This is a genomic window from Aestuariibacter sp. A3R04, assembly GCF_018860805.1.
GTDB lineage: Bacteria > Pseudomonadota > Gammaproteobacteria > Enterobacterales > Alteromonadaceae > Alteromonas.
The window spans coordinates 409,647-524,989 of the sequence record NZ_JAHKQR010000011.1 but is presented as its reverse complement, the minus strand read 5'-3'; the positions used below and the strand labels follow the sequence as shown (position 1 = coordinate 524,989).

Sequence of the window (115,343 nt, the reverse complement as noted above, 5' to 3'; positions counted from 1 at the left end):
CGCCTTCTCCGCCTGCATGACGGCAAGTATTATTCACTTCGACAGTACCCGCACTGCCCATTGGTTGTATGGAAAAGTGCCACCTCCTAGCCCTGTTACACCGCAAGCTGCGAGTAACAGTATTCAACGTACCTGGGCCTTACTTGTTACCGCGGCATTGCTCTATATTCCCGCCAATGTATTGCCTATTATGCACACTGAATTATTTGGGCGGGATGAACCGAGTACCATTATCGGCGGCGCAATAACCCTTTGGGAATCAGGTGATTATCCTGTAGCATTAGTTATACTCATTGCCAGTGTGCTAATTCCGGTGGCAAAAATTCTCATTTTGGCCTGGTTGAACCTGACAGTACAACAACAACATGAACGCAGGCCCCGAATACGCACGGGTTTCTATCGTTTTACCGAAGGAGTGGGTCGTTGGTCCATGATTGACGTATTTGTGGTGGCAATTCTCGTTGCGCTGGTACAATTGGGTAATACGATGTCGATTTATCCAGGGCCCGCCGCACTCGCTTTCTGTGGTGTGGTTTTCGTTACAATGATAGCCGCAATGACTTTTGACAATCGCCTCATTTGGCAGAACAGGAATAAGAATAAATGACCCAAGAGGCCTCAGTTAAGTCCACCACCCACATCTCCAAAGTCTGGATAATTCCCATAGTGGCTATTTTAATCGGCGGCTGGATGGTGTGGTATCAATGGAAAAACCAAGGGCCTTTGATTACCATTGAACTGTCGTCCGCCAGTGGAATAGAAGTAAATAAAACGCCAATAAAAGTACGTGATTTGGAAGTCGGTCAGGTAAAGAAGATTGAGCTTAAGCCCGATCTTGAGGGTGTACTTGTAACGGCAAGAATAGATGCCAGCGCCGCGCGATTGCTTACAGAAAATACCGATTTTTGGGTAGTGGCACCGCGGATCAGTTTTTCAGAAGTGTCTGGTCTTAACACCTTGTTGTCCGGTTCCTATATTGCTATGTCCGCCGATGACAGTGGCAGGGAACAGTTCCATTTTGTCGCTCTCGAACGCCCCCCTGCAACACCGCCGGGTACCCCAGGCCTTCATTTAACATTGAAGAGTAACGACAAATTCGCCTATAAACCTGGCGACCCTATCATTTACAAAGGGTTTAAAGTAGGTGAATTTGAAGAGGCCGAATTTAACATTGACGAGCGCATTGTTTATTACCGAGCATTTATTGAAGCCCCCTACCACAAACTCATTACCCAAAACACACGCTTTTGGAATGTCAGCGGTGTGAAACTTCACCTGAAATCCAGTGGTGTAAAAGTTGAAACCGGCTCTTTAGAAACGCTACTGGCCAACGGCGTAACCTTCGGGATTCCTCCCGGTGCTGAAGCAGGACCACAGGCCAGTGAAGAAGCTACCTACGACATCTTTTCTGACGATGCTGCTGCATCAAATGCCCGGTATAAATTATACGCCTCTTACCTGTTGCTTATAGACGAAACCGTGCGCGGGCTCACGGAAGGCGCACCGGTTGAGTATCGCGGCATTGAAGTTGGTGAGGTAGCAAAAATTAACCCTGTAGATCTAATTACCGGCAATATTCTCGATGAAAACTACCCTATTCCGGTGTTGATCCGCATATATCCTGGAAAAGTTCGTCTGGAAGACACGCCTGACAGTTTGAACGCAGTCAAAGAAACCATGCATCAATGGATTAAACGAGATCTGCGGGCAACCCTGCGCATGGGCAATGTTCTCACAGGCGGCCTGTTTGTGGATTTACAGCATGACAAGGGAACCACACCGCTGCCGGTTAAAGCGGTGAATGGTATTGAAGTGATCCCCACCGTATCCAATGAGTTTACCCAAATTACACAAAAAGCTGATGCTATTTTAGACAAGATCAACGACTTACCACTTGATAGAATGGTTACTGACATTACCGCTGTGATCACTGACATAAAAGGGGCCGCAAACCGGGTAGAAATAGCAAGTGGTGACTTTGATGCGTTAATGGAAGATATCGACATTAAAACCATCAACAATAATCTGAACAACGCACTGGTGAACATCTCTGCTCTATTGCAAAATTACGCAGAAGGGGGATTGAGCAAATCTGAAATTCAGGAAACTGTAGATGCCATGCAGGAAACCATGCGCAATTTACAACCTCTGCTTCTGCAACTAAACCAAAAACCCAACGGGTTAATATTTTCAGATAATCCCAAAGACGATGTACAACCCAGAGCCAGTAGCCAAGGAAACTAACATTATGAAATTATCCCATTTGTTGCTGTTTGTTAGCTTTCTGGCATTGGTGAGTTGCAGTTCATCGGTTGCGCCCCTGAAGTACTACGTGCTGCACGCGCCCAACACGCAAAACCAGGTAATACTGAGCGAGACCGCACATCGAGTTCAGTTAAAGCAAATTATACTGCCGGACTACTTGAAACAACGCGCTCTGGTGGTACAAACCAGCTCGACAACGCTGCATTTTTCTACCGGTCACGTATGGGCTGAACCGCTAAATAAAAGCCTTCGACAAGCATTATCCGCAGCTTTGTGGCAAGAAGGGCGAATCATGGTAGTACCGGACAATGTGTATACAAATGAATACCCGCTCGTCGGCTTACATATCCAAGTAGATGATTTTCTCTCTACTGACGGTGGCAAAGTGCTCATTAAAGGTCAATACTGGTTAGACAACGTTAAAAACCCGCAAGTGCAATACTTTGATTATCGTCAAACGCTACAAGAAGACGGGTTTGAACATGCAGTAGAAAAAATGCGCGCTTTAGTGTCGGACCTTGCCAAAGCCATTTCGTCTTATCTTAGCGCGGAATAATCAATGGATACCCTATGCTCTTCAGCCCATTTAATAAGCTACTAAATCGCGGTTGCCGATCAAACTACGACGAAGAGACCAATCGGCGGATCGTCGTTATCAATCTGTTTGCTCTTGTAGGCATAATACTAACTTTCATTTTGGGCATTACCGCGCTACTGGGAAATGATCTGTCATTGGGCATTAGTTTACTTGCGGCTTCTTCATTTTTTTTCCTGGCCAGCCAGATACAAGCGTCCTCGCGTAATCGGTTCGGCCACCTGATAGCGGTCTATTTGCTCACGGGCTGCTTAATGGGCCTGGAAACCTACTTGATAATAACCGGCGGTTACGCTAATACAGGGCCTTTATGGATTTACCTGTTACCACCAGTGGCAATGTTCTTTGGGGGATTTAGCCGTGGACTCGTTGTCATGGGCGGCTTTACATTACTCATCGCAATTATTCTCTTTTTCCCCCACGATGCTCTGCTACTCACGGAATACAGCCATCCGTTCAAAACCCGTCTATTATACTCTTTTGTCACTGTAACCTTTCTCTCTGCCTTCTACGAATACAGTCGGCAACGCACGTATCAAACCGTCCGTGATCTCAGTGCGGAATTCGAGCGCCAGGCTCTGCATGACACCCTCACTAAATTGCCTAACAGACGGGGAATGCGTCAGTTAATGGAGCAGGAAATAAAACGCCATCAGCGAAACAAGCTGCCGCTAAGTGTTGTACTTACCGATATAGACAACTTTAAAAAAGTTAATGATACCTATGGCCACGGCAACGGCGACATTATTTTAAAACGCACTGCAGATATTCTGCGGCAAAATATTCGCAGACAAGACTTAGTGTGTCGCTGGGGTGGCGAAGAGTTTCTCATTGTGTTGCCAGAAACTAACGAAACAAATGCCGCTACTCTTGCCGAGAAAATAAGAAAAACCCTGGCTGATTCAGAAATTTGGCTGGATGAAAGGAAAATCGGCATTACCGCCAGCTTTGGTATTTGTGAAATAAACGAAGATGTGTCTGTCGACCGGGCCCTAACCCTAGCAGATAAAGCACTTTATCAAGCCAAGCATCAGGGCAGAAACCGTGTAGTACTTTCTCATGATAACTAAGCCTTTTCTTTTGTCTTAAAACCCTGATAATAGAATTGGGAACAGAATAATCTGGTGAACAACACACTGCCAGTAATATCTATAATAATCACTAATATGAAGCGATATTTATGCAATGGAAAAAAATCGTGGTGCCTTTTGTCATTCTGGCATTGGGTTACGCAGGAATGGAAGTTATCGCAGCCTCAGGGGCGGAAGATGAGAAAGAAGAAAAAATAGATACCCGCCCCCTCGTCTCATTATCAACGCTACACGCAGAAAATCATGCTGTTTCACTGTCTTCTTACGGTGAAGTCGCGCCATTAGAGACCACTAATCTCTCTGCTCAGGTGTCGGGTGAAGTGGTGTGGTGGAATCCTGACTTTATCCCTGGCGGCCTCGTCAAACGCGGAGAAGTGCTTTTTTCAATTGAAAAAGATACCTACGAAGCGGCGCTATATCAGGCTGAAGCCGCCTTGTCTTCCGCCCGAGCTCAGCTAATTCAAGAGCAAGCCCTGGCAGACGTAGCCAAGCGTGAAGCAGCCACCATGTCGGGGAGTAAAATTACTGACCTGTATCTGAGAAAACCTCAGTTACTCAGTGCTCAGGCAGCGTTAAAGTCGGCAGAAGCACAGTTGCGCATTGCAAAACGGGATCTTGCAAACTGTGATATCCTCGCGCCTTACGATGCGTTAGTCACCGCGAGAAACATAGGCACCGGTGACTTTGTTACATCCGGAACCATAGCAGCAACCCTTAACAACGTTGAATATGCTGAAATAAGCTTCCCTATTGCCGGTTTTGATCACGCCTACTTACCTCTCTCTGTTAGCGGCAGAAAAGTCACAGTAAGTATCGATGGCCGGCACATTGACGCAACATTACACCGCGACCTGGGTACCGTTGATAAAGCCACGAGAATGACCTATCTAGTCGCCAGAATTAGCGACCCTTATGGGCTCCACAGCAACAAATCCATGATTAAATTTGGCAGTTTTGCTACCGTTTCCTTCAAGGGTGTTACCTTGGAAAACGTCTACAAAATTCCACAGGAATTGGTTAACAACAATCAGGTCTGGCTAATGTCAGATGACGCTACCCTTTACCCTGAACATGTTAGTGTTGTTCGCGACGACGAAAGGTTTCTATACGTCCGCGGAGAGATTGAGGGGCGAAAGCTGGTGCTAACCCCGCCTGAATACCCCGTTCAAGGTATGGCTGTTAAAGTCATTGGAAGCGACGAAATCGCCGCAATCAAACCAGATTAAGGAAGCGCTGCATGCGTCAGGAATACGACACGCATAAGGGAATTATTGCCTGGTTTGCACACAATACCGTCGCGGCAAACCTTCTCATGATTTTTATTATTATCATGGGTATGGTGGCTTATTTTAATATTCAACGTCAGACATTTCCCGATATTGAAACCAACTTCATACGCGTCAATGTTAGCTACCCAGGCGCTTCACCCCAGGAAATTGAAGAAGGGATCCTGATAAAAATCGAAGAAGCCATCAAAGATGTAACTGAGATTGATCGGGTGGTATCGCGTGCGTTTCGAAACTCGGGGCACGTTCATCTTGACATCGATGAAAACGAGCCTCTTACCGAAGTACTTGATAAAGTCAAAGCCCGCGTTGATGGTATCGCCACTTTCCCCGCAGATATGGAGCCGGTGAATATCCAACAACTGGAGTTTCAGCAGCAGGTCATTGAAACACCACTGGTCGGTGACTTACCCCTTCAGGCATTGAAGAAAATAGCCCGTGAAATCGAAGATGAACTGCTGCAGTTAGACAATATATCCCTCGTGGAAATGAGTTACCCTGACGATGAAATTGCGGTTGAAATACTGCCCGACGAGCTGCGAAAGTACAATTTATCCATCGCCGATATAGCCAGTGCCATTCGCAGCCACTCAACCAACCTCTCTGCCGGTCAGTTGCGTACTCACTCAGGGATTATTTCCGTGCGAGTAGAAAACCAGTTCTATCAGGGAGAAGAATTTGGCCAAATCCCAGTAAAACTCGGACAAAATGGTGCAAGAGTATTACTTCAGGATGTGGCGACCATTAAAGATGACTTCACAGAGGGCGAACAGTATTTTCGTTTTTCCGGCAAAAACGCCATATATATCTCTGTTAGAGCGACGAAAAGTCAAAATATCATTCCGGTGGCCGATACCGTAAAAGCTTATATCGAACAAAAGAATCCCACGTTGCCAGAAGGCGTATCGCTGGAAACCATGGTCGATCTCACCTATTACCTCAACCAGCGACTGGATATGATGCTAAAAAATCTGCTCCAGGGTGCGGTACTGGTTGCACTTATGCTTACTGTTTTCCTGCGTTTTCGGCTCGCGTTTTGGGTCATGCTGGGTTTACCGGTGTGCTTTTTGGGCGCGATCATGATGATGCCTGTGTTCGGCGTGAGTATTAATCTGTTATCCCTCTTTGCATTCATTATGGTGTTGGGAATCGTGGTGGATGATGCCATTGTTATCGGAGAAAGTGCTTACTCAGAAATTGAACAAAAAGGCGGAGGCATCGAAAGCGCCATTATTGGGGCCAAAAAAGTGGCCACGCCAGCCACCTTTGGCGTGCTCACCACAATTGCAGTATTTGCCCCCTTTACCATGAGTAGTGGTTTTGAAGGGCAAATGTTTTACAACATTGCTATTGTCGTTATTCTGTGTCTTGTGTTTAGCTTGGTGGAATCGAAGCTCATTTTACCCGCGCATATTGCCAATACCCGTTTTTCCCCTGTGAAACCCAACAGTTTGCGCGCTCGTTTTAATCATCGATTTAACCAGTTCGTCAATGTGACGTACCGCGGTTTTTTGAACAAGGCGGTAGCATGGCGCTGGGCCGTTATGGCAAGCTTTAGTGCCCTGTTAATGTTATCCGTTGGCCTAATTCAGGGCGATCATGTCCGCGTGGTGCCGTCATCAAAAGTGCCCCATGACTTCCCTCAAATTCGCATAGAAATGAACGAAAATGTCTCAGATACAGCGGTGATTGAAGCCCTCAAAACCATTGAGGGAGTAATTCTACAAGAAGAAGAAAATATTAAACGGGAATTTGGCGGAGAGGGAATGGTAAAAAACATTCTCGCTTTCAATGACGGTAGAACCCAGGGCGAAATTGTCGCGCCTCTCGTGGATGAATCCTTGCGCGTTTTTGATACTTTTGAGCTTGCCCGAAGGTGGCGCAAGGCCATACCTGAAATACCCGGTATGAAATCATTTATTGTCCTGGACGATTTAAACAGTGACGGTGATGATGGAGAATTCGGATTTCTACTCTACGGCCCTGAACTCAAGACACTAAACGCGGCGGGGTTAGCTTTCATCGACATGCTGCAACAGCAAGACGGCTTGTTTGACGTGAGTTCAACAATGGATCCGATTAACAAGGAAATTCAAATGACCTTGTTGCCAGTGGCTTACGACCTCGGACTGACACTACAAAATGTGGCATCTCAGATCGGTGCCAGCCTTTATGGTGGTGAAGCGCAACGCGTAATACGCGACGGTGAAGAAGTACGGGTAATGGTGCGCTACCCTGCCCTTACCCGGCAACGTTTAGCCGAATTAAAATACAGTGTGATAACGACTCCCGCCGGGCGAAAAGTCATGTTAGGTGACGTGGTTGCGTTGGAAGAAAAGCCCGGGATCAGCTACATCCGCAGGGAAAGCGGTTACCGCAGTATTTATATTTGGGGGAACATCGACGAACAGAAGGTAGAACCTACCACTGTGATTGATGATGTGTACGACAACTTGCTGCCAAAACTTCAGGAACAATACCCGGACGTGGTCACAGAGCTCGGCGGTGATATTGAAGAACAACAAGCACAAATGGACGAACAACTCCTGTTTTTTGTTGCCGCCATGATCATGGTTTTCATTCTACTCGCCGTGCCGCTCAAAAGTTATGGCCAACCACTCATTATTATGTCGGTGATCCCATTTAGTTTTACTGGTGCAGCTTTAGGTCATTACGTACTCGGCTACGATATTAGCTCGATGTCTTTTTTTGGCCTCATTGCCGCTGCGGGTGTGGTCATCAATGACTCTTTAGTAATGACTGATTTCATTAACCAGCGAAGAAAACAAGGTTGTGCTTTAAAAGACGCGGTTACAGAAGCCGGCACCGCAAGGTTCCGGGCTATTACACTGACGTCCATTACCACTTTTGTGGGTGTACTCCCCATTATGTTTGAAACCAGTATGCAAGCTGCCATTATGATCCCCATGGCTGTGGCATTAGGATTCGCCGTGTTGTACGCAACTGTCGTTACTCTGGTACTGGTGCCGTGTTTGTATCTCATTTTAATTGATATAGCTGAAGCGTTGTCATGGTGTTACCGAGTGAGTGTGGGTAAGCTTCTTCGCCCATCGTCTAAATCATCGGTTTCACCATGACATTCCCGCAACGGTAAAGAGAGGACTTCATGACTGAACTCACTATTCGCCCGGCAACAGCAGATGATTGTCAGCTTATTCTCGATTTCATCACGGAGCTGGCTATATATGAAAAAGCTGAACACGAAGTGCAGTCTTCCACGGACGATCTGCTGAAAACCCTTTTCGGTAAAGCGGCAACTGCCCATTGTGTGATTTGTGAAAATGCATCTGACCCGGTGGGCTTCGCTGTATACTTTTTCAATTATTCCACGTGGCAGGGGAAAAACGGATTGTACCTTGAAGATTTATACGTATCGCCGCAATATCGTGGCTGCGGTGCAGGAAAAGCACTACTGAAGTACCTGGCCAGGTTAGCGGTTACCCACAATTGTGGTCGGTTCGAATGGAGCGTTCTGGACTGGAACCAACCTGCGATAGATTTCTATGAGTCCATTGGCGCAAAACCCAAAAGCGAGTGGATAGGCTACCGGCTGGACGGGAAGGCTTTGAACAATTTTGCCGCTGAGTAGACAGGTTCCCGAACAAAGGGGTCGGCTCACGCTTGCTGCTTTTCCGTCACTCGCTGTTCCATGTATTGCATGATATCGCGCCAGGATATAATCCCCACAGGATGACCTGAACCATCGACTACAGGCAAACAAGAGATCCTGTGCTGGTTAAACAGGGAGATTGCCCTCACAATGCTCGAATGTTCCTGTATGGAAATGATCTCCCGGGTCATAATTTGATGGGCGCGACGCTCCAGTATTGCTCGATCTCTTGACCTTTCAGACAAAGTATCAACAAAAGGGCTTAAATTTTTCAGTAAATCGCGGTCAGAAACCACTCCAACCAGCCGCTTGCCTTCAATCACTAACAAGTGGTGGAAACCTGTCGCTTCAAAAAGCGCTTTGAGCGTGTTTAAGGTATCGTCCATTTTTACACTCACCACGCGCTTTGTCATAATTGCGTTAACGCTCAATCTCTGCCCTCTGTGTTTCGGTTTACGTGCGTTCAGTATAACCTCTGTTCGATTGAAAAAAAAAACGGATAAAATTTATTTTGTCATCTGCAGCTTTTACCCTTGAAATTACACGCTTACCCATCACTATAGAATGAACATCCACAAAAAAGGTCAATACATTATGGCAACAGTAACACTTCAGGGTAACCCATTCGAAACTGCGGGCGATTTGCCGTCAGTAGGTTCAACAGCTCCTCAGTTTGAATTAGTTAAAGCAGATCTATCTACAGTTACACTTGCCGAACTAGCGGGTAAAAATATCATCTTGAATATTTTCCCTTCCATTGATACCGCCACGTGTGCCATGTCAGTGCGCAAGTTCAACGAAAAAGCAGCATCTCTGGACAATACCGTGGTGATTTGCGTATCGGCCGATCTGCCTTTTGCAGCTGGGCGCTTCTGTGGCGCGGAAGGCATTGAAAATGTACTGACGGGCTCAACATTCCGCTCGACATTTGGTGAGGATTATAAGGTCGCGTTCACAACAGGCCCCCTTACTGGCTTGCTATCTCGCAGTATCGTGGTGATTGACGGTGAAGGCAAAGTGACTTACGCGCAACAAGTAGCAGAAACCGCCGACGAGCCTGATTACGACGCGGCGCTAGCTGCATTGTAAGCGCGCAAGGCGCACACTGTCAGCAGTGAGAGTGCGCCTTTCTTTTCACCTTCGATAGTGTATTTCGTGTTATCACCTACTGCAACTCCCAACATTTCCTGTTTCAACGGTGAACGTCTATCCCACTCTCCGGGCCGATAAGAGAGAGCAGCACACGAATACAGTATCCGTTGTAAAGCATTGATGGTTTTTCCAGTGCGTCTCCCCCAAAGCCTTCACCTGTGAAAGACGTATGCATAAAATCGCAACTTTGCTTTAGCAATCAATTTCAAATATGTTATGTTATAACATATTTTTCAATCAAGATTGTACACCACTATGACAACTCAATCTCTGCTGCCCGTTACCGTATTATCAGGCTTTCTCGGTGCTGGCAAAACGACTGTACTCAACCATATTCTTAATAATCGCGATGGCCTAAAGGTCGCCGTCATCGTAAATGACATGAGCGAGATTAACATTGATGCCGCTACCGTTAAAAATGAAATTAGCTTTAACCGCGCAGAGGAAAAGCTGGTGGAAATGAGTAACGGGTGTATTTGCTGCACACTAAGAGAAGATCTACTGGAAGAAATCACGCGATTGGCAAAAGACGGCAAGTATGACTACCTAGTCATTGAATCTACAGGTATTTCAGAACCCCTCCCCGTTGCCGAAACATTTACGTTTGCTGATGAAAATGGTGTAAGTCTTTCCGATGTTGCCCGTCTGGATACCATGGTTACAGTGGTCGATGCATTAAATTTTTTAGCTGATTATGACAAAGCAGCATTACTTAGCGACGTAGGAGAAAGCCTTGGAGAGGAAGACGAAAGAAGTGTGGCTGATCTATTGGTGGAGCAAATCGAATTCGCAGATGTCTTGTTAATAAGTAAAATCGATCTTATTTCAGATAAAGAGCTGCAGCGGCTCCAGCACATCCTTAAAACCTTAAATACAGATGCGATACAGATCCCAATTGAAAACGGCAATGTTCCCGTAAAAGAAGTACTGGCAACCGGTAAATTTGATTTTGCAAAAGCACAACAGGCCCCTGGGTGGTTAAAAGAACTTCGGGGAGAGCATATTCCGGAAACAGAAGAGTTCGGCATCAGCAGCTTTGTTTTTAAGGCAAGACGGCCGTTTCATCCACAGAAATTTTATGATTTTTTACACAGCAAGGACATTGCAGGTAAGCTAATTCGTTCTAAGGGCTTTTTCTGGTTAGCCACTCGGCCTCGTTTCGCGGGAAGCTGGAGTCAGGCAGGTGGTATGGCAAGGTATGGCGCCGCAGGGTTATTTTGGAAAGCAGTACCCAAAGAACAATGGCCCGACGACCCCGAGTATCTGGCCTCTATCCAGGAACAATGGGTTGAGCCCTTCGGAGATATGCGCCAGGAACTCGTGTTTATCGGCCAGGGGCTAGACGAAAAAGACATCAAAGAACGCTTAAATGAATGCTTACTCAGTGAGGACGACGTGCTTCAAGGCAGTCAGGCCTGGGCGAATTTACCCGATCCATTCCCTTCTTGGGGGCACTAAATTATGCAGCTCGCAGAAAAACACACGCAACGTTCTTGGAGTACGAGTAGCTCACCTCTGGTTTTAAGCGATATCTTTTCTAAAACTAACAGTGTCGCAATATGGGAGCGAGGTTTTAACTCACAAGTAAACCGTTATTTTCAATTAGCTTTTCAAGCGCTTGGCTTAGGTATTCGCGGCGTATTTTCTATGGATTCATTAGAAGATGAATTACGTGAAATAATGCCTGATTGCGAAGGAATGGATGCGGCCATCACCGATATTCACCTGCTATCAGACATGCTAACCTGCCTGTTCGATTGCGAAAAAGTGGGTTTGCGATTAGCACCGCTCAGTACTGCAATGTGCCCTAAATTTCATGTCGATAACATTCCGGTACGCTTGGTAAGTACCTATGTTGGCCCCGGAACCGAATGGCTGCCACTTGAAGTACTAGAGGAAGACCCGTTGGACAATTATGCTGAAAACAAAAAATCAGGGGCGGGAATCTACTCCAATGAGACTCACGTTCAACAGATGAACACCTTTGATGTAGGGCTGTTAAAAGGTAAGGCTTGGTCACAACATGAAGAAATGGCTGCATTGCATCGTTCTTGTCAATTGGCCAAAGACGATAAACGCCTGCTGTTAACGCTTGATCCCATGTAGTTGAACGTGTTCCTAAGCGGGTGAAAGGGAGCTTTAAAACGACGTCGGCGGGAACGTTTCATTTAATGTAATAAACGCCAGAATTAGGAGGGCTATAAAAGACTACTCTTGGCAGGTAACTCAAGCCAACACTTCATACCACTCAATGATGCAGGTTGTCTATCTGAGGACCGGAAACGAAAAGGCCCCTAGGGTTTTAGGGGCCTGTCGATAATTTGGCGGAGAGAGAGGGATTCGAACCCTCGATACGCTATAAACGTATACACACTTTCCAGGCGTGCGCCTTCAGCCACTCAGCCATCTCTCCAAATTCTTCTTCAACGTTTACGTTGAGCGCGCGTATAGTAGGTAAAGTCAGACCACGAATCAAGTCTAAACCACTAAAAAAACACTAACTGCTTTATAATTAGGCACTCAACTACTGTTTTTGTTTCAATTGTTCAGAAAAGCCCAGCATTCTGTCCAGTGGAACTAGTGCTTTTTCTCGCAGTGCTGCATCTACATGGATTTCGTGGTTGTTAACACCTTCTGTGAGGCTGTTATAAATAGCCTGTAAGCCGTTCATGGCCATCCAAGGACAATGCGCACAACTTTTACAGGTCGCTCCATTACCGCCTGAGGGAGCTTCTATGAAAGTTTTGTGTGGCATTAGTTGTTGCATCTTGTAAAAAATGCCTTTGTCAGTCGCTACAATAAAGGTGTCATTCGGCATAACTTCTGCCGCTTTAATTAGCTGACTGGTTGATCCCACAGCATCGGCTAAATCAACAACACTGGCTGGCGATTCCGGGTGAACAAGTATAGCCGCATCCGGATAAATGGCTTTCATGTCGTGCAATTTTTGCGCAGAGAACTCGTCGTGTACGATACACTCGCCTTGCCACATTAACATTTCTGCGCCCGTCTTTTTGGCAATGTACGACCCTAAATGACGATCAGGCCCCCAAATAATGGGTTTGCCCTGCTCATCAAGGTGCTCGACGATTTCGAGGGCAATACTGGATGTTACTACCCAATCTGCCCGTGCTTTTACCGCTGCCGAGGTATTGGCATAAACCACCACGGTATGGTCGGGGTGAGCATCGCAAAACTGCGAAAATTCGTCGATGGGGCAACCTAAATCCAATGAACAGGTTGCTTCCAGATTCGGCATCAGTACAGTTTTCTCTGGGCTCAGAATTTTTGCCGTTTCGCCCATGAACTTAACGCCAGCAACAATCAGTGTTTGCTCACTGGCATCGCGACCAAAACGCGCCATTTCTAACGAATCTGCCACACAACCACCGGTTTCTTCCGCTAGCGCCTGGATTTCTGGATCAGTGTAATAATGTGCCACCAGAACAGCGTTGCGATCTTGCAGCAGTTGCTTAATATCCGCCTTTAACTCCGCCTTGCGCGCATCGCTGAGTGGCGCCGGCTTTGCAGGGAAAGGATAATCAACTTGATCGACTCTAAAAGCAATGGTCATAACTAATAGCCTGAATTATCGACAATAAGGGGGCGAATTATACCCGACTGTCATAAAAATTACATAGGGATACGGTATGAATAAAAAATTAAGTTCTGTGATTTTTTTGAGTTTACTAACGTCTCGTTTGAAGACTTAAAGAAACGACAACAATAGAATAATTATAGGAAAGATGGTGGGTCGTGCTGGATTCGAACCAGCGACCAATTGATTAAAAGTCAACTGCTCTACCAACTGAGCTAACGACCCTTCGCTTTACCTGTGTTACCACTTGGTGGCAACGGCGGCATATAATACTCATATTCTTGGGCGGCGCAACCCAAAACGCGTATTTATTTTAAGTTTTCTGTAATTCCTTTGCCAAACGGTCAAAATGGAAGCACTTCGCTCATTATTCCCCCACTAAAACACGTATTTATCGACTCAAACGCGGTGCTAAAAACTAGCTAACAACACATCTTTTATTGATGTAGCTATTCTCTGGTTTAAAAAAACCTCCCGAAGGAGGTACTTTTAAAGTCCACCTAACCGCGATTGTGCTAACTTGCTCGCCGATGAATCGGGGTATTCGTTAATCACCTGCTGAAACAATGTACGCGCCTGATTTTTATTGCCTTGCCTCTCTGCAATAACGCCCAGTTTCAACAACGCATCGGGCCGTTTCGTGGAATCAGTAAACCGCGTTATGACGGTGTTAAACTGTTCTGACGCTTCTGACCAACGCTGCTGATTAAAAAGCAATTGTCCCAGCCAATAATGGGCATTAGGTGCATACTGGCTATTGGGAAATTCGCCCAGGAAAGACTGAAAAGCAGGAATCGCTTTGTCATACTCCCTTGATTTCAAAATGAGATTAACCGCGTCCTCATAAGCGGTGGTTTCGTCACGTCCTGAGGTTGGCTGTCGGTTACTCACAGCAGAGTACGCCGACGGTGAAGACACCGGCGTCGAGCTGTACTCTGAAACAGGCGCCGCCGCACCCACACCAGCCTGTTTGAGTGCTTCTACCCGCTTATCGATTTCAAGGTAAAGTTCGCGTTGGCGCTCCAGTACCTTTTCAAGCTGGTTAGTATGTACCTCAACGGCACCTCGCAACTCGTCAATTTCACCTTGCATAGTGTCAATCTGAGACTGCAAACGGTGCTGCATTTCAGTACGGCTTTCCACCATTCGCTCAAGAACAGTAATACGCTGTTCAAGCGACTTGTCTCCGCTTGCCGACGAATGACCCGCAGGGGTCTGACTAGCGCCCACGTCGTACACAGGAGCCTGCGCGAGCACTGATGCTGAAGTAAAAAGGGCGGCACACAAAGTGACGCCCTGAATAATAGGTTTAGCCAAACCTCAAATCCTTACTGGTAAACTACAACACCACGACGGTTTTGTGCCATCGCGTATTCGGTTGACCCCATAACAGCTGGCTTCTCTTCACCATAGGATACTGTGGAAACCTGGCTGCTGCTCACGCCTGCGTTCAGTAAATAGGTTTCAACTGCTTTTGCACGACGCTCACCCAAAGCAATATTGTACTCCGGTGTGCCAGTTTGGTCAGTGTGACCTTCGACAACCACTTTCTGGCCAGGGTTCTGCACCAAAAATTCTGCGTGCTTGTCTAATAGAGCCTGGAACTCAGCCTTAATGGTTGAACGGTCGAAGTCAAAATAGACTGTTTGTTCTTTCTTCAGCGCCGCTTTTTGTTGTTCAACGATTTCTTTTTGACGTTTAACGCGTTGCGCCGCCTCTGCTTTCACTCTCGCTTGCTCTGCTTCACGTGCCTGGCGCTCTGCTTCCGCTTGCTCTTGTGCCACACGGTTGCGTTCTGCCGCCAACTCTTCTTCGGTCGGGCCGGACGAACACGCCATCATTGTCACCACTGGCAAAGCGATAATGAAGCTTTTCATTATTTTATTCATTTGCATCCTCTTTAATCCTTATATTTCTCTAAATCTTTTTTAAAACAAAAATGGTGACCAACTCGGCGACTTCACTTGTCCATTTGTGGCTGGCAACCTGGCTTTAAAGCGCCCGTCCAGCGAAACCAGTGACAATACCTGCGTTCCGTTGTGAAGGGTGCTGTATATAATCATGCTTCCATTCGGCGCGACGCTCGGCGACTCATCCAAGTATGTCTTAGTAAGCACCTGCATCCCGCCACTATCCAATCCAAGTTTAGCGATATGGTAATCGCCACGCGTGCGATTCACTAACACCACCTGTTTACCATCCGGTGTCAGGGTAGCGCCAAGATTCTGTTCGCCTTCAAACGTAAGGCGTCTTACCTTACGAGAAGATAAATTTACGCTATATATCTGAGGTTTACCACCCCGTTCGGAGCTAAAAATTAAGCTATTTCCATCTGGCATCCAGCTGGGCTCCGTATCTATAGCGCGATTTCGGGTAATTCGCTGCAAATTTTTTGTAGCAATATCCATTACATAAATTTCAGGATTGCCGTCTTTAGACAATACCATCGCCAACTTCTTGCCATCAGGAGAAAACACCGGGCTGCTGTTAATACCAGGAAAATCCGTCATTTTCGTTCTTTCCATGGTATAGATATCCTGAATGAAAATCTGTGGTCGCTTATTTTCAAAACTCACGTACGCGAGTTTTTCACCATCCGGCGACCACGATGGTGACATCAGTGGTTCAGGGGATGACAGTAAACGCGTTTCGTTTTCACCGTCGTAATCTGAAATCACCAGTTGGTAGGGCAAACTGTTAGTTTCACGATCTCTGACAACCACATAAGCCAACCGAGTCAGGAAAGCTCCCCGCTCGCCGGTGAGCTTTTCATACACAATGTCGCTAATGCGATGGGCATACTGGCGAAAGTCCGCACCAGCAATAACGGTTTGTCGCTTGTCAATAACATGATCTTCACTACTCACAAGTTGACCGTTGCTCATCGCCTGTGATTTGCCACCCGTTACCTGCCCTCTGAGAACGTCGATAAGCTCGAAGGAAACCCGGTAACTGTCAGCTCCCTCCTGACTTACACTGCCCACCAGAATAGTGTCAACGCCGGTTGACGCCCACGCGCCGTAATTGACTTCTCTGTCCGTAGCAGGCATTTGCGGCATTTTCGCCACTGCAATGGGGTTAAACTTTCCACTGCGAGTCAAATCGGCCATAACAACATCGGCAATGTTGCCCGGGGCATTGCCCACGCCTTCCCATTTAAACGGAACCACACCAATGGGACGTGCGCTGTCTACACCTTCCGTGATTACAATTTCCAATGAAGCCTGGGTCAGGCTGCTCACACTTAATAATATCAGCCCTAAAAACATCCTGATTTGTTTCATCGTCACTACAGTCTCACCGTTATGTTTATATCTCTTATTTGCTCGTACACGGCCGGATCGTCAGACATAGGCAATTTGTCCGGTCGGCGTACAGCGGTTTCAGCTGCGCGGCAAAGCGCGTCATTTCCCCCTAAGCGCGTGACCTGAGTCACGAACCCCGATGTCGCCAACCGAATATTCAGACGACACTCTTTACCTGAAAAGCTGTCGTCGTCAATAAGGTAACGCTGAACCGTTGCTGTAATTAGCGCGCGATAGCGGTCAACCTCCGACAACACCTGCTTTTGTCTGCGTCGAGCTTGCTCGGCGCGCTCAGCTTCCATTTGCTCTTGCAGCATCCTTTCCATTTCAGCTTTTTCCTTTGCTTCCCGGGCCTTTTTAGCCGCCTCGGCCTTTTCCCGCGCTTCTCGCGCTTTGCGTTCCTGCTCTTTTTGTGCAGCTAATCGCTTCAATTCCTGTTGTTTTTTTCGCAGCGCTTCTTGTTGGCGTTTTTTTTCTGCAGCTTGCCTCTCGGCTGCTGCTCTTGCCTTAGCTTGATCTTTTCGCTTGCGCTCCTGGGCAGCGGCCTCCCGAGCTTTGCGCTGACGTTCAGCTTCCTGAGCCCGCTCCTTTGCTGCCGCTGCAGCCTCAGCTTTTTGTTTATCGGCAATCGCCTGGGCATCAATGAACGTCGCTTTTATCACTGGCGCATCGCTATTGCTTGGCGGCAAAAATGGATCTGGCGAAAAACTGACGCTAATAAGCAACACTACAGCAATAGCAACATGAACGCCAATGGCTTTCGCTAAGGCTTGCTGGTCAGAATTGAGTTTACGCATACGAATTATTCATCAACCGGATCGGTCATCAGACCTACAGACGGAACCCCGGCTTTTTGCAACAACACCATTAACTGAATAACTTCGTTATACGCTACTTGCCCATCGCCTTTAACCACCACAGGTGTATTGGGTTCCTTTTCAAGTTTTGCCGCAACCAGTTCAGTCAGTTCCTGTGTTCCCAGTGCGGTATCCTGATCATTGCCCACGTTCAGATAATAATTGCCCTGTACATCTACCGACGCTATCAGCGGCGGCGTGTCTTCCTGTTCAATAGGCTGGGCGCTGGCTTTGGGTAATTCCACTTTGACACCTTGGGAAATCAATGGCGCGGTCACCATGAAAATAATTAGCAGCACCAACATAACATCAATATAGGGAACGACATTGATTTCGGATACTGGTCTGCGCCTTTTTCTTATATACATAGTTTGTCTCCGTGTCAGCGGCTATTGCGGCTGAGCAGACATTGCCTGGCGATGAAGAATAGCTGAGAACTCTTCCATAAAATTGCCGTAGCTGTTCTCCAGCTTTTCTACCTTGTGGCTGAACCGGTTATATGCAATAACCGCAGGAATGGCGGCGAACAAACCAATAGCGGTGGCGATAAGGGCCTCTGCGATACCCGGTGCCACCATCGCCAGGGTAGCTTGTTGAACTTCACCTAAGGCGATAAACGCATTCATAATTCCCCACACAGTACCAAACAGACCGATATACGGACTGATTGAGCCTGCGGTTGCGAGAAAGGGTAAGCGGCTCTCCAATTCTTCTACCTGGCGTGACATGGACACACGCATAGCCCGGTATGTCCCATCGACAATGCCGTTTACCGCAGTATTGCCTTTGCGCAAACGAACAAACTCTTTGAAGCCAGAGCAAAATATATTCGCCATACCAGACACACCGGTGCGGGCTGATAGTTCTTGGTAGAGTTTGTTGAGGTCCGCGCCAGACCAGAATTTGTCCTCAAACTGGCGCATTTCTTTTTCTGCGGCATTCAGTGCTTTAGTGCGCTGAAAGATAAAAGTCCACGAGGCAACAGATACCCCGAGCAACAGCAACATAATTAGTTGCACTACGAAGCTCGCCTGCAAGAACAGGCCGATAAACGTTAAATCAGATTCCACTGGATAAATCCCCTAACAAAGTGGCTGGCAACTTCCGTGGCTTCATCACCACGGGGTCAACACATGCAATTTTTACGTCCGCGGTAACCAGCTTGTGCCCCTGCGGATCTTTTATTTCCTGTCTGAAAGTCAAACTAGCGCCCTTTAATTCTACAATTTGCGATTCAATACTCAACAGTTGATTAAATCGCGCTGGCGCATGGTTATGCATTTCAACCCGTTTGACGACAAAAGCCACTGATTGTTCCAACATTTTATCTTGTTCATGACCAAGTTCTCTTAACCACTCTGTTCTTGCGCGTTCCATAAACTTAAGATAATTGGCGTAGTAGACGATACCTCCTGCATCAGTGTCCTCATAATACACCCTGACCTGAAACTGATGAGTCTTTTTCAACACCCTCTCCTAAAACAAAATAAATAATCGAAAATAAAGCTATCAACGACCGTACCAGCGTCCTCCAAACGGTCTGATTTAAGCGTTACAATAGCTTTTTTATAAGCTCAAATGCAGCACTGGCAACCTGAATTAACACCATATTAACGCATTAGATTTTCTAATCCAAACTTATAATTTTACTCAATTGCCCCGGTCGTATTACCGTTTATAATGCTCCCATCTGTCGAACAGAGCAAAATGGTCTAAGACGGTTTTGCACGAGTTTTCTTCTGATTGACATGAGTTCCCTGGATTTATTTCCTTCAACACTTGTTGTTTTAGCCCGTTCAATTTGAACGGGCTTTTTTTATACCTGATTAAAAAACACCAGGCTAAACCTGGCGCTTTTTTTCCGGCTTAAGGATCTCCCGTGGCCCCTTTCCTGTCTGACTTAGGCTTTTGGCTCAAACCCGAAGTGCAAATAAGCCCGCTGAGACACAATACGTCCTCTGGGTGTACGTTGTAAGAACCCCTGCTGAATGAGAAAGGGTTCAATTACGTCTTCAATGGTTTCCTTCTCTTCGCCAATGGCAGCAGCGAGGTTGTCGAGACCTACCGGCCCACCGTCAAACTTATCGATAATAGCGGTAAGCAGTTTTCTGTCCATGTAATCGAAGCCTTCTCTGTCCACGTCCAGCATATCCAGTGCTTTCGCGGCGATATCCGCAAGTACCTTACCATCTGATTTAATTTCAGCGTAATCTCTTACTCTCCGCAATAATCGATTAGCAATACGCGGTGTTCCCCGGGACCGACGGGCGACTTCTGTTGCCCCCTCCTCATCCATATCAAGGTTCAGGTAACGAGCGCTGCGCGCGATAATGGTGGTGAGATCTTTCACCGAATAAAATTCCAGCCGTTGAACAATACCGAAACGGTCGCGCAGTGGCGATGTTAAAGACCCAGCTCGAGTGGTTGCTCCCACTAGGGTGAACGGAGGTAAATCGAGCTTAATACTGCGCGCTGCTGGCCCTTCTCCTATCATAATATCGAGCTGATAGTCTTCCATAGCCGGGTAAAGGATCTCTTCAACCACCGGGCTTAAGCGATGAATTTCGTCAATAAACAGAACGTCATTTCGCTCCAGATTAGTTAGCAACGCTGCCAAATCACCGGCTTTTTCTAAGACGGGACCGGAAGTAGTTTTTATATTCACCCCCATCTCATTAGCGACAATATTTGCCAGTGTGGTTTTTCCCAGTCCTGGCGGACCAAAAATTAATAGGTGATCCAGGGCGTCATCGCGATTGCGGGCGGCCTGAATAAAAATTTCCATTTGCTCGCAAACATGGGGCTGCCCGGTGTAGTCATCGAGCATCTTGGGCCTAATGGCGCGGTCAATAACCTCGTCTTCCGTTGTGGCAGCGGGTGCAATCAGTCGATCAGCTTCAATCATGCTTTTTACTCATTAAATTGCCGCTTTTAAGGCTTCACGGATAAGGCTCTCACTCTCCATGCCATCTTGATAAACCGATGTAACCAGCTTACTTGCCTGCACCGGTTTGTACCCCAGCGCAATCAGCGCACTCTGTGCTTCCTCTCTAGCATCATTCAGCGGAACGATTGTGTCGCGATTGGGTTTAGCCATATCGAGGGGAATATATACCGCCTCTTGTTTGCCAAACTTGGCCAGCCGGTCTTTTAACTCAACCACTAACCGCTCAGCGGTTTTTTTCCCTATCCCCGGCAAACTTACCAATGCGGAAACATCTTCGCTTCGAACACTATTGAGAAACTGCGCCGCAGACATACCTGATAAAATCGTAAGACCCAGCTTCGGACCAACGCCATTTGCTTTTATCAGTTCCCGGAAAAGTCCTCGCTCCATCTTATCGGCGAAACCAAACAGCAGTTGAGCGTCTTCCCGCACCACAAAATGGGTATAAACCGCTACGTTTTCTCCTACCGCTGGCAACTGGTAAAAACTCGTCATTGGCATTTGTATTTCGTAGCCAATGCCATTTACATCAATTAACACTTCCGGCGGCTGCTTTTCGAGTAACCGCCCTTCTATTCGTCCTATCATTCTAGCTTTTACCTTGTTCGATTGACACGCTACCGCAGACGTCTTCGCACCGTTTTACTCGCTTTCCCCGCCATGTTTATCAAACTTTGAGCGGTATGGGCGTGACAAAGGGCCACTGCCAGTGCGTCAGCAGCATCAGCCTGAGGCGTTCCAGGCAAATTAAGCAAATGCTTAACCATGTGCTGCACCTGTGTTTTCTCTGCGCTCCCCTTGCCGACCACTGCCTGTTTTATTTGGCGGGCAGAATATTCAGCCACGGGCAAGTCTGACTGAGTCGCAGCCACAATGGCGGCTCCCCTTGCCTGCCCCAGTTTAAGCGCAGAATCAGGGTTTTTAGCCATAAATACTTGTTCAATGGCAAACTGCTCAGGCGAAAACTCGCGAATGATTTCCCCGACACTGGTGAAAATCTGGGCGAGACGTTCTGCCATTACATCGCTTTTAACACGAATACAGCCACTGCCCAAATACACTAATTTACCTTGCTGTCGGGCAATAACCCCATAACCGGTGATCCGCGACCCTGGATCTATACCCAGTATAATCATGTTCTTGGCCTGGGTACAAATGCTTCTACTGCGAGGCGATTTGAAGGCGACCACAATCTGGCCAGCGCAGCAGGCTTACTCAGCCACTCAAATGCCAGATGTTCGGTAAGTTTGACAGGAAATTTAGAGGAGACCTGAGCACAAAAGACGTGTTCGGTGTTGTAGCAGGTGCCGGGAGGATAACGATACAACCAACGCTCGCGTATTTGATAGCGATTGATATGTCGACAGTCTGTTAGCAGACTGGGCTGTAGAATAATACCGGTTTCTTCTGCAACTTCGCGAATAGCAGTTTGTTCGGGTAATTCGTTTTCTTCCACTGTGCCAGTGACAGATTGCCAGAAATCTGCGTCATCTTCCCGCTGCAGCAGCAATAGCCGGTGGCGCTCGTCATACAGCACCACCAGCACAGACTCGGGCCTTTTGAAAGCCATATCTACTCTGCGGACTTCTTCACAGTGGCTATAGCCAAATCTTCCAACGCCTGGGGATTTGCCGGGCTCGGCGCATCGGTTAATGGGCACGCAGCCGTTGTAGTTTTCGGGAATGCCATAACGTCGCGAATAGAGGTTGCTCCTGTCATCAACATCACTAAGCGGTCCAGGCCGAACGCCAAACCGGCATGAGGGGGCGCACCGAATTGCAAGGCTTCGAGTAAGAAGCCAAATTTATTCTTCGCTTCTTCCTTCTCAATACCCAGTACGTCAAACACTGCAGACTGCATATCTTGATCGTGGATACGAACTGAACCACCGCCCAGTTCCACACCGTTTAATACCATGTCGTAGGCATCCGACAACGCGTCAGCCGGATTGGCTATCAGCTCTTCTGGAGTTACATCTCGAGGAGAGGTAAAGGGGTGATGCAATGCATATAAGGCGCCGTCCACTTCTTCAAACATGGGGAAATCAACAACCCACAACGGTTTCCAGTCGCCTTCCAACAACTCAAAATCTTCGCCGAGTTTAAGACGCAACGCTCCCATGGCTTCAGTAACAACCGTAGCTGAATCTGCACCGAACAGCAGAATGTCGCCTGCTTTGGCACCGGTTCTCGCCAGTAGCGCGTCAGTGACATCTTCCGACAAAAACTTAAGAATTGGCGACTGCAAGCCTTCCTGCCCCTTGGCTTCTTCATTTACTTTCATCCACGCCAAGCCTTTGGCACCATAAATGCCAACGAATTTGGTGTATTCGTCTATTTGTTTACGAGACAAGCTTGCACCACCGGGTACCCGGATAACAGCTACACGTCCTTTGGGGTCGTTAGCCGGGCCACTGAACACTTTAAATTCAACCTGTGAAAGCAAGTCAGCCACGTCAACTAATTCAAGGGGGTTTCGCAAATCAGGCTTGTCACAGCCGTAACGGGTCATGGCTTCCCGATACGTCATGCGCGGAAAGTCACCGAGATCAACGTTGAGCATTTTCTGGAACAAGTCACGGATCATGCCTTCCGTAATCGCCATTACACCGTCGGCATCAAGAAAAGTAGTTTCGATATCGATTTGGGTAAACTCAGGCTGTCTATCAGCACGCAAGTCTTCGTCGCGGAAACACTTTACAATTTGGTAGTAACGGTCCATGCCCGACATCATCAGCAGTTGCTTAAACAACTGAGGCGATTGTGGCAAGGCGAAAAACTCGCCTTTGTGCGTGCGACTGGGCACCAGATAATCCCGGGCACCTTCCGGCGTAGCTTTTGTCAAAATGGGCGTTTCAATATCCAGAAACCCTTCATCTTCAAGATAACGTCGTACTGCTCCGGTTACTTTTGCACGGAACTTCAAACGCTCAGTCATCACGGGACGGCGAAGGTCGAGATAACGATACTTTAAACGCTGCTCTTCCGAGTTTTCCTGGTTCCAGTCCAGCGGCAATACCGCTGACTTGTTAATAATATCCAGAGATAAACCAAGAATTTCGATTTCACCAGTGCGCATTTGCTTATTGATCTGGCCTTCAGGGCGCGGACGCACCTTGCCCGTCATTTTCACGCAGAACTCGCTGCGCAAGGTGTTGGCAACATCTAATACATCAGGGAGATCAGGATCGAAAACCACCTGAACAATTCCCTCGCGGTCCCGAAGGTCGATAAAAATAACACCACCTAAATCACGGCGTTTATTAACCCAACCACAAAGTGTCACTTCCTGGCCGATGTAAGATGAATCGATATTCCCACAGTAATCTGTGCGCATGGTCCCTGACCCCTGAATAATTAATCTGAGTGTAAGTGTGCCAACATTGGATTTACCTGGTTCGCAAAGCGTGATAGATAAAACAGTATGACAACCACTACTCAGTCTTGAGACTAAATTTAAGGCCGCATAGTATAAACAAATGCTTGCTAAAGCCCAACGACAAATACAGATTTGCACTATTAACTGATGAATTCTCTACCACCCGTTTACATCGGGCTGCCTCAATGGCAACACAATCAATGGCCTACTACCTGGCACGGGTTATCGTCAGCCCGAACCAAACCGCTTTATCATTACGCCAGGCAGCTAAATAGCATTGAGGGTAATACCACGTTTTATGCTTTGCCAGAACCTGCCACTGTTGCCCGGTGGTATGCAGACACGCCGGACAATTTCCGCTTTACTTTCAAACTGCATCAATCGGTTACCCACAACGGTACCATTGACCCACATCACCCCATCATTGCCGAGCAATGCAAGCTATTGTCACCGTTGTCACACAAGCTTGGCGTACTGTTAATTCAGCTTCCCGCCTCTTTTTCTCCATCTCAGTTAGACCAATTGGGCAGTTTACTTGCAGCTTTCCCAACATCAATACCGATAGCGGTTGAAGTGAGACACTTGGCGTTTTTCGCAAAAGATGCGCTGGAAGCCAGATTTAACCGCTTGCTAATTGAGCACAATGCCAACCGCATTATTATGGATACGCGGGGTTTGTTCAGTGAGGAAGCAGACAACGTCATAACAACCGAAGTCAGGCACAAGAAACCAAAGGTGCCGGTAAATGTTATTGCCACCCACAATAATCCTATCGTGCGATTTGTCGGTGGCAATAGCGATACTGTCAATGAGAAAAAACTCTTGCCCTGGGTGCGTAAATGCCATCAGTGGCGCTGCGAAGGGAAGTCACCATATCTGTTTTTCCACCGACCGGACAATGCCGACGCCCCTTGGTTAGCGCAGCAGTTTATCTGCGCTTACAACAGGCACTATCCAGATAGCTCCTTGCCAGTGTTGTCTTTCCCCGATCAGTGCGAAAGCAGCCAAACCCGTTTATTTTAACCCAAGTACAGCCCTGACAGAGGCCGGCATCCGTGGTGCACAGTCTCTACCTGAAATCACCCGCATCAAGCTCGTGCTTTTTCATAAGTTTATGCATATCAGTTCGGTTTCGGCCAGCAAGCTCCGCTGCCCGGGTTACATTGCCATCGGTCATTTTGAGTAGTTTGTGCAGATATTTCTGCTCGAAGGCATCTCTTGCTTCTGTCAGCGTTGGCCAGCTTTCTCTGGTGGCTGACAATGCCTGTTGCACCAAATGCAAAGGTATAACCGGGGTTTGAGTTAGTGCGACACACTGCTCTACCACGTTAACCAGTTGACGGACATTACCCGGCCACTCAGACTTCACCAGCGATTGCATTGCGTCATCTGAAAACTGGGTTACATTCACTCCGTGCCGGTGACCACTTTGCTGCAGCAGCGCCCTGGCTAACAGCGGAATGTCTTCACTTCGATCTTTAAGCGATGGAAGCTGCAAATTGACCACGTTAAGCCGGTAATACAAGTCTTCGCGGAAACTGCCCTCTTCCATTTCTTTGTGTAAATCTTTATGGGTAGCAGAAATGATCCGCACGTCAATATCCACGTGTTTCGCACTGCCCACAGGGCGAATCTGTCGCTCCTGTAACGCCCGCAGCAACTTCACTTGTAACGTCATTGGCATATCGCCAATTTCATCGAGAAACAAGGTGCCGCCATCGGCTTCGCGAAACAACCCTGGATTCGCGTGTACCGCACCGGTAAACGCGCCTTTCGCATGACCAAAGAGTTCTGACTCCAACAGGTTTTCAGGTAGTGCGCCACAGTTAATTGCGATAAATGGCATATTCTTCCGCGAACTGGCGCGGTGGATAGCGTTGGCCAGTAATTCTTTACCTGTACCACTTGCCCCGCTAATTAACACACTGACTTCCCGTTGTGCTATGCGGTAGGCCTGATCCATAACATTGAGCATTTCCGGAGACCGGGTAATGATGTCTTTGCACCACTCTTCAGGCTGGGCAGCTAATGACTGGCTGAGTGCTTTTTGTAGCAACATTCGCAATTCATCGTGATCCACGGGCTTCGTCAAAAAGCCAAATACGCCGCGCTGAGTAGCGGCTACCGCATCAGATATAGTTCCGTGAGCGGTCATGAGGATAACGGGAATGTCTTTGCGAACCCCCATGATTTCTTCAAACAGCGATAACCCGTCGAGCCCGGGCATTCTCAAATCTGACAACACAACATCAAAGTCATCACCGCGTATTTTTTTTAGCGCCGCCTGGCCGTCTTCTACGGCCGTAACCTGATACCCTTCGCCTTCCAACCGAATGGTGAGCAGACGAAGCAAGCTTTTATCATCATCGACCAGCAACAGTCTGGCATTGTTGACTGATAATTCGCTCATCGCTGAGTACTCCTGTTTTTATCCATGAGAGTGGCTTCGACTTTCAGCAACTCTTCCAATTTTTTTGTTTGTAACGCCAGCTCTTTTTCTAACATGGAAAGCTGTTTTTCTTTATCTGTGTTCACGCGATTTAGGATAACCATGGCCGACTCCAACTCAAGCATCTCGCCGTTGGGCGATTTAACCAGGGAATTCACCACATTCAGCATTGCCGGGTTAATCTTCGCTTCTAGCCCTGTAAGCCAGTGCTGCGCGCGCAACCGGCTTTGGTATGGTGTATCAACGGGAAGAGATAAAATGATTTTCTTCAACGTATCTTCGGTGGAATCACTTAATGTCGCTATTGCATCTCGTCTTTCAGGCCAGCGGGTGTTATCTGCCTGTACCCATAAGTTTACCCAATAAAATAAATCACATTGACTCTCAAACCGCTCCACGGTTGGCTCAACCAGACACAAGGAATCGTCTTCCTCAAGAACCGGTGTGTCTGTATTGGTCTCCACCGGCTCAACCGGTGCCGAATCTTCACGCTCAATCGCTGCACAACCGCTCAGCAACAATGCAAACGGCAGCAACATTCTTATTCTCATTCGTTATTTTCCTCTTGCGGTATCCTTACCCTGAAACACACATCCGCATTATCCACATCCACCACTTGTACATCACCGTGCATCAAGCGTGCGCAGTCAGACACAATTGACAACCCTAATCCTGTGCCAATGACATTGTCGTTTCTCGGGTCATCGCCGCGGGTGAATGGTTCAAATAATTTACTTACTTTTTCGGCTGGAATTTTTTTACCTCTGTTCGCCACATCGAGAATGGCATCATCGCCCTCTTTGTAGATATTTACCGAAATTGGTCGGCCTATTGCACCATGCGCGACTGCATTTGATACCAGATTATCCAATATTCGGCGATACAATTCTTCATCTACAACGACATTTGCCACGGACACAGAAACAGAGACTTCCCGGTCCTGCAATGCCAGGGCGTAATCTTCGATACAATCGCGTACTAAGTCTTTCGGGTTACACTTGGTAAACTTCGGCTGGGCTTGCTGTAACAATAAGTTGTAGTCGAGGAGCTTTTCAACCAAGGTATTGAGCCGTTGCGTACTCGACGACAGCAGTGTAAGGACTTCCGCTTGCTGGGGATTCAACGGCCCCACGACATTATCAGAGAGCAAACTACACCCTTCTTTAATACTCGCCAACGGCGTTTTCAGCTCATGGGCCGCGTGGCGCAGCAGTGCGGTGCGAATATGTTCAAGCTGCTGTAAACGCTCTGCAAGCCAGTGCAGATCTTTTTCAACGCCGATGAGTTCATGAGGTGCTCTGGTGGACAGTGGCGGCAGATTACCTCGCTGGTGAGCTAAAATTTGTATAATTTGCTTAAGCTTGCGCACCGGGTTAACAATTAGCTGGCTGGCTAGCAAAATAAGCAGCAGGGACACCGAAACCAGTAAGGCCGTAGACCATGCCTGTTTTGCCTGCATGCTGGACATATTTTCCTGCTGTTGAGTCAAACGAGCCTGGATAGCTTTATCTACATCGGAACGCACGCCTTGCATGGCTGTGCTCAACGACGCTAAATAAGCATTTAACAGAAGCTTATCTCTAATAGTGCGAAAGTTTCGCAGTTGCTCAATTTGCTTGTCCAGCGTCTGACAGTATTCGCTTTGTGCTAACGCCTCGCAAAGCTTGGATTTCGCACTGGCAAACTGAAAAATTGCATTGTCGGTCAGGTCTGCCACTGTGGCATTCTGAATGATAGCGAACTGACGAACGGTTCTTTCAAGATCCGTTGCTGCTCCGTCCAGAGCCTGCAACTGACCGACCACAGAAACCACATAGTGGGTTTCTTCTGACGTCATTTTACCCACCATCGCCAAATCGCTCTGACTCTGCCAAAGCAAGGCAATAAGGGGAACAAGAGCCAGGAAAAAACTGCCTAACGTCAGTTGTCTGAGAGAGCCTACTCGCAAAATTCTGTCACTAATTGAAGTCCGGCTTTTCAGGATCGCACACCCCCATGGTTGTAGCAACAGATAACGACACCAGTGGCACTGCACCGTCGGTGAAAAGGGCGCTTTCCACGGTGACTAGCGAGACATGGTGATGATTTCAACATAATCGCTTTTCATTAATTCCTGAGCGCTGAGCAAGCCATCAGCATTGTCATCAATGCGGCTAAAAAGTCTGAGCAAACGCGCGTCAGCAACAGCTTCTTTCAGCGAAATAAAGCCGTCCTGATCATCGTCAAACTGTGCCATTAGTTCTTTGTCTGAGGGGCTTTCAGTAGTACTAGCCTGGGATTGGGCAATCAAAAGGGTTTGGATGGTTATCAGTGTAAGCAAAGCGAGAAAAAATTTTTCAAAGCGATTCATCATGTTCTCCTGTGTCCGGGCGCGAACACGGCGCAGGCTTGCGCCAGCCTGAACAATCATTCGCGACACACGTTAAGCGTAGTCACTGACTGAAAAGCACAGAAAGTGCCAACATGAAATAACCATTTAAAAACAATATTTTAATCTTAATTACGGAGAGATTACGGGCTGATGTGTTGCATAATAGTGACACACAGTAGGCACTCGTCACGAGCACCGCCTACTTACGATGAGAAATCAAGTGACTAAAATTGTCTGGCAGGTTCAGCATCTCACCCAGAGGTACAGGCCGACTAAAGAGAAAACCTTGCATGTGATCGCAGCCGTGTTTTGCCAGATACTGCCATTGACTTGCATGCTCAATACCTTCAGCACATACCGTAAGAGACAAACGGTTTGCTAAATCAATAATGGCACTGGTAACCAGCCGGCAACGATTTGAACTGTCCATATCCCGTATAAATTGGCGGTCAATTTTCAACGTGTCAATCGTAATGCGGGTCAAATAACTGAGAGACGAATATCCGGTCCCAAAGTCATCTAATGCAACAGTGCATCCCAAATTACTCAAGCGTTTAAAGAACCTGTCTGCATTGGCGAAATTTTCCAAATAAGCCGATTCTGTCACTTCAAACTCGAAATATTGTGGGTCGACCTGATAACGTTCAAACAGGGCATGAATGTCGTCAAACAGATTAGTATGGCGCAAATCGTGACCTGATAAGTTGATAGCCACTCTAAACGGACTCGGCAGCAACATTTGTAAATCGGGCAGTTCCATGCACACCCTTTCCATCATCCAATAAGTGATGGCGGAGACTTTTCCTCCTTGTTCGGCAATGGGAATAAACTCGCCGGGCATAATCAAACCAAATTCAGGGTGTCGCCATCGGATCAACGCTTCCAACCCGACGATATCCCCCTGCATGTCAATTTTAGGCTGGTAATACACCAAGAGTTCATCGTGTTGCACGGCATTGTCAATGCTGTTCGCAATAGACATTTTGCGTTTATGGGATTCCACCATATCCATGGTAAACAAGGTATATGTACCCCGCCCCCTGGCCTTTGAACGGTACATAGCAAGATCGGCATTACTCATTAACTGACTCAGTTCAAAATTTGCATCGCTGGCTTTAGCGATACCCACGCTAACGCCAACGGTTAGGGCCATACCGCGCAAAAAAAAGGGCTCGGTAAACGCGTCAATGAGGTTTTGTGCCAAGTTGTGCAATGCCACATCGGCCACTTCTCGGTCGGGAACAATAATAAACTCGTCACCGCCAAGGCGGGCAACGAGATCCCCTTCGCACAGCAAATTATTCACCCGATCTGCCACTTCAATGAGAATGAGGTCGCCGGTTTCATGCCCCAGCGAATCATTAATCCCCTTAAACCCGTCTAAATCAAAAAAGATGAGGGCAAGATCACCCTTGCTCCGCCGCACCCTTGCTAACTCCAGACGCAAGTTGTCAACCACAAACTGGCGGTTTGGCAAGCCGGTTAAACTGTCGTAATTTGCCAGGCGCATCATGGTTTGCTGCTGTTCAACCAAAGTGTCGTTTTGTTCCTGGTTGATAGTGAGTTCCACCTCAATGGTATCGATAAAGCTATTAATACTCTTGCCCAACCGGGCGACTTCGTAGTGGGCAGTATGCTCAAACCTTGCTGTATAGTTTTTGCTTTGAGAAATAGACTCGGTAAACCGGCTAAGGGCCTGTAATGGTTTCAAATATCGTCCCATCATCCACACTGCAAATAGCACAAACACACAAACGATAAGAAAGACATACGGCAGCGTTCGGTTTATTAATGCAGTGCGGTTTTCAGCAATAAAGTCAGCCAATTGAGAGGTAATAACGACATTGCCAAGTACCCGGCCCTCATAGTCAATTTTTTTTACGGCGACAAGCCGTTTTTCCCATACATGAGCCCCCTGTCCAAACACGGGTAACGCGGCAATTGCTTCACTGCCGACGGCCTTGTCATCATTGAAGTAAGCATAAGTAACCAGTTGCCTATCGGCGTCGAAAATGTGGATTGCGATCACGTTGGATTGTGATGAGAGGGTATTTAATTCGGCTTTTATAGCGTCAACGGAAAGGGGTAAGGCGCGCATTTCATCACTGAGATCTTCCGCTACCATTGCAGCCAGACCAAAAGTATAGTCTCGTTGCAACGCTGTCACTTGTGACTCGTGCTCTTTAAGCGACAAGAAAAACAAAATACAGACCGAAATCGCGATGGCGCCAGCCACGACCAATGCCAAAGGCCACTTCATTGACTTAAACAACGCTTCCATTCCTTCCAATACAGCACGTTTCCAGGTTTATGTTGTGCAGACCACTACTGTGTTACCGATAACTTGGCTTTTATAAACTGACTGTGAGACAAGTACAATAAATCTGCGATACGCCGAATAATATGCTCTTCTAAAGGAGCGATTTGTTTATCCGCGTAAGCAACTTCCCATAATCCTTTTAGAATAGCTTGCTTTTCTTCATTATTACACTGTTGATTAATGGCTTGAGTGAACTGTGCCAAATCGACAGCGTCTTCTGCAGTATCCTGTCCTGCTTTCACCAGCACAGATAACGCGTTATCCGAAAGAGAAAAGTGAGAAGCTAACAGTGATTTATACGCTTCCAATTCACGTTGGTCAGTGTTGTTGTCTGCCCGAATAATTTCACTTAGCAGTGCTGCGGTTGCCAATTCAACGGTGTGAGGATTGGATTCCCCACTTTTTTCCTGTCGGAACAATTCAAAAACGGCTTTCAACATATGGCCTCCTGGAGCTCAGTGTCGTATTTCACAGTTCGACCGCAGCACAAACTCGTGCAACGCAGTACCTGTTTTCAGTACCTTAATTCCATACAATTGATGCAGCACTGCGGAATTTTGTTCCTGGCAATGGGACAAATGCGAGAAAATAAAAGAAGAGTGACAAGTACACCGCTGTCATGTTTAGCGAACCATAGAAATCCTTACTGTGACCCTGGTTCCCCGCTCGGTATATTCAACCTTATCACACAACTCCCTTAATATAGGAATGCCCCGGCCAAAACTGTTTGAGAGGTCACGAATTTCAGGTGAATTGAGCGCGAACCCGCTTCCACTGTCTTTCACAGACACTAACAAAGCACTCTCGGTGGGTAAAAACTGTAAATCGAAGCGAATTTGTCCGTCTTCGAGGGCATTAAGCCGTCGCTCCCTTTCTTCATAGTAGCGAATAAAGCCCTCAGGCGTATTTTTTGTGGATGAATCAAGATGCAACACGCCGTGCTCTAACGCATTATTAAATATTTCAGAAAAAATGGTATACAAGTCCGAACGCACTAAGGCAACGCCGGGTTGGGAATTGAGCATCTCCATCAGAGAATCTATGATGCGTGGATTGCGAAGCTCGGCGCCTTTCAGCGATAAACTGATGGTATAGGGAAGATCATTTATGGAAAACCGGTGTTTAAGCGATTCCAGCGATTGACAATTAAACACGACAATAGTCATGTCATCAGCTTGTTCTGCGCCCCCCCGAAATTGCTTTGCACAGTTATACATTCCCAGTGCGGTGGAAACGTCATCCTGGGTAAACCAGTCGATAACGCCATGTTCGTCCGCCATCTCCCCCGATTCATTCATCACTTCCATAAGACCGTCGGTGTAGAACAGCAACTGATCACCCGGTTCTGCTTCAATCACGTCACAATCTGCATCAAATTCACTATCAGTAAGAATTCCCAGTGCCATATGACGCGATGGAAAGTAACGCAGTCGGCAGCCGCGGACACTTTTGAGCATGACCTGGGGCATGCCTCCATTCCAAATAGTAAAACGGGTGCCGGAGATATCGACTTCGACGATACACGCAGCAAAAAACATGTCGGATGGGAGAAGAGAGAGCAATGTTTCATTGATTGTTACAGCCATTTCACTCACCGCCAGACCTTTTTTTACCATGGCCTGAAAAGCGCGACTTACGGGTAACACACCAATAGCCGAAGCCAGGCCATGACCAGTGAAATCGCCCACGAGAAAATAGGCACCTCCTGCTGGACTCGCTTCACACAAAAACACATCACCGTTAAATACTGCCGCTGGAGAAATGATGGTATCGAAAAACGCGAGTACCTCTGGTTGGTTGACAATGGCATTATTGAAAATATGTTCAACAATGGCGTGTTCCCGTTCGACGAGTCGACTGTGATATAGCAAACTCTGGTTTTGCTTTTCAATTTGGCTGCTCAGCTGACGAATACGACTGTGAGCGCGAATTTTTGCCGAAAGAATAACTCTGTCAAACGGCTTGGAAACAAAGTCGTCACCGCCCACCTCAAGACACTTCACCAGACTTTCTTTATCGTCCAACGAGGTAATAAAAATAATAGGCAAATAGAGGTTTGCATTCATGGCCTTTAATTTCGGCGCAACATCAAACCCGGATAACCCCGGCATAATGACATCTAACAAAATCAAGTCCGGTTTAATTTGTTCCGCCAATGCCAGAGCTTCGTCGCCATTTCTGGCTTCGAAGCAGTCGAGGTAGCCCTCTTCTTCGAGCATGTGTATTAACAGAAACCGATTGAGGGATTCATCGTCGACAATTAATATTCTCATAATAAAAGGCGAACCGCTCAGATCAGGCGATGACAAATTTTTTGTCAAACCGTGATATTTTGAGAATTCGGCTAACCTGAGCCCGACAATGAGTGATTTTGTACTCTATCTTTCTGTCGCTCAACGATTTTTGCATATTGAGTAACATACCCAACGCAGAGCTATCCATGTATTCGGTCTGACTGAGATCCACTTCAATGACTTTTACCGTGTCGGGCAGCTTGTCGTATGCCTCTCTGAAAGACTGAACTTTACCAAAATCAAACTTGTCATCCACCTGAATGACCAGAGTGTTTCTGTTTTCCGATAATGCAGCAGTAATGGTCATGGTGTGTTCCTTATTTTCTCAGTTGTTGTATTAAGCGTAGTCTGAATCCGTTCTTTCTCAATAGAGTAAGTGGGTAATTTTCAGATTTCAATTGGGTTTTTTAATGTATTTCCCTATTATTAACACCGTTATGAACGCGGAATTGCGGGTGCAACTGTTACCACTCGGTTCCCATAGGTGTCGATTACTATAAGCAACGCGGAAAATGATAACTTATGCAAGATTCAAATTTGGTCTACAGTACAGAGAGTGGCCGGATAAAAAATGAAACCACCTCTGAAACCCGCTCAGTGTCGAAAGATGGAATTGTGAGGATCCATCGCGAAACAAAAGGAAGGAAAGGAAAAGGCGTTTCCGTGATCCACGGGCTAAACCTGGATGAAAAAGCACTTAAGACACTGTGCACTGAATTGAAAAAGAAATGCGGCTGCGGCGGCGCTGTGAAAAGCGGCACGATCGAAGTGCAAACCGACGACAGGGAAAAACTGAAAACCCTGTTAGTGCAAAAGAATTACAACGTAAAACTTGCCGGCGGTTAGCCTCGGTTCCTTCCAGTCAAATAGACGCTTTAAGTGAGAAAAACCATGGATAAACTGTCAATTGCTGACTTACATATAGTGTTAGTAGAACCTTCTGACACCCAACGAAAAATTATAACCACTCTATTGCTGAAGGAAAATGTCAGGGAAATTGATGCTGTCAGCTCTATCGAAGAGGCCCGCAAAGCTATTGAATCTCACAGTGCCGATCTTGTGGTTAGTGCAATGTACTTTGAAGATGGTACGGCAATAGAATTACTCAAGTTTATTAAAGACAATCCCCAATACGCCACCATTCCGTTTATGCTAGTGTCAAGTGAGAACCGCATGGTTAAACTTGAAGAATTCAAACAAGCCGGTGTTGCAGCGATATTGCCAAAACCTTTCGAGCCCTTGCACTTGTCTCGGGCGCTTAGAGCCAGTCTGGACCTCATAAATCACGACGAATTAGACCTTGAATTTTTCGATGTTCACGAGGTCAGAGTGCTCCTTGTAGATGACAGTCGTCTGGCGCGAAACCATATTCGCAGAGTACTGGAATCCATGGGTTTAAAGAAAATCACCGAAGCAGAGAACGGGGCAATGGCACTCACCCACATCAAAGACACTCCCTTTGATCTTGTGGTTACCGATTACAATATGCCTGAGATGGATGGCCGGGAACTGTCTGAATTTATTCGATTTAGCCCTGATACCGCTCACATTCCTATTATCATGGTGACGTCAGAATCGTCAGACAGTATGCATATGGCAAACATTCAACAAACCGGCGTAAACGCACTATGCGACAAACCTTTTGAACCCACTGAAGTTCGGGCAATGCTTGCAGCCCTTTTAGGAGAATAACCGCCTCGCCTGGCGCATCACACAGGTATCTGCTCATATTGGCTATCACAAATCACGTATTGTGTGAATAGCGACTATAGTATGTGTGCATACCTACTGTAAAAAACCATTGACACTTGAGCACCTGCGGCTTAAAGTCATGCCATGAGAATGAATGTAAAGCACGCTGTGATCTTCTTTTTTGGCTTTTTCACCTTCGCCTGAGGGAGGATGTGCCGCGTGTATAAACCTCCCCACGGGAGGTTTTTTTTTGCCATAATTACGAGTGAAACACTATGTCAGACACCGCATTAGACGCGATAAGGAAACGCATCACGGAGCTCGATAGCCAACTGTTGGCACTATTAGCCGAGCGCCGTCAACTCACCAATGAAGTTGCAGAAACTAAAATCAAACACCACATTCCCGTCCGCGATGTAAAACGGGAAGAACAGTTATTGGTGAGACTAATAAAAGAAGGTAAGGTCGCTGGACTTGATCCCCATTATGTCACCCAAATTTTTCACGTGATCATTGAAGACAGTGTGTTAAACCAACAAGCAATGTTAGCCGAACGGGCAAATCCGGGAAGCGCATTGCCATTAAACCGCGTAGCGTTTTTGGGCGATCGCGGCTCATACAGTTATCTGGCTACGCAAAAGTACTTTTCCCGCAGGCCAGGCGAGCTAATGGAAATTGGCTGTCAGAGTTTTGCCGAAATTGTGCAAAAAGTGGAAAAAAATGAAGCAGACTATGCAGTGCTCCCCATAGAAAATACCAGTTCCGGTAGCATCAACGAGGTCTATGACCAACTGCAACACACTCAGCTCAGCATTATCGGTGAACTCACACATCCCATCAAACACAGCCTTTTGGTAGCGAAAGATACCAGCATTGGGAAAATCAAAACCCTGTACGCCCACCCACAAGTATTTACGCAATGTAGCCACTTTTTGGCGGAGCTGGGAAATGTAGAAGTGAAAACCATGGACAGTACATCCTCGGCAATGCTCACCGTTAGCGAGCTGCAGCGTGACGACGTGGCGGCCATAGGCAGTGAAGCCGGCGGAAACCTATATGGTTTAATGGCAATTAAATCTAATTTGGCAAACCAAAAAGAAAATCACAGCCGCTTCTTCGTGGTTTCTAGAGAACCTGTAACCGTGCCTCTGCAGGTACCTGCGAAAACTACAGTTATCATGTCTACTGTGCAAAAACCCGGTGCGCTGGTAGAGGCATTGACGGTTCTCAAAGACAACAAATTGAACATGACGAAGCTGGAATCTCGCCCCATTCCTGGCAACCCTTGGGAAGAAATGTTCTATATCGATTTTGAAGGCAATCTACAAGACGGACCGGTACAAACAGCGGTGGAAAGCCTTAAAAAAATCACCCGTCATTTACAGGTGCTGGGCTGTTACCCAAGTGAAGAAGTTAGCCCAACCAAGGTTGCAGCAGCCAACGCTCTCACTGAAAGCGAACCCACAGACTAGTTTCACAGTAGTTTCAGTTCATACTAAATTTCCCTTTTCATTCAAACCGGCCACTCAGGCCGGTTTGCTTTTCTCTTCGTATTTTGGCAGTATTCAACTGATTTTTTTGCCATCATCCATTGTCCAACATCAAGTTTTGTAGGTACTTACAAGCACACAATATTCAGAGTAATAGCCTCAGTTTATTTACAAGCAAGTCCATAGCATAGTTTATATCTACCACAAAACAATGATTTGTGTTCAACGAAAAGTGAGCCAGATTCACGATGGACACAGTATAAACCGCAACCTTATCCAAACGTACATAGACAAGTCACATTAATCTGATAGTTGTCTTTTGTAGGTCGAGTTATCGATTTTTTTGAGGAAAACCATGTCTTCTACAGTATTACGCAACTTCATTGATGGTCGCCCTATGAGTAACGCCACGGGTGAAACTTTTAGCGTTATAAACCCGGCTACCGGCGAGGCTATCTATCAGGTGGAAGTGGCTGATGAAACCATACGCGAGGCAGCGATAAGCAGTGCTAAGGACGGATTTAAACAATGGTCGTCAATGACGGCGATGATGCGCTCCAGGATCCTGCTGAAAGCCGTAGCACTACTAAGAGAAAACAATGACACCCTGGCCGCCTATGAAGTACAGGATACCGGTAAACCAATCCAGGAAGCGAACTGTGTAGACGTGATCACAGGCGCCGATGCAATTGAATACTTTGCTAATCTTGCACCTACACAAGTTGGACAACAGCAAAGTATAGGTGATGATTTTTATTATACCCGCAAAGAACCCCTGGGTATTTGTGCGGGTATTGGTGCGTGGAACTACCCCATTCAAATTGCTTGTTGGAAATCCGCTCCCGCACTGGCAGCGGGCAACGCAATGATTTTCAAACCCTCTGAAGAAACCCCCCGGGGAGCTGTGGAGCTGGCCAAAATATTTATCGAAGCCGGCGTGCCAGCGGGTGTATTTAATGTTGTTCACGGTGACGGCGCGGTGGGTCAATGGCTTACCACCCACAGTGAGATAGCAAAGGTTTCCTTCACCGGTGAAGTTGGTACCGGCCGCAAAGTCATGGAATCTGCTGCTTCAAATTTAAAAGATGTCACTATGGAACTGGGTGGAAAATCACCTTTGCTCGTGTTCGATGATGCTGATGTTTCACAAGCTGTCAGTGCGGCGATGTTAGGCAATTTTTACACGCAGGGTGAAGTGTGTACCAATTGTACACGAGTTTTCGTTCATGAGGCCGTTTACAACGAGTTTATGACGGAGCTCATAGAACGCACAGAAAACAACGTTGTAGCCGGAGATCCTATGGATCCTGATGTCAACTTTGGTGCCCTCATTTCCGCCAAGCATCAACAATTGGTGCTCGATTACATCGAAAAAGGCAAAGCGGAAGGTGCGACCATAGCCACGGGTGGCACTGCACTTTCTCCAGAGAGTGCACCGAACGGCTACTTTGTCGCCCCGACAGTATTCACAAACTGCAGCGACGATATGACTATCTGTCGAGAAGAAATATTCGGACCTGTGATGTGCGTACTTGTGTTTAGTGACGAAGACGACGTGATCTTGCGCGCTAACAACACACCTTTGGGGTTGGCCGCAGGTATCATGACCAGGGATGTGCAGCGCGCCCACCGGGTTATCCACCAGTTGCAAGCTGGAATATGCTGGGTAAACAGTTATGGCGCCTCACCTGCAGAAATGCCGGTAGGTGGCTACAAGTTGTCGGGTATTGGTCGGGAGAACGGTATCGAAACACTGGACCACTATACCCAAACCAAGTCTGTTTATATGGGCATGGTGAAACTGGACGCACCGTTTTAAGGAGTAGCAATGCAGAATTACGATTATATCATTGTCGGTGCCGGCTCGGCCGGATGTGTACTGGCAAACCGTTTATCGGCCAATGCCAGGCACAAGGTATTGCTCATTGAAACCGGTGGTAGTGATAAAAGCATTTTTATTCAAATGCCAACGGCATTGTCTATTCCAATGAATACCGATAAGTACGCCTGGCAATTTCACACCGAGCCAGAGCCATTTCTCAACAACCGGAAAATGCACTGTCCGAGGGGAAAAGTACTGGGTGGCTCGTCGTCAATAAACGGTATGGTTTATGTTCGTGGCCACGCTAACGATTTCGATGAATGGGCAACCCACGGTGCTCAAAACTGGGATTACTCTCATTGCCTTCCATATTTTAAGCGCGCTGAAAACTGGTATTTGGGAGCAGATGAATTCCGTGGAAAAGGTGGTCCAGTTGCAACAAATAACGGCAATGAAATGAAAAACCCCCTATACCGCACATTCGTTGAGGCCGGTAAGCAAGCGGGTTATGCCGAAACCTTCGATTACAACGGTGCTCAGCAGGAAGGATTTGGGCCCATGCATATGACGGTGAAAGATGGCAAGCGCTGTTCCACGGCTCGTGCATACCTGGATCCAATAAAACACCGCACCAATCTCACCATCGTCACCCACGCCACTGTGGAAAAAGTCATTGTCGAAAACAACACTGCCACGGGCGTAAAATTTACTGGAAAGAATGGTACCGTCACCGTTAACGGGCAAAAGGCAGTTGTGCTTAGTGCCGGCTCGATCGGCTCTCCCCATTTATTGCAATTATCTGGGATCGGCGACAAACAAACCCTGGAAGCGGCCGGTATTAAGTGTATTCATCACCTTCCTGGTGTTGGTGAAAACCTACAGGATCACTTGGAATTTTACTTTCAGTTTTATTGTAAACAACCTATTACCCTCAACCGCAAACTCAACCTGTTTTCAAAAGGACTTATCGGTATTCGATGGCTCCTGTTTAAAGACGGCCTGGGAGCGACGAATCACTTTGAGTCCTGTGGCTTTATTCGTTCTAAAGCTGGCGTAAAATGGCCGGATCTTCAGTACCACTTTTTACCGGCAGCCATGCGCTACGACGGAAAAAGCGCAGTAAAAGGAGACGGTTTTCAAGTACATATAGGTCACAACAAGCCCAAAAGCAGAGGTTCGGTGAAGGTGAAATCTAACAACCCAGCCCAGGCGCCAGCGATTCAATTTAATTATCTGCAACACCAAGACGATATTGAAGGTTTCCGCGCATGCGTTAGGTTAACCCGGGAAATCATCAATCAACCCGCCTTCGACATATACCGGGGAGAGGAAATTCAACCAGGTTCAAAGGTGCAAACTGATGAAGAAATTGATGCCTTTGTCAGAGAGGCCGTTGAAAGTGCCTATCACCCTTCTTGTTCCTGCAAAATGGGAGAAGATGAAATGGCAGTGGTAGATTCTCAAACCAAAGTCCATGGTATTAGTAACCTTCACGTTGTGGACTCATCAATATTTCCGACCATTCCAAACGGAAATCTCAACGCACCAACCATTATGGTCGCCGAGCGAGCTGCAGATCTAATTCTAGGGCACACAACACTCGCTCCGGAACTCGCGGATGTAAAAACCGAACAAAACTGGCGACATCGCCAGCGTTCAAGCGTGATTGGTGCCTAACGACACCGTATCTGCGTGACACAACGTTAAGGAGTAAGTCATGACACTGTGGTTAAGTGCGGGCATTGCACTCACATTGTTGTCCATTGTTTTCATTGTATGGAAATGGGGCAACTTGACGATGATAGGGGTAACACCGGTCAAAACACTGACTTTTGTCTCTATATTATTCACTTCGGGATTAGACGTTGGCCTCATCATGTTCCCCTTAACTGAGTTTGGCGCCTTCGCTGACACAGCAACTAATCCAGAGTATGGTTTTACTAATCCTCTGGCCATCGAATTTGGCTTTTGGGGCTTTTTCATCTGGGCATTTTATTTTTTTACCTGTTTTTATTTTTGCGTGATTGAGCCCAAGGTGAGATTTTTTGAGATTACCTGGGTTCGGGTTATCAATAACGTGGTGATTATTGGCACATGTGCATTTACTGCGTTTCTACTGTTGAAAAACCTGCCTTGGTATCTGCCGTCACTGGGAGATGGTGAAACCATTGTACCTGCATTTTATCTCATCGTTTTCGCAGCCATTGCATTTTCCGTTTACAGCAGTACAGATATTAAGTTTGTTAAAATACTCAGTGTGTCGACTACCTGGCTTTTTATCGCCCTTATCGGCTTCATGTGGGGCGGTGCATTTTTATGGGGCAACGGTGAAATGGCGGACTATTTTGCTGCCACTTCCTTGCTAGGCGGATACTTTGCCAATATCCAGCACTTCCTCTTCCCGATGAACGGCTATCACGCCTTTTATCTGTTTTGGTGGTTTGCTTGGAGCATTATGATTGGCCAGTTTACTTCTCGTTTTGTCGGAGGCTTAAAAACCTGGCAGGTATTGTCGGCTATGCTGATCTTTCCTTCTATCCCTATTGCACTATGGTTCGGCGTACTCTACTACTACCACGAAGCCAATTTGGACACCACGGGTATAAGAAACCTTGCCATGGTATTTGTGGGAGTTGTGTTTGTAATTAATTCCCTGGATTCGCTCATTCGCTTGTATACCGACAACCTAAATCTCTCCTCCCGCCGTCTTGGCAAGTGGAAATACTTTTGCATGAACTTTATTGTGCTTTGTGCCCTCACCCTCTTATTTAAAATTGATTTTCTTAAAATTCAATGGGTTGGAGCACTGGTCATTGCATTGTTTTACTGCTGCCTAGGATACATCTTATATAAGAAATTTGCCTCAGTTAGCAAAATAGACAGCTCACCAAAAGAGAATGAACTCGATTTTGAAAAAATCGAATCCATGCAATAAAAGGTGAGCCTTTGAATTGTAACCCAGCTAAATTACTGTCTGTCGCTCTGCGGCTAAGTGTTGATATGTCCAAAACACTAGATAAAGACAAATATGTATGGGATACAAACAGTGCCCACTACATCCACTATAAAATAGCCTACCAAACTCAGTTTTACGGGTTTGATATCGAATTAGCGGCTGAAGACACTACCATGAACTATCACAACGCAGATGCAAGAATTGTTGCTACGATAAGCAGAACATTTAGCCTCTAAAGCAAAACAGCCCGCTTAAGCAGGCTGTTTGTGTTTTTACATAGCACCGAGCATCAGGACTTTCTTAGCATCTCGTCATCATCGGCCTTGAGCAGCAGTTGTTTACTGTCTACTAAGCATTTCCTTGCGTAATCACCAAACCAACTGCCGATTTTATTAAATTCGCTGATAAAGGCGGTTTTATCGCCGTTTTCAAGTAGTGACAATGCCTCACCGAAACGCTGATGAAAACGTCGTAACAACGCAAAATTAGCCGGATTATTAAAAATAATATCAGCGTAAAGCTGTGGAGATTGAGCGAACAACCGGCCGACCATGGCCAGTTCCAAGCGGTATATTGGTGAACTGAATACCGTGAGTGAATCTAAATCTGGATCCTCACCCTGTAAATGCGCGCCGTATACAAAGGTATTGAAATGTCGCATAACCTGGATAAATGCCATTGCTTCATCGTGCTCTTCAGCGCTACTGAAGTGAATATTCGCACCCCAGGTTTTCATTTGTTCAACCAGCCATTGATACGCTTGCGGCGACCGTCCTTCACACACCACAACCACTTGCTTGATCATGCCGGGGGCATCAGGACCAAACATGGGATGTAGCCCAACCACGGGCCCTGAATGTACTTTTAGCATCGCCTTTAGCGGCGCAGATTTCACACTGGTAATATCTGCTAACACGCAGGTTCCCGGTAAAAAGGTTAAGCTGGTGATAACCTGCTCAGTTAAATTAATGGGCACTGCAACAATCACCAAGTCAGCCCGCGCAAACAAGGAAGTTGTCGAAGTCTTACCCCAGTCGTCCCTTTCAACCACATCCACTGTGTAGCCAGACTTTTCGAACAGGCCGACAAATACCTTGCCCAGCGCCCCTGCCCCCCCAATGATAACCACCTGGTTAATATCGGGATTAATACAGCGATACCGGTTATTTTGGGTGTGGTAAGAATCGCGCATAATGCGCCGAAGTAAATCTTCGGTCAGATCTGGCGACACGCCAGCTCGTTTGGCTTGCTCCCGGCGCGATGCAATCAGTGCCTTCTCGCGATCAGGCACATATACCGGCATACCGGTTTCCGCTTTTATCTGTCCGACCTGGGTCGTCAGTTTAGCCCGACGGGCAAGCAGTGAAACGAGCTCCTTGTCGATCTCGTCTATACCTTCGCGTAACGCCGCCAGACGCTTATTGTGTTCCGTCATATTACGACTCTGCTAAATCAGCTGCCTCATGCGACAGCCGAGCGTTTATTTTGTCGTAATGGTAGCACAGTAATAAGCTTATCTCTGGTTTGTGTGATGAGCGTTTCCGTGGTTTCCCAATCTATACAGCCATCGGTAATAGACACGCCGTATTCCAGTTCTTGGGGGGTTTTACCGTCAGACTTTTGATTACCCGCGTTAATATGACTCTCGAGCATAATGCCGATAATTGACTGATTGCCTTCGAGGATCTGATTTACAACATTTTGTGCAACTAACGGCTGTCTGCGATAGTCTTTACTGGAGTTGGCATGACTGCAATCCACCATTAAACCAGCGGTAAGTTTTGCATTGCGCAAATCTTCTTCACATTCTGAAACGCACACAGAATCGTAATTTGGCTGTTTTCCACCGCGCAAGATGATGTGTCCGTCAGGGTTACCACTGGTACTGATAACCGCAACCTGGCCCTGTTTATTAATGCCCATAAAACTGTGGCCTGACGCTGCAGATTTCAACGCGTTAATAGCAATATCCAGACTGCCATCAGTACCGTTTTTAAAACCAACGGGCATAGACAGACCACTGGCCATTTCCCGGTGAGTTTGCGACTCAGAGGTACGGGCTCCAATTGCACTCCAACTGAATAATTCAGCCAGGTATTGTGGGCTGATTGGATCCAGCGCTTCTGTGGCAACAGGAATTTGAAGCTCAGCCAGCCAGATCAACAGCTCTCTCGCTTTTCTCAAACCTGTTTCAATATCAAAAGTACCATCGATGTATGGGTCGTTAATAAGCCCTTTCCATCCAGTGGTTGTTCGCGGCTTTTCAAAATAAACGCGCATGACAATAAACAGGGTATCTTTACAGGATTCATGGAGCTCTTTTAACCGCAGCGCATATTCTTTAGCGGCGTCGATATCGTGAATAGAGCACGGGCCGCAAATCACTAGCAATCTATGGTCACGACCATGGATGATATCTGAAATAATGCTCCGCGACTCAGAAATGGCCGACAGGGCTTTATCTGAAACGGGAAGTTCTTTTGCCAGATCATCTGGCGTGATCAGAACTTTTTCTGAACTGATGTGAACGTTGTTAACGGTGTCCTTAATCATGAGACTCTCTTCATGTAAATATAGTGTGCAGGTCTGCCTGAATTGACCTGATAAAAATGAGTACTAACCGTGTTAACTTATCGCCTGTAAATATTTATTTACACCTTTAATTTAACTATATTGGCATTCGCGTTGACTTTGTATCAATTTTTGGTATGGGTAGCAACCGCAATGGTGACTTTTTTTGCTCGGTGCCAGATGTTCACTAACGTGAAGAGCGGCTTACAACGCCTCCTTGAGGAATAACACTGTTGTCGGCAACAATACTGCCCGGCAGAATACACGCGCCCGCGCCAATAAAAACGTTGTGCCCAATATAGACAGGGTGTGCTTGCTGCCACCCCTCACGTCGTTTAACAGCATCTTCGTGATGGGTGACTGTGGCAATGCAAACACCGTCTTCGATCATCACGTTATTACCTATTCTCACCAAAGCGGCATCGAGCATGACTACATTTTCACCAGTAGTAAACCGACCCTCACAATGAATATTTGCGCCATAATCACACCAAAAACCCGGGCCCACATGCCCGTCACAGACGTTAGGAAGAAGGGATTTCACCGTTCGCTCCCGCAGCGGTGGTATCTCACGCTGAAGCTGTTCACACAGGCGTTTTGCTCGCTTTCGAAGGGACACTAACGCTGGCGCATGCGTGCAATACCACGCGCCATTTATCATCATTTTCCAGTCATTCGATTCTGACATGGCATACCCACTCAGTTATGTCGAAGTCAAACAGTATGCCAGTGAAAAAGGAAAAGCGCCCACTAAGCGCGGGCGATGTGGGATATTCAGCGGTATGCTCAGAACTGATAGTTGATACTTACCGTAGTGTTAGCTCCCGCAGCATAGAAAAACGAGCTGTGTAAACTACTGATGTATTTCTCGTCAGTCAGATTATTGATATTTACTCTGGCTGAAAACTGACTGGAAAATGCATAGGAAGCATAGGTATTTACCAACAGATAGCTGTCTTGCGTGATGTTGTAATCTACGTTTTTGGTTTCCGACTGCCAGCGTCCATTCACACCAAAACTCAAACCCGGCTGATCAGCTACATCATAAGTCAGCGTATAATTAACATAATCCCGTGGCGCCCAGGTATTGGCGTCTACACCGCTTTCATCTTCTACGTCCAACGAGGTATAACCTAATACCACCGCCAAATTATCGGTAATTTGGCCAACAACTTCTAATTCAAAACCTTTCGATTCAACGTTAATACCTTTGTAATAATATTGCCCGTTTTCCGGGTTGATGCCAGCAAACGCCGCCAAACCTTGTTGCTCTGCAGTGAAAACGGCAAAGGTGGTTAATAGCCTGTCGTCAAACCATTGCGCCTTTACACCAGCCTCAAGGTTTTTACCTTTTGTTGGGTCAAGGTATTCCCCGGCCAAATTGTATTGTTCCTGTGGCTGGTAGATATCAGAGTAACTGACATACGCATTTACGGTATCAGTAACCTTATACGTTGCGCCTACATAAGGGCTGATTTCACTTTCACTGTTGTCTATCGCAGTGCCAGCATTGTCTCCGGTACGCTCGAAATCAATGGCGTTGAAGCCTGCAATAAAAAATAAATCATCAGTGACATTGAGTTTTGCCGAACCGAAATAGCGAGTTAACTCCTGTTCGATGTCGGAATACAAAACAGGATCAGCCCAGTCAGGTTCAGGTATAGCGTCTAAATCGTAGGGAAAAGCCGGTGTTAACAGCCAGGCAGCCGCACCAGGATCGGCAGCATGCTGAAACATAATGTCATGACTTTTAGCGTAACTTACACCCAGATTAGCTTCGTGCTCCTGACCAAACAAAGTGAAGAAGCCACTGGTTTTAATTTCAATCAGATCTGCGTCCACTTCAGAATCATAACGGCCAGGCCAGCCATAACCACCTAAACCGGTTTCTTTGTCGATACTGCCATACACGTAGAAAAGCTTATCCTGTTCTTCAAAATCCCGGCGATTGTAGTTAATGTTTAAACGCCAGTCGTCACTAAACTGGTACGCATACTCAATAAACGCGTTGCGATTAACTGTGTCCCACATTGTCCAGTTTTGGGTAGTGGTAGCACTCTCATCCCATTCTGCCTGGGTACCGTCGGTATAATTGAAGATTAACCCACCCCAGGTATTGCCATCGGTATTGGCGTCCTGATAAGAGAAACCCACAGTCAGGGTTGAGTAATCAGTTAATTGTCCATCAATGACGGCATAGACATAACCTAAGTCGTTTTCCAAACCGTCAAGATGAGATTCTTTGTCTTCAGCAACGGCAACCACTCTGGCTGCCCACCGGCCATCATCGGTGAGCACCACATTGTAATCGCCCTGAATACGATTGAAATTATACGAGCCCAGAGATGCCCCTACCTCACCACCCGTTTCATTAGTTGGCCGTTTGCGTACGTAGTTGAGTGTACCTGACGCATTACCTACCCCGGTTAACAAACCGTTGGCACCACGGATAACTTCTATTTTCTCATAGCCAAAAGCTTCAAGCGCGCCAGTCACAATGCCCCAGTCGTTGGGCAATCCCACGCCATCGATTTGCGTATTCTTTATTTCAAATCCGCGGGATGAGTAGTTGGTACGATTCGTCTCCCAAGCCTCCACAGTAACCCCTGTTGCAAGGCGTAGTGCATCATTCACGTTAAACGCAGCGAAATCCTGCATCACATCGTCGGTGATCACGCTGATTGACTGGGGCGTTTCACTGATTTCCATAGTGAGACCCGTAGCTCCTTGACTCACTCTTTGTTGCCGCACACCTGTGATTAGTAGAGTTTCAATGTTGTCATCTATTACTGGCTTAGAATTGTCATCTGTTTGCGCTGAAACCGTAAATGACATCGCCAAAAACAATGGGGATAAAACAAAACGCGACGCATAGTTCATATAAATCCTCGTATTTGCAAAATAAAAGCACTTGTTTTTATTTTGCGCATTGTACAGAATAGCAATCTAATTAAAAACTATTATCATTATTATTGACGGCAAATAATAAGGGCCTGTCGAGTAGTATAAATTGTGAGGTTGCGCTGGCGATGCGCTGACATATCCTGTTGCGACTTCACCACCGCGCAAAAAAGCAAAAAGCCCGCATAAAGCGGGCTTTTCAAAGTTAACAATAACGCAAGGATTAGTAATCTTAGTTAAGCTTCTCTTTGATACGTGCAGATTTACCTGAACGCTCACGCAGATAGTAAAGCTTAGCACGACGAACTGCACCACGACGTTTAACTTCAATAGAAGAAACCGCCGGGCTGTGTGTTTGGAACACACGCTCTACGCCTTCGCCGCTTGAAATTTTACGTACGGTAAAAGACGAGTGAAGACCACGGTTACGCTTAGCGATAACAACACCTTCGTACGCCTGAAGACGCTCTTTGTCACCTTCAGTAACGCGAACTTTTACTACTACTGTGTCACCTGGACCAAATGCAGGAACATCAGTTTTGAGCTGTGCTTGCTCAATTTTCTTGATGATATCTTGACTGACTTTGCTCATCATATCCTCTCATCCTAGTTAACTGTCATCTTGCTGCAACTGCGACTTGAATACTTCAAGAAGACGCTGCTGCTCCTCAGTCAGAGCTAGGTAGTTTAATAACTCAGGGCGACGCTGCCAGGTTCTCCCCAGCGATTGCATCTGTCGCCACTGTCTGATTTTTTCGTGATCACCGCTCAACAACACAGGAGGAACCGCTTTACCGTCAAGTATTTCAGGCCGCGTATAATGCGGACAATCAAGTAACCCGTCGGTGAAAGAATCTTCGACGGCAGAAGCCTGATGACCGAGCACGCCCGGTACCATTCTGGCTACTGCATCCATAAGCACCAGCGCTGGTAATTCACCACCGCTTAACACGTAATCCCCTACTGACCATTCTTCATCAACATGGGCTTCAATGACGCGCTCATCGATTCCTTCGTAACGTCCGCAGATAAAAATCATACGGTCATTGCTGGCAAGGTGTTTAACCCCTGCCTGATCCAGCTTTTTACCCTGTGGTGATAAGTAAATCACCTTTGCATGTTCACCGCCGGCTTGTTTGGCCGCGGCAATGGCGTCTGTTAACGGCTTCACCATCATCAACATACCCGGACCACCGCCGTAAGGGCGATCATCGACAGTACGATGACGATCGTGAGTGTAATCCCGTGGGTTAAACATCTCGACATCCAGAATGCCCGATTTCACCGCCCTTCCCACAACGCCTTGTTGCATAAAGGGTGCGAACATATCAGGAAACAAACTGATAACGCCGAACCATTTCTCCGCAGTCACTAGAACCCCGGATCCCAGTCTACCGTTATTACACTTTCAACCTTATCTACCGATTTAATGACGGAATCCATCACATACGGTAATAATCTTTCTTTTTGACCAAATGCATCATTCACCTTGGCGCGGACCTGCAAAACGTCATTTGCACCTGTGTTAAACACATCTTTCACCACACCCAAATCGTAACCTTGCGTAGTTACCACCTGCATGCCGGTGAGCTCCCGCCAGTAAAATTCACCTTCATCAAGTTCGGGTAACTGGTGTTCATCAATCCAGATATCTAAATTCTTGATGCGCTCGGCGTCATCACGACTTTCGATACCTACTATTCTTGCCACCAGGCTTTTACCGTGGGGTCGCCACTGGTCAATTTGATATTCTTTCCCATCACCGAGTTGCCAGGGCGCATAGTCAAAAATACCTTCTGGTACATCAGTAAAGCTGTTGATCTTGACCCAACCTTTCACACCATAGGGCGCACCGATCTTGCCAATAATCACTTTGTCAGACGCTTGACTCATCTCTACCTACCAGATTTAGGACAGCTTACGCTGCCGCTTTTTTAGCTTCTTTTACCAAGCTGTTGACGCGCTCAGATAAGCTCGCACCAACACCAACCCAGTATTCTACACGCTCAAGATCTAAACGCAGACGTTCAGCCTGACCTTGTGCAGTTGGGTTAAAGAAACCGATGTTTTCAATAAAACGACCGTTTCTTGCGCGGCTGCTGTCAGCCACAACTACTTGATAAAATGGACGCTTTTTTGCGCCACCACGCTGTAAACGAATAGTAACCATAGTTGCCTCAAACTCGTTGTAGCGTTACTGTTAACTTACCTTCCCAGTGCTAAGCAATTGCTGACACCAATTGGAAGGCCGCAGAATTATACGGATCCCAGCTTAATTTGCAATGTTTATGAACAATTAACTTGTTAATACTAATAGAAACCATTGTTCTATCGATGGGGGATACATGACAAGTCTTCGTCGTTTGTCTGTACCTGCGAGGTTTAACCTGTTTCAGACGCTCCCGGGCCACTGGATATTTCCCCAACCTCTTCCCTCTTTTTGAGCTTGAGGCCTTTCCTGCCTTTTCATCTGATTGTCTTTGGTAACGGTCTTATTTAGCCAGCGATTTTACCGAGTTTTACGTACACTCCCACCATATTTTACTGCTGCTTTTTAAGGTTTCTTCTTCGATGTCATCGCCCTCTTCTTCAATCGTCACCTCTGGCAGTGTGCTCAAGTGGTTACGCACCCTGCTACTGCCGTATCGCTGGCAGGTGGTCGGCGCTATTGCCGCTTTGCTCGTCGCCTCGGCTGCGTGGCTCATACTGGGTCAAGGTATAAAAATTGCCGTAGACCGCGGACTCATCGAGGACAATGCCGATATACTTAACCGTGCCGTCGTCGGAGTGTTAATAATCACCACCGTCGCCAGCGTGGCAACCTATGCCCGCTTCTATCTGATGACTTGGCTCGGAGAGCGGATCAGTGCTGATATTCGGCTGTCGGTGTATACACATTTACTGACCTTGCCTCCTTCTTTTTTCGCCCGCCAGCGCACAGGTGAAGTTATATCCCGTTTTACCAGTGACACCGCCGTGTTACAAACTGTCGTGGGCATGAGCCTGTCTATGGCAATACGCTCGACCATTACATTTGTCGGTGCGCTAACGCTGATGGTTTTTACCAGTCCAACGCTGACATTTTGTGTACTTTTGGCCGTACCTGCAGTGTTAATCCCCATCCGAATCCTCGCTCCTCAAGTCAGGCGATACGCCAAACAAAGTCAGGATACCCTGGCAAACCTGGGGGCGCATATTGATCAAAGCCTGCACGAAATTTCAACCGTTCAGGCATTTAACGCACAAGCAACCGAAGTCAGGCTATTCACCAGTGGGGTGAATGAGGTTATGAATGCCGCCCAAAAACGCATTCATTATCGGTCGATGCTCATTGGACTGATCATGTTATTGAGTATAGGGGCTATTGTAGTAATAGCTTGGTTTGGTGCCAGACAAGTGTTTTCTCAGGAAATGACCGTAGGGGAATTATCGGCGTTTCTCTTCTACGCGATTATGGCAGGTGGAAGCATAGCCACCATTAGTGAAGTTATTGGGGAAGTACAACGGGGTGTAGGTGCCAGCGAAAGGTTACTGGAATTACTTGCCACCGAATCGAGCATTGAAGAAGGTTTGGCACATCGGCAGGTCAATCAGCACACACCGCCATCAATTAGCATTGAAAACGTGCACTTCTCGTACCCTGACGCCCGTCCCTTGTTTACTGATCTCACGCTACATATCGCAGCCGGCGAAAAGGTGGCACTGGTCGGTGCAAGCGGCGCAGGAAAAACCACGTTATTTCAATTACTCATGCGTTTTTATGACATTCAACAAGGCCAAATTTGTCTGGATCATGAACCCATCACTTCGCAAACCCTTGATTCTCTTCGCGCCCATATAGCTATTGTGACTCAAGAACCCGTGGTGTTCGCCGGTACGGTGATGGAAAATATTCGCTACGGTAGGCCCAACGCGTCGAACGACGATGTTAAACGCGCTGCACGGTCCGCCTTTGCCCACGAATTTATCGACGAACTCGACGCCGGTTATCACACCCAGTTAGGAGAACGAGGTGTGCGGCTATCGGGCGGACAAAAACAACGTATTGCCATTGCCAGAGCGCTGCTAGCCAATCGCCCCATACTACTTCTCGACGAAGCGACCAGCGCCTTGGATGCGCGCAGTGAAAAAATGGTTCAGGAAGCCCTTAACAAGCTTATGCAAGGTCGTACTACCATTATTATCGCCCACCGGCTGGCCACAGTCAGACACGTGGATCGCATCGTAGTTATGGATAGGGGATGCGTTATAAATACGGGAAAACACGATGAACTCATGGAAAACGATGCACTGTACAGAGAGTACGCTGAATTGCAATTGCTTAGCTGATCGGCCTGTGATGCTATTACACACTTGTAAATAAAAATAACAAATCGTCATTGCGCAGTCATAATCAAGGTGCAAAGCAGCACAATGCACTCGCACTTAATACGGACAACCGATTTTTTTGGAAATACAATGAACAAGCAAGTGATTAAATCAGTAGCTTTGGGTCTAAGTTTACTGTTAACCGTTGCAGGGAATCAGGCAAGCGCCCAATACTTCGGCGACAAACAAGCAAAACTGGTAGTGCTCGAAGAAGTCAAATTTCAATTTGAGAAAAGAGATGTAGAAGCAGTAGGGACAGCAGAAGCTGTGCGTTCAGTTGTACTGTATCCAGCCGTGGCAGATGAAGTTACCGAAGTCAACTTTGTTCCCGGACAGCACGTGGAGAAGGGAAAAGTTCTGGTCAGACTGGATGACCGACGTCAGCGCGTAGCCGTTAGGCGTGCGGAATTGCAATTGCTGGATGCAGAGCGTACCTACAAACGTTTGCAGGAAAGTCGCGCGAAGGGTGCCGTCCCCCAAAGCGAACTGGATTTGGCGCAAACGGCCAGAGATCTGGCAGAAGTCACATTGGCAGAAGCAAAAGCAGATTTGGAAGACCGGGCCATTGAAGCGCCCTTTAGCGGGGTCGTAGGCCTGACCGATGTAGAGGTAGGTGACCGCATTACCACGACTACAGTTATCACAACACTGGATGACAGAAGCAAGTTATTTGTGGATTTTCGCGCCCCTGAAGCCTCGCTAAACGTACTGCTCAATAACCCTGAAGTTAGCCTGCAACCGTGGACAAATCGCGATACGAGCCTGCAGGCTGAAATTGCCGAGGTCGATTCCCGCATCAGTGAAACAGATCGCACACTACGGGCCAAAGCCATTTTAGATAACAGCGCAGATAATTACCGGCCCGGGATGAGTTTTCGTGTCAATTTGGCTATTAATGGCAATGAATACGCGGCAGTACCAGAGGCATCACTGCTGTGGGGGGCTACCGGTGCGTATGTATGGGTAGCCAAAAACGGTAAAGCCAAGCGTGTAGACGTCAATGTTCATCAACGTTTGCGTGGGACAATTCTGGTATCTGGCGAACTCGCGCCGGGCGATATGCTAATCGCTGAAGGCATACAGCGCCTCCGCGAAGGACAAGAAATCACCACAGAACTGGCGCGGGGCGTTCAAAATGGGTAAACACGCCTTACAGACTGGCGATCTCCCCTCACTGTCAATTCGCCGCCCTGTTCTTATTGTTGTTCTAAACCTTTTAATTGCCATTGCAGGCTTTGCTGCGCTCAACGGCCTGGAAGTTCGGGAATTACCCGACGTCGACACCCCAACGGTGACGGTCACGGCACAATACCCGGGAGGGTCACCGGAAACGGTGGATGCTGAAGTAACCAGCAGACTCGAAGGTGCGGTTGCACGCGTCAGTGGTGTGAAAAACATCTATGCGCAAAGTGAAGAGGGTTCCGCACGGGTACGCGTCGAATTTCGCCCTGGCATAAACCTTGAGGATGCAGCAAACGAAACCCGAGAATCAGTAAGCCGGGTACAGCGGCAACTGCCTGAAGACGTAGAACAAGTGTCTATTATTCGCGCCGACAACGATGCCCAAGCGGTGGTCAGTCTGGCCGTATCCAGCAATACTCTGGACATGGAAACATTAACTGAGCGGGTGGATACCGATCTTGCGCCACTCTTTTTGAGTATACCCGGCGTAGCAGATGTGCAATTGCGTGGAGACAGAGAGCGCGTACTACGGGTGTCCGTTGATCCGCTGAGACTCACCAGTTTCGGACTCTCGATGACAGATGTGGGCGATGCGTTAGCCTTGGCCCCGTTTGATGTTCCGGCTGGGAGTATACAGTCACAGGATCAGTCCTTAATTGTGCGGGCCGATGCGACTTCTGTATCAGCGGAAGATGTAGCCAATATAGTAGTCAGTGGCGATATTCGCGTGGGAGATGTAGCCAGCGTGTTTTTTGGCCCTGCCGACAGTACCAGTTTGGTTAGATTGGACGGCAAACCGGTTATCGGCCTTGGCGTGGTAAGACAGGCCAGTTCCAACACCATAGAAATTTCTGACGAAGTTATTGCCATGGTGAAAGACCTCAACAAGCGTTTTGTGGACATGGACATTGTAGTTACCAGTGACGATGCGGAATTTATCCGCGACTCAGTGGGAGAAGTAGTAGGTTCACTCACCATTACCGTGGTCCTGGTTGTATTTACCCTACTGATATTTATTGGCTCCTGGCGAGCCACCATTGTTCCAGCCCTGTCTATCCCAGTCTCATTAGCCGGTGCTCTCGGCGTGATCTGGATGCTGGGTTTTTCTATCAACATTCTCACCCTGCTGGCGTTGGTACTGGCAACGGGTATGATTGTTGATGATGCCATCGTGGTATCTGAAAATATTCAACGTCGCAGAGGCATGGGGCTTGGTGCCAGGGCTGCCGCCGTGATTGGTACAAGGGAAGTATTCTTTGCTGTGGTGGCAACAACGGCGGTACTCGCCTCTGTGTTTATTCCCATCGCTTTTTTGCCCTCCACTGCCGGACGCCTGTTCAGGGAGTTCGGAGGTGTGTTAGCTGGTGCAGTGATTATTTCTTCATTCGTTGCCCTATCACTGGTTCCTGCCCTAACCGCTCGGCTACCTATTAAGCAACAGGGCGACAAACAAAGCTTATTTTCAAAAACACTGGGGCGTTTCGGTAACGGGTGCTTAAGAGCTTATCAATCATCACTGTTGTGGGCGTTGAAGTACGCCTGGCTGGTAGTATTATTGAGTTTGATTGCCGCAGGTGGTGCCTGGTTCACAGCTCAACACATCAATAACGAACTACTGCCAAGCGAAGACCGGGGAACCATACGTATTTTTGCACGAGGTCCGGATGGTGCCGGCATGAATTTTATGGACAGACAAGCTCACAAAATGGAAGAAGTGCTTCTACCTTATGTTGACAATGGCACTGTTGACTCCATCTACACAGTAGTGGGTTCATGGGATCCAAATATCGTTTTCATCACAGTTCCACTTAAGCATTGGGATGACAGAGACAAATCCCTGCAGGAAATCGTGTCAGAAATTCGACCTAAATTACAGGCCATTCCCGGAGCCCCCGGAAACGCCTTTGGTGGCAATAGTTTAAACTTGCGTGGTCAGGGAGGGGGCATGGAAATCGCGCTCACCGGAAGCAGTTATGACAGTATTTATGACGCATCGCTGGATTTTGCCCGCGCCATTGAAGAGACCATTCCAGAACTCGGGACACCTAGGGTTAGCTACGAACCCACACAGCCACAAATGCGCGTCAATATCGATCGTCGCCGGGCTGAAGAGTTAGGCGTGCCGCTTAGCGATATTGCATCCACGTTGCGGGCTGCCGTTAACGGTGACGATATCGCCGATCTCAACGTCGGCGATCAGGCCATTCCTATTATGCTGCAGTCAAGCAACCGCAATAGCAGTAATCCCTCAGATCTCACCAGTTTGTATGTTAAATCGACCAATGGTTCTCTGGTTCCCCTGTCCAGTGTTGCCTTCATCACAGAAGAAGGCGTGGCTGCGGAACTCGAGCGCCAAGCACAGCGACGAGCAATTCAAATTGAAATGGAACTACCTGAAGATTACCCCATCAACGAGGCTGTGGAGAAGTTGCGTAGCCTGGGTAACGAGACTTTGCCAGACGGCATCGGTCTGGTATTTTTAGGTGAAGCACAAACCTTTGAAGAAACTTCGCGTCAAGTGGCCCTGACTTACGTATTAGCATTTGTCATAGTGCTGTTGGTATTAGCAGCGCAATTTGAGAGTGTAAATAGCGCCGTAGTCGTGATGCTTACAGTTCCCTTTGGTATTGCTGCAGCCATTTACGCACTATACCTGACAAATACCACCATCAATGTGTATTCTCAGATCGGCCTTGTGATGCTCATTGGGCTTCTGGCGAAAAACGCGATTTTGCTTATCGAATTTGCCGACCAACTGCGCGATCATGGCCATTCCGTTTACGATGCCATTGTGGAAGCGGGGAAAGTGCGTCTTCGTCCTATTATGATGACCTTAGTATCCACCATTCTTGGCGGCCTACCACTTATCTTATCTACCGGTGCTGGCGCGGAATCAAGAAATGCTATCGGCTGGGTAGTCTTCGGTGGGCTGGGTATCGCGGTGATATTTACTCTCTACCTGACACCTGTGTTGTATCTCGCACTGGCGCGTTTTACCAAGCCCCGTGCGGATGAAACACAAAGGCTGGAAAAAGAGCTCTCTGCAGCTGATGAGCAGCAAATTGCCTGAAACACATTATCGTTGAAAGGCATAAAAAAACGCATCTGTTAAGATGCGTTTTTTCTGGTCTTCCTCAGATGCTAATTTAATTCCTGAGAAGATACAGGCTTAGCCCGATTAACCAGCGCCTTTGCCAGTACTTTGTGAGTAAGCAATGACAACAATTCAGTTTCCTCTTCGCTGCGCTCGCCATCGATACCAGTGATCCCCATTGCTACCTCCAGGGCTTTGTCGGCATTGTAAATGAGATCCGACTGTAGGGTGCGAAGATAATGCTGCTCTTCACCGGCGTCGAGCACTTGCCGCGTTTGGTATATGGCATCAGTGAAAAATGCTTCGCGACAAATAGGACTCTGCCAGTTGAGCTCATTAATAATTGACTCCAGATAATCTTGTTCCGACAAGGTAACTTTGCCATCGACCTGGTACAAAAGGACTGACAGGCGGATTAATGCCTGATTGAATGCCTGTTCATGGGACAACTGCATGATATTCTCCGTTGTGTGCCATATGCCTTAACAGTTTTGCTGATTGCTGCAATCAACGATTGCGTGTCACACTAATTCCCAATTGTGACACGCCTATTACGCATAGCTGCTACATAAAGTTCAGTATGTTACACAGGCATTTATTATAGTAGCATTAACAAAAATGTCACTTTTTGTTTAACTAATTCTCCCATTTACTGATGTCTTTCATCTCGAGTATTGAGACGGTTAACGCAACCCCAAAGTGACGTCATTAATATAGAAATTTCCACTAAAAATCCGATGGGGTTCACCATTAGCATCTAGGGCAAAAAAGCGTTTGTCATTGTCGTCCAGGGCCTGGTAACCACCAATTACCTGGTAAAGCCACACTTCCGGGTCAAAAGGCAAATCATGCTCGGCATAATAGCTAAGTGCTGACTTTGGCTGCCCGGAATCAATGACATCGCAGAAGTAGTCATCCACAGCGAGATGAATCGGGTCTTTTTCAAGAGAAATACTGGTTTGTTCAGAGACGTCAATTTCCTGGGAAGCCTCAGTGTCCGACGCATCCCTTGCAGCGCGATGTATATCAGTGAGGGTAGACACAATACTCTGGTATTCCGTCTCGTGTTCCACGCGATTAACATCGGCGCTGGCACCGGCGAGTACATGATTTGACTGGTTGAACAATACGGGGATCTGACTGAGCGCAGCATAATTACTGGGGGCAAAATCAGGTTGTTGCTCCATGTGCAACAGGAAGCCTTTAAGTATGCGTGTACGGCCCTGAAATTCCCTAAATCGCCCCAGTAAATCTAACAGGCGAGCCTGCACGACTGACAGCTCCTGAGCTGCTTTTGCAAAGCTCTGCTGCAAGGCTACCACTAGCAGGTGTCTGAGCTCGCGGTTACTGCCGGCAAGCTCACTGAGCTGATCAAAATGGAAACTCTCCAGTTGTTGAAGCAAGTCGCTTACCTGCCCCTGAGCCAATTCGTTTTCGCGAATTTTAGCTTCCACAGAAGACACGTAACCAAATTCGTTGTTAATGCGGCTGAAGAGTACCCGAACGCTGTTCGTCAGTGATTCAGTGAGCTGATAAACGTGTTCAGTTAAATCGCCCATGTGGGCGTGTGCTTCGTTGAACCGATGGTAATGCAATGCTTCTTTATAGTGCTCAGCTAAAGTTCTCAAGCTCGCTAAAGACGCCGTGATGTTAGTGGTAATAGTGCGGTTTCTGTCATCTTGTAAACTGCCTTCCAGCAAAGTGCGCACGGCATTTTTTAGTCTCAGTGGACTTTGTGGATCAGGGCGCCATAGCACACCGAGTTGAACGAGTTGGTCGAGCACTTTGCGGCTGTAGTCACTTTCATTTACCGAACCGGTAATGTAAGCCTGCATAATGAGATCACTGTGCCGACCCATGGCATTGAGTAACCGTGTGCCAGCCTCAATCAACGGTTGACTCATAGCAGGCTACCCTGCTGAACGGCGGCTTCCGCCTGTTCTGAAAGTGACAAAGATTCCGTTTCATCAATAAATTTAATCATTTCAAAAAGGTGTTCGACCTTTCCCGTCACCAGATAAATTTGCTTTTCAGCATTCGGTTTTATCAAATATCCCATGTCAGTTAACCGCTTAAACACCTGCTTAATTTGCCCATCAAGGTTCACACTGGTGGAATTAAACAAGCGGTAGCGGGAAATCTTTTCCAGTTGCTCAGCGTAAGCGGGTGTGTCTTCGATCACGCTCTGCAATTCATTTAGACGAATGGCGTTACCCATGGTAACGGGCATATCCGATTCACTGGCCTGCTGAACCAAGAGCAACCATTCCACCAATGGCACCAATGCTGATGCTGTGTCTTGAAATTGCTGTGTTAGTACTTTTCTCTCCTCATCGCCGATAGACAAATAAGCGGAAAAAAATACATCGCCTTCTGCTGTTGACGCAAGGGTTCGGTTAAGAATATTTAAATGAGGTTCCAGTTTTTCTGCATTATCGCGACTTTTCAAAAAGCGCCAGGCTTCTTCATCACTAACCTGGCAAATAAAATGCCCTTGCAAAAGCATACTTAAAATTCGGCCTTGTTCTGACATCATGCGGACGCCTCCTGTTCACGACGGGCTTTAATTCTTTCGGCGATGGCGCTGACTTTGGGCTCAACCACCTGCAGTTGCCGGCTAACTTTATCGATCAGATAACGATTTGCAAACAGCGCAAGCACATCAGATTCGGGATTCGGAAACGCGCCTACAACACTGATGTTATTATTCTGACAGGCGTCGAATATTTTCTTTACATTACTTTGGTGCAACGTACCCAGTTCATCAATAGGCCAGTGGATAGTGGTCTCCGCTTGGCCACGCAGTAAACGGGTAAACGCCAGTAGAAATTTACACAATATCAAATACGCCATTCCATGACTGGATGACTCATTGAGCTGACGGTCGGTTCTGATCACCAAATCACTGTTGCCCTCCCGTAAATGAAGCTCAATATCAAGTAGCTTACTGATACCACCTGTTAGCGCCGCACGACCGAGAATGTCGAGCACACTTCGCATACTCTGACCATACTCTTCATCAGGCAATTCATTCGCGCCCTGCTCCATCCAGGCCTGGTAAAGCCTCCGGAACTGCTCCAGTTCCGGCCAAAATTCAAGTTCACTGATGCGAGAGCGAATTTTTACAGCCGAATCGGAAACGCCGTCCAGGAACAGCTCTCCATCAACTTCTTTGGTAATGCGACGACTTTGTGAAACAATGCGCTTATCAATATCGGCCAGTACGAAATAGTACTGACTGAGATCGGCGCCGAATATTCGCCCCTGTTCTTTTAGCCCCTGCAATTTTTGCGGCACGATGACATTGAGCAATTGAGCCAGATGCGTCACCATTCGGCGATGATCGATACTCTTCACTCCGTGGACATTCATTGTGGCGCATTCCTCCCGAGCACGCTCCCACGTGTCAGACAAGCCGGTACCCGCTTGTGCAGCGATAAGTTGGTCGAACCGTTCCACATAGGCTTTCACATCAGACAGCAAATTCTCTCGCTCTTGCAGCGCACTTTGCACCTGAGACAGACGCTGATTAATAGACAGTTCATCTTGTCTTGCATCACTTGTCGGCGTTGCCGATGGCAACGTAATTTTTGCCAGGTTTTTCGCAAAACTCAGTACTTGCTCGTACTGTTCAGATGCAATTTTCAAAGCAGACTCAAGTTTACTTTGCTGCTCCTTAAGCGCTTCCCGTTGTTCTCGATATGCACTTTGCTTTTGCGCCAGAGAACGCTCAGCTTCTGCCAGCGCCTTTCTTGCGGTCGATAAAGCATTCTGCCAAGTAACTTTATGCCCGGTAAATACCGTCTGATACCAACGCTCGTAATCCTGTACTTTATGCCGGTTTGTTTCCGTGCGATAAATATCTTCTTTCAGCGCATTGATTCGCTTTTTAATGGCGCCGATTTCATCCACATCCACACCGCGATTATTCAGTTCATTTTTAAGCCACTGCTCCATATCACGGCGATCTTTCGCCGCGGTCTCTTTCGCTTTACGAATATCACTGTCAAGTTGCGCGATGCGGGCATCAGCGTCAGCAATAAGCTGTTGCCAGTGAAAACTGTGCTCTGTTTCTGCCTCGCGCTGCTGATCTTTCATTTCTTCTCGGTCAAGCTCATACTGGGCAACAAGTTGTTTTCTGGCCTGAACACTGTCATCCAATTTTTTACGCGCTTTTCGCTTTCTCTCTGCAAGTGCTTGCTGATATTCACTTAATACGCTGTCGCGATCCTGCTGAGCTCGCTTTCGGGTTGCTTCAGCACTGCGTACGCTGTTGTCTTTCTGGGTGAGGGCCAGCTCTGCATTTCGCACGTTTTCGTTGGCTTTTGCCAATGCAGCTTCACCATCGTTTTGCGTGTTTAACGCATCCGCCAGTGCCGCTTCAGCCGATTGCAACTGCGCTTTTAGTTCTTGTTCTGTATTGGCGTACTCGGGAGTGTCCAGCGCTTCCAAGGCTAAAGATATCCCAAATAAACTGTCTCCCGGTGCCGCCGCTGGCGCCAGATCTTTGCGTTTCAACAGTTCCGGACGAATGACTTTTCCTAAAGTCTGCTCCCAGTTTTCAAGGTTGCCACGAAGAAACTCCAGTAAAGAACCTTCGCCGGGATAAAGCAGTTGGTGAATACTCTCGACCTGTCTCTCCGCCAACTGGTACTGCGCTCTTGCTTTGTCCAATGTTGACGACGCATCCTGGCGTTGTTGAACCGCCTGACTGTGTTCCTGTTGTGCCTTTCGATATTCAGCCCTTGCTGCATCTTCACTGATACTGGCATCTTTTATTGCTGCATCGAGCAAGTCCAGCTGAGACTGCTCAAACTCGTTAAAACCCGCATTATTCAACGCGGACTTTAATTCCGCTACCACCACCTTCACATCGCTCAACGCATTCTGATGAGCGTGACTAAGCGATTGTAATTGTTGGGAATAATTATCTTTTATAGCTTGTAACGCGTCTCTCTCCTGTTGCTGGAGATCTCCGCGTTTTTCAGCGACTTCCTGCCGACTTGCGGACAACGCTTCCAAATGCGTACTCAGTTGCTCTCCTAATTCAGCAATTCGACGATTGTACGTTGATTCGATATCTTGGTGCTTTTCAGTAAGGAGAGTGTATCGACCTGACAGGGTTTGACGTTCGTTTTGCCACTGACTTAAATTAGCCACGTCTTCTTTGAGCTGTTCAATGTCTTCGTCTTGCCAACGCTGAAACTCTTCTTCAACCGCATCTAGTTCAGCGGTGTACTTTTCAACGTCAGCGCGAGCCGACGACACAGTTTGATTCAGCATATCCCGGTGTTCAGCCCAGGTCGTTTCATTCTGTTTGCGATCAAACTGGTTATCTTCCAGCGCGTTTTTTGCCTTCGCCACTGCTTCAGTCAAATAGGTTTTGTCGGCTTCAAACACGTGCTTGAGTATCGCCAACTGTTGTTCCGTAGACGACAAGGCCATATCAGCTTGTTCGAGTTTCGCAAACTCAGGGCGAATTCGATCGAACTGCTTGATAAGCTGGCATTCCCGCAACCAGTCATCCACTCGGGTGCGACTGAGATTAGAGGTAGGTGGCTGCACCCCATCCTCTTCCAAAATGGCGGCAATCATGGCTTTAATGGTTTCCATTTTACCTTCTTTGGAATGCACAGCTTTAGCCAGTTTCTCAATGTGACGCACGTGCAGATTAGGCGGACACAGGCTAAAGATACGCGCGTAACCCAGTAGTTCCCGCGCATTGCTACTCTGATTAAGCACACCGTGGTCGTTTTGCAAAATGGCGCGAAAATCTTTTGTGGTCAGCAGGCTTGTTACCAGAATGTTGTTGCGCTTCATCCCACGGGCCAGTTCTGCGCTACTCACACTTACATGCTTCCCGTTTTTCTGTGCAATCAGGTAATCATCAATGTCAAAGGGTTTACCAATAAAGCGATAGTTAACGCCCGTGCCATTGGAGCTCAACACCGCCTGACACAAGTCGCCTTCCGCTCTTGTATACTCATAAATAATAAAAGATGAGGTTCGCGGCAAATACCAGCGTTCGAAGCTATCTCTCGTGGCCGGTACGACCCTGCTTGGATACTCTCCGTAAAACACGGGGATAAGCCGTTGTAATGTGGTTTTCCCCGAAGCGTTGGTACCGCATATATTGGTGTGACCATCCAATTTTAGTTCAACCACACCAGGTAAGTGTGTATCGATGAGAATAATTCGTTTTAAACCGGCCATAAAAATCCTGTTGTCGTGTCGGCGTTAGTCTGGCAAATGCACAATGTTCTTGTTCGAGTAATGTATTGCCCGACCGCATTCCCAGATACGAAGGTGAAAATCACAAGCTACCGGCTTCGCTTTTCCGGACAGGTGAAATAAACACCATCTGTTTCGTCAAAATTCAAGAGGCGGCAGTTTATTATGAAATGCGCCTGTTGCCCAGTTTCGATATCCAGCAGACGTTGTACGTGCACATTTTTCAATCACAAAAGATAGCAATATAGTTACAACAAGTTACAGTTAACCAACTCACAGTGTTAAATAATGATCTCCTCACTTAATTTTGAGGTAACGATTATGTTGAAACAACGCACCTTTTTTTTGCCGTTTTGTTTATTGCCGTTTTTACAAGCATGTAACAGTGATAGCAGCGACATTCTCGACGCGCTGAACGCCAACCGAGCGAAGTGGGAAAATAAGCAAATCAGTGACTATCAATTTGAATCGCAGCTGTCCTGTTTCTGTTCCCAGGAAACCAGTGACCCACGGCTTGTACTGGTAGAAAACAACGAGATCATTTCCATTGCCAATATGACAACGAAAGCACGGCTGCAGTTAGACGAATACGATACACAAACCATCAGTGAATTGTTCCATCGCATTGCCATTGAAGAAAGTCGTGCAGAAAGTTTGACCGTGAGCTATCACCCGGAACTGGGTTATCCAACCTTTATAAGTGTTGATGGCGATAAACAAATTGCCGACGACGAATACACTATCACTGTCAATGATCTCATTCCTGCTGACGAAGTGACATGCGCAGAGGTAGAAGTGCCCGGCATATCTCTGTCAATTTTTGACAACAATGAACCTGCTGCATGTGGTGTAACCATTACCGTGGAAGATAAAGATGATAACCAGACAGTCGTCACCACAGATGAAAATTGTGATGCCAGCGCTCCGGTATCCTTGCTACCGGAGCAAGATGGCTACTTTGACATTACCATTGAAAAACCCGGGTATAATACTGTGACATTAAACGATACTGGTATTGCAAAAGATTTATGTCATGTGATTACCCGTGACATCAGTGTAACCCTTATTCCGACGGAATAACCAGGTATACGTCACACGACCAAAAATCGCGGCGACAGATAGTAAAAACCCCCGGGGTAGACGATATCACCTCAGGGAGTCCTTTACTTTCGCGATTGGATTATCTGGGAGGGAACATTCCACCGCCACCGCCCATACCACCAGGGGGCATCATGCCCTTCATTTGGCGCATCATTTTCTTCATGCCACCACCGGACATTTTTTTCATCATTTTCTGCATTTGCGTAAACTGTTTCAACAGACGGTTTACGTCCTGAATCTGAGTGCCGGAACCAGCCGCGATGCGACGTTTGCGCGAACCTTTTATAATATCCGGGCGTGCGCGTTCGCCCGGCGTCATAGAATTGATAATGGCTTCCATTTGCGTAAACTGTTTTTCGTTTGCCTGATCTTTAATTTTATCCGCCATGCCTCCCATGCCAGGCAACTTATCCATCAGCCCCATCATGCCACCCATATTGCGCATTTGCTCTAACTGTTCTTTGAAATCTTGTAAGTCAAAGCCTTTCCCTTTCTGGACTTTCTTGGCCAGTTTTTGCGCCTTGTCCTTATCGACTTTTCTTTCGACTTCTTCGATAAGACTAAGCACGTCCCCCATTCCCAGGATACGCGATGCAATGCGCTCGGGATGAAATGGTTCGAGGGCATCCACTTTTTCACCCATACCGATGAATTTAATCGGTTTGCCGGTGATCTCTCGGACCGACAAGGCCGCCCCACCACGGGCATCGCCATCGGCTTTAGTGAGAATAACCCCAGTCAGAGGGAGCGCGTCATTAAAAGCCTTGGCCGTATTCGCCGCGTCCTGACCTGTCATGGCATCTACCACGAATAGTGTTTCCACTGGTTTCACGGCACCGTGCAACGCTTTTATTTCGTCCATCATATCCGTGTCGACATGCAAACGACCCGCAGTATCGACCAAAAGTACATCGTAGAACTGTTTCTTTGCAGCATCGATTGCGCCGTTCACAATGTCTATGGGTTTTTGTTCGACAGACGAGGGATGAAAACCAACTCCAACCTCTTGCGCCAAGGTTTCCAACTGCTTGATAGCTGCCGGACGATAAATATCCGCACTGACCACCAGCACTTTTTTCTTTTCGCGCTCCGTGAGGTATTTCGCCAACTTACCCACGCTGGTCGTTTTACCTGCCCCCTGAAGACCCGCCATAAGTACAACGGCAGGTGGTTGGGCAGACAAATTCAGCTTTTCGTTGGCCTCCCCCATGACAGATTCCAGTTCTGACTGGACAATTTTGATGAATACCTGACCTGGTTTTAGCGCCTTGGTCACTTCTGTGCCCACGGCACGCTCTTTTACCTGAGCAACAAATGTTTTTACTACGGGTAAGGCAACGTCTGCCTCCAGTAGTGCCATACGCACTTCCCGCAGCGTTTCTTTGATGTTGTCTTCGGTGAGTCTGCCCCGCCCACTGACGTTTCGCAGTGTCTGGCCAAGGCGTTCGGATAAATTCTCAAACATATCAAGTGGCTTCTGTATTCTTCATTTTCAATTGTCGGTTATTATAGCGAAAAAGCGTACTACAACGAACCTTGTTTGGGTGTATTGACGATATATTCTATCAAACAACGCAAAAACAATGGTTCTGGTTGAATTTTTGTTGAACTTGCAGTAACAATACAGGCTCATAAATGAAAACAGTTCCTATTAACGCAACTGTCTGTTGTTGGTAAAGAACAAGTAATCTCAGACAGCCAGTAGCGAGACGTTTAGCTGCATGCAAATCAACGCCAGAAATTGACACAGGAATCAGGATGACCACCTTATTTGCCACCATTGGCATAATATTCTATTTAGCTTCAGCAATACTCCTCGTGGGTAAGATGGTTAACCATCAAATAAGTAACAAAAAACTGGCTTTTGCTTTGGCGATAGCCGGTGCGGTAGCACACATATTCTATCTGTCTCAGGTAATCGTGCTGGCCCCCGGCCAGAATATGAGTATTACTAATGTGCTGTCGCTGGTCTCCTGGCTAATTACCGTATCAATGTTGATCAGTGCGTCGGTTCTGCCCAACACAGTGCTTCTGCCCGTAGTCTTTGGCTTTTCGGCCATGACTATTCTCGCTGCCGGCACACTGCCTGCAAGCCATATCATGCACATCGAAATGCAACCTGGCCTGGTGATCCATATTACCTTGTCTTTGTTTGCATATGGCACCCTAGTCATTGCTTTTCTCTACGCGCTGCAGATGTCATTTATTACTTACAAACTAAAACAAAAAGGCGCGTCCTTACTACACTCCCCCCTGCCACCGCTTATGTTGGTTGAAGGCATGCTGTTTAAACTGCTGGTGGTGGGCGTTGCACTACTAGTGATGTCCCTATTCAGTGGTTTTGTTTTCCTCACTGATATGTTCAGCGCAGAATATGCGCACAAAACGGTATTGTCACTCATCGCTTTGGGCGTCTACCTGGTGTTGTTAGCGGGCCAATATACATGGGGATGGCGAGGCAAAACGGTTATCCTGCTCACAGTAGCAGGGTTGTTGTTGTTGACACTGGCGTATTTCGGAAGCAGATTCGTGCGGGAAGTTTTGCTTTAACTGCACAATATAGCGCTTAAGTACGACAAATTTGCTCATTAAATCAAAGATTCACAAACTTCCCCTTGAAACACGGGCTGCGAATAACTAAATTGGGAAGTCCACCAAGGTAAAGGAACCCATTTTTTGGACGACATATCAACGAGTACGTTATTTATTGCATTAGGCGTACTGATTTTCTTATCTGCCTATTTCTCCAGCTCAGAAACAGGCATGATGTCGATTAACCGCTATCGCTTAAAACACCTTCAGAATGAGGGCAATCGCGCAGCCAATCGCGTCCAGAAATTACTCGAAAGACCTGACCGTCTCATCGGGCTTATCCTTATCGGGAATAACCTGGTCAATATTGCGGCTTCCTCTATCGCAACTATCATTTGTACCCGTTTATTTGGCGATTACTGGGGCTTTTTCGCGACCACCTTTGGTCTGACCCTCGTGTTACTGATATTCGCAGAAGTAACGCCGAAAACACTGGCTGCGCTTTACCCTGAAAAAATTGCTTTTCCCAGCTCGCTAATATTACTGCCTCTGCTATTTGTTCTGTATCCGTTTGTAGCGCTTATCAACAGCATCACCAATGGCATTTTGTTTCTCCTGCGCATCAACCCGTTAAACGGCAACGATGACTCACTAAGCCGCGAAGAATTGCGAACAGTGGTTTATGAAGCGGGCACCATGATCCCGAAAAAACACCAGGATATGCTGGTAAGCATTCTGGACCTCGAAAGTGTTACTGCAGAAGATATCATGGTTCCAAGAGCGGAAATCGTGGCCATTGATATCAATGACGATTGGAAAAAAATTCAAAAGCAACTTACCCATTCACAACATACCCGGGTATTGCTTTACCGCGACAGTATAGACGATGCAGTAGGGTTTGTTCACGTCAGGGACGCACTCAGGCTGCTGTCTAAAGATCAATTCACCAAATCCAGTCTGCTCCGTGCTGTAAGGGAGATTTACTTCACGCCGGAATCTACTCCTCTACACACGCTAATGTATAAGTTTCAGGCCGAAAAAGAGCGTATTGCTTTGGTGGTAGACGAATACGGCGACATTATGGGCCTGGTAACATTAGAGGACATTCTTGAGGAAATCATCGGCGATTTCACAACATCCATGGTGCCGGATCACAGCAAAGAAGCAAACATGCAGCAAGATGGCAGTGTTTTAGTGGACGGCAGTGCAAACGTGCGGGATTTAAATAAGGAAATGGGCTGGCATCTGCCTCTGGACGGCCCAAAAACCCTAAACGGTTTGATTTTAGAGTATTTAGAAGAAATTCCAGAACACCAGGTGAGCGTGAGACTGGCCGGTTATCCCATGGAAATCGTCGACATTAAAGACAACATGATAAAAACAGTGAGAGTGTTGCCGGAATATTACCTCGCTCAGAACGACGGCTTGCCTGATCTTTAAAGCTTGTCTTTTTCCCGGGCCCGCTTTGCGAGCACTTGTGCTTTTGCGGCAGCAACTTTCGACGATAGTAAAGACAACTTATTCATGATGTCTTTTAATTCTTCATCGTCCCGCAAGTCGGCTTCAGCTATATGACTTTCCAGCGATCGCCGAAGCAAATCCGGAATTGATTTTGTTGCCATGGGGTTACTGCCTCACGCAGCCGGTTACACTCTCACTACCCTCTTTATCGGTCACCCGTGGAGAATCTAAAGTGTTTTTTTGCGGTTTTTGTAAGCACAGATCAATCGCCCTGATAGTGGCTGAGAAGTTGGCCATTGTGACTATTCAAGCGGTATTCCACAATCGCCATTGATGCTGTAGCAAACAAACTGTTTGTTTTTACCGTACTGATTTCATCGAGGAAATAGCTGACAAAGGGCATATGGCTTACCAGCAGTACACTTTTTACGGGTTTTACTTTTCCCTGCGCCGCACTGAGTAGGGTGTCGAGATAGTCGTGGGCAATCTGAGGGTTACCCTCCGGCACAATGTCATCACACTCCAGTGCTTTGCCAACACTAACATCGAGATTCACCAGGTCAAAAGTTTGACGCGCCCTGCGATATGGGCTGACAAGGGCCAGGTCAACCCTCGCCTCGGGACAATAATTTTCTACTAACCACTGCGCCGCCTGCGCTACCTGACGTCTGCCAGAGGCCGTTAGCTGCCGGCTTTTATCGTCTATGCGAAGCGATTCAGCTTCACCGTGGCGCATAACAATCAGCAAAAAGTCATCGCTGGAATTTTGACGTAGCATAAGTTAATGAATATGATAAACGACTTCTGGCAAACAATAGCAGACCCGATAAGACTCGCCTAGTCTTTATAGGTAAGACTTTAGTGTTTTAGACTAAATACTTAACCTGGGAAACATGATGTTTTCGTTTCTCGCGATAAAATGCAGTAACACAAATTAAAAGAGAGCATTTTGATAGCATCATTTACCCCTGAATCCGCAGAGTTCTTTACCTTGAAAAATGGCCTTCGTGTCATGATATGTCCGCAATCTGTTTCAACGGCCACTTATGTATCCATGGCAGTGAAAGCTGGGCACTTTTATGATCCTGCACATTGTCAAGGCCTCTCTCATCTACTTGAGCACATGATGTTTTTAGGTAGTCGTCACTTGCCAAAAGCCAATGCGATAAATGACCTTATAGACAGTGCCGGAGGCACGATTAATGCGTGGACGGGCACAGAATATGCGAATTACCATTTCCACTGCGACACTCAAGAAATAAAGCGCATATTGCCGCTGTTTGCCGATATGATGCGCACGCCGTTGTTATACCACGAAGCCATGGATAGAGAAATTCACGCGATAGACGCAGAATTTCAATTCAAGCGCAAGGACGATCTCAGGCGCTTGTATCAAATCCACAAAGAAACGGCAAACCAAGCACACCCTTTTAGTCAGTTTTCAGTTGGAAGCGCCGAAATATTTCGGGGCATGCCACCATCTGAGCTACACGCAGCCCTGCATCGTTTTCACGAACAATATTACGTTGCCAATAATATGTGTCTGGCCATTTTTACTCATAAACCGGATGCGGTTAAGGCATTAGTTGCTCAAAGCTTTGCCAGTTTGAAACCGGGTGAACCTGCTTCTGCGTCATGGCCTCCTCTTTACACCCGGAACCAGCTTGGGGTTGAAATTAATATTGTGCCACTGCAGGCTGCTCGCCGCATGATAGTCACTTTTGCCCTGCCGGGTTTGCACAATGATGTACAGACAAAACCACTGAATTATTTTAGTCACTTATTAGGTGATGAAGGGGAAGGTAGCCTGTTAGCCTATCTGAAAGGAAAAAACTGGGTAACTAACCTCATCGCTGGTAGCGGTATCGAGGGCGACAGCTTTAAAGACTTCAACGTGAGCTTTCAGCTTACCGAAGAAGGCCTAAAACACAAATATGAGCTATTGGAGGCCCTTTTCGCCTATCTGTCATTAATGCAGGTTGCACTAAACGAAAAATGGCGTTATCGGGAAAAAGCGCACTTAAGTGCCCTGGCCTATCAATACGAAGACACCCCGAAGTTACAAATTGCCGTATGCGATTATGCTCAGCACCTGTTTCTTTACAGTGCCGATAATATCAAACAATTACGTTCTACAATCGACAACTACGACAAAATCATACTCGAAGAAGCGTTTAGTTACTTCACACCACATAACATGCGGGTGAAAGTGATTGCCCAAGGACTGGCGACGGATCGGGTATGCGCCCACTATGACGCTGAGTACCGCATGCGAAAAATTGACGCTGATGTACTAACCAGACTCAGTACCCCCCCCGTGATTCCAAGTTTGCAATTGCCGCCTCCTAACCCCTATTTGGGCGAAGAATATCACGTAATTCCCGCTGAAGATGATTTTATCACTCCTGTGCGGTTGCTACACGAGCCGCACATAAGCTTCTGGTTCGCTCAGGACAGTCAATTCCATTCACCTAAAGGCGATATATTTATTTCCTTCGACTGCGCAGCATTCACAGAAGACCTTACATCCGTAGCCGCAAAGCGCTTGTGGTTGTCGGCTTTGAACGACCACTTACAGGCTAAATATTACCGCGCCGAAATTGCCGGACTACACTATCGTCTTTATGGCCATCAAGCAGGTTTTACCCTGCACACTCGGGGCTTTTCAAATAATCAGACAACCTTGGCGCTACAGCTATTGGAAACTGTGCATCACTTTCAGGTTGATACACAACAGTTCGCTCGCATTAAAGCCAGCCAGGTTCAAAGCCTCAAAAATACTTTGATGAACAAGCCCACAAACCGTTTGTTCTCACGCTTAAGCGTGATTGTTCAGCGCAATACCCAAGCGCCAGTTGAGCTACTTAAAGCGGTGGAAGACTGCACATTCGAACAAATGCAGACATATCAAAAACATGCGTTAACTGCCTACTATGTGGACAGTTTTATGCACGGGAATTGGTCCGCCGAAGAGGCTCGTGTTTTCGCGCAAACATTGAAAAAACAATGTAGCGGCGCAACAGGAGCGCCATTGTCCAGAGCCGTGTCACAACTTCCTGTAGGTCAGGCTCTTTATCATTTCGTGGCCTGTGACCACGATGACGCAGCAGTCGTGCTTTATTTACAGGCTCCAAGCGCGGGAATGGAAGACACGGCGATGTGCATGGTACTGGAACAAATGATTGCCGCACCTTTTTTTAATGTTCTGAGAACGGAAAAGCAACTCGGGTATGTGGTTGGCACAGGTTACGTACCCCATAATCAGCATCCAGGCATGGCTTTCTATATTCAAAGCCCTTCCCACGGTCCGGAAGTGTTACTAAGGGAGATCACTGAATTCCTTTTTGAACAGCTCGATGAAATCGATTTTTACCGTTTTTACTGGTCTACTATTCAGAAAAATCTTTTGAAGCAATTGGAAGAAAGAGATTTATCGATGTCTATGAAGTCACAACGCTTGTGGCTTGCCCTTGGTAGTAAAAACAACGATATAAACTGGAACGAAAAACTGGCAGATAAAATCAGCCGCATTTCCTTCGACGAAATCCAGGCCTATGCCAGCGCGATAGCAAAACGCAATGCGTTTGGCGAACTCGTACTGTTTTCGCCGGGTAAGTTCGATGCCATAAACGTCACTGAAAACCGTCATCTTACAGACTTGTCACACTTTAAGCGGTCTACCCGTTACTTCAATTCCTAAAGGCCTGTTGAACTGCGTTTTTTTACTGTAAACCTTTATTTGAACAAGAATCGAGCGCTTTTGACGCCTGACTTTAAAAAAACTTGTGAACGCCAGCGTAATTGGGCATATTGGGACTACGGTGTGAACGGAAGCTGCCGATAAATAATCATTACAATAAATAACATCTCCAAAGGTGTATTTGGTGCGCTTAACCATAAACTGGATTCATATTTGTCTGGGAGTTTTGCTTGTAGCCTGTTTTGTTTTTCAGGGGCATGCAATTTCCATTTCGGACATTTATTTCCAGAACATAAAACAGAAAGACGGAATTGCCGATCACACTATCCTCGATATTGTCGAAGACGAGGACGGTGTGCTTTGGTTTGGCACTGTCACGGGCCTGCACCGCTACACTGGTTACGACGATAGCGCGAAGCAGTACCACCCCCAACCTCTCGACCCTCATTCACTGCCGTCGGCGTGGATAAATGACCTTTATATCGATGAAAAACAAACACTATGGGTAGGTACCGATCAAGGCTTAGCTCGTTACAACCAAGCAAACGATAATTTCGATGTTATCGAATTTGAAAAAGGTAGCGAGCAATCTAAATTTGTTACCAAGATTACCAGCGACGAAAATGGCCGCTTGCTGGTGGCAACTTATACTCAGATTTACAGGCTTTCACCGGATGGTAAAACTCTCGTACCGGCTTTTCGGGGTACCTCATTCCCCGATGACATGCTGGTTATTTTCAACGAACAGCACCGTCTGTGGATCGGCACGCAGAATCATGGCGCTTTTATCCTCAATAAAAACAGCGACAAAATTTTCGCGCTGTCAAAAGCCAACCCTTACGGCTATGTTGTTGAAGAGCCCAAGGTCAAAGATATTCAAATTATTAACGGTGAATACTGGCTGGGTACAAACGACGGCATACTGAAGATCAGTAACACCGGAGAATCCAGTCGCTTGGGGAGTTCCAAGGATGGTGATGATGTTTCCCTGTCATCCGTTTCTACATTTCGCCAAGTAGGTAACCTGGTCTGGATAGGCACATTTGAAGGTATCGCTCTGTATGACACTAGACTTAAATCTTTTGTCGCAAGTGGTGAACAAAGTATTGGGCTTACGGGGTTAAATCAAAAATATATTTTTTCTCTGCAGCCAGACTCTCTTGGTAACGTTTGGGTTGGAACTTACTCAGGACTATTTCGGTATCAGCCTGAACTCAGCGCAGTCAGAACCTTTAGGAATGAAAAAGAATTTCAACGCAATTTAATCTCCTCCACGATATGGGCAATAGCCGAAGACCGCATCGGCAATTTGTGGTTCGTGACGCAAAACGAGGGGTTAGGACGCTTTTCTCCTGAGTTGGGCACCATTGATTACTTCCTGACGGGTGAGGACGACTCTTTTTGGGATTTAGCCATTGATCAATTAGGTCGATTTTGGATTGCTTCATCAAAAGGCATTCGCATTTACGAATTCTCTAACAGCGAGTTCAAACTCCTCGCCACCCTGTATGAAGATAAAATGGTCGACAGACTGTATTTCGATGGCGATGAAGTCTGGTTAACCGTACCACCGAATAAATTAATCTCAATTCCCACAAATCTGCAGACTAGTTTTCAGGGAAATCTTACTGAAAGCGAGTATTCCCACACTCATCAACTGCCTGATTTGCCCAGAGGTTTTTATCCAATTTACACAGATACAGACAACCGACTTTGGATTGCTACTACAAACGGGATAGCTGTTTTCGATCCCATCGAGAATGCCATAGTAAAAAACATAGGAAATTCATTTGGTGGCTTTCAGCCGGTTAACGTGTATTTTTGGCGTAATAACTACTGGATAACCACTTTCTACAACGGGGTAGTACAGGTAAACGCTGATACACTGAACATAGAAAAGGTACAGAGCAAGCAGTCTGATGGTGGTGTTACTTTCTCGTCCCTAGGGTGGGAAAATTCTATTTGGTATACCAACCGGCTTGGTATTACCCGGGTAGACTTATTCACACTAGAAGAAGAAAACTTAATCCCCCGGGAAGCCCTCAATTTTAACGAATTTAGCGAAGGCGCCTCATTGATTACCAAAGACAATGCGCTGGTGTTCGCTGGTATTAAGGGTTTTAATATTCTCAAACAAACATTTATAGAAAACAAACTAAAAAGCACAGGGGTAACCCGGGCCCCGCTGCTCTTTGAATTAAAAGTATTCGGCGGCACCAACAACAGTGGCGAGCAGGACCAGAGTCAAACCCAGTTCAGTAGCAGCCTAATACACGCTGAATCACAAGCACTCACTTTTGACCAGTCCCGGTTTAGCATTACCTATGGGTTGGTTAACCCTGTTATTGCCGAAAATGTTATCTATCGTTACCGCATGGAAGGTAATGTGGATGACTGGTTTCCGGCGGGAACTAACCGCCTAGCACAATTTAATAATGTGCCATTTGGCAATTATGTATTTGAAGTGCAAGCCAAAGAAGGTAATAACAGCTGGTCTGAGAGTAAAACACTCAATATCACTGTGGACCGCCCCTACTGGCTTCATGAAGCCGCGCTCATATTTTACGTGTTCGTAATATTGTCTGTACTACTTTATATTTTTCGCCAGTACCAGCTTCGCAAACAGGGCCAGCAAGCAATCAAGGAATCTGAAGAGCGACTTAAGCTCACCTTGTGGAGCTCCGGCGATGAGCTCTGGGACTGGGACGTATATCGTGGACAGGTTTATCGGGCTAATACCTGGGGAACGTTAGATTTTCCCCAGGACAACATCAGAACCTCAAGTGCCTACGATGCCAACATCCACCCCAACGATATTATACGGGTGCAGGATGCACTTAAAGCTCACCTTGAGGGAAAAACAGATTATTATGAACTCGCCTACCGTGCGAAAACCTTTTCCAACGCCTGGATCTGGGTGCTTGACAGAGGAAAAGTGGTGCAACGGGATCACAATCAGCAACCCATCAGAATGACTGGCACGCTGAAAAATATTCATCACTTAAAGGAGGCAGAAGAACAGCTCAATTTGTTTAAACGGTCCATTGAAAATATTTCTGAAGGCGTATTTATAACCGACACAAACTTCCGGTTTATTTCTGTAAATAACGCTTACTGTGCCTATACCGGTGAAAGCCTTGAGCAGGCTCTTGCCAGCTACATGTATTTCAATCAGTATCCCGACGCCTTTACAGAAGAAATCAAGAAAACCCTGAGATCCAAAGGCAACTGGTCCGGCGAAGTGGAATCAGTACGGATCAATGGTGAGCGCTATGAAATTGAGTTGAATATTGACGCTGTCCATGATGATGACGGCCGTATCAGCCACTTTGTGGGTGTATTTTCTGATATTACATCTCGAAAGAGTACAGAAAAAGAGCTGTTAAAACTGGCGAATGTAGATCCACTCACCGAACTGCCAAATCGTTCTTTCTTCCAGGCGAGTCATCAGAACCTGGTGAGAAAGGCCACTTCCCATGCCCTGCTCTGTCTGGACATGGATAACTTTAAGAAGATTAACGATTCCCTTGGTCACCAAACAGGTGACGTATTAATTAAGCAGATTGCCAAGCGGTTACAACGTATTACGGGGTCAGAAGCCACCTGTTACAGACTGGGGGGGGATGAGTTTAGTATTTTAATGGAAGATCACGCCGACATTCATACTATTACCCATTACGCCCAGGATATTCTGGATAATTTGTCGCGCCCATTTATCATCAATAAGCAGGAATTTGTTCTTGGTGCCAGTATTGGTATTGCGTTTTACCCTGATGATGGGAAAACGCCCCAGGAAATGCTCAAAAATGCCGACACCGCTATGTATTTTGCAAAAAACAATGGCGGTAACACCTACAAATTCTTTAGCGGCGAAATGAACCAGAATGCGGTACGACAACTGCAAATTGAAAATCTTATCAGACACGGCATTAAAGACGATCTGTTCACCGTGTACTACCAACCCAAGGTAGACATTGCTTCAGGGAAGCTAGTGAGTATGGAAGCCTTAGTGCGATTCGAGCACCCACAAAAAGGTATCGTCAGTCCGGGGCAATTCATTCCACTAGCAGAGCAAACCGGACAAATTGTAGAAATTGGTGAACAGGTGCTTCGCAAGGCCTGTGCAGATACCAAACGCTGGGTGAATGCAGGACTGTTTTCAGGCCGGGTTGCCGTCAACATTTCGGCAAAGCAATTTGAACTGCCAAACCTAGACGATAGAATTGAGCGCATTCTACAAGAAATTGGATTATCACCACTTCATCTGGAATGTGAAATTACAGAAGGCACTCTGATGGAAAACCCGGAACAGGGTCTGGAGATGATGAAACGTCTGCGGGACAGAGGGATCCACCTTGCTTTGGACGATTTTGGCACCGGCTACTCGTCTCTTGCCTATCTAAAACGCTTCCCGCTAAATACCTTAAAAATAGACAAAGCATTTATTGACGACATTGCAGAAAGCAGTACCGATCGGCATATGGCTGCCGCTATTATTAACATTGCCCATAATTTGGGGTTAAAAGTGGTCGCCGAAGGTGTAGAAGAAGAAAAGCAACTTACTATTTTACGTCGCTACGAATGTGAAATGCTCCAAGGCTATCTGTACAGTAAACCGCTAAACGCAGAACGCTTTGAAAAATTACTTCAAGAAAATCAAAAGCTTTACAATTTAATCGGGCAAAACTCATACTAAAGTCAAACTTCTGACACCCTTCTCCGTACTTTACGACTTATTTGGTATACAACGAAAACCCCAATCAGATAAAACCAATTAAATTATTGATTTATAATTAATTTTTAAATTTATTTAGACTTTAGGCTTAGATTGGCACGCATATCGCTAAATCCTTAACGACACAAAATAAAAAATGTGTTGTTTGTTCAACTATAAAAAATCAGAGGATATTAACAATGTTAAAAGCGTATGCTGTAGCACTGGTACTTTCAACAACGGCTCCTGTAACGACAGCTGAAGAAGGCGCAAAGCCAATAGACAAGCAACAGGAAGCAACCACACAATTACAGAAAGTGAAGCCATGCTCTCGCTTAAACGCTTGTGAGATTAAATAAGCGTGAAGATTCCTATACCAAAAAGCCAGTCTCTGAGACTGGCTTTTCTTTTTTCCGCCCCTGAAGGTCAGGCAGAAAACAGCGGCCCGCCATAGCCTACGCATTGTCGCCATAACAGGTAACGCTTCATATTAAACATGGGAAACAACACTGGCCCGAATACCAAACCAGCTAATGCCCACTTTTTCGCATTCATACCGCACCGCATGGCTTCTACATAAAAAAGCAAAGCGCATAAAGAAAAAACCAAAAAAAGTAGAACCACAACACCCATGTAAAATACCCTTCGAATTTAGCGCCAAATTATTGACTACTATTTAATCAAGCCGGATAAATTGTACTCAGATAGTTGTAAAATGCCAGTTATACTCGATATAAATAGAAAAAAACCGGGACAAGCCCGGCCTTTTAACACTTTGTAAACATTAATAAAAAGTTTTGTTTTCTTTTGCCATACGTTGCAAACATGCTGCTGGTGCAAACTTCTCATCAGTATTTTGAGCCAGCGTCGATAGTGTATCCACAATGTGTTGAATGCCAAGGCTATCCATATAACGGAAAGGCCCTCCAAGGAATGGCGGAAAACCAATACCAAAAATAGCGCCAATGTCACCGTCTCTTGCATTTCTGATGACACCTTCGTCTAAGCACCTGGCAGCTTCGTTAAGCATCATCATTACACAGCGTTCAGCCACGTTTTTTTCACTCAGGCGAGAAGAGGGCGCGACGCCTAAGATGGGATAGATGCTCTCATCAACGTCTTTGCCTGGTTTCTTGCCTTCGTAAACGTAAAATCCTTTGCCGTTCTTTTTGCCTTTTCTGCCATCAGCCAATACTTTGTCGAAAGCAGCAGGTGCTTCAAAGCGACTGCCGAACTGCTCTACGAGGAATGGAATAATTTTAGTACCAACGTCAATACCAACTTCATCGAGGAGTTTCACGGGCCCCACTGGGAATCCAAATTTCACCAGCGATTTATCAATATGCTCAACTGGCTCACCGGCAAGTAATAAACTGGCCGCCTCATTCATATAAGGCGCCAAAATGCGATTCACATAGAAGCCAGCGCCATCTTTAACTACTACCGGTGTCTTACCTTGCTTGCGAGCAAACTCTACCGTGGTTGAAATGGTTGCATCAGAGGTTTTCTCATGGGCAATCACTTCGGCCAAGGGCATTTTATCCACCGGAGAAAAGTAATGCAGACCGATGACATTTTCCGGTCTTGCCGCTTTTGCAGCTATATCTGTAATAGGTATGGAAGACGTATTTGAGGCAAAAATCGTCTTTTCGCTAGCGTGACTTTCAACGTCACTGACCATCTGCTGTTTAAGTTCCACGTCTTCGAATACTGCTTCTATCACCATATCGGCATCTTGAAAACCACTGTAATCAAGGCTACCGGTTAGCAACGACAATTGCTTTTGCATTTCACTTTTGCGCATAAAACGCTTTTTAACTTTCTTATTTAAAATGTCGAAACTGTATTTCATGGCATTGGCAATACCTTCCTCGCGAACGTCTTTTATTCGCACGGGAACACCCGCTTTCGTAGCGGTTACATAAGCGATTCCCCCGCCCATCAGGCCGCCGCCGAGAATACCCACCTTATTCACTTTCTCCGGTTTGACACCTTCTACACCGTGTTCTTTTTTCATGTCTGTCGTGGCGAAGAAAATTTGACGTAATTGGAAAGATTCAGGTGTCATTACCAACTTGCCAAAGGCAGTTGCTTCAGCCTCTAAACCTGCCTGAATACCTTCATTCATGCCAGTTTCTATAACATCGATGATCATCCCAGGCGCAGGATAATTCCCCTTGGTTTTCGCAAAGGTTTGCTCTCTGGCTTTTTTAAACATCACGTTACGGCCGTAGCTGTTTTGCTCCAGCAATTTGTTCATCAATCCTTTTTGCGGAGCTTCCCGACGGGGCTTAGCTTTCAATGCAAATTGCTCAGCCACATCAATCAGCACGCTGAGAGGTACCATGTCATCCACAATGCCATATTTCTTCGCTTGTTTCGCCCGGGCTGGCGCGCCGGTAAGCATCATCTTCATCGCTTGCTGAATACCAATAAGACGAGGCAGGCGTTGGGTACCGCCGCTACCTGGCAACAGGCCCAACTGTACTTCCGGAAGCCCCAGTTGCGTTTTTGGAGAATCGCTACAAATTCGATAGTGACACGCCAGTGCCAGCTCTAACCCTCCCCCCAGCGCGGGACCGTGTATTGCAGCGACAAAGGTAGCGGCCATCCTTTCAATGCGATCAAACACATTTTGACCACCTACAGCCAACGCGCGGGCATCAGCTTCGGTCTCACAGGCCGCCAACATGGAAATATCAGCCCCGGCAACAAATGAAGACGATTTACCACTTGTCAGTACTACACCCTTAATAGAAGAATCAGCCTCAATTTCATCCAGCATGGCGGTGATCTCATCGCCAAATTCCGCCTTTAAGGTGTTCATCGATTCACCAGGTACATCCATGGTTAAGATCGCGACACCATTGTCCTGACGGGTCAGCGTAAAAGCGCCTGCGTTTTGTTCATTCACGTGTGTATTCTGTTGGTCTTGCTGTGTCATTATTCGGTCTCCACAATCATGGCTGCACCCAAGCCACCAGCTGCACAAGCGGTTACCAGGCCAGTGCCGCCACCGCGACGGTTAAGTTCGTTTAACATTTGCGTAATCATGCGCGTACCAGTAGCTGCAAAAGGATGCCCGTACGCTATGGAACTCCCCATCACATTAAATTTGTCCATATCAATTTCACCGGTCGCCTTATCTCGGCCCAGCTTTTCTTTAGCAAATTTGTCACTGGCAAACATTTTTACGTTAGCCAAGGTTTGGGCTGCGAAGGCCTCGTGCATCTCAATCAGGGTTAGGTCTTTGAGCGTCATTCCCGCCCTGTCTAACGCAACAGGTGTTGCATAGGACGGCCCCATAAGCATGTCTTCCCATACGTCAATGGCAGAAAAAGCATAACTGCGAATGTACCCGAGGGGTTTATAGCCAAGGGCTTTCGCCTTGCTCTCAGTCATCATCAGTACCGCAGAAGCACCGTCGGTAAGCGGCGTAGCATTAGCAGCCGTTACAGTGCCGTATTTTTTATCAAAAACCGGGCGCAATTTGGCGTAGCCTTCCACTTTTGAATCAAAACGCACATTGTTGTCTTTGCCCAGCGCCCCTTTGAATGGTTCGGCATATGCAGTCATCACTTCGTTGTCCAACTTTCCTTCATTCCAACTCTGTGCTGCCCGTGAATGGGAACGGTGAGCGAGTTCATCCTGAGCTTTTCGACTTATCCCGTGACTTTTCGCCATTTGCTCTGCCGTTTGCCCCATAGACAACCCCGTTGAATATTCGGCAACAGCAGGTGGTACCGGCATGAGATCTTTCAAGCCAAGACGCTTGACGATACCCCACTTCTGCCCCAGCGTTTTCGCCTTTTGCAGGTCTACTAAAGCTCGCGCAAGATTTTTAGATACTCCTATGGGTGACACTGACGTGGAGTCTGCTCCGCCAGCCACACCCACTTCAACTGTGCCTGCCATCATGCTCTCAGCAATATTCACAGTGCTTTGAAAACTCGTAGCGCAGGCTCTGGACACGCTGTACGCATCCGTGTGTACGCTCATGCCCGTGCCCAATACAATTTCACGGGCAATGTTCGGCGCTTCCGGCATTTGCACTACCTGACCGTACACCACTTGATCTATCAAGCCAGGCGCAACACCGTTTCTGATAAGCAGTTCATTAACCACCATTTTGCCCAGATCTAACGCTGGAACACCGTGAAAATACGTTGCCATTTTAGCGAAAGGCGTACGCAAACCCGCGACAATCGCGATTCTGTCACCGTTTCTGGTTGTGACTGATTGTTTAGCTGTCATATTGCACCTAAAGTAATAAGACCCAAGTGGTCTGACCTGTAAAGTATGAGATTTTTACAAACTATGAACCAAATAGCAAATAAAGCCATGGGTGAATTCATCCCTGTATATAGTCGTTTTAGCGTTACAGTAGGAACTTTTTACTTTTTTACCTTACAAATATGTTCAAGATCAGGCAATTACTGCGTGACTCATTCACGCAGACCATTATTCAAATGAGAATAAAATTTTGCATATTTTACCTTGAACCTCTGACACTAGCCCTAATATATTGACAGGGTATTGTCATTTGCCTGTAAGTAACGGCACAGCGGCGAACTTTCGAGCGCTGGAATTAACCAGGTTTACATTAACGAAAAGAAAGTGGATTACATCACTATGTTAGCAGAGCAGTTTAGAGACCTTCACACGTACTTGGATTCACAAATCATTGGCCAGTCCGGTCTCACCAAAAGTTTGCTTATCGCTCTGCTTGCCGACGGCCATATGTTGGTTGAAGGTCCTCCTGGGCTGGCAAAAACCCGGGCTATAAACGCCCTTGCCAATGGCATCGACGGCGATTTTCACCGGGTTCAGTTTACGCCTGATCTACTTCCGGCCGATCTTACCGGTACCGATATCTATCGCCCGGAAACCGGTGAGTTCGTATTTCAGCAAGGTCCGTTGTTTCACAATCTGGTGTTGGCCGACGAAATCAATCGCGCGCCGGCAAAAGTACAATCTGCGTTGCTTGAAGCGATGGCGGAGAGACAAATCACAGTTGGAAATAAAACTTATCAGCTCTCCCCCCTGTTTTTGGTTATGGCAACACAGAACCCCTTAGAACAAGAAGGCACATACCCGCTTCCCGAAGCACAGTTAGACCGTTTTCTCATGCATGTCACCATTGATTATCCCGGCGTAGACACAGAATTATCTATCCTTCGTCTTACCCGTGACGAAGAATTGAAAACATCTACTGCGACACCGCCGACACTGAGCCAGGACGATATTTTCAAAGCCCGTCGGGAAGCATTGGCATTACACATGTCGCCTGAACTGGAAAACTACTTAGTTCAACTGATTATTGCTACCCGCAATCCCGCGGCCTATGACCCAAAAATGGCAGACTGGATTGCCTTTGGCGTAAGTCCCCGTGCAACCATTGCGTTAGACCGCTGCGCGCGAGCTCACGCGTGGCTGGCCGGCAGGGATTTTGTCGGTCCTGATGATATTCAGTCGGTGATGCATACAGTACTGAGGCATCGCATTATCTTGTCTTATGAAGCGGAAGCAGAAGGCGTTACCGTGGATCAGGTGCTCGACAACATCTTAAACCTGGTTCCAGTGCCGTAACGCCATGCATAATCACACCAGTATTTTGCGCAACCTTAAGTCTGATGGGATCAGAGTTGGATTACCCGAACTGGTCCGCTATCAGCAACTCGCCAGACAAATAAACCTCAAACCGTTATCGCCGCCAAAGGCGATAATGTCCGGGGCGTATCTGACACGCGCCAAAGGTCGCGGTATGGAATTTGACGAAGCGAGGCACTATCTTCCCGGCGATGACATTAGGGCCATCGACTGGCGAGTAACAGCCAGAACGGGTAAAACCCACACCAAAATTTACCGTGAAGAGCGAGAAAGACCCGTTTTCATTCTGTGTGATTTAAGCTATCCGATGCAATTTGGCTCTCAACTGTTACTCAAAAGTGTTCAGGCTGCCCATATCGCAGCAATGTTGAGTTGGGCAGCGTCGGAACGGGGTGATAAAGTCGGCGCACTGATATTCAATGATACTATGCATCGTGAATGCAAACCCCTGTCGAGAAAAAGGGCTGTACTATCATTGTGTCACCAGTTGCAGCGTATTCAGACCATGCCAGTTACCACCCCTAACCCCGCAGCGTTAGGCGACGCCTGCCAGCGACTAAGACGACTGGCCAAGCCGGGCAGCTTAGTTTATTTGATTTCCGATTTTCAAACTATGCAACCCCAGGTGGAACAACACCTTACTCAATTAGCCCGACACTGCGAAGTACATGCCATTCGCGTTTACGACCCATTGGAAACCACATTACCTGAAATGGCCGTTTCACAACAGGTCAGCGTTACCGATGGTCAACAAACCCAGCAATGGCAGTTAGGTGATAAAACACTTTCCCAACGATATGAAGCCTGGCGAGCTAACATAACATCGGCATTAAACCAGCGTTTCAAACAAGCGCGAATTGTTCATCACGATATATCTTCCAGCGAGCCCTTAGATGCCCAAACCGGAATTTTTCGGAGTAGCCACAGATGAATGATAATCCTCTGTCGCAACTGCATAGCATTCACACCCCCGACACCGTAAACGCCTGGCCCCTCGCCTGGGGATGGTGGTTACTTTTAGCACTGATTGTGCTGCTAGTTAGTGGGCTGGTGTATTACGGATACCGCAAAATCCGCTTTAATCGCGCAAAACGACAAGCCATAAAAACAGTCAACCGTCTTGATATTCACAGCAATCATGTGGCAAGTCAGCTCAATCAGGTACTTAAACGTTTTTGTATTCACTACGGCACCGCTTCGACGGTTGCTAAAATAAGTGGCGAAACCTGGATAGCCTATTTGCTCCGCGTCGTAGACACTCGTACTGCGGATAAGGTGCGTAACGACTTGGTTGCTATGCAAACATTACTGTATACGGAAAAATCAGCAACCTCAGCCCAAAACGCACAATTTCAGCAAGCCGTTTTAACCTGGATAAAAAAAGCAGACATGTCAGCTTTAGCCACTAGTAACCCAGTAGGGAGTAGTAAGCGTGTTTGAATTTGCCTGGTGGTGGGTATGGTTCGCGCTCCCCTTACCTGTCGTGTTTTATTTTTTACCGCGTATTGAGCGTTCCGGAGGTGCGGCGCTTCGGCTGCCTTCACTCATGCCCTCGGACGCACTCGTAGGTCACACTCAGAAACGGTCGCGGTGGTTATTGCTGTGTGCCACACTGGTATGGGTATGTCTTCTCGCGGCTGCAGCCCGCCCACAATGGTTAGGAGAACCGGTGAGTATTCCCAATGAAGGGCGTGAACTTATGTTAGCAGTGGATCTGTCCGGCAGCATGAAAATTGACGATATGGAAATTAACGGCCGCCAGGTTAACAGGCTCACCATGATTAAATCTGTACTCAATGATTTCATTAAACGTCGGGTAGGTGACCGCCTGGGCTTAATTCTGTTTGCTGATACTGCCTATTTGCAGGCTCCACTCACCTATGACAGGGAAACCGTAGCTACCCTACTCGATGAATCCGTCATTGGCCTGGTGGGAGAGCAAACGGCAATTGGCGATGCCATAGGCTTGGCTGTGAAGCGTTTTAAAAAACGTGAAAACTCAAATAATGTGGTCATTCTGCTTACCGACGGTCAGAACACCGCCGGCAACATTAGTCCCGAACAAGCCAAAGAACTCGCTATTGAGAGCGGAGCGACGCTATACACGATAGGGGTAGGTGCAGACAAAATGATGATCCGCAGCTTTTTCGGCAGCAGGCAGGTAAATCCTTCCCAGGAGCTCGATGAAAAAATGTTAACGGATTTGGCCGAATCTACCAATGGGCAGTACTTTAGAGCGAGAAATGCGCAAGAACTGGAAGCCATTTACCTCACCTTAGACAAACTAGAACCCATCGAAGGGGAAGCAAGAAAAATGCGGCCACAAACCGCGCTCTTCTATTGGCCGCTAACGGTGGCTTTGCTGTTGAGCCTCATCCCGGCACTGCTCTACGCAGGTCAGAATTTACGTTTTAAAGTCAGACATTTACGCAAAGGGGAGACACAATGACAGATTTGCCCATTGCTGATTTTCACTTTTTACGGCCCTTGTGGTTTCTCGCACTGATCCCGTTAGTGTTACTCGTATTCTACATCAGACAAGTAAAGAAAACCCATTCCGGTTGGCAAAGTGTTATCGCCTCGCACCTATACAACCATCTGGTTTCCGGACAAATTGAAAAATCCGGCAACGGCTTACTCGGTCTGTTGATGTTTGGGTGGTTGTTGGCAACCACCGCCCTTGCAGGCCCTACCTGGCAACGCTTACCCCAACCTGTTTTTCAGGTTCAGGAAGGCCAGGTTATTGTTATCGACATGTCACTGTCAATGCGTGCCACCGATATCACCCCTGATCGGTTAACCCGTGCGAAATATAAAGCTATAGACATTGTAAAGGGTATTAGCGAAGGAGAAACCGGCTTGGTAGCTTACGCCGGCGATGCCTTTACTATCAGCCCTCTCACCACAGATGCCAGTAATCTCGTTGCTCTATTACCCAGCCTGAGCCCAGAAATTATGCCGGTTACTGGCAGTGATGCTTATCGAGGCCTCGCGGAAGCACAAGCATTACTGGAAAATGCAGGTTATCAGAAAGGCACCATTTTCTGGATAACTGACGGTATCGATCGGGAGCAGCAACGCGACCTCTCAACATTGATTAGCGATATGCCTTACACCGTAAATATACTGGGTGTTGGCACAAAAGATGGCGCCCCAATCCGCCGTTTGGATGGTGAGCTGGTAAAAGATCAGCGAGGTCAAATCGTTATCCCAAAACTACAGGATTCGGCGTTACAATCCCTTGCTCGCCAATCCGGCGGTGTCTTTTCATCTATCAGCTCCGACGACACTGACGTAAAGCGTTTAATAGCGCGATCTGGCTTTGCCGCTGATGCTAAAGCCACTGATGAAAAGACTTCTGCAAATGGCGACCAGTGGGAAGAACTCGGTCCTTGGCTATTGCTTCTTGTATTGCCGTTTGCCGCGAGTGTTTTCAGACGTGGTATTATCGCCGTGTTCCTGGTTGCACCAATGACGTTGTGGTCGCCACAACAGGCACTGGCACAAACAAGTACCGAGCAGATATCTTCAGAACAACAAGCACATACGCCTTGGTTTAAACGCCCATTCCTCAACCGGGATCAACAGGGCATGGCGGCGTATGAAGCGGAAGATTACAACCAGGCTGCGGAAACCTTTGTCGATCCTCAATGGCGTGGTGCAGCCGAATACGAAGCGGGTAACTTTGCCGCAGCCTTGGACGCATTCTCTTCATCAAACACACCGGAAGCCTTGTATAACCAAGGCAATGCACTGGCGCAATTAGGTGAATATGACGACGCGATTGCCCGCTATGATGCCGTATTGGAACAAGACCCTGAGCACGCTGACGCGGCGGCGAATAAAGCTCTTCTCGAAACGCTCAAAAAACAGCAGGAACAACAACAAGGCGACGATCAAGGCGAGCAAAACCAGCAAAACCAGCAGGACGAACAAAATCAACAGAACGGACAAGATCAACAGGGCGATCAGAATCCGCAACAGGGAAATCAGAACGACAGTCAGCAAACTCAACAACCCGACGAACAATCACAACAAAACGCCGGCGATGAGAGCCATCAGGATCAACGCCCGAATGAGCAATCTCAGCATGAGGCTGAACAACCGTCAGATACAGATAAAAATAAAGATACCGACGCCAAACAAGAACCATCAAATGAGGAAAAAACCGAGCAAATTGCCCAAAGCCAAGCCGATGAACTTACTGATGAAGAAAAAGAAAAAATGCAGCGGTTGGAAAATATGATGAAAAAAATACCGGATGATCCAGCTTTTCTGCTAAAGCGAAAAATGCAATTAGAAGCACAAAAACGTCGCAGACAGGGTCCGCCTTCAAACCGGAGTGATTGGTAATGAAACGCTTTTATTCAATATTAAGTTTATTAATATGCCTGAGTGCATCTTCGGCTTTTGCTGATGTGGAACGGGTAGAGGCAACCATAGATAAGAATCCAGTCATGGTGGACGAAGCCATACAACTCACAGTCGTTGCCCACGGAGACCCTGAGCGTGATGCATTTGACAGCTCGCCACTACTAAAGGATTTTGTAGTTGGCAGAACGTCTGTCAGCACGCAAACCCGCATCATCAATTTTGACAAGGAAGAAACCACCACTTGGACAACGACACTGTTTCCCCGCGGCGAAGGGAACTTTACGATTCCCGCCCTCACTGTGGAAGGCAAACAAACTCGCCCCATTACCGTTAATGTCATTCCTGTAACTGCGGGTAGCGCAAAAACCGCCAGAGATTACTATGTCACAACGGATATAGACACTCACCAGGTGTATCTACAGCAGCAGCTGTTGTACACCGCAAAGTTGTACCTCGCCACCAACATCGAGCGCGGAAGTTTGCAGGCACCTGAATTAGAAGGCGCACAAATCCAACAGTTAGGTGACGACAAACAGTACACCGACATTGTCAACGGCAAACGCTACCAGGTCATTGAACGCACCTTTGCTGTTGTGCCACAGGCATCGGGTACATTCACCCTTCGAGGGCCAGTATTTTCCGGTGAGGTGATGGTTAACGACCCCAATGCCAGATTCGGTTTTTTTAACCGCACCAAACAGATAAACCGACTAGGGCCAGACATTACCATTACAGTGAAGCCAATTCCCGCCGACATAGACTACCCTTGGCTGCCCAGCGAATATGTCACATTGAATGAAGAGTGGCCACAACCCGACGCCTTTACGGTGGGAGAGCCAATTACGCGAACCATCACGCTCACGGCAATGGGCGTTGTGGAAGAACAATTACCGGCATTACCTCAGCACTATCCGCCGAGCTTTAAGCTATATCCCGACCAGGCAAATACGGCAACGGTAAATAAAAACCATACGCTCATAGCACAACGGGTCGAGTCTTTGGCCATGATCCCTACCCAGCCCGGTAATGTCGTTTTACCAGAGATCACCGTACCTTGGTTTAACGTGCTAACCGGCCAGACTGAGTACGCAACGCTTCCGGCCCGCAGCATATCCGTTCTGCCAGCTGCCGATGCACCAGCAAATCAGATTGACCAGATCCCCCAGCCATTGACAGCAAGTGACAACGGCAATATTAAAACTCCGGCCAGTGAGGCATCGCCAATTACAGCTCCTCCAACTGAGTGGCATCGGGGTCTGACCTGGAGCTTACTGGCGGTGTGGATACTTACCCTGATTGGATGGGGAGCTACCGTGCTATGGTACCGCAAACGCCAAAGCTCAACGATTCCAGCGTCGACCGACTCATTGGCAAGCCACCAAGGTGACGAAACACAACGCTTTACTGCGTTAACCAAAGCCATTGAAGTGGGCACAGCCGGACAGATTCAACAGGCCCTTGCCAGTTGGCTGGCAACGCGATTTCCCAACGCCACTGATTGCAGTCGTCCGGATAACTTTCCAGACACGGCCTGCCTTCAACCGCAAATTGACGTTATGCTGTCGAGTCAGTATGGCAACGCCCCCTCACAGTGGGATAGAAAGGGTCTGTTAAAGAGAGTGAACGAAGTGCGTTCGCAGTTGGATAAGCATTCAACGACATCAACATCACTTCCTCCACTTTATCCGGAAGGCCTTGCATCTTAAATCTGGTGTCTTCCGTAACTATAAACACAATAAGACAGGGAGACACATTTGATGCAACATCTTGCGACAAAACTAACCACACTGACAGTAATCTTTGCAGGCCTTTGCGCCTGCTCTCCTGCACCTAAAGAGCAGGTATCAGCCCCCGCCCCTACCGAAGGGCAGGGCCCGGTTGCCAATCAAACGGAATCTGAAAGACTGAATGCCTTTTTCGAACGTACTTTTGAAGAAGATTTAAAACGCTCACCGATGTTCCAGAGTTATCTTGGCAAGAAATGGAACTACGGAGAATGGGATGACATCAGTGACGAACATCACGAACAAACTCTTGCGTTAAAGAAAAATCGTCTCCACACCCTTGAGAGCTTTGATACGAACCAACTTAGTGAACAAGAAAAGCTCAGTATACGCCTCTACAAAATGGGTATTGAACGGGATCTCGAAAATGAACCGTTTCGCTATCATCACTATATTGTTCATCAGTTTCGTGCCGCACACACGTCTGTGCCCAGTTTTCTCATTAACATACACCGCGTAAGCAATGTGAGTGACGCGAAAGCATACATTTCGCGACTGGATAACGTCTCAAGCTATTTCGACCAGCTAATAGTACAAATGCAGAACCGCGAAAAAGCAGGCGTGTACCCACCGAAATGGGCCTATGACCAAATGATAGCCGCTGCGACAAATGTCATTACTGGTGCGCCGTTCGACACCTCAGATACCGCCTCCACGTTATGGAAAGATATACAGAACAAAATAAACGAATTAGACATTGACGAAGTTGAAAAGCAAACCCTGCTCGGAGAAGCAAAAGCCGCCTTAGTCACCTCGGTCAAACCTGCTTATCTAGCGCTTATTAGCGAATTTTCTCATCAGCAAACGTTATCGCCGGAAGGCGATGGAGTGTGGCGTCTCCCCGATGGCGAGAACTGGTACAACAATCGATTGGCCTGGTTTACTACAACAGACTTAACCGCAGAAGAAATCCACCAGATTGGCCTTGATAATGTAGCGCGTATCCATAAATCCATGGCGGCCATTAAAGACAAGGTGGGTTTCGATGGAGATTTAGCAGCATTTTTCGATTTTATGCGCAATGATCCACAGTTTTATTACCCCAATACCGATGAAGGCAGAGCTGCGTACTTAAAAGAAGCAAAAGCCGCGGTAGACAAAATGCGTGAAGCGTTACCTGAATACTTTGGCCTTACCCCCGAAGCTGATATGATCGTAAAACGGGTAGAGGCTTTCCGCGAAAAATCCGCCGGTAAAGCATTTTATCAAAGCCCTTCAGCAGACGGCAGTCGACCTGGTATTTATTACGCCAATCTGTACGATATGAGTGCCATGCCAACCTATCAATTAGAAGCACTGGCATATCACGAAGGCATTCCAGGGCATCATATGCAGCGAGCTATCGCTCAGGAACTGGATGGTATTCCACAATTTCAGAAATTTCTCAGTGCCACCGCCTACACAGAGGGTTGGGGTCTCTACAGTGAAGAATTGGCTAAAGACATGGGGTTTTATAAAGATCCTTATTCAGATTTTGGCCGTCTAGCGATGGAGCTTTGGCGAGCCTGTCGTCTAGTAGTAGATACGGGTATACACGCAAAAAAATGGTCCCGCGAACAAGCCATTGACTATTTATTGGTCAACACACCCAACCCCAAACCGGATGTAGTTAAAGCAATTGAGCGCTACATTGCTATGCCAGGCCAAGCTACCGCTTACATGATTGGCAAGCTAAAAATTATGGAACTGCGGGAAAAGGCACAAGCCACTCTTGGTGAGAAATTTACTTATGCAGGGTTTCACGACGAAGTGCTAAAAGACGGGCCAGTCCCCTTATCAGTATTAGAAGAGAAAATTGACCGATGGATTGCCAGACAAGCCAGGTAATGTAAATCAAGCCACCACTCCTCGGTGGCTTTTCTTTATGAACCTCTCTCTGTATAGCTTATTATACTTTTTTGTAGTTTCTTTTTAATGCGTAGCGCTCTACCCTTAAAAAAAATATTCGAGAAATTTTTTCATGAGTAGTCAGGTCTATTCGGACATGAGAGCAAAACAAAAACGGTACGAAGCACTGGTGCATGCTTTTCATGGCGACATATACCGCTATGCGTATTGGTTAACCCGAGATAGCACAATAGCAGAAGATATTGTTCAGGAGACTTTTTTGAGGGCCTGGCGATCTTTAGATTCTTTAAATGATGAAAAATCCGCAAAGTCGTGGCTCATTACCATTGTAAGGCGAGAAAACGCCAGACGATTTGAGCGCAAGCAGCTCGATCTGGTGGATATAGATGATGTGCATGTTGCAGACGATGCGTTTCACGCAAACGCTGAAAGTGACCACGAAGAATTGCGCATTTTAATAAGCCGATTGCCGACCGATTACAGAGAACCGCTTATTTTGCAGTTGATCTTCGGTTTTACCGGTGAAGAGATAGCACAACAGTTGGATTTAAACAAAAATACAGTTATGACACGCTTGTTCAGAGCACGTAATCAACTCCGGGATATGCTGGGACAAGAAGATACCAATTTAAGAGGTCGTTCTAATGGATGATTTAGAATTCAGGCGTCGTGTTTTCGCCGATCCAAACACGACTGATAAAGACGTGACAGAGGCCATCCGACAAGACAGTGAAAAAGCGCAGCTTAAATCATCACTCCAAGGGCTGGATGCAAAACTCAGTCAGGCTGTGAAGGTTCCTGTGCCGGACGACTTGGCATATAAACTCATCTGGCAGCAGGCGACGGCCGAGTTTAATCATCACAAAAAACGCAGCCGTTGGTTCATTGCCATGGCAGCATCTATAGCCTTTGTGATCGGGATTACAGGAACTGTCATTTACCAGTATCAGCCTGTGGATATGGGCGGTGAAGCGCTGGCTCACGTTCGCCACGCGGAAATGGAATTACCCGGCCTGCCGGTGGAAGTTGGGTTGCAACAAGTCAATGCAAAGCTCGCTGGATTTGGCGGCAGCTTTTCCGCACCTATCGGCGACGTGGCAGTAGCGAATTATTGCCATTTAAATACCACACTAACATTACACCTCATCATGAATACTGAGCAGGGGAAGGTATCTGTATTTGTGGTACCTCATAAAGGCCGCATGTCTATGCCAGACTCCTTTTCCGACGAAAAGTATCACGGCGAGAGTTGGTCGATGATGAAGGCTGACATTATGGTCGTAGGTGACAAGAACGCAGATCTTGAACCGGTAATGAAAAAAGTGAAGCGAAGTATTACCTTTTCTGCATAACTCTCAGTAGAGACAGCAGTAACGGCAAATAAATCGTTACTGCTGTTTTATCTCAGCCCGCACTCACTTCTCCGCTTTTTTTACAGTGACATAGAGACCTTTCTCACTTCCTGTTAGCATGGTCAAAAAGACAGGAAGGAATACTATGGCAACTGAAACCCTAATTTCTCTGGGTATCTATTTTGCAGCAATGCTCGCAATAGGGTTATTTTCATTTAAGCAAACCGACACTAGTGTAGAAGGCTATATGTTAGGAGGCCGTCAACTGGGGCCTGCGGTTACAGCACTTTCCGCCGGTGCATCAGACATGAGCGGTTGGATGTTAATGGGGCTACCAGGTGCTATGTATGTGTCAGGCCTTTCAGCGAGCTGGATTGCTGTGGGCCTGGTGTTTGGCGCATTGGCCAATTACCTGCTGGTTGCTCCTCGCCTTCGCATTTACACCGAGATGGCCAACAACGCCGTCACACTTCCGGATTATTTCGAAAACCGCTTTGCTGATAACTCTCACATACTTCGGGTTATTGCGTCAGTAGTCATCGTTGTTTTCTTCACACTTTATACTTCGTCTGGCGTAGTGGCCGGCGGTAAGCTCTTTGAGACCTCATTTGGCCTCAGTTACGAAACCGGTCTTTATGTAACGACCGGCGTAGTTGTGGCCTACACCCTGTTTGGCGGTTTTATGGCCGTGTCTATCACCGACTTTGTGCAGGGCTGTATTATGTTTATATCCCTTGTGATGGTTCCAGCGGTGGTTATTTTCGAACTCGGCGGATTGAGTGACGCCGTTTCTGCCGTCAAAGCCATTGACCCCACCCTGTTTAGCCCGTTTACCGACGCTAGAACCGGTTCCTCACTGTCTTTGATCGGTATGCTTTCTCTAATGGCTTGGGGGCTTGGTTACTTTGGGCAGCCACATATTATTGTGCGCTTTATGGCAATTCGTTCAGTAAGTGATGTACCCAAGGCGCGAAACATTGGCATGAGCTGGATGCTGGTCTCTATTGTCGGCGCGCTCATGACCGGTTTGTTCGGGCTCGCTTTTGTCACCCGACAAGGTGAATCAATTGATCCTGAAACCGTATTTATCTATCTCTCCCAGCTCCTGTTCCACCCCTTGGTGGGCGGCTTTCTGCTTGCAGCAATTCTGGCCGCGATTATGAGTACCATCTCATCCCAATTGCTGGTTACATCAAGCTCATTAACCAGTGACTTTTATCAGACCTTCCTTCGTCGCAATGCATCCGATCGCGAACTGGTTGTTGCAGGCCGTTTATCTGTTGTCATTGTTGCACTGGTAGCCATCTATCTCGCGTATGATCGAAACAGTACCATATTGTCTTTGGTGAGTAATGCCTGGGCGGGATTTGGCGCAGCTTTTGGTCCGCTGGTATTGTTTAGTTTATTTAAACGTGACATGACCCGGCGGGCAGCACTCGGCGGCATGGTTGTGGGTGCAGCAACAGTGTTGCTGTGGATCTACCTTCCCTTGCAAATAGATGGGCAGAGCCTGAGTAACTGGATGTATGAAATTGTCCCCGGTTTTATACTCTCCAGTATAACCATTATGGTGATGAGTAAGTCAGGCACGCCTAGAAATGGCGTCGTTGAAATTTATGATGCCTTCAAAAAGCAATTAAGTGCCCATAAATGAACCACTAGCAACACAACACAAGCTCACGCCACAGTGGTGTCAATTGCTTTGTTGCTCTGAATTTACACGCTAATGTCGTCAAGCCGCCTAACCGCGGCTTTTTTATGACAATTTAGTTGCGAAGATATAAAACGGCTATTTCGTATAGCAAATTAGCATACTACTTTTAAGCTGAAATATGTTAGGGTTCTATACATATAATTGTTTAGTATATAAACCTCAACTATCGGACTCGACAATGACTTTAGAAATACCGTCTATTACCCATTTGAAACAACTCGAAGCCGAGAGCATCCACATTTTCCGCGAAGTCGCTGCGGAATTTGAAAACCCGGTTATGCTTTATTCTGTCGGAAAGGATTCCTCGGTGTTACTTCATTTGGCTCGCAAAGCCTTTGCACCAGGTAAAATTCCATTCCCACTACTTCACGTAGACACCACTTGGAAATTTCACGAAATGATAGAATTTCGTGATCAACAAGCTAAGAAGCACGGTTTCGATCTGCTGGTTCACATCAATCAGGAAGGTGTCGATGCCGGTATCGGGCCCTTTAGCCACGGGAGTGCCAAGCATACCGATATCATGAAAACGGCAGCACTCAAGCAAGCGCTGAACAAATATAAGTTCGACGCGGCCTTTGGTGGTGCCCGCCGAGATGAAGAAAAGTCCCGGGCCAAAGAACGGGTCTATTCCTTCCGGGACAGCAATCACCGCTGGGATCCGAAAAACCAACGTCCAGAGCTGTGGAATATCTACAATTCACAGGTAAACAAAGGCGAAAGCATCCGCGTATTCCCTATGTCAAACTGGACAGAACTGGATATCTGGCAATATATCTATCTGGAAAACATCGACATTCCCCAACTTTATCTGGCGAAACCTCGCCCGGTGGTAGAACGCGATGGCGTTTTGATCATGGTTGACGACGATCGCATGCCATTGGAAGAAGGTGAAACACCACAAATGCGTTCAGTGCGTTTCCGTACACTGGGCTGTTATCCATTGACCGGCGCAGTTGAATCCACAGCTGCAACACTCCCTGAAGTTATTCAGGAAATGTTGCTGACGAAAACGTCAGAGCGACAAGGGCGGGTTATCGACCACGATAGCGCGGGTTCTATGGAGAAGAAGAAAATGGAAGGGTACTTCTGATGTCGACCAATATTGTCTGGCATAAACACGAAGTAAACAAACAGTCACGGGCGAATAGCCTGGGCCAAACACCTCGTGTTTTATGGCTCACAGGGTTCAGCGGCTCCGGTAAGTCGACGTTATCCAATCTGCTGGAAAAGAAATTCCAAGAGCAAGGAAAGCACACCTATCTCCTCGACGGTGACAATGTGCGTCACGGTTTATGTGGCGACCTGGGGTTTAGCGATAAAGACCGGGTGGAGAATATTCGCCGTGTTAGCGAAGTAGCAAAGCTTTTTGTCGATTCAGGTGTCATTGTTTTAACTGCTTTTATTTCTCCATTCCAGGTTGACCGTGACTATTGTCGCAAACTGTTGGATGAAGGTGAGTTTGTAGAAGTATTTGTTGACGTGCCACTCGATGTATGTGAGCAGCGAGACCCGAAGGGTTTATACAAAAAAGCCCGCGCGGGTGAAATTAAAGATTTCACCGGTATCTCCTCGGCATACGAAGCACCGCAAAACCCGGAAATTCATCTAACTTATAAAGACGAGCCTGCCGAAGATACGGCGGAGCGTTTGTATAATATGCTTGTAGAAAAAGGACTTGTGTAATGGCATTACCCGATCCATTAGCAGAACAAATTGTCAGCATCAGCAAAGAAGCCGGTGCGAAAATTATGGAAATCTACGAAAAAGATTTCGCCATTTATGAAAAAGAAGATACCAGCCCGCTGACCGAAGCAGATCTTGCAGCACACAAAGTGATTGTTGCTGGCCTGGAAACTATTTCAGATTTACCCATTCTGTCTGAAGAGTCAGCTGACATCCCGTGGGAAGAAAGACAAACCTGGAACCAGTACTGGTTGGTTGACCCCCTTGATGGTACAAAGGAATTTATCAAGAAAAATGGCGAATTCACTGTAAACATTGCACTTATTGATGGCGGCAAACCAGTGATGGGTGTGGTGTATGCACCAGTGTTAAAACGCACTTACATAGGTATTGATGGTAAAGGTGCTTGGTTGGAATCTGACGGTACACTGGCGCCAATCAGTGCAAAAAAACACCTGGAAGGTGAAACCTGGAAAGTGGTTGGCAGCCGTTCTCACCAGAGCCCGGAGATCAAAAACCTCCTGGAACAGCTTGGTGGTGAAGCCGAACTGGTCGCCATGGGTAGCTCGTTAAAGTTGTGCCTTGTCGCCTCTGGTGAAGCCCATTTGTACCCTCGTTTAGGCCCTACTTCAGAATGGGATACAGGCGCTGCACACGCTGTTGCGACTGCAGCTGGCGCTAAAGTGACTGTACTGGATGCGGCAAATCCGTTAGCAACTGATGCCCCTGACCTGACATATAATCAAAAAGATTCTGTACTGAACCCCTTTTTCTTAGTGAGCGCATAACGCAATGAATGTAGATAACGAATTATTGAAAGAAGACGTACTGGCTTATCTGGAGCAGCACGAGCAGAAAGATCTGCTGCGTTTTTTAACCTGTGGTAGCGTTGACGACGGTAAAAGTACCCTCATCGGCCGTCTGCTGCATGACTCTAAAATGATCTATGAAGATCAATTGGCCGCGATTACTAAAGACAGTAAGAAAGTCGGTACAACGGGTGACAAAGTTGACCTTGCTTTGCTGGTAGACGGATTGCAGTCAGAGCGAGAACAAGGTATTACCATTGACGTTGCATACCGCTATTTTTCAACAGATAAGCGTAAATTTATCATTGCAGATACTCCGGGACACGAGCAATACACCCGTAACATGGTTACCGGCGCGTCAACCTGTGACCTCGCAATTTTAATGGTTGATGCCCGCGCAGGTGTTAAAACGCAAACCAGACGCCACTCATTCCTGGCCAGCTTATTGGGTATCAAGCACGTAATTGTTGCCGTAAACAAAATGGATTTGATGGACTTTAGTGAGAAAGTTTATCAAGACATCAAAGCGGACTTTCTCAAGTTTGCGGAAAATCTCAACATTCCTGATATTCAATTTGTCCCGATTTCTGCCTTGGAAGGTGATAACGTCGTTAACAAGAGTGAGAAATCGCCTTGGTTCCAAGGAAAACCTCTGATGGAAATGCTTGAAACTATTGAAATTAGTAGCGACGCCAACATTGAAGACTTCCGCTTTCCCGTTCAATACGTAAACCGCCCGAACCTGGATTTCCGTGGTTTTGCCGGCACAGTAGTGTCTGGCCAAGTAGTACCTGGTGATGAAATCACGGCGCTACCCTCTATGAAAACCTCCAAGGTTAAATCTATTGTCACCTTTGACGGTGAGCAGGATCGCGCATACGTACCTCAAGCTGTGACGCTGACACTGGAAGACGAGATCGATATTTCTCGCGGAGACATGATTGTAAAATCAGGCAACTTGCCTCTGCTTGGCAACCAGTTTAAATCACACCTTGTGTGGATGTCTGAAGAACCTATGATGCCGAATAAGCAATACATCTTCAAATTTGCAACCAAGACAACACCCGGCTCAGTGGCTAACGTAGAATATCAGATCGATGTTAACACCCTGGAAAAAACCCAGGCTGCACATTTAAACCTAAATGAAATTGGTGTGGTAGACTTGAAGTTTACCCAACAAGTGGCCTGCGACAACTACGACAACAACCGTGCTACCGGTGCGTATATTGTTATTGACCGTCTGACCAATGGCACGGTAGGTGCGGGAATGATTATCGATAAACTGGCTGATGGCACGCAACACGCATCGCCCGAATTCTCAGCGTTTGAACTGGAATTCAACGAGCTTGTTCGCAGGCACTTCCCACATTGGAATGCACTAGACATTTCTAAATTGTAAGAGGCCCATCGGTTCATATGGATGTTAGCCAACTCATGGTGCTGGGGATTTTTTTCAGCACCATTTTTGCTCTTATCGCGTCAAATATGCGGCCATCGACCGTGTTCGCCGTGGCTGTCCTGCTGCTGTTAATAAGTAAACAACTCAGCTTTGACGACGTACTCAACAACCTCACTAACAAAGGGTTAATCACTCTAATTTTACTGTTGTTAGTCAGTAGCGCCATCGACAAAACGGCGCTGATTAAACAACTTGGCAGGAAGTTAGTTACGCCAAACTTTACGGCCTCTTACTGGCGATTATTTGGACTGACGTTTTTCTCTTCTGCCTTACTGAACAACACTGCTATCGTAGCCAGCCTCATTGGGCCGGTAAAACAAAACCAGTACCACCCCGCATCCCGGTTACTCATTCCCCTTTCATATTCAGCTATTCTGGGTGGTACCGTTACCTTAATCGGGACGTCAACGAACCTGATTGTTGACTCTTTTTTACAGGAACACGGCCATCCAGGGTTTGCGTTTTGGGATTTCACACTCTACGGTTTAGTGGCTGGCCTGAGCTGCGGTTTTTTGATGTTTATACTGACTTCTTTGCTGCCCGAGATAGCCAACAAACAAAATAACTACCGGGAGTATATTGTAGAAGCCGAGGTAGACGCTGCGTCTGAACTCATAGGTAAAACCGTTGAGGAAAACCACCTGCGAAACCTACCAGAGCTTTTTTTGGTTGAGATAGTGCGCGACGGACAACTTATTACTCCAGTGACACCTGAGTTTGTTATCAATCAGGGAGACAAACTCATTTTCTCTGGTAATGTGCAAAAACTCGATAGCCTAAGTCACATAAAAGGGCTGACGATGTTTGCTGAAGCCGATGGCATCTTGCGGGAAAACCTCACCGAAGTTATCATCTCAAACCGCGCACAAATCATCGGTCAGACCATCAAAGCACTTGGCTTTCGCGCTCTTTTTGACGCTGCCGTCGTTGCCATCCGCCGCGACGGCGAGCAACTCTCAGGAAAGTTAGGGGAAATAAAACTGCAAGCGGGTGATTTTTTATTATTGGCAACGGGGCCTGACTTCCAAACCCGGCAAAATCTATCTAAAAATTTCTTTGTTTTGTCTGAGCAAAAAATTGCCCGCCCGCTCAGCGGTTACCAGGAATGGATCACTATGGGAGGTTTTCTCGTCACAGTGGCGTTGTCCGCCGGTGATGTCATAGATCTGGGTTTGGGTTTACTGTTTTTTGCCGCCGTACTAGTTGCCGTAAAGGTTACCAGTAACGGAGAGATAAAACGCAATATGCCACTGAATTTAATCGTCGTAATTGTGGGAGCATTAAGTTTGGCTTCGGCGCTAGAGAATGCAGGAGTTATTGCGCTTAGCACTGATTTCCTCATGCCCTATTTGTCTGGCACAAACTGGTTCACGGCTCTTGTGATTATCTATTTGAGCACCCTTTTACTAACCGAGTTTGTCACCAATAATGCAGCCGCAGCACTTATGTTTCCCTTCGCCTATGGCGTGGCAAATGTAATCGGCGCGCCATTGATGCCGTTCGCATTGGCAGTGGCTTTTGCCGCAAGTGCCAGCTTTATATCGCCCTATGGTTATCAAACAAACCTGCTTGTTTTTAACGCCGTTAATTACCGCTTCAAGCACTTTATAAAGATTGGTTTACCTATATCGGCAACCTACAGCGCTATTGTATTGTGCCTATTAAACTGGTCCTACTTTTAAGAACTATTTCTCACAGCCAACAGCGCCGGCATAATGCCGGCGCTGACGCCAGTATCATCACATTGACTCAACCGATGTTCTGACTAGAAGATTTTAATCGCTACCTGAATAACACTTTTTCCTTGTTAAACCAATGCACACAAAAGCCAATGAGCAATGCTGCAATAAGTGCTGTTGAACCAAAAATAGCCACCAGTTGCACATAGTCCATCGTGCCTTTTATCAACTCTTTTATGGCCAGAGCAACATTGGTAAGGGGAACCCAGGCCCACCCCCCTTTTAACTCTACACCGGGTAACATGGCCATAATAACCGGTACGACAGTAAACATGAAAATAGGTGTCATGTACCCCTGGGCTTCTTTAAAGCTACGGGCATAAATAGACAGGCTCAGCAGAAGTGAAGAAAATATTGCCACCACGGGAATGAGCATGAAAAATATCAGGATAAAATCCAACAAGCTTATCGCGCTCATGAACTCGGCCACCAACTGAATAGCCATCCCTTGACTAAGTACGATCCCCCATACCGCCATACTGCACACCGTCACCAACGCTGACGTCACACCAGCAAGCGCGATGGTTAGAAACTTCCCAAGCACCAACTTGTGCCGTTCAATTGGAGAAATTAGCAAAGTTTCCAATGTCCCCCGTTCTTTTTCTCCCGCCCCCAAATCTGTGGCCGGTATCATCGCCCCTTGCAAACAGAGCATAAAGATAAGGTAGGGAACAAAGCCCCCTATTTTTTCTCCCCAGTTTTCCCGTTTGTCGGCAACGTCCACTTTATCTATGACAATTGGGTTCATCAGTGCGATTTGCTGTTTTTCATCGAGATTGAGGGCAAGGAACGCCTGTTGTTGATTTTGTTGGCTCAATTTATCGACAATGGCGTTTAAACGGCGCTGTACCAGATTAAGCCCAGCATCATTTAAATACAAAGTGAGCGTAACTTGGCCGTCTGTCAGCACGTCGTCACCATAGCTATCCGGTACCTGCAGTGCAAAATCGGCCCTCCCCTCTTTTATCCACTGGGTCACATCGCTACCCTCGGGCAGCTTTACCAGTGAGAAATCATCGGAATTGGCTAAGGCCTCCGACAACATCGGCGCATACTCCCCCCCAACCAGCACATACTCAAGCACCTTGCTTTCTGCTTGCTGAACCGCTTTGGTAGAAAAATATGCCACCACGCCAAAGATCAGGGGAAACACCAATATTGGTAACGCGACCATAAAAAACAGGGTCTTCCGATCTCGCAGAAGTTCTTTTACTTCTTTAAAAAAAACCAGCCACATACTCACTGTACTCCTTCTAGGGCCGTCATAAACGCGCGATTAAGTGAGCCCGGAGCTAGCGATTGAAATGTTTCGAAACTGTCATTAAACGCGGTGGTACCATGGTTAATAACCGACACTCTGTCACACAACTCAGACACTTCTTCAAGATGATGGGTAGAAAATATTACCGGCACGCCTTGATCTTTCAGCGTACGGATAAAGTCCAGTACCGTTTGGGCTGCCATAATATCCAAACCTGTTGTGGGCTCGTCGAGAATAACCACTTGTGGTTCGTGCACTACCGCTCGGGCTATGGCTGTTTTCTGTTTCATACCGGTAGAAAAATGTTCACAGCGACGATCGAGGAAACTCTCCAAATCGAGCATCGTCGACAACTCATCAATGCGCTTCTCAATCGCCGTTGCTGACATCCCGTGTAACTGCCCGAAATACGCAATGTTCTCCCGTCCGGTAAGACGTCCGTACAAACCAGTTGCGCCGGATAAAAAACCAATTTTTTTTCTTGCTTCAACGGGCCTATTCAGAACGTCAACCCCGCCAATTGTCACCGTGCCGGCATCAGGCTTAATGGCCGTAGATAACATGCGTAACGTCGTAGTTTTCCCCGCCCCATTCGGGCCTAATAACCCGAGGACTTCACCGCCGTGACAATGTAAGGAAACATCTTGTACAGAGTGAAAATACTTCCCATTTAAGCGTGGGTCCAGGCGTTCCTGCTCGCTGAGCTTTTTGGGGTTTTCCACCTTAAACTTCTTAGCCAGGTGACTAATGTCAATCATTACCTTTCCTTTGTTTTTGTTAGGTATTGGCTTCATTCATCGGCATAGCCGAAACTCTCGGCTAAACCAAAAGAGCATGCACTATTTTGGCGTAGTTAAGAGTAATGGCGTTTTATTCCCGAACTCAAGAAATAAAATGACACAGAATATTTCCGACACCAGCCTATACACTGCGTTCTGATTTGCTTTATGGTATTAGCATCGCGATTTCAATAGACAACTTTCTATCAAAGGTGAGTAAGGAAAACAGTATCATGCAGGAAACATCAAACCCATTCCAGGCGATCACAGAAGTATTTTATAAGCCGAATCAGGTTTTTAGTACCTTGTCGGGTAAAGACAACTGGTCCTGGATACCTTTCTTTGTTGTCTGCACATTCAGTATTCTGCCGTTGTTTCTCTATTATGAAATGGTTGATTTTGAATGGTTTAAAAACTATCTGGTGTCAACGACCATGGCCGATGTCAGCCCAGCGGAACAGCAAAACTTTAAAGACAGTCTCCACCAAAGCGCAATGAAATGGGGCGCGTCCATCGGGGTTTTCGTTGTAATACTGCTTATCAACGCCCTTTACGCTACATATTTTACCCTGATGTCACGACACGACGAAAAATGTGTGCAAGGATTTACAGACTGGTATGGCTTTATGTGGTGGGTCTCTCTGCCCAGTATTATTCCAAGTCTAATATCTTTACTAGTGCTTGCAACAGCAGACACAGCTCAAATTGTACCAACAAATATCAACATTGCTTCGTTGGCTTATTTGTTAGATGTCTCTGCAACATCAAACTTCTTCCGCATCGCTGAATCAATCCGTTTGGATATGATTTGGATGATCTATCTCACTGCAGTAGGTGTGTACCAGTGGACAGGTTTTGCTCGTAAAAAAGCCTGGATAGTTAGTCTTGCTCCGTTTGTTGTGCTTTACGGATTGTGGTTTGTTATAGCAATGCTTTAATTATCTCTAGTAGGAGGGGGGACTAACAACGGTAGTTGTACCGTCTCTCCCGTTCCCCGACGCAACGGTCGGAAATAAGTGTCATCGTCATAAAATTCCGGGGTTTGCAGATCGTACCAGCCGGGTATACCCAAAATTGGGAGTGGTTTAAGGACACCTTTAGGCAAGAAATCTCCCAGGGCCTGGCAACGCTGCTTGAGAGCAACATCCAGGCACTGACTTTGCTCATGTCCGGACATTGAAGCAAAATCGTCATCCACTACCACGGCCAACCATTTACCCGTCAGGCCAATAAAGGGGGTTAGCAGCATTTCCAGGTTAGCATGTCCAAAAATCACTGGAAACAATGCGTCAAACCACGCTGTTTTTTTGTCAACAAATGCGCCTTTCCAATTGTGCAGTGCTAAATCCGCCAATAGCTCATTGCCCTGCTTGAGTTTCCCCGTGGGCACAGCCAGCACTATGCCACATTCGTCAAAGTGCGTAATGTGATTGCGTCGTGCAGTTCTGGGGTGGGCGCCATGCTGGCGAATGTCATCAACGTGTAACTGATTGAGATATTGTTTAGTAAGCGGAAACTGCAACCAGATAAGCGCATTAAATAAGTCGTGCCAGTTTGCCTCCCGAGTTGGTACAACGCCGTCTTCGGCAATAATAACCTCGTAGTACCGTGACTCGGTTTCAGCAAAATCACCTTGTTTGCGAAATATAGGTCCTCGCCAACTGCCATGCCAGGCTTTAACGCATACGTTAAGTATATCCGTGTCCGGAAATACCGCGTTACCCGTTAGCCCGGTTTGTGCCAACAGCTTGGCTATAGGTGGCGAAAGTGACGGCGCGTTTATGGCAGACAACCAGTTCTCTGCGGCAGAATTCATAGGCGAAGTATTGGTTCAACGAGATGGATTATTTATACTGGATCGCTATTGTAAAACAATAAGAGACTAACATTGAAAAAAATCCTCCTCAGAATAGTTTTACCCGTGCTTATCTCCAGCTCCATAATGGGGCTTACTGCATGTAAAGATGCAAAAGAAACTACACCGCATAGCGCCAGAGATACTGCAAACGCCAACTTCGACGCCATTTATTCAGGTATTGCCGTTGATGATTTTATATCCCCGCTACAAACCTTGTCATCCGATGAGTTTGAGGGCCGTTCGCCTTCTTCTCCGGGCGAAGAAAAAACCCTGGATTATCTGGTTGCCCAGTTTAAAGCCGCAGGTCTTAAGCCGGGCAACGGCGATAGTTACCTGCAACCTGTTGAGTTGATGGAAATTACCGCTGATCCAAATATGACTATGACCATAGGTGGTAATACGTTTAGGTATAAAGATGACATGGTCGCATCTTCAAAACGCGAGCAAAACGTAGTGTCGTTGAAAGACAGCGAGTTAGTCTTTGTCGGATATGGCGTGAACGCCCCTGAATACAATTGGAATGACTACGAAGGCTTGGATGTGAAAGGAAAAACGGTGGTTATTCTTGTTAATGACCCCGGATTTGAAAATCCAACAAGTGGCAAGTTCCAAGGCACTACTATGACCTATTATGGCCGCTGGAGCTATAAATATGAAGAAGCCAGCAGACAAGGGGCAGCAGGTGCACTGATTGTCCATGAAACCGCCCCCGCTTCCTATGGATGGTCTGTGGTGGCGAACAGTTGGAGCGGCTCGCAGTACGGTTTAGTTACCCAAGACGCTGGTGCAAGCAGGGTTGCCGTTGAAGGGTGGTTAACCCTGGAAGCGGCCAAAAAGGTCTTTGCTGATGCAGGTTTGAACTTCGACGAAGAAAAGCGCGCGGCGATGGCCGGTCCCTATCACAAATCCTTGCCATTGGCGGCTTCAGTTACTGTAAACAACACCTTTAAAAAATCTGTTAGTCACAACGTGATTGCCACCCTACCGGGTGCCGAAAAACCCGATGAACACGTGATTTACACTGCACACTGGGATCACTTGGGCAAAGACACGTCACTAAAGGGCGATCAAATTTACAATGGCGCTCGCGACAACGCTACGGGCACTGCAGCGAGCATCGTGATGGCCCAGGCATTTAGTAATTTGCACCCCACCCCCGCGCGCTCGGTGACCTTTCTCGTTGTTACGGCTGAAGAACAAGGGCTACTGGGCTCTAAATATTACGCAGACCACCCAGTGATCCCTTTGTCAAAAACCGTCGCCAATATCAATATGGACGCCATGAATGTGCTGGGTAAAACCAAAGACGTCAGTGTAGTGGGTATGGGAAAATCTGAATTGGAAGTTTACCTTGAAAAAGCTGCCAAGGCACAAGGCCGATACCTGACACAAGAAGACCGCCCAGAAGCGGGCTACTACTACCGCTCAGATCATTTTAGTTTTGCTAAGAAAGGCATACCGGCCCTGTATGCGGACGGAGGCAGTGAACCTTGGGACGAAGAAACCGCGCGATATCGCAAGCGAATGAAAGTTATTGATACCGGTTGTTATCATCAAGTATGTGATGAATTCCGCAAAGAATGGGATTTATCAGGCATGGTGCAGGACACACAAATGTTGTTCGAAGTTGGTGTGGACGTAGCAAATGCTGACAAGTGGCCAGCATGGAATCAAAGCAGCGAATTTCAACGTCAGTGATATAATCAGAGCAGAAGCTCACGCTTCTGCTCTTCCTGATTTGTAATTTGTCTTTCTACTGCGCACTAGGCATTCCGGTTTAATCGCGGCAGTATATGACGCTGTTGGTACCATAACAATGGTGCAAATACGGCAAAAAGTCCTAACGCATAAATCATTTTACTTCCCAATCCCACCGCAATAGTGGCACAAAACAAACAGCCGAACAGAACTAGCGGACGATATCCAGGCGATAGCAAACGCACCGCTGCCAACATGCTGGCCAGATATATCAGTACAAATACGCCATTCACCCAGCCAATGAGATCTTCCAGATCATGAGCGCCATAATGAGTAACAACCAGGGTAATAGTCATGACAATTAATACACACTGCAATGCACGTTGCGGCACAGCGTGACGATTGACCGTTCTGAAAAAACTGGGCAATACATTGTCGTTACTCAAACTCCACAATAAGCGCGACAAACTGGCCGTATAGACGTTCACCGTTGCCAACCCGCCAGCTACGCCCAACGCACCAATCACATAAGCACCGTGACCGGAAAATATGAAATCAAAAGCACTTACCATGCTCAGTGAGTCTGATGCTGGTGCATCCATTAGTAAATAGGTACAGCCCAAATAAATAGCCCCTACCAGAAGGGTACCCGTCATAATTGCAGGCACCAAATCACGCTGCGGTGATTGAAAATCGTCGGCCAGATGTGAAATCGCTTCTATCCCCAGAAAGCTCCAAAACGCCAGGCCCATTGCAGCAAGCACCGGGTCAAGTACAAACACATTTTTCTGGGGCAAAGACACTTGCGTCTCAGCGAAGGCTGACTGCCCAATCAGCATGGCAATAACAACCAGTGTAATGAGGAGCGTCAACACGAGCTGCAGCGTGGCTGAGAACTGAATCCCCCGATAATTGAGCAAAAACAACAAGCCGATAATACTCAGTTGAACTGGCAGTGCCCATTGTGGTGAAAGTCCAAAAAGGGTGTCAATAAACCAGTAAGTCATAATAATGGCAGCGGGTGCACCGATGGGGACGACAAACAAAAAAAGTAAGCCAATGGTTCGTCCAGCGGATTTCCCAAATGCCTTTTCCACGAAATATGCCGGCCCGCCAGCGTGTGGATATAAAGACGACAGCTTGGCAAACACCATGGCTACCGGCAGAATTGCTAAGGTGAGTAAAATCCAACTCAATATAGCCCAGTGTCCGGCTGTGCTAATTGTCATTTGTGGTAAAATGAACACACTTGTGCCCAGCAAAGTGGTGGTGAGTAGGCCGGCGCCCTGCCAACGACCTATCTTGTTTCTACTGTTTTGCATATACCTTTTATTAATCCTGTTAAACGCGAATACACCCGCGAGCAGCACGACAAGCAGGATCCGGCTTTACTGAAATTAAAACAAAAAAGTCAGATCCCAATGTTGCGTCGCCATCGGCGATGACATTCTTAAAAAGTAAAATCCGGTAGCAACCCGAGGCAACACGGCATAATATACTGGCTTTTGGCATTTCAGAACGCGTTTATTTACGAGCATTGGGAGTGTTCTTGCCGTCATTTTGACGGCATATTTCACATTTCCCAACAATTAGTCGGACACACTATGGATAAATTTGATCACGCCATTGTCGCACAACTTAGAGAAAATGCCCGCGCCAGTATTTCAGCTATTTCCGAGCACGTAGGGTTGTCGCGTTCTGCGGTAGCAGAACGCATTCGCAAATTGGAATCAACAAATGTGATCCGGGGCTATCAGGTGATGCTCTCGGAGTCACAAAAAGATGGTGTTTCTGCTTATCTTGAAATCCAGCACAAGCGAGCGCGCTGTGCCGACGTTGTACCGCATTTTCGCGCGATACCAGAGGTGGTATCCTGCTATGGGGTTACCGGCGAATGTGACCTGATTGTGTTGATAAAAGCACAGACCATGCGGCGCTTACACGAAATTCGAGAACATATTGATACCATTGACGACATTGTAAAAATAAAAACCCATGTAGTGCTAAATCAGTGGATGGGCTAGCATGGCTTTATTCTTCTCGTCCAAGCGCTGCGGCAAACAAGCATCGACGATGCGCACAAGAGTCAGCGAAAACCTCTTTATATCTCCAATACTGCCCAATTTACGCACTAAAGTGTCAGATTGTCATCTTTAAATTGCAAAATACGGAGATATTTTGCTTTTCAGGTCACTTTATCCTTGCAATTTTTTCTCATACTGGCACATTCAACAGACGCGGAGTTTGCACCCCAAAAAAACAATAAAGTCTCACCCGCGGCCGCGTTAAGCGACCGGACAGAATAAACAATCCTTTTTCAACAAGTCACAAGAGAGAACCCGTTTTATGTGTGGTATTTTCGGTATCCTTGATATCAAAACCGATGTGTCTGAACTCAGAACCCAAGCGCTAGATTATACAAAGCTGCTGCGTCACCGCGGCCCTGACTGGTCGGGTATCTGGAATAATGACAATACCATCCTGTGCCATGAACGGTTGGCCATCGTCGATGTAGACACTGGTGCGCAACCGCTCATCAGCCAGGATAATCAGAAGATCCTGGCCGTTAACGGTGAGATCTACAATCACAAACAACTCGCGCAGCAACTCGACACGCCGTATGCATTTAAAACCCGCTCCGACTGCGAGGTCATTTTACCCCTGTACGAACAAAAGGGCGTTGAGTTTATCGATGAGTTAGAAGGCATGTTTGCGTTCATCCTCTACGATGAAAGAGAAGATGCCTACCTCATTGCCCGCGACCACATCGGCATTATTCCGCTGTATACCGGTTACGACGAGCACGGCAATTTTTACGTGTCATCTGAAATGAAAGCACTGGCTCCCATATGTAAAACCATCAGTGAATTTCCTCCCGGTCACTATCTGTGGAGCAAAACCGGCAAGCTGACAAAATACTATCAGCGCGACTGGATGAACTATGACGCGGTAAAAGACAACGAAACCAATCTTGACGACCTCAAAATTGCGTTTGAGAAAGCCGTTAAATCGCACATGATGTCCGATGTTCCTTACGCCGTGTTGTTATCCGGTGGTCTCGATTCATCTCTGGTGTCTGCCGTGGCTGCACAGTACGTCGCCAAACGAGTGGAAGATGAAGATAAATCTGATGCTTGGTGGCCTCGTTTACACAGTTTCGCCGTAGGTCTTGAAGGTGCCCCGGATTTAAAAGCAGCTAAACAAGTCGCCGAGATGATCGGCACTGTACACCATGAGATTCATTTCACTATCCAGGAAGGGTTGGATGCTATTCGCGACGTTATCTATCATTTAGAAACGTACGACACAACCACCATTCGTGCCGCAACCCCTATGTACCTCATGACCCGCAAAATCAAAGCCATGGGTATCAAAATGGTGTTATCCGGTGAAGGATCTGACGAAATATTTGGCGGCTATCTATATTTCCACAAAGCCCCCAATGCCAAAGAGTTTCACGAAGAGACTGTGCGCAAACTGGATCGTCTGCACATGTTCGATTGTGCTCGTGCAAACAAGGCTACCAGTGCTTGGGGCGTAGAAGCCCGCGTGCCTTTCCTCGATAAAAACTTCATGGATGTAGCTATGCGTCTTAATCCACAAGACAAAATGTGTGTAGATGGTCGCATGGAAAAATGGATTTTACGCAAAGCCTTCGACGATGGAAAAACACTACCAGCAGAGGTACTTTGGCGCCAAAAAGAACAGTTCGGTGATGGTGTTGGCTATTCTTGGATTGATTCAATTCGCGACTTTGTTGAAACGGAAGTCACAGATCAACAATTGGCCACTGCGGAGTTTCGTTTTCCGGTTAACACGCCTGATACCAAAGAAGGTTACTATTACCGTACGATCTTTGAAAGCTACTTCCCTCAGGAAAGTGCTGCGCGTTGCGTACCCGGCGGTAAATCTATTGCCTGTAGTACCGCTGAAGCTCTGGAGTGGGACGAAAGCTTTAAGAACAATGCCGATCCATCGGGTCGTTCAATGAAGGACGTACACGCAGGCAAGAGCCACTAGCGATATCGTTTTAAAAAAGCCCGGTCTAACCGGGCTTTTTTATACTTTTATGGTTCTTCATTGATGTTTGCCGGGGCATACCAAAGAGCGGAGGCGTCAACGGGTGTTAAGGGCGGCAACAATGGGTTGTCCAATGATATAATATTGCGTCTGTTCAAGTTAATGGCGTTAAGTATTTCCTGGTATGTAGCCATGAAAAGCGCATCAAAAGAGCCGTCTTCCAGTGCCATCTGCAATCCGGTTTCAATTAGCCTCGCCAGTGTGGGATTACTCTTATTTACGAAAAAATACATAGCGGTGGGATAATAAATTGCCAGATTGTCTTCCAGTACGAGATGATCACTGAAATCGTCGCTTTCCATTTCGTTTTGCACTTCAATTACAGAACGGGGAAAAAAGTCTGCTCCGCCATTTTCAATCACGTTAAAGGCATCAGTGTAGGTAGGAACAGTAAATACATTAAAGCCGTTTGCCTGGAGAATTTTTGTATCCGGCCATTCTTCCCCCGAAACGGGGATCATGCGAAGCAACGAGGTTTTATCACGAATGCGGCTAAAATCACTTTTGTTCGTGTCATTGACAATAAACACCCGCCAGCCAATGAGTCCCTTTGCTAGTGGGATTCGAATAGGCAACAGATCTTTCTCACGCTGAGCATCTGTCATACTCCACACAATATTAATTTCTCTGTTCTCTTTTAACTGCCTCAGCGCCTTGCCTTGAAGCATGATCCTATCGGAGGGAAGCAAGCTGTATTTTACGCCAGTTTTTTCCAATGCCAGTGACAACAATGCCAAGGGGTACTCGGTTCGCAGGTCCTTGTCGTCGATTGGCCTTGGGTACGTAATCGACCACAACGCAGCCTGGGCAGAAAAGCAGCAAAACCAGACTGCTACCGCACTCCATTTTACGCATCGCGCTATGGGTTTCATATAAGTCACTCTATGCCAATATATTTATGAGTTTGTAACGATAAACGCCAGTTTCTGGCAATACAAGTGGTAATCGCCAGCTCTGTGGCTCTAGCCTGCTGACTGATAGGCTGAAGACACACCGTTTTGCCGGACAAATCCGCAACCCCTTGTAAAAGGGCGTCCAGTTCATCAACGTGCTTTTGCATGGCAACCGGATGCTTAATTTCATTTGCCCGGTCTAAAGCGCTTGTCAATACTGGCATTCCTCCTTTCATGTTCACCTTAGGTGATACCGTTACGAAGGTTTTCTCGTTACACAACACTTCAAATGTACCGCTGGTTTCTATTTGCGTGGAGTAGCCTTCGCTATGCAGTAAACCGGTAAGTGGCCTGAGGTCGTACATACAAGGCTCGCCACCGGTTATTACCACATGGGAGGCCGTATACCCCCGTTGTCGAAACAATGCCAGCAACGACGACTCATCCGCGGTAAAGTGGGATTCATCTTCCTGCCCTTTACTCATTACGGCATCTGCCGTAGTTAAAAAAGCATCGTCAAGCGTCCAGGTGTGTTTTGTATCACACCATGAACATCCAACCGGACAACCCTGTAAGCGCACAAATATGGAGGGCACGCCAGTTTGTGCTCCTTCCCCCTGAATAGTTTCGAACATTTCGTTAATTTTGAGCATTTTTTCTGGCAATGTGGTGGCCCTTTGGCTAATACTGGTTGGGATTTTATCAAGGATCACATAAAATTCTGTCATCTTTTCGCGAAAAAAACGAACTTATGTCTGAAAAAGTTGTTGTTATCTACTCCGGTGGAATGGATTCCTTTACCGTTTTACACAAAGCCATTGAAGATGGTAAACGACCACTCGCCCTGACGTTTAATTACGGCCAGCGCCACAAAAAAGAAATCGATTATGCCGCCAGGGTATGCGAGGAACTTGGCGTGCCCCACAAAGTAGTGGATATTTCGGCCATCAATACCTTGGTAGGCGGCTCTGCACTCACCGACGACATTGATGTTCCAGAAGGTCACTATGAAGAGCCATCGATGAAAACCACCGTGGTGCCGAACAGAAATATGATCCTGCTGTCGCTAGCTGTTGGTTATGCCGTGAGTGAAAATGCCAGCAAGGTTTATTACGGCGCACATTCTGGCGATCACGCCATCTACCCTGACTGCCGGCCGGAGTTTGTAAAAAAAATGAACGACGTGTGTGCCATCGCCAATTATGAAGCTGTAGAAATAGTAACGCCCTATTTAGAGGTAAGTAAGACCGCTATTCTCACCGATGGCCTAAGAATGGGGCTCGATTATGGGAAAAGCTGGACATGCTACAACGGACGTGAACATGCGTGTGGCAAGTGCGGTGCCTGTGAAGAGCGCCTAGAAGCCTTCCGCGATAACCAATCCGTTGACCCTCTGACATATGAGACCCGCAACTAACAGATAAAACAACCTGAGTCACAAAAGCCCGCTTTGCGGGCTTTACTTTTAAATATGTAACTATTTCTGGCTTTCAGAAATAAAGTAAGTCAACTCTTTAATACAGTGTCGAAGAACCGGGTTCAACCGCGTATTTTTGCCATTCATTACAAATAAGTCGTGGTCAAAATTAAACAAGCTACCTTTGGCTATGGGCACAAGACCTAAACTAGCCCCCTGCTCTTTGGCAATATAATCCGGTAACAAACCAATGTATTCTCCAGTCATAATGGCAGAAAGTGCTGCTTCAAACGAGTCAGAAAAGGTTTGTATGGCCAGACGCTGATCATCTTCGATATAATTCGCTGAGGAAAGTCCGGAAATACCAATCGCCGGGTATTCACCAATTTTCACGTCTTCGGGTAAATCGGTATCGCGATATTTTGCCAAAGGGTGAGTTGGTGAGCAATACAGGCGGCCTGAACATGTTACGTTTACCGGATGAAAAGTAACCGACTCCGGCTTCACCATGTCATAAGTAGAAATGACCAAATGACATTCTCCTGACAAGGCAACATGTTCAACCTCATTATACAAACGGGTTTGAATATTCACGTGAATATCATCAAACTTCTTCATGGTACTCTTCACAGCTTTGCTCACCGCAAGGTGCATTGACAAAGGCAGGCCAGCCATCAACACCAGTGTTATATGACCGGAATAATCGTCATGGAGTGATTTTAAGTTGAAAACAAAATTGTCGAACGCATTAAAAATTCGTTTGGTTTCCTGAAAGACCACTTCTCCTTCTTTGGTCATTTGAAAGCCACCACGCCCCCGGTGACACAACACTAAATCCAAGCGCTCTTCAAGCTTCTTTATAGCCGCACTGATATTAGGCCGTTGCATTCTCAATACAGGCTCTGCTGCGGTAAATCCATTACAACTGGCTACAGCATAAAATACTCGAAGTAACTTAATATCTGACTCTTGTAAACGATTCAACATGGCGCAATCCGTAAGATTATAGGTATAGTTATAAATACTTTAGCATCATAATAGGTAACTGTTTGTAGGATTACAATGCTATTTTGTAAGTTTATTTGCGCAAAATTTGATTAAAAGCCAAATTTTGGTAGATGCTTGTCCTCTTAGGACAGTAGAAATGAGTCGCCATTCAAGAAATGGCGACGACTTGTTTGCGCAATGATTCTATATCGTCTCGGATGGATGCCGCTTTTTCGAACTCTAACTCCCTTGCAAATTCGAACATTTGCTTTTCCAGTGTTGCTATTTTTTCCATTAATTCGGTAGCACTGGCAACTTGTAAGTCTTTTTTCTTCTCTGCGACTTTTCGCAGCCTTACCTTACCGGAAGCAGGATGAGCACTGTCGCCTAAATCCATTATATCCGTAATCGGTTTGTTTAAGCGTTGTGGCGTAAGTCCATTGACTTTGTTAAACGCTTCCTGCTTTTCCCGTCGTCGGTTTGTCTCATCAATGGCTTTTTGCATTGATTTTGTGATCACATCGGCATACATAATCGCCTTGCCATTAATATGTCTGGCAGCACGGCCAATGGTTTGAATCAATGATCGCTCCGCACGCAAAAAGCCCTCTTTGTCTGCGTCGAGGATGGCGACCAGCGAAACTTCAGGCATATCAAGTCCTTCCCGCAGCAAGTTAATTCCCACCAAGACATCGAACTTTCCGAGGCGTAAATCGCGAATAATTTCTATCCGTTCCACAGTATCAATATCTGAATGAAGGTAGCGAACTTTTACCCCGTGTTCGTTCAAATACTCGCTTAAGTCTTCCGCCATGCGTTTTGTCAACGTGGTAATCAATACCCGTTCATCCACCAATACCCGTTTGTGGATTTCAGACAATACATCGTCTACCTGAGTAGCTACAGGTCGTATTTCCAGTTCGGGATCGAGTAAGCCCGTTGGTCGTACCACCTGCTCGACTATTTCACCGTCAGATTTCTTTAGTTCGTATTCACCCGGCGTAGCGGAAACGTAAATGGTTTGAGGAGAAATCTGTTCAAACTCTTCAAACTTCAACGGTCTGTTGTCTAACGCAGAAGGCAATCGAAAACCGTACTCCACCAAGGTTTCCTTTCTCGATCTATCACCTTTGTACATCGCGCCAATCTGGGACACTGTGACATGAGACTCATCGATGAACAAGAGACCGTCGGCAGGAAAATAGTCCAACAGGGTAGGAGGCGGCTCACCGGGCGCGCGTCCAGACAAATAACGGGAGTAATTTTCAATGCCTGAACAGTAGCCCAGCTCCAGCATCATTTCGATGTCGAATTGAGTTCGTTGAGAAATGCGCTGTTCTTCCAATAGCTTATTTGCGGACTGCAACTGCTCCCTTCGCTCTTTCAGTTCCGCCTTAATGTTTTCAATGGCATCGAGAATTTTCTCTCGTGGCGTAACATAATGAGTTTTCGGAAACACTGTGGCTCTGATCACAGACTTTTCTACGGCACCGGTTAACGGATCAAATAAAGAGATTTTATCTATCTCGCTATCAAACAACTCCACTCTTACGGCCTGCTTCTCTGAATCAGCCGGAAAAATATCAATCACATCCCCGCGCACGCGAAACGTGCCTCGTTCGAATGCCAGATCGTTTCTCTTGTATTGCAGTTCAGCTAACCGGCGTAGAATGTCCCGCTGGTCCATAGTGTCACCCTGACGCAAATGGAGTAACATCTTCATGTAAGACTCAGGATCACCTAAGCCGTAAATAGCTGACACACTGGCCACAATTACAACGTCTCGGCGCTCCATAAGCGCTTTCGTTGCTGACAAGCGCATCTGCTCAATGTGATCGTTTATCGAAGCATCTTTTTCGATGAACGTATCTGTACTTGGCACATACGCTTCTGGTTGGTAGTAGTCGTAATAGGAAACAAAATACTCAACGGCATTGTTGGGGAAAAACTCTTTCATCTCCCCGTACAATTGCGCAGCCAGGGTTTTATTATGTGCTAATATCAGTGTGGGTCGTTGCACATGCCTGATAATATTAGCCATAGTAAAAGTTTTACCAGACCCTGTTACACCCAGCAAGGTCTGACTAGCAAGACCACTTTCCAGCCCATCTACCAACGCGTCAATGGCTTTGGGTTGATCCCCCGCAGGCTGATATTTAGATTGAAGTTCAAATCCTCTGCTCATTGCGCTTGTTTATCTCCCATTTCCCGGCGATGATTTTGCAACGCTCGGTTAAAATACATATAAGACAATATGGCCATGCACAAGTTTGCTACCACGACACCCCAGAACAAACCATACAGGTCCCACACAAGACTGGCTATATAGGATACGGGTACGTAGAAAATGAACAACCGGATGACACTTAGCACTAAAGCCGCAATAGGTTGATGCATTGCGTTTAACGAAGAATTGGTCAATATGATGATTCCCTGAACGCCGTAACCAATAGGCACAATAGTGAGAAAAAGCTGGATCAGCATTGCCACGTTAGGCTCATCGGCAAACATTTCAGCAATCCAGTCGGCCAGCACCCACATCACGACGAAAACAAATAACTGCCAGATAAGTACAAATCTGACGGTAATTTTATACGCATCTTGAACTCGCTGGTACAACCCGGCGCCTACATTTTGGCTAATAATCGGCGGCAGCGACATGGATAGCGCCAGAACAACAATACTGGCAATCGATTCCATGCGGTTTCCCACTCCCCATGCTGCTACCGCTTCGGCACCATAAGTTGCAACAACGGCAGTCATAACGCCTCCGGCAATGGGGGTTAGCATATTTGCGCCTGCAGCAGGCATTGCAATGGAAAGAATCGGTGCACAACTTTGCTTTAACTCAGCAAAGCTGAGCAACCTCGCCAACATTAGTTTTTTCTTTACCGCCAACAGCCAGACCACCCAACTTGCACCAACTATCCACGCGATAAGCGTTGCCAACGCCGCACCTTCTATCCCCATTGCTGGAATTGGACCAAAGCCAAAAATAAAGAGAGGGTCAAGGGCTGCGTTTATCGCTCCCCCTGCCGCCATAATGATGCTAGGTGTTCGAGTATCGCCGCACGCCCTCAGTACACTGTTCCCTACCATTGGCAAAGCCAGAAAAACGCTCGACAAGTACCAAAGATTCATATAGTCGTAAATATAGGGCATCAATGACGCATTGGCATTGAGCAACCCGAATATGGGGTCGATGGTCAGGTAACCAATGAAGGCCAGTGCTCCAACCATGCCAAAAGATAACACCATGGCACTCGAAGCATATTGCCTCGACTTTTCAAGATCCCTCTGCCCCTGCAACTTTCCGATAATGGCAGAGGTGCCAATGCCTAGTCCGATATTTAAACTAATCACCGTGAACGTCACAGGAAAAGTAAAACTAATTGCGGCCAGGGGTTCAGTTCCCAGTAAACTGACGAAAAACGTATCCATCAAACCGAAACTCATCATCATAACCATTCCCAGAATCATGGGAATCGTCATACGCTTTAAAGTCTGTGTTATATCGCCGTCAGTGAGGTTCCTGGCGCGGTCGTTATTTTCATTTTTATTCACTGTATTCCTGTCGCTCGTACTTCACATCATTTGCACGAGAATGATGCGAGTGTATAAAGGTAGAATTGTACGTCACTGCCTGTTCAGTTGCACGAACATCCACCGGCTCACGGGTCGCACTCGTCGGCACCCCGAAGATCTCGCCTTCCCAGGTACAATGAATGGAAGAACAATAATTGTACATCAGGCAGTTTTAGTTTGACCAAATTTCAAACGTGTTCTACAAACGAGGTAACGGCTAAAACTAATACTTTTGTTGACATACAGCCCTCTTGCTTTTGTGCGTTAAAAAATGACAGCCTGATGACAGGTATTTGACAACCTCTGTCACGAATTTGTCTTATTCAACACACGCTCCTGCATTCATGGTTGACACAATAATGTTAATTTTTTGTAAAGCCCATAAAACAATCTTTTCCCGCTGTCCGTCTTTCATACAAAAAAATTCAACTAACGCACAAGAGTGACAATGTATAACCACAACGGTTGCTTATTGAGCTAAAAACAAAATATAAAAACTAACCGATTGAATATAAAGAATTAAATAACGAATACATAGTTATATAAAACCTGTTCAAGGGTCGAATAACGAACAAAATTCACCCTTCGCCTCCGGCTATCAACATAGTTATCCACAGATTTAGTGGATAACTGCCTAAAACCCAGCAACGGCGCGGCATAGTCAATTGTAAGCTAGTTTTTTGGTAAGTAACGACTAACCCTGTGAGAGCCTCATTCACGTGACACTATTATTAATAACTGTATTTAAGTACAGTGGTCAATGGTTTTTTAATATTCCTTTAAACCTATGAATAAGTTTTTAGTTATAAGGAGGAAGATAGAAAATTTCAATTTTTACACCCTCGAAAATCTGTATTTAGTTTCAGCAACTTACTCATACTCAAGCGTATAAAGTTTACTTTTTAGCCTTTTTGCTCATTTTTTATCTAAAAAGTCATTAAAAAGCTATTTTTTAAGCGAACAGTGAAAAATATTGAAAACGGTTGTTGACAGTGGGAACGTACCTCATTAATATTCGCCTCCGTTGAAAAGCAGGTCCCCCTTAGCTCAGTTGGT

The 115,343-nt window shown here is 46.8% G+C and carries 96 protein-coding genes, 2 tRNA genes and 1 pseudogene (1 of these 99 only partly in view); 47 read left to right on the top strand and 52 right to left on the bottom strand.

Annotation, left to right across the window (positions count from 1 at the left end):
* The 7 genes from KO518_RS11685 to KO518_RS11655 all read left to right on the top strand — a co-directional run.
* On the top strand, positions 1–607 hold the 3' portion of the coding sequence (locus KO518_RS11685; protein ID WP_252736106.1) for a paraquat-inducible protein A. Its footprint begins 557 nt before the window's first position; 607 of the gene's 1,164 nt are visible here — the last part of the coding sequence; its start codon lies off the left edge, out of view; it ends in the stop codon at positions 605–607.
* A complete protein-coding gene (pqiB, locus tag KO518_RS11680; RefSeq protein ID WP_216026002.1) occupies positions 604–2,244 on the top strand; it encodes an intermembrane transport protein PqiB in 1,641 nt (546 codons plus the stop codon). The genes KO518_RS11685 and pqiB overlap by 4 nt, the downstream gene beginning before the upstream one ends.
* A 4-nt stretch (positions 2,245–2,248) precedes the next feature.
* Positions 2,249–2,821, top strand: coding sequence for a membrane integrity-associated transporter subunit PqiC (locus KO518_RS11675; protein ID WP_216026001.1), 573 nt, complete (start codon positions 2,249–2,251; stop codon positions 2,819–2,821).
* A gap of 14 nt (positions 2,822–2,835) precedes the next feature.
* A complete protein-coding gene (locus tag KO518_RS11670) occupies positions 2,836–3,930 on the top strand; it encodes a GGDEF domain-containing protein (protein WP_216026000.1) in 1,095 nt (364 codons plus the stop codon).
* 110 nt (positions 3,931–4,040) lie between these two features.
* A complete protein-coding gene (locus KO518_RS11665; protein ID WP_216025999.1) occupies positions 4,041–5,177 on the top strand; it encodes an efflux RND transporter periplasmic adaptor subunit in 1,137 nt (378 codons plus the stop codon).
* A gap of 11 nt (positions 5,178–5,188) precedes the next feature.
* Complete coding sequence (locus KO518_RS11660; RefSeq protein WP_216025998.1) at positions 5,189–8,335, top strand: efflux RND transporter permease subunit; 3,147 nt, start codon at positions 5,189–5,191, stop codon at positions 8,333–8,335.
* Between the two features lie 29 nt (positions 8,336–8,364).
* The gene (locus KO518_RS11655; RefSeq protein ID WP_216025997.1) at positions 8,365–8,847 is read left to right on the top strand and encodes a GNAT family N-acetyltransferase; all 483 of its coding nucleotides are present in this window, start codon (positions 8,365–8,367) and stop codon (positions 8,845–8,847) included.
* A gap of 26 nt (positions 8,848–8,873) precedes the next feature.
* Here the strand turns inward: KO518_RS11655 and KO518_RS11650 are convergent, their stop codons facing one another.
* Positions 8,874–9,299, bottom strand: a complete 426-nt coding sequence (locus tag KO518_RS11650) for a CBS domain-containing protein (RefSeq protein WP_216025996.1) — start codon at positions 9,297–9,299, stop codon at positions 8,874–8,876.
* Positions 9,300–9,462: 163 nt separating this feature from the next.
* On the opposite strand from KO518_RS11650, the gene tpx reads away from it, so the two are divergent.
* Complete coding sequence (gene tpx / locus KO518_RS11645) at positions 9,463–9,957, top strand: thiol peroxidase (protein ID WP_216025995.1); 495 nt, start codon at positions 9,463–9,465, stop codon at positions 9,955–9,957.
* Between the two features lie 103 nt (positions 9,958–10,060).
* Here the strand turns inward: tpx and KO518_RS20095 are convergent, their stop codons facing one another.
* Positions 10,061–10,195 carry a hypothetical protein gene (locus KO518_RS20095; RefSeq protein WP_256444435.1) on the bottom strand — a complete coding sequence of 45 codons (135 nt, stop codon included), beginning with the start codon at positions 10,193–10,195 and terminating at the stop codon, positions 10,061–10,063.
* 80 nt (positions 10,196–10,275) lie between these two features.
* Between KO518_RS20095 and zigA the strand changes: the two genes are divergently transcribed.
* Both zigA and KO518_RS11635 read left to right on the top strand, forming a co-directional pair.
* Positions 10,276–11,478 carry a zinc metallochaperone GTPase ZigA gene (gene zigA / locus KO518_RS11640; RefSeq protein WP_216025994.1) on the top strand — a complete coding sequence of 401 codons (1,203 nt, stop codon included), beginning with the start codon at positions 10,276–10,278 and terminating at the stop codon, positions 11,476–11,478.
* Positions 11,479–11,481: 3 nt separating this feature from the next.
* Positions 11,482–12,126 carry a DUF1826 domain-containing protein gene (locus KO518_RS11635; RefSeq protein ID WP_216025993.1) on the top strand — a complete coding sequence of 215 codons (645 nt, stop codon included), beginning with the start codon at positions 11,482–11,484 and terminating at the stop codon, positions 12,124–12,126.
* Between the two features lie 216 nt (positions 12,127–12,342).
* On the opposite strand, the gene KO518_RS11630 is transcribed toward KO518_RS11635, so the two are convergent.
* The 15 genes from KO518_RS11630 to aspS form a co-directional block, all read right to left on the bottom strand.
* A tRNA-Ser gene (locus KO518_RS11630) sits at positions 12,343–12,433 on the bottom strand.
* Positions 12,434–12,544: 111 nt separating this feature from the next.
* On the bottom strand, positions 12,545–13,594 hold the full coding sequence (nadA, locus tag KO518_RS11625; protein ID WP_216025992.1) for a quinolinate synthase NadA: 1,050 nt from the start codon (positions 13,592–13,594) through the stop codon (positions 12,545–12,547).
* A 173-nt stretch (positions 13,595–13,767) separates the two neighbouring features.
* Positions 13,768–13,843 (bottom strand) — tRNA-Lys (locus KO518_RS11620).
* Positions 13,844–14,107: 264 nt separating this feature from the next.
* A complete protein-coding gene (gene ybgF / locus KO518_RS11615; protein ID WP_216025991.1) occupies positions 14,108–14,935 on the bottom strand; it encodes a tol-pal system protein YbgF in 828 nt (275 codons plus the stop codon).
* 11 nt (positions 14,936–14,946) lie between these two features.
* Positions 14,947–15,513 (bottom strand): peptidoglycan-associated lipoprotein Pal, encoded by a 567-nt coding sequence (gene pal, locus KO518_RS11610; RefSeq protein WP_216025990.1) that lies wholly within the window; start codon positions 15,511–15,513, stop codon positions 14,947–14,949.
* Positions 15,514–15,546: 33 nt separating this feature from the next.
* On the bottom strand, positions 15,547–16,902 hold the full coding sequence (gene tolB, locus KO518_RS11605) for a Tol-Pal system beta propeller repeat protein TolB (protein WP_216025989.1): 1,356 nt from the start codon (positions 16,900–16,902) through the stop codon (positions 15,547–15,549).
* 5 nt (positions 16,903–16,907) lie between these two features.
* On the bottom strand, positions 16,908–17,720 hold the full coding sequence (gene tolA, locus KO518_RS11600; protein WP_216025988.1) for a cell envelope integrity protein TolA: 813 nt from the start codon (positions 17,718–17,720) through the stop codon (positions 16,908–16,910).
* A 5-nt stretch (positions 17,721–17,725) separates the two neighbouring features.
* Positions 17,726–18,148 (bottom strand): protein TolR, encoded by a 423-nt coding sequence (gene tolR / locus KO518_RS11595; RefSeq protein ID WP_216025987.1) that lies wholly within the window; start codon positions 18,146–18,148, stop codon positions 17,726–17,728.
* Positions 18,149–18,169: 21 nt separating this feature from the next.
* Positions 18,170–18,850, bottom strand: a complete 681-nt coding sequence (gene tolQ / locus KO518_RS11590) for a protein TolQ (protein ID WP_216025986.1) — start codon at positions 18,848–18,850, stop codon at positions 18,170–18,172.
* Positions 18,840–19,250, bottom strand: coding sequence for a tol-pal system-associated acyl-CoA thioesterase (gene ybgC / locus KO518_RS11585; protein WP_216025985.1), 411 nt, complete (start codon positions 19,248–19,250; stop codon positions 18,840–18,842). The genes tolQ and ybgC overlap by 11 nt, the downstream gene beginning before the upstream one ends.
* Before the next feature lie 430 nt (positions 19,251–19,680).
* Positions 19,681–20,685: a Holliday junction branch migration DNA helicase RuvB gene (ruvB, locus tag KO518_RS11580; protein ID WP_216025984.1), complete on the bottom strand. Its 1,005-nt coding sequence runs from the start codon at positions 20,683–20,685 to the stop codon at positions 19,681–19,683.
* A 12-nt stretch (positions 20,686–20,697) separates the two neighbouring features.
* Positions 20,698–21,315 carry a Holliday junction branch migration protein RuvA gene (gene ruvA / locus KO518_RS11575; RefSeq protein ID WP_216025983.1) on the bottom strand — a complete coding sequence of 206 codons (618 nt, stop codon included), beginning with the start codon at positions 21,313–21,315 and terminating at the stop codon, positions 20,698–20,700.
* Positions 21,316–21,344: 29 nt separating this feature from the next.
* A complete protein-coding gene (ruvC, locus tag KO518_RS11570; protein ID WP_216025982.1) occupies positions 21,345–21,863 on the bottom strand; it encodes a crossover junction endodeoxyribonuclease RuvC in 519 nt (172 codons plus the stop codon).
* A complete protein-coding gene (nudB, locus tag KO518_RS11565; RefSeq protein ID WP_216025981.1) occupies positions 21,860–22,297 on the bottom strand; it encodes a dihydroneopterin triphosphate diphosphatase in 438 nt (145 codons plus the stop codon). Before nudB ends, ruvC begins: the two co-directional genes overlap by 4 nt.
* 2 nt (positions 22,298–22,299) lie before the next feature.
* A complete protein-coding gene (gene aspS / locus KO518_RS11560; RefSeq protein ID WP_216025980.1) occupies positions 22,300–24,063 on the bottom strand; it encodes an aspartate--tRNA ligase in 1,764 nt (587 codons plus the stop codon).
* A 189-nt stretch (positions 24,064–24,252) separates the two neighbouring features.
* On the opposite strand from aspS, the gene KO518_RS11555 reads away from it, so the two are divergent.
* Positions 24,253–25,128, top strand: coding sequence for a DUF72 domain-containing protein (locus KO518_RS11555; RefSeq protein WP_216025979.1), 876 nt, complete (start codon positions 24,253–24,255; stop codon positions 25,126–25,128).
* 46 nt (positions 25,129–25,174) lie between these two features.
* Here KO518_RS11555 and KO518_RS11550 read toward each other — a convergent pair whose 3' ends face one another.
* From KO518_RS11550 to KO518_RS11515, 8 genes are all read right to left on the bottom strand, one after another.
* Positions 25,175–26,515 (bottom strand): sigma 54-interacting transcriptional regulator, encoded by a 1,341-nt coding sequence (locus KO518_RS11550; protein WP_216025978.1) that lies wholly within the window; start codon positions 26,513–26,515, stop codon positions 25,175–25,177.
* Positions 26,512–27,105 (bottom strand): hypothetical protein, encoded by a 594-nt coding sequence (locus KO518_RS11545; protein ID WP_216025977.1) that lies wholly within the window; start codon positions 27,103–27,105, stop codon positions 26,512–26,514. Before KO518_RS11545 ends, KO518_RS11550 begins: the two co-directional genes overlap by 4 nt.
* Positions 27,102–28,505: a HAMP domain-containing sensor histidine kinase gene (locus KO518_RS11540; RefSeq protein ID WP_216026885.1), complete on the bottom strand. Its 1,404-nt coding sequence runs from the start codon at positions 28,503–28,505 to the stop codon at positions 27,102–27,104. Before KO518_RS11540 ends, KO518_RS11545 begins: the two co-directional genes overlap by 4 nt.
* Before the next feature lie 114 nt (positions 28,506–28,619).
* Entirely contained in the window at positions 28,620–28,964 is a 345-nt protein-coding gene (locus KO518_RS11535; protein WP_252736103.1) for a calcium-binding protein, read from the bottom strand.
* Positions 28,965–29,124: 160 nt separating this feature from the next.
* Complete coding sequence (locus tag KO518_RS11530; protein ID WP_252736102.1) at positions 29,125–31,206, bottom strand: bifunctional diguanylate cyclase/phosphodiesterase; 2,082 nt, start codon at positions 31,204–31,206, stop codon at positions 29,125–29,127.
* A gap of 44 nt (positions 31,207–31,250) precedes the next feature.
* Positions 31,251–31,685: a TerB family tellurite resistance protein gene (locus KO518_RS11525; protein ID WP_216025976.1), complete on the bottom strand. Its 435-nt coding sequence runs from the start codon at positions 31,683–31,685 to the stop codon at positions 31,251–31,253.
* A 183-nt stretch (positions 31,686–31,868) separates the two neighbouring features.
* Entirely contained in the window at positions 31,869–33,518 is a 1,650-nt protein-coding gene (locus KO518_RS11520) for a fused response regulator/phosphatase (protein WP_216025975.1), read from the bottom strand.
* 22 nt (positions 33,519–33,540) lie between these two features.
* On the bottom strand, positions 33,541–33,846 hold the full coding sequence (locus tag KO518_RS11515) for an STAS domain-containing protein (RefSeq protein WP_216025974.1): 306 nt from the start codon (positions 33,844–33,846) through the stop codon (positions 33,541–33,543).
* A gap of 215 nt (positions 33,847–34,061) precedes the next feature.
* Between KO518_RS11515 and yciH the strand changes: the two genes are divergently transcribed.
* From yciH to KO518_RS11480, 7 genes are all read left to right on the top strand, one after another.
* Positions 34,062–34,385, top strand: coding sequence for a stress response translation initiation inhibitor YciH (gene yciH / locus KO518_RS11510; protein ID WP_216025973.1), 324 nt, complete (start codon positions 34,062–34,064; stop codon positions 34,383–34,385).
* 45 nt (positions 34,386–34,430) lie between these two features.
* Complete coding sequence (locus tag KO518_RS11505; RefSeq protein WP_216025972.1) at positions 34,431–35,231, top strand: response regulator; 801 nt, start codon at positions 34,431–34,433, stop codon at positions 35,229–35,231.
* A gap of 275 nt (positions 35,232–35,506) precedes the next feature.
* The gene (gene pheA, locus KO518_RS11500) at positions 35,507–36,703 is read left to right on the top strand and encodes a prephenate dehydratase (RefSeq protein ID WP_216025971.1); all 1,197 of its coding nucleotides are present in this window, start codon (positions 35,507–35,509) and stop codon (positions 36,701–36,703) included.
* Positions 36,704–37,076: 373 nt separating this feature from the next.
* Complete coding sequence (betB, locus tag KO518_RS11495) at positions 37,077–38,540, top strand: betaine-aldehyde dehydrogenase (RefSeq protein ID WP_216025970.1); 1,464 nt, start codon at positions 37,077–37,079, stop codon at positions 38,538–38,540.
* A 9-nt stretch (positions 38,541–38,549) separates the two neighbouring features.
* The gene (betA, locus tag KO518_RS11490; protein WP_216025969.1) at positions 38,550–40,220 is read left to right on the top strand and encodes a choline dehydrogenase; all 1,671 of its coding nucleotides are present in this window, start codon (positions 38,550–38,552) and stop codon (positions 40,218–40,220) included.
* 40 nt (positions 40,221–40,260) lie between these two features.
* Positions 40,261–41,478 carry a BCCT family transporter gene (locus KO518_RS11485; RefSeq protein WP_216025968.1) on the top strand — a complete coding sequence of 406 codons (1,218 nt, stop codon included), beginning with the start codon at positions 40,261–40,263 and terminating at the stop codon, positions 41,476–41,478.
* A 65-nt stretch (positions 41,479–41,543) separates the two neighbouring features.
* A complete protein-coding gene (locus KO518_RS11480) occupies positions 41,544–41,735 on the top strand; it encodes a hypothetical protein (RefSeq protein WP_216025967.1) in 192 nt (63 codons plus the stop codon).
* A 53-nt stretch (positions 41,736–41,788) separates the two neighbouring features.
* Here KO518_RS11480 and tyrA read toward each other — a convergent pair whose 3' ends face one another.
* The 8 genes from tyrA to rpsP form a co-directional block, all read right to left on the bottom strand.
* Complete coding sequence (gene tyrA, locus KO518_RS11475; protein WP_216025966.1) at positions 41,789–42,934, bottom strand: bifunctional chorismate mutase/prephenate dehydrogenase; 1,146 nt, start codon at positions 42,932–42,934, stop codon at positions 41,789–41,791.
* A 26-nt stretch (positions 42,935–42,960) separates the two neighbouring features.
* Entirely contained in the window at positions 42,961–44,052 is a 1,092-nt protein-coding gene (locus KO518_RS11470) for a 3-deoxy-7-phosphoheptulonate synthase (protein WP_216025965.1), read from the bottom strand.
* 205 nt (positions 44,053–44,257) lie between these two features.
* A complete protein-coding gene (locus KO518_RS11465) occupies positions 44,258–44,758 on the bottom strand; it encodes a maltose acetyltransferase domain-containing protein (RefSeq protein WP_216026882.1) in 501 nt (166 codons plus the stop codon).
* A gap of 98 nt (positions 44,759–44,856) precedes the next feature.
* Positions 44,857–46,950, bottom strand: coding sequence for a TonB-dependent siderophore receptor (locus KO518_RS11460; protein ID WP_216025964.1), 2,094 nt, complete (start codon positions 46,948–46,950; stop codon positions 44,857–44,859).
* A gap of 253 nt (positions 46,951–47,203) precedes the next feature.
* Positions 47,204–47,563, bottom strand: coding sequence for a 50S ribosomal protein L19 (rplS, locus tag KO518_RS11455; protein WP_216026881.1), 360 nt, complete (start codon positions 47,561–47,563; stop codon positions 47,204–47,206).
* 18 nt (positions 47,564–47,581) lie between these two features.
* Positions 47,582–48,343, bottom strand: coding sequence for a tRNA (guanosine(37)-N1)-methyltransferase TrmD (trmD, locus tag KO518_RS11450; protein WP_216025963.1), 762 nt, complete (start codon positions 48,341–48,343; stop codon positions 47,582–47,584).
* Positions 48,343–48,864, bottom strand: coding sequence for a ribosome maturation factor RimM (rimM, locus tag KO518_RS11445; RefSeq protein WP_216025962.1), 522 nt, complete (start codon positions 48,862–48,864; stop codon positions 48,343–48,345). The genes trmD and rimM overlap by 1 nt, the downstream gene beginning before the upstream one ends.
* A gap of 25 nt (positions 48,865–48,889) precedes the next feature.
* Entirely contained in the window at positions 48,890–49,141 is a 252-nt protein-coding gene (gene rpsP / locus KO518_RS11440) for a 30S ribosomal protein S16 (protein WP_070126901.1), read from the bottom strand.
* A gap of 401 nt (positions 49,142–49,542) precedes the next feature.
* Here rpsP and KO518_RS11435 point away from each other — a divergent pair, with 401 nt between their 5' ends.
* From KO518_RS11435 to KO518_RS11425, 3 genes are all read left to right on the top strand, one after another.
* Positions 49,543–51,300, top strand: coding sequence for an ABC transporter transmembrane domain-containing protein (locus KO518_RS11435; protein ID WP_216025961.1), 1,758 nt, complete (start codon positions 49,543–49,545; stop codon positions 51,298–51,300).
* A 129-nt stretch (positions 51,301–51,429) separates the two neighbouring features.
* A complete protein-coding gene (locus KO518_RS11430; RefSeq protein WP_216025960.1) occupies positions 51,430–52,482 on the top strand; it encodes an efflux RND transporter periplasmic adaptor subunit in 1,053 nt (350 codons plus the stop codon).
* Complete coding sequence (locus KO518_RS11425; protein ID WP_216025959.1) at positions 52,475–55,591, top strand: efflux RND transporter permease subunit; 3,117 nt, start codon at positions 52,475–52,477, stop codon at positions 55,589–55,591. Before KO518_RS11430 ends, KO518_RS11425 begins: the two co-directional genes overlap by 8 nt.
* A gap of 71 nt (positions 55,592–55,662) precedes the next feature.
* Here KO518_RS11425 and KO518_RS11420 read toward each other — a convergent pair whose 3' ends face one another.
* From KO518_RS11420 to KO518_RS11405, 4 genes are all read right to left on the bottom strand, one after another.
* The gene (locus KO518_RS11420) at positions 55,663–56,070 is read right to left on the bottom strand and encodes a TerB family tellurite resistance protein (protein WP_216025958.1); all 408 of its coding nucleotides are present in this window, start codon (positions 56,068–56,070) and stop codon (positions 55,663–55,665) included.
* 228 nt (positions 56,071–56,298) lie between these two features.
* Positions 56,299–57,519 (bottom strand): phosphoenolpyruvate carboxylase, encoded by a 1,221-nt coding sequence (locus KO518_RS11415; RefSeq protein ID WP_216025957.1) that lies wholly within the window; start codon positions 57,517–57,519, stop codon positions 56,299–56,301.
* Positions 57,516–58,151, bottom strand: coding sequence for a hypothetical protein (locus KO518_RS11410; RefSeq protein WP_216025956.1), 636 nt, complete (start codon positions 58,149–58,151; stop codon positions 57,516–57,518). Before KO518_RS11410 ends, KO518_RS11415 begins: the two co-directional genes overlap by 4 nt.
* A complete protein-coding gene (locus tag KO518_RS11405) occupies positions 58,148–61,828 on the bottom strand; it encodes an ATP-binding protein (RefSeq protein ID WP_216025955.1) in 3,681 nt (1,226 codons plus the stop codon). The genes KO518_RS11410 and KO518_RS11405 overlap by 4 nt, the downstream gene beginning before the upstream one ends.
* A 339-nt stretch (positions 61,829–62,167) precedes the next feature.
* On the opposite strand from KO518_RS11405, the gene KO518_RS11400 reads away from it, so the two are divergent.
* Positions 62,168–62,926: a DUF6174 domain-containing protein gene (locus tag KO518_RS11400; protein ID WP_216025954.1), complete on the top strand. Its 759-nt coding sequence runs from the start codon at positions 62,168–62,170 to the stop codon at positions 62,924–62,926.
* Positions 62,927–63,026: 100 nt separating this feature from the next.
* On the opposite strand, the gene ffh is transcribed toward KO518_RS11400, so the two are convergent.
* Positions 63,027–64,412: a signal recognition particle protein gene (ffh, locus tag KO518_RS11395; protein ID WP_216025953.1), complete on the bottom strand. Its 1,386-nt coding sequence runs from the start codon at positions 64,410–64,412 to the stop codon at positions 63,027–63,029.
* A 293-nt stretch (positions 64,413–64,705) separates the two neighbouring features.
* On the opposite strand from ffh, the gene KO518_RS11390 reads away from it, so the two are divergent.
* Positions 64,706–65,497 (top strand): inner membrane protein YpjD, encoded by a 792-nt coding sequence (locus KO518_RS11390; protein ID WP_216025952.1) that lies wholly within the window; start codon positions 64,706–64,708, stop codon positions 65,495–65,497.
* A gap of 126 nt (positions 65,498–65,623) precedes the next feature.
* Positions 65,624–66,919 (top strand): HlyC/CorC family transporter, encoded by a 1,296-nt coding sequence (locus KO518_RS11385; protein ID WP_216025951.1) that lies wholly within the window; start codon positions 65,624–65,626, stop codon positions 66,917–66,919.
* Here the strand turns inward: KO518_RS11385 and KO518_RS11380 are convergent.
* Both KO518_RS11380 and sixA read right to left on the bottom strand, forming a co-directional pair.
* Positions 66,916–67,101, bottom strand: coding sequence for a hypothetical protein (locus tag KO518_RS11380; protein ID WP_216025950.1), 186 nt, complete (start codon positions 67,099–67,101; stop codon positions 66,916–66,918). The two genes, KO518_RS11385 and KO518_RS11380, sit on opposite strands and share 4 nt — an antisense overlap.
* A 101-nt stretch (positions 67,102–67,202) precedes the next feature.
* Positions 67,203–67,718, bottom strand: coding sequence for a phosphohistidine phosphatase SixA (gene sixA / locus KO518_RS11375; protein WP_216025949.1), 516 nt, complete (start codon positions 67,716–67,718; stop codon positions 67,203–67,205).
* Positions 67,719–67,889: 171 nt separating this feature from the next.
* On the opposite strand from sixA, the gene KO518_RS11370 reads away from it, so the two are divergent.
* The 3 genes from KO518_RS11370 to KO518_RS11360 all read left to right on the top strand — a co-directional run bounded on the left by KO518_RS11370 (position 67,890) and on the right by KO518_RS11360 (position 75,713).
* The gene (locus KO518_RS11370; protein ID WP_252736101.1) at positions 67,890–70,640 is read left to right on the top strand and encodes an insulinase family protein; all 2,751 of its coding nucleotides are present in this window, start codon (positions 67,890–67,892) and stop codon (positions 70,638–70,640) included.
* A gap of 226 nt (positions 70,641–70,866) precedes the next feature.
* The gene (locus tag KO518_RS11365) at positions 70,867–75,336 is read left to right on the top strand and encodes an EAL domain-containing protein (RefSeq protein WP_252736100.1); all 4,470 of its coding nucleotides are present in this window, start codon (positions 70,867–70,869) and stop codon (positions 75,334–75,336) included.
* Positions 75,337–75,554: 218 nt separating this feature from the next.
* The gene (locus KO518_RS11360; RefSeq protein WP_216025948.1) at positions 75,555–75,713 is read left to right on the top strand and encodes a hypothetical protein; all 159 of its coding nucleotides are present in this window, start codon (positions 75,555–75,557) and stop codon (positions 75,711–75,713) included.
* A gap of 67 nt (positions 75,714–75,780) precedes the next feature.
* On the opposite strand, the gene KO518_RS20090 is transcribed toward KO518_RS11360, so the two are convergent.
* From KO518_RS20090 to fadI, 3 genes are all read right to left on the bottom strand, one after another.
* Positions 75,781–75,909 (bottom strand): hypothetical protein, encoded by a 129-nt coding sequence (locus KO518_RS20090; RefSeq protein ID WP_256444433.1) that lies wholly within the window; start codon positions 75,907–75,909, stop codon positions 75,781–75,783.
* Positions 75,910–76,138: 229 nt separating this feature from the next.
* Complete coding sequence (fadJ, locus tag KO518_RS11350) at positions 76,139–78,298, bottom strand: fatty acid oxidation complex subunit alpha FadJ (RefSeq protein WP_216025946.1); 2,160 nt, start codon at positions 78,296–78,298, stop codon at positions 76,139–76,141.
* The gene (gene fadI, locus KO518_RS11345) at positions 78,298–79,608 is read right to left on the bottom strand and encodes an acetyl-CoA C-acyltransferase FadI (RefSeq protein ID WP_216025945.1); all 1,311 of its coding nucleotides are present in this window, start codon (positions 79,606–79,608) and stop codon (positions 78,298–78,300) included. The genes fadJ and fadI overlap by 1 nt, the downstream gene beginning before the upstream one ends.
* Before the next feature lie 378 nt (positions 79,609–79,986).
* Between fadI and KO518_RS11340 the strand changes: the two genes are divergently transcribed.
* The 15 genes and pseudogenes from KO518_RS11340 to KO518_RS11270 all read left to right on the top strand — a co-directional run bounded on the left by KO518_RS11340 (position 79,987) and on the right by KO518_RS11270 (position 97,672).
* The gene (locus tag KO518_RS11340) at positions 79,987–80,943 is read left to right on the top strand and encodes a MoxR family ATPase (protein WP_216026878.1); all 957 of its coding nucleotides are present in this window, start codon (positions 79,987–79,989) and stop codon (positions 80,941–80,943) included.
* Between the two features lie 4 nt (positions 80,944–80,947).
* A complete protein-coding gene (locus KO518_RS11335) occupies positions 80,948–81,895 on the top strand; it encodes a DUF58 domain-containing protein (RefSeq protein WP_216025944.1) in 948 nt (315 codons plus the stop codon).
* Positions 81,892–82,404: a DUF4381 domain-containing protein gene (locus KO518_RS11330; protein ID WP_216025943.1), complete on the top strand. Its 513-nt coding sequence runs from the start codon at positions 81,892–81,894 to the stop codon at positions 82,402–82,404. Before KO518_RS11335 ends, KO518_RS11330 begins: the two co-directional genes overlap by 4 nt.
* Positions 82,397–83,413: a VWA domain-containing protein gene (locus KO518_RS11325; RefSeq protein ID WP_216025942.1), complete on the top strand. Its 1,017-nt coding sequence runs from the start codon at positions 82,397–82,399 to the stop codon at positions 83,411–83,413. Before KO518_RS11330 ends, KO518_RS11325 begins: the two co-directional genes overlap by 8 nt.
* Positions 83,410–85,317: a VWA domain-containing protein gene (locus KO518_RS11320; protein WP_216025941.1), complete on the top strand. Its 1,908-nt coding sequence runs from the start codon at positions 83,410–83,412 to the stop codon at positions 85,315–85,317. The genes KO518_RS11325 and KO518_RS11320 overlap by 4 nt, the downstream gene beginning before the upstream one ends.
* Positions 85,317–87,044, top strand: a complete 1,728-nt coding sequence (locus KO518_RS11315; RefSeq protein WP_216025940.1) for a BatD family protein — start codon at positions 85,317–85,319, stop codon at positions 87,042–87,044. Before KO518_RS11320 ends, KO518_RS11315 begins: the two co-directional genes overlap by 1 nt.
* Before the next feature lie 51 nt (positions 87,045–87,095).
* Positions 87,096–88,949 carry a DUF885 family protein gene (locus KO518_RS11310; RefSeq protein ID WP_216025939.1) on the top strand — a complete coding sequence of 618 codons (1,854 nt, stop codon included), beginning with the start codon at positions 87,096–87,098 and terminating at the stop codon, positions 88,947–88,949.
* A gap of 121 nt (positions 88,950–89,070) precedes the next feature.
* Positions 89,071–89,622, top strand: a pseudogene (locus KO518_RS11305) (sigma-70 family RNA polymerase sigma factor); the annotation flags it as partial.
* Positions 89,615–90,322 carry a DUF3379 family protein gene (locus tag KO518_RS11300; RefSeq protein ID WP_216025937.1) on the top strand — a complete coding sequence of 236 codons (708 nt, stop codon included), beginning with the start codon at positions 89,615–89,617 and terminating at the stop codon, positions 90,320–90,322. The pseudogene KO518_RS11305 and the gene KO518_RS11300, both read left to right, overlap by 8 nt.
* Positions 90,323–90,467: 145 nt before the next feature.
* Positions 90,468–91,976, top strand: coding sequence for a sodium/proline symporter PutP (putP, locus tag KO518_RS11295; RefSeq protein WP_216025936.1), 1,509 nt, complete (start codon positions 90,468–90,470; stop codon positions 91,974–91,976).
* 238 nt (positions 91,977–92,214) lie between these two features.
* Positions 92,215–93,129, top strand: a complete 915-nt coding sequence (gene cysD / locus KO518_RS11290; protein WP_216025935.1) for a sulfate adenylyltransferase subunit CysD — start codon at positions 92,215–92,217, stop codon at positions 93,127–93,129.
* Positions 93,129–93,722 (top strand): adenylyl-sulfate kinase, encoded by a 594-nt coding sequence (gene cysC / locus KO518_RS11285; protein WP_216025934.1) that lies wholly within the window; start codon positions 93,129–93,131, stop codon positions 93,720–93,722. The genes cysD and cysC overlap by 1 nt, the downstream gene beginning before the upstream one ends.
* On the top strand, positions 93,722–94,510 hold the full coding sequence (gene cysQ, locus KO518_RS11280; protein WP_216025933.1) for a 3'(2'),5'-bisphosphate nucleotidase CysQ: 789 nt from the start codon (positions 93,722–93,724) through the stop codon (positions 94,508–94,510). Before cysC ends, cysQ begins: the two co-directional genes overlap by 1 nt.
* A gap of 4 nt (positions 94,511–94,514) precedes the next feature.
* A complete protein-coding gene (gene cysN, locus KO518_RS11275) occupies positions 94,515–95,930 on the top strand; it encodes a sulfate adenylyltransferase subunit CysN (protein ID WP_216025932.1) in 1,416 nt (471 codons plus the stop codon).
* A 17-nt stretch (positions 95,931–95,947) separates the two neighbouring features.
* Positions 95,948–97,672 carry an SLC13 family permease gene (locus tag KO518_RS11270; RefSeq protein WP_216025931.1) on the top strand — a complete coding sequence of 575 codons (1,725 nt, stop codon included), beginning with the start codon at positions 95,948–95,950 and terminating at the stop codon, positions 97,670–97,672.
* Positions 97,673–97,772: 100 nt separating this feature from the next.
* Here the strand turns inward: KO518_RS11270 and KO518_RS11265 are convergent, their stop codons facing one another.
* Positions 97,773–98,966, bottom strand: coding sequence for an ABC transporter permease (locus tag KO518_RS11265; protein ID WP_216025930.1), 1,194 nt, complete (start codon positions 98,964–98,966; stop codon positions 97,773–97,775).
* A gap of 2 nt (positions 98,967–98,968) precedes the next feature.
* Positions 98,969–99,748, bottom strand: coding sequence for an ATP-binding cassette domain-containing protein (locus KO518_RS11260; RefSeq protein WP_216025929.1), 780 nt, complete (start codon positions 99,746–99,748; stop codon positions 98,969–98,971).
* A gap of 254 nt (positions 99,749–100,002) precedes the next feature.
* On the opposite strand from KO518_RS11260, the gene KO518_RS11255 reads away from it, so the two are divergent.
* The gene (locus KO518_RS11255; RefSeq protein ID WP_216025928.1) at positions 100,003–100,707 is read left to right on the top strand and encodes a YIP1 family protein; all 705 of its coding nucleotides are present in this window, start codon (positions 100,003–100,005) and stop codon (positions 100,705–100,707) included.
* Here KO518_RS11255 and KO518_RS11250 read toward each other — a convergent pair.
* Positions 100,704–101,585, bottom strand: coding sequence for a DUF3025 domain-containing protein (locus tag KO518_RS11250; protein ID WP_216025927.1), 882 nt, complete (start codon positions 101,583–101,585; stop codon positions 100,704–100,706). The two genes, KO518_RS11255 and KO518_RS11250, sit on opposite strands and share 4 nt — an antisense overlap.
* Before the next feature lie 126 nt (positions 101,586–101,711).
* On the opposite strand from KO518_RS11250, the gene KO518_RS11245 reads away from it, so the two are divergent.
* On the top strand, positions 101,712–103,325 hold the full coding sequence (locus KO518_RS11245) for a M28 family metallopeptidase (protein ID WP_371742347.1): 1,614 nt from the start codon (positions 101,712–101,714) through the stop codon (positions 103,323–103,325).
* A gap of 65 nt (positions 103,326–103,390) precedes the next feature.
* On the opposite strand, the gene yjeH is transcribed toward KO518_RS11245, so the two are convergent.
* Entirely contained in the window at positions 103,391–104,647 is a 1,257-nt protein-coding gene (gene yjeH / locus KO518_RS11240; RefSeq protein WP_216025925.1) for an L-methionine/branched-chain amino acid transporter, read from the bottom strand.
* A 282-nt stretch (positions 104,648–104,929) separates the two neighbouring features.
* Between yjeH and KO518_RS11235 the strand changes: the two genes are divergently transcribed.
* Positions 104,930–105,349, top strand: a complete 420-nt coding sequence (locus KO518_RS11235) for an Lrp/AsnC family transcriptional regulator (RefSeq protein WP_216025924.1) — start codon at positions 104,930–104,932, stop codon at positions 105,347–105,349.
* Positions 105,350–105,671: 322 nt separating this feature from the next.
* Positions 105,672–107,345, top strand: coding sequence for an asparagine synthase B (gene asnB / locus KO518_RS11230; protein ID WP_216025923.1), 1,674 nt, complete (start codon positions 105,672–105,674; stop codon positions 107,343–107,345).
* A gap of 47 nt (positions 107,346–107,392) precedes the next feature.
* On the opposite strand, the gene KO518_RS11225 is transcribed toward asnB, so the two are convergent.
* Positions 107,393–108,277: a transporter substrate-binding domain-containing protein gene (locus KO518_RS11225; RefSeq protein WP_252736099.1), complete on the bottom strand. Its 885-nt coding sequence runs from the start codon at positions 108,275–108,277 to the stop codon at positions 107,393–107,395.
* 5 nt (positions 108,278–108,282) lie between these two features.
* Entirely contained in the window at positions 108,283–108,951 is a 669-nt protein-coding gene (gene queE / locus KO518_RS11220) for a 7-carboxy-7-deazaguanine synthase QueE (RefSeq protein WP_216026876.1), read from the bottom strand.
* A 98-nt stretch (positions 108,952–109,049) separates the two neighbouring features.
* Between queE and queC the strand changes: the two genes are divergently transcribed.
* Positions 109,050–109,715 carry a 7-cyano-7-deazaguanine synthase QueC gene (queC, locus tag KO518_RS11215; RefSeq protein ID WP_216025922.1) on the top strand — a complete coding sequence of 222 codons (666 nt, stop codon included), beginning with the start codon at positions 109,050–109,052 and terminating at the stop codon, positions 109,713–109,715.
* 60 nt (positions 109,716–109,775) lie between these two features.
* Here the strand turns inward: queC and KO518_RS11210 are convergent, their stop codons facing one another.
* The 3 genes from KO518_RS11210 to KO518_RS11200 all read right to left on the bottom strand — a co-directional run bounded on the left by KO518_RS11210 (position 109,776) and on the right by KO518_RS11200 (position 114,266).
* Complete coding sequence (locus KO518_RS11210) at positions 109,776–110,702, bottom strand: LysR family transcriptional regulator (protein WP_216025921.1); 927 nt, start codon at positions 110,700–110,702, stop codon at positions 109,776–109,778.
* A gap of 169 nt (positions 110,703–110,871) precedes the next feature.
* The gene (uvrB, locus tag KO518_RS11205; protein ID WP_216025920.1) at positions 110,872–112,887 is read right to left on the bottom strand and encodes an excinuclease ABC subunit UvrB; all 2,016 of its coding nucleotides are present in this window, start codon (positions 112,885–112,887) and stop codon (positions 110,872–110,874) included.
* The gene (locus tag KO518_RS11200) at positions 112,884–114,266 is read right to left on the bottom strand and encodes an MATE family efflux transporter (protein ID WP_371742305.1); all 1,383 of its coding nucleotides are present in this window, start codon (positions 114,264–114,266) and stop codon (positions 112,884–112,886) included. The genes uvrB and KO518_RS11200 overlap by 4 nt, the downstream gene beginning before the upstream one ends.
* Positions 114,267–115,343 lie beyond the last annotated feature (1,077 nt).

Coding starts and splice junctions, on each gene's coding strand:
- pqiB (WP_216026002.1), top strand. CDS start 604: ATGACCCAAGAGGCCTCAGTTAAGTCCACCACCCACATCTCCAAAGTC.
- KO518_RS11675 (WP_216026001.1), top strand. CDS start 2,249: ATGAAATTATCCCATTTGTTGCTGTTTGTTAGCTTTCTGGCATTGGTG.
- KO518_RS11670 (WP_216026000.1), top strand. CDS start 2,836: ATGCTCTTCAGCCCATTTAATAAGCTACTAAATCGCGGTTGCCGATCA.
- KO518_RS11665 (WP_216025999.1), top strand. CDS start 4,041: ATGCAATGGAAAAAAATCGTGGTGCCTTTTGTCATTCTGGCATTGGGT.
- KO518_RS11660 (WP_216025998.1), top strand. CDS start 5,189: ATGCGTCAGGAATACGACACGCATAAGGGAATTATTGCCTGGTTTGCA.
- KO518_RS11655 (WP_216025997.1), top strand. CDS start 8,365: ATGACTGAACTCACTATTCGCCCGGCAACAGCAGATGATTGTCAGCTT.
- tpx (WP_216025995.1), top strand. CDS start 9,463: ATGGCAACAGTAACACTTCAGGGTAACCCATTCGAAACTGCGGGCGAT.
- KO518_RS20095 (WP_256444435.1), bottom strand. CDS start 10,195: ATGCATACGTCTTTCACAGGTGAAGGCTTTGGGGGAGACGCACTGGAA.
- zigA (WP_216025994.1), top strand. CDS start 10,276: ATGACAACTCAATCTCTGCTGCCCGTTACCGTATTATCAGGCTTTCTC.
- KO518_RS11635 (WP_216025993.1), top strand. CDS start 11,482: ATGCAGCTCGCAGAAAAACACACGCAACGTTCTTGGAGTACGAGTAGC.
- nadA (WP_216025992.1), bottom strand. CDS start 13,594: ATGACCATTGCTTTTAGAGTCGATCAAGTTGATTATCCTTTCCCTGCA.
- pal (WP_216025990.1), bottom strand. CDS start 15,513: ATGCAAATGAATAAAATAATGAAAAGCTTCATTATCGCTTTGCCAGTG.
- tolB (WP_216025989.1), bottom strand. CDS start 16,902: ATGAAACAAATCAGGATGTTTTTAGGGCTGATATTATTAAGTGTGAGC.
- tolA (WP_216025988.1), bottom strand. CDS start 17,720: ATGCGTAAACTCAATTCTGACCAGCAAGCCTTAGCGAAAGCCATTGGC.
- tolR (WP_216025987.1), bottom strand. CDS start 18,148: ATGTATATAAGAAAAAGGCGCAGACCAGTATCCGAAATCAATGTCGTT.
- ruvB (WP_216025984.1), bottom strand. CDS start 20,685: ATGATTGAAGCTGATCGACTGATTGCACCCGCTGCCACAACGGAAGAC.
- ruvA (WP_216025983.1), bottom strand. CDS start 21,315: ATGATAGGACGAATAGAAGGGCGGTTACTCGAAAAGCAGCCGCCGGAA.
- ruvC (WP_216025982.1), bottom strand. CDS start 21,863: ATGATTATACTGGGTATAGATCCAGGGTCGCGGATCACCGGTTATGGG.
- nudB (WP_216025981.1), bottom strand. CDS start 22,297: ATGGCTTTCAAAAGGCCCGAGTCTGTGCTGGTGGTGCTGTATGACGAG.
- aspS (WP_216025980.1), bottom strand. CDS start 24,063: ATGCGCACAGATTACTGTGGGAATATCGATTCATCTTACATCGGCCAG.
- KO518_RS11555 (WP_216025979.1), top strand. CDS start 24,253: ATGAATTCTCTACCACCCGTTTACATCGGGCTGCCTCAATGGCAACAC.
- KO518_RS11550 (WP_216025978.1), bottom strand. CDS start 26,515: ATGAGCGAATTATCAGTCAACAATGCCAGACTGTTGCTGGTCGATGAT.
- KO518_RS11545 (WP_216025977.1), bottom strand. CDS start 27,105: ATGAGAATAAGAATGTTGCTGCCGTTTGCATTGTTGCTGAGCGGTTGT.
- KO518_RS11535 (WP_252736103.1), bottom strand. CDS start 28,964: ATGATTGTTCAGGCTGGCGCAAGCCTGCGCCGTGTTCGCGCCCGGACA.
- KO518_RS11530 (WP_252736102.1), bottom strand. CDS start 31,206: ATGGAAGCGTTGTTTAAGTCAATGAAGTGGCCTTTGGCATTGGTCGTG.
- KO518_RS11525 (WP_216025976.1), bottom strand. CDS start 31,685: ATGTTGAAAGCCGTTTTTGAATTGTTCCGACAGGAAAAAAGTGGGGAA.
- KO518_RS11520 (WP_216025975.1), bottom strand. CDS start 33,518: ATGAGAATATTAATTGTCGACGATGAATCCCTCAATCGGTTTCTGTTA.
- KO518_RS11515 (WP_216025974.1), bottom strand. CDS start 33,846: ATGACCATTACTGCTGCATTATCGGAAAACAGAAACACTCTGGTCATT.
- yciH (WP_216025973.1), top strand. CDS start 34,062: ATGCAAGATTCAAATTTGGTCTACAGTACAGAGAGTGGCCGGATAAAA.
- KO518_RS11505 (WP_216025972.1), top strand. CDS start 34,431: ATGGATAAACTGTCAATTGCTGACTTACATATAGTGTTAGTAGAACCT.
- pheA (WP_216025971.1), top strand. CDS start 35,507: ATGTCAGACACCGCATTAGACGCGATAAGGAAACGCATCACGGAGCTC.
- betB (WP_216025970.1), top strand. CDS start 37,077: ATGTCTTCTACAGTATTACGCAACTTCATTGATGGTCGCCCTATGAGT.
- betA (WP_216025969.1), top strand. CDS start 38,550: ATGCAGAATTACGATTATATCATTGTCGGTGCCGGCTCGGCCGGATGT.
- KO518_RS11485 (WP_216025968.1), top strand. CDS start 40,261: ATGACACTGTGGTTAAGTGCGGGCATTGCACTCACATTGTTGTCCATT.
- KO518_RS11480 (WP_216025967.1), top strand. CDS start 41,544: ATGTCCAAAACACTAGATAAAGACAAATATGTATGGGATACAAACAGT.
- tyrA (WP_216025966.1), bottom strand. CDS start 42,934: ATGACGGAACACAATAAGCGTCTGGCGGCGTTACGCGAAGGTATAGAC.
- KO518_RS11470 (WP_216025965.1), bottom strand. CDS start 44,052: ATGATTAAGGACACCGTTAACAACGTTCACATCAGTTCAGAAAAAGTT.
- KO518_RS11465 (WP_216026882.1), bottom strand. CDS start 44,758: ATGTCAGAATCGAATGACTGGAAAATGATGATAAATGGCGCGTGGTAT.
- KO518_RS11460 (WP_216025964.1), bottom strand. CDS start 46,950: ATGAACTATGCGTCGCGTTTTGTTTTATCCCCATTGTTTTTGGCGATG.
- rplS (WP_216026881.1), bottom strand. CDS start 47,563: ATGAGCAAAGTCAGTCAAGATATCATCAAGAAAATTGAGCAAGCACAG.
- rimM (WP_216025962.1), bottom strand. CDS start 48,864: ATGAGTCAAGCGTCTGACAAAGTGATTATTGGCAAGATCGGTGCGCCC.
- rpsP (WP_070126901.1), bottom strand. CDS start 49,141: ATGGTTACTATTCGTTTACAGCGTGGTGGCGCAAAAAAGCGTCCATTT.
- KO518_RS11435 (WP_216025961.1), top strand. CDS start 49,543: ATGTCATCGCCCTCTTCTTCAATCGTCACCTCTGGCAGTGTGCTCAAG.
- KO518_RS11430 (WP_216025960.1), top strand. CDS start 51,430: ATGAACAAGCAAGTGATTAAATCAGTAGCTTTGGGTCTAAGTTTACTG.
- KO518_RS11425 (WP_216025959.1), top strand. CDS start 52,475: ATGGGTAAACACGCCTTACAGACTGGCGATCTCCCCTCACTGTCAATT.
- KO518_RS11420 (WP_216025958.1), bottom strand. CDS start 56,070: ATGCAGTTGTCCCATGAACAGGCATTCAATCAGGCATTAATCCGCCTG.
- KO518_RS11415 (WP_216025957.1), bottom strand. CDS start 57,519: ATGAGTCAACCGTTGATTGAGGCTGGCACACGGTTACTCAATGCCATG.
- KO518_RS11410 (WP_216025956.1), bottom strand. CDS start 58,151: ATGATGTCAGAACAAGGCCGAATTTTAAGTATGCTTTTGCAAGGGCAT.
- KO518_RS11405 (WP_216025955.1), bottom strand. CDS start 61,828: ATGGCCGGTTTAAAACGAATTATTCTCATCGATACACACTTACCTGGT.
- KO518_RS11400 (WP_216025954.1), top strand. CDS start 62,168: ATGTTGAAACAACGCACCTTTTTTTTGCCGTTTTGTTTATTGCCGTTT.
- ffh (WP_216025953.1), bottom strand. CDS start 64,412: ATGTTTGAGAATTTATCCGAACGCCTTGGCCAGACACTGCGAAACGTC.
- KO518_RS11390 (WP_216025952.1), top strand. CDS start 64,706: ATGACCACCTTATTTGCCACCATTGGCATAATATTCTATTTAGCTTCA.
- KO518_RS11380 (WP_216025950.1), bottom strand. CDS start 67,101: ATGGCAACAAAATCAATTCCGGATTTGCTTCGGCGATCGCTGGAAAGT.
- sixA (WP_216025949.1), bottom strand. CDS start 67,718: ATGCTACGTCAAAATTCCAGCGATGACTTTTTGCTGATTGTTATGCGC.
- KO518_RS11360 (WP_216025948.1), top strand. CDS start 75,555: ATGTTAAAAGCGTATGCTGTAGCACTGGTACTTTCAACAACGGCTCCT.
- KO518_RS20090 (WP_256444433.1), bottom strand. CDS start 75,909: ATGAATGCGAAAAAGTGGGCATTAGCTGGTTTGGTATTCGGGCCAGTG.
- fadJ (WP_216025946.1), bottom strand. CDS start 78,298: ATGACACAGCAAGACCAACAGAATACACACGTGAATGAACAAAACGCA.
- fadI (WP_216025945.1), bottom strand. CDS start 79,608: ATGACAGCTAAACAATCAGTCACAACCAGAAACGGTGACAGAATCGCG.
- KO518_RS11340 (WP_216026878.1), top strand. CDS start 79,987: ATGTTAGCAGAGCAGTTTAGAGACCTTCACACGTACTTGGATTCACAA.
- KO518_RS11335 (WP_216025944.1), top strand. CDS start 80,948: ATGCATAATCACACCAGTATTTTGCGCAACCTTAAGTCTGATGGGATC.
- KO518_RS11330 (WP_216025943.1), top strand. CDS start 81,892: ATGAATGATAATCCTCTGTCGCAACTGCATAGCATTCACACCCCCGAC.
- KO518_RS11320 (WP_216025941.1), top strand. CDS start 83,410: ATGACAGATTTGCCCATTGCTGATTTTCACTTTTTACGGCCCTTGTGG.
- KO518_RS11315 (WP_216025940.1), top strand. CDS start 85,317: ATGAAACGCTTTTATTCAATATTAAGTTTATTAATATGCCTGAGTGCA.
- KO518_RS11310 (WP_216025939.1), top strand. CDS start 87,096: ATGCAACATCTTGCGACAAAACTAACCACACTGACAGTAATCTTTGCA.
- KO518_RS11300 (WP_216025937.1), top strand. CDS start 89,615: ATGGATGATTTAGAATTCAGGCGTCGTGTTTTCGCCGATCCAAACACG.
- putP (WP_216025936.1), top strand. CDS start 90,468: ATGGCAACTGAAACCCTAATTTCTCTGGGTATCTATTTTGCAGCAATG.
- cysD (WP_216025935.1), top strand. CDS start 92,215: ATGACTTTAGAAATACCGTCTATTACCCATTTGAAACAACTCGAAGCC.
- cysC (WP_216025934.1), top strand. CDS start 93,129: ATGTCGACCAATATTGTCTGGCATAAACACGAAGTAAACAAACAGTCA.
- cysQ (WP_216025933.1), top strand. CDS start 93,722: ATGGCATTACCCGATCCATTAGCAGAACAAATTGTCAGCATCAGCAAA.
- cysN (WP_216025932.1), top strand. CDS start 94,515: ATGAATGTAGATAACGAATTATTGAAAGAAGACGTACTGGCTTATCTG.
- KO518_RS11270 (WP_216025931.1), top strand. CDS start 95,948: ATGGATGTTAGCCAACTCATGGTGCTGGGGATTTTTTTCAGCACCATT.
- KO518_RS11265 (WP_216025930.1), bottom strand. CDS start 98,966: ATGTGGCTGGTTTTTTTTAAAGAAGTAAAAGAACTTCTGCGAGATCGG.
- KO518_RS11260 (WP_216025929.1), bottom strand. CDS start 99,748: ATGATTGACATTAGTCACCTGGCTAAGAAGTTTAAGGTGGAAAACCCC.
- KO518_RS11255 (WP_216025928.1), top strand. CDS start 100,003: ATGCAGGAAACATCAAACCCATTCCAGGCGATCACAGAAGTATTTTAT.
- KO518_RS11250 (WP_216025927.1), bottom strand. CDS start 101,585: ATGAATTCTGCCGCAGAGAACTGGTTGTCTGCCATAAACGCGCCGTCA.
- KO518_RS11245 (WP_371742347.1), top strand. CDS start 101,712: ATGGGGCTTACTGCATGTAAAGATGCAAAAGAAACTACACCGCATAGC.
- yjeH (WP_216025925.1), bottom strand. CDS start 104,647: ATGCAAAACAGTAGAAACAAGATAGGTCGTTGGCAGGGCGCCGGCCTA.
- KO518_RS11235 (WP_216025924.1), top strand. CDS start 104,930: ATGGATAAATTTGATCACGCCATTGTCGCACAACTTAGAGAAAATGCC.
- asnB (WP_216025923.1), top strand. CDS start 105,672: ATGTGTGGTATTTTCGGTATCCTTGATATCAAAACCGATGTGTCTGAA.
- KO518_RS11225 (WP_252736099.1), bottom strand. CDS start 108,277: ATGAAACCCATAGCGCGATGCGTAAAATGGAGTGCGGTAGCAGTCTGG.
- queE (WP_216026876.1), bottom strand. CDS start 108,951: ATGCTCAAAATTAACGAAATGTTCGAAACTATTCAGGGGGAAGGAGCA.
- queC (WP_216025922.1), top strand. CDS start 109,050: ATGTCTGAAAAAGTTGTTGTTATCTACTCCGGTGGAATGGATTCCTTT.
- KO518_RS11210 (WP_216025921.1), bottom strand. CDS start 110,702: ATGTTGAATCGTTTACAAGAGTCAGATATTAAGTTACTTCGAGTATTT.
- uvrB (WP_216025920.1), bottom strand. CDS start 112,887: ATGAGCAGAGGATTTGAACTTCAATCTAAATATCAGCCTGCGGGGGAT.